This is a genomic window from Pseudomonas sp. NFACC56-3, assembly GCF_900100025.1.
Lineage (GTDB): Bacteria > Pseudomonadota > Gammaproteobacteria > Pseudomonadales > Pseudomonadaceae > Aquipseudomonas > Aquipseudomonas fluorescens_AA.
In genome coordinates this window covers 57,672-170,516 of sequence record NZ_FMTK01000011.1, presented here as the reverse complement: position 1 = coordinate 170,516, position 112,845 = coordinate 57,672, and the positions used below count along the sequence as shown (strand labels likewise).

Here is a 112,845-nt window from a genome sequence, read left to right as displayed (position 1 = left end):
ATGGTCGCGCCGCGCGCCTTGGCGTGTTCCAGCTCCTCGAGCACCAGCGCACCGGCCCCGTCGGACAGTACGAAGCCATCGCGGCCCTTGTCCCATGGCCGGCTAGCGCGGGCGGGCTCGTCGTTGCGGGTCGACAGCGCACGGGACGCACCGAAACCGCCCATGCCAAGACCGCAAGCGGCCATTTCAGCGCCACCGGCGATCATCACGTCCGCTTCGTCGTACATGATGTTGCGCGCGGCCATGCCGATACAGTGGGTACCGGTGGTGCACGCCGTGGCGATGGCGTAGTTGGGCCCCTGGGCACCCAGGTGGATGGACAGGAAACCGGAAATCATGTTGATGATCGAGCCCGGCACGAAGAACGGAGAAATCCGGCGCGGCCCCGAATCGTGCAGCGTGCGGCTGGTTTCTTCGATATTGGTCAAACCGCCAATACCCGAACCCATGGCCACGCCGATGCGTTCACGGTTGGCGTCGGTGACTTCCAGGCCAGCGTTACGCACTGCCTGGAAACCGGCGGCCAGGCCGTATTGAATGAACAGGTCGAGCTTGCGGGCCTCTTTGACCGACAGGTACTCCTCGACATTGAAGCCCTTTACCGAGCCGCCAAAACGGGTGGAATAGGCAGAAAGGTCGGTGTGTTCGATCAGACCAATGCCACTGCGGCCAGCCAGAATGCCCTGCCAACTGCTCGGCACATCCGTACCCAGTGGCGACAACATACCCATACCGGTGACTACGACGCGTCTACGCGACACAGCACTCTCCTTTTTCTAATGACGACTTTGCATCAGGCCTAAAGAAAAAACCGCACGCCGTGACGGCAGTGCGGTTTTTCCATGACAGCTAGCGACGACTAAAAACGATTACGCCTGGTGGCTGGTAACGTAGTCGATAGCAGCTTGTACAGTAGTGATCTTCTCAGCTTCTTCGTCAGGAATCTCGGTCTCGAATTCCTCTTCCAGAGCCATCACCAGCTCAACGGTGTCAAGGGAGTCGGCACCCAGGTCTTCAACGAAGGAAGCGGTGTTCACAACTTCTTCTTCTTTAACGCCCAGTTGCTCGGCAACGATTTTCTTGACGCGCTCTTCGATGGTGCTCATACCTTGTTTTCACTCCTAATGGACAAATTCAGGCAGCTGGCCGGTGGGTAAGTGTATAGAAGAACTTTTCGGTTTTTCAACCGAAAGCTTCACTCCTCAAACCCCGCGGCCCGCCGTCTATAAATTGATTGCAGCTTTATAACGGATTTTAGACAGCTCGTATGACATTTTTTTGAAGCAATCCGTCACATTTAACTCATGTACATCCCGCCGTTCACCGGGATTGTAGCCCCGGTCACGTATGCCGCACCGTCCGACGCAAGAAAAGCGACCACGGACGCGATTTCTTGAGCTTGCCCCAGACGACCCAGCGGAATCTGTGTCAACAAGGCGTCGCGCTGTGCTTCCGGCAGTTCACGGGTCATGTCGGTGTCGATGAAACCCGGTGCTACCGAGTTTACCGTAATCGAGCGCGAACCCACTTCACGCGCCAGCGCACGGCTGAAACCTTCCAGACCGGCCTTCGCCGCAGCATAGTTTACTTGGCCTGCGTTGCCCATGGCACCCACAACCGAGCCAATACTGATAATTCGCCCCCAGCGAGCCTTGGTCATGCCACGCAGAACGCCCTTGGACAGCCGGTACAGGCTGTTCAGGTTGGTGTCGACGACGTCGAACCATTCGTCATCTTTCATGCGCATCATCAGGTTATCGCGGGTGATACCGGCATTATTGACCAGGATCGCCGGCGCGCCGAACTGCTCCTGAATGCTTGCCAGCACCGCCGCAACGGATTCGTCGCGGGTGACGTTCAGCTCGAGACCGGTGCCCTGGATGTCGTTTTCCTTCAGGGTCGCGGCGATACGCTCGGCGCCCGAAGCGGAAGTCGCGGTGCCGATGACGATGGCGCCTTGACGACCCAGCTCCAGGGCGATGGCCTGGCCGATGCCACGGCTCGCACCGGTCACCAGTGCAACTTTACCTTGCAGACTCATGCAAGCTTCTCCTGTTCAGGCCTGCGCTGCACGGGCGGCGGCGAAGGCGTCTGGGGTATTGAGGTTGGAAGTCGACACGCCTTCGGCGCAGCGTTTGTTCAGGCCTGCCAGCACTTTGCCAGGACCGCATTCGACCAGTTCGGTCGCGCCCTTGGCTGCCAGGGTCTGCACCGATTCGACCCAGCGAACCGGCTTGTAGAGTTGTTCCAGCAGATCACGCTTCAAGGTCTCGAGATCAGGCGCTACGTCGGCGCTGACATTCTGCACCACGGGAATCTGCGGGGCCTGCCAATCGATGGCGGCGATGGACTCGGCAAAGCGCTCGGCGGCCGGACGCATCAGTTCACAGTGCGACGGCACGCTGACCGGCAGTGGCATGGCGCGCTTGGCACCACGGGCCTTGCAGCCCTCGATGGCACGCTCGACAGCCGCCTTGGCGCCGGCGATGACCACCTGGCCCGGGGAGTTGAAGTTCACCGCGCTGACCACTTCGCCTTGCGCCGCCTCGGCACAGGCCGCCAGTACATCGGCGTCTTCCAGGCCGAGGATCGCGGCCATGCCGCCCTGCCCGGCCGGAACGGCTTCTTGCATCAACTGGCCGCGACGCTCCACCAGTTTCACCGCGGCGCCCAGGCTCAGGCTGCCAGCGGCCACGAGGGCGCTGTATTCGCCCAGGCTGTGACCAGCGACGAATGCGGGGCGCGCGCCGCCTTCAGCCAGCCACAGGCGCCACAAGGCGATCGAGGCGGTGAGGATGGCCGGTTGGGTTTTATCGGTTTGATTGAGCTGCTCTTCCGGCCCTTGCTGGGTCAGTGCCCACAAGTCATAGCCGAGCGCATCGGACGCTTCTTTGAATGTTTCGAGGACCAGCGGGTATTGCGCGCCCAGCTCGGCCAGCATGCCGAGGGACTGCGAGCCCTGCCCTGGAAAGACGAATGCGAGGGAAGCAGACATGAAAACAAAGCCCCTAATGATCTTGTCGTCAAAAATTGACGCCCCTGGGGGCGCTAGCAAACTGAAAGTTGGATGGCGGGTTGAACCGACCGGTCACATTTAAGCATTGTCGGACGAAAACGCCTAAGTTAACAAATCCTCGAGGCGACCGTGCAGGCGCTCCGGCAGGTTCTCCTGGATCTCGATCACCGCTCGGTTGATCGCACTTTGGAAACCCTGCACGCCCGCCGACCCGTGACTCTTGATCACGATACCTTGCAACCCGAGGAAACTCGCACCGTTGTGCCGCGCCGGCGCCAGGTCCGCCTGCAAGCGACGCATCAACGGCAGCGCCAGGGCACCGACCATCCGCGAAGCGAGGCTCTGCCTGAACAAGGTCTCGATGCGCTGGCCGATCATGGTCGCCAGCCCCTCGCTGGACTTGAGCAGGATATTGCCCACGAAACCGTCACAGACCACCACATCGGCCTCGCCACGGTACAAACCGTCGCCTTCGACGAAACCGATGTAGTTGATGCCCCGCGCCGCCTGCAACAACGTGGCCGCCAGCTTGACCTGCTGGTTGCCCTTGATGTCTTCGGTGCCGATGTTCAGCAACGCCACGCGAGGACGCACGATGCCCAGGGTTTCGGCCGCGACCGAGCCCATCACCGCAAACTGCAGCAGATGCTCGGCACTGCAATCGACGTTCGCCCCCAGGTCGAGCAACTGACAGAACCCACGCTGGGTCGGGATCGCCGCCACCATCGCGGGCCGGTCGATACCCGGCAAGGTCTTGAGCACATAGCGCGACAGCGCCATCAGCGCACCGGTATTGCCCGCGCTGACACAAGCCTGGACCTTGCCATCACGCAGCAGCTCAAGGGCCACGCGCATCGAGGCGTCAGGCTTGCTGCGCAGAGCCTGGGCCGGCTTTTCGTCCATGGTGATGATTTCGGACGCCGGGACAATCGTCAGGCGCGCGCGATCTACAGCCGATTGGCCGCTGAGCATGTCTTCCAGGAGGGGGGATTGACCGACGAGGGTCAGGTGCAGCGAGGGTGTGGCATTCAGACAAGCAAGGCTGGCCTGAACAATGCTGCGGGGACCGAAGTCCCCGCCCATTGCGTCAATCGCGATGACTTGAGCGGACAAGTGATTACTCGTCGGCGCCCTTGTCGATCACTTTACGGCCACGGTATACGCCTTCTGGCGATACGTGGTGACGCAGGTGAACTTCACCGGTGGTCTTTTCTACGGACAGGGTGCTAGCCTCGAGAGCGTCGTGCGAACGGCGCATGTCACGGGCAGAGCGGGATTTTTTGTTCTGCTGAACAGCCATAATTGATTAACTCCTAAACGTTTGGGTCACGCTTTAACTGCGCCAATACACTGAACGGGTTGGACCGCGTTACCTCGTCCTCGCTCGGTTCGGGCTCATCTGCTCCCGCCGGCTGCTGGCATTCTTCCGGATGATGAGCAGGCACAATGGGCAAGGCGAGCAGAAGCTCCTCCTCGATCAGTGACTGCAGATCCAATGGATCTTCGCCCAGTTCCAGCACGTCATAACCTTTCGGCAACGACTGGGTATTCGCACCCTCCTTCACCACGGCGTAACTGCATTCGCTGTGGATCGGCAGGGTGACCAGCTCAAGACAACGCTGGCAAACCATTTTGACTTCAGTGTCGATAAAGCTGTGGATAACCACAGATTTACGTTCATCTCGTTCAAAAACGAATTTGGCCTGGACCGTACCGACATCGTCGGAAAGCGGGTCGCAGAGTCTCTTCAAATCGGCCAGCAGCAGTTCACCTTGAAGGGTGGTGCCACGGTCAGCCAATTTGCGCGGGTCAACGTGAGGTGGAATCGGGTCATTCAACATAGGCGCAGCATTATAGGGATGCCCCCGGCCATGTCAAAGGAAATTCAGCCCTGTCCGTCACTTGCGTGCCTCGCTAGAATTCGTCCCCGACTCCTGGAGATGCCCATGCTGCCTTTATTACTTGCCTCAAGCTCGGTCTATCGCCGGGAATTGCTTGCCCGCCTGGGACTGCCGTTCGTCTGCCACTCACCCGATATCGACGAAAGCCATCGGCCCGGCGAACCCGCCCTCGAACTGGTCAAGCGCCTGGCCCGGGAAAAAGCCCTGGCATTGGCTCAAAGTTATCCAGGACACCTGATTATCGGCTCAGACCAGGTCGCCGTGCTCGGCGAGCGCATCCTGGGCAAGCCTCACACCTTCGAGAACGCCCGCGAGCAACTGCTGGCCGCCAGCGGCGCCAAGGTCACGTTCCTGACCGGCCTGGCACTGCTCAACAGCCAGACAGGCGCCTGCCAGGTCGATTGCGTTGCGTTTACGGTCAATATGCGCACCCTGGATCCAGAGCGCGTCGAACGCTATCTGCGCGCCGAGCAACCCTACGATTGCGCCGGCAGCTTCAAGGCCGAGGGACTGGGCGTAAGCCTGTTCCAGAGCACCCAAGGACCGGACGCCACCAGCCTGGTCGGACTGCCGCTGATTCGTCTTGTGGACATGTTGCTGGCCGAGGGCGTGCAAATCCCCTGAAGCCCGGGCATTGAGAGTAACCACTGCCAAATACAAAACTTGTGGCGAGGGGATTTATCCCCGCTGGGGCGCGGAGCGGCCCTATCAATGGAGCCGGGCACCGAGGCGACAGATTAAAGGGGCGCTTCGCGCCCAACGGGGATAAATCCCCTCGCCACAGAGGTTGTCAGCCTCCCCTGCATTGAAACTCCAAGGCAATCAGCGCAACGCCGGGCCCTGGAACCCCATCCACATCGCCAAATGCTCGGCAATGCTTGCCCCCAGCTTCTTCGAGAAGCGGTCGAACGGCGATTCTTCGATGGTGAAGTCCACGAGATCTTTCTGACCGATCACATCCCGCGCCACTGAGCTGGCACTGCCCAACCCGTCGATCAGGCCCAACGGCAAAGCCTGCTCTCCAGACCAGACCAACCCGGAAAACAGCTCGGGGTGCTCCTTGTCCTTCAGGCGCTCGCCCCGCCCCTTCTTGACGCTGGCGATGAACTGCTTGTGAGTGGTGTCGAGCACACCCTGCCAGAAAGCGGTCTCTTCAGGTTTTTGTGGCTGGAACGGATCGAGGAAGGACTTGTGCTCGCCAGAGGTGTACACCCGACGCTCCACGCCCAGCTTTTCCATGGTGCCAACAAAACCATAGCCGGCCGCCGTCACGCCAATGGAGCCTACCAGGCTGGCCTTGTCGGCATAAATCTGGTCCGCGGCACTGGCGATGTAATAGGCGCCGGAAGCACCGAGGTCGGCAATCACCGCATAGACCTTGATATCCGGGTGCAACGCTCGCAAACGGACGATCTCGTCGTAGACGTACCCCGACTGCACGGGACTGCCGCCCGGGCTGTTGATCCGCAGCACCACACCCTTGACCTTCGAATCCTCGAAAGCCGCCCTCAGGCTGCCGACAATATTGTCCGCACTGGCAGGCTCCTTGTCGGCGATCATGCCTTCGATGTCGATCAACGCGGTGTAGGCCGAGCCGCTGACGGCGCTTTTCTCCATATTCATCAGCGGCGTGAACAAGGCCAGCGCGGCAAAGAGATAAATAAACGTCAACAACTTGAAAAAAATACCCCAACGACGGGAGCGGCGCTGTTCCTGGACACTCGCCAGCAAGGTCTTTTCCAACAGCTTCCAGCTCTTGTCGTCACCGCTTTCGGCGCTCGCCTTGACGGGTGCCTTCCATTCATCGGTCATGCGTGGATCCCCAGCAAACTTTATTGGGCGCGCCGGCTCAGCCAGGCGTGCAACTCAGGAAAATGGTCGATGGCCAATCGCGGCTCGAACACCCGTAGCGCCTCTATCGTTTGGGCCCCGTAGCTGACCGCCACCGACCCCATGCCAGCATTGCGCGCCATCTGCAGATCGAACGACGAGTCCCCCACCATCAGAGCCTGTTCCGGGCGCATGTTGCAGTGAGCCAGGATCTGCTCAAGCATCAGAGGGTGTGGCTTGCTGGCGGTTTCATCCGCAGCGCGGGTGATATCGAAATAATTGTCCCAGCCATGGGATTTCAATACGCGATCCAGACCACGACGGGCCTTGCCGGTCGCGACAGCCAGGCGATACCCCTCGGCACGCAGGGCATCCAGGGTGGCCGCCACTCCATCGAACAACGGCGAAGGCTCGGACTCCAGCGCAATATAGTGATCGGCATAGTGCTGGCGAAAAACCAGCAATGCTTCGTCATCGATCTGCGGATAGAGGCTGCGAATGGCTTCCGGCAACCCCAGGCCAATGATGCCCTTGACGGCAAAGTCATCGCAGCGGGCAAATTCCATGCGATCCGATGCGACATGCATCGCCTCCACAATCCGACCGATGGAGTTGGCCAAAGTACCGTCCCAATCGAAGATCAGCAATTTGTAATCAGGATGCACTCAGCCGCTCCACGGTCTTGGCCCACATATCATCCACCGGGGCCTGCAATTTCAGCTCGCCGCCATCGGGCAGCGGCACAGTGAGCATATAAGCGTGGAGAAACAGGCGCTTGCCGCCCAGGTCGCGGATTTCCTTGGTGAAATCGTCATCGCCGTATTTGCTGTCACCGGCGATGCAGTGGCCGGCGTGCAGGGTATGGACGCGGATCTGGTGCGTGCGCCCGGTCACCGGCTTGGCCTCGACCAAGGTGGCGAAGTCGTCGAAACGGCGCAATACCTTGAACACCGTCAGCGCCTCCTTGCCCTCCTCGTTGACTTCGACCATGCGCTCGCCGGAACGCAGGTTGCTCTTGAGCAGCGGCGCACGCACTTGCTTGATGGAAGTTTCCCAGCGGCCACGCACCAGCGCCATGTAGCGCTTGTCGACGCCGTCGCCGCGCAACTGCTCGTGCAGGTGGCGCAACATGCTGCGTTTCTTGGCGATCATCAGCAGGCCGGAGGTGTCGCGGTCGAGGCGATGGACCAGTTCCAGCTCCTTGGCGTCCGGACGCAACTGACGAAAGGCTTCGATCACACCGAAGTTCAGGCCGCTGCCGCCGTGAACCGCAATGCCCGCGGGCTTGTTGATCACGATCAGGGCCTTGTCTTCGTAGACGATCGAGGCTTCAAGGCGCTGCAACAATCCCTGGGCCAAGGGCACCGGCTCATCGCGCTCGGGCACGCGAACCGGCGGCACGCGCACGATATCACCGGCCTGGAGCTTGTATTCGGGCTTGATCCGACCTTTGTTCACACGCACTTCGCCTTTGCGCAAAATGCGGTAGATCAAGGTCTTGGGCACGCCTTTGAGCCGGGCCAGCAGGAAATTGTCGATTCGTTGGCCGGCATATTCCGGCGAGACCTCGAGCAGTTGAACGCCAGGGGTCGAAGGGGCAGTAGTTGTCATGGCGGCGATCATAACAATTTTTTATGGAATTGAAGCACTTAATCATTGCTGCTATAGTCGCGAACGCCGCCAAAAGTGGCTGGACAGTGGACCAGCGGTTAAAAACCGGCCCTGACCAACGCAATTCACGAGGACGAGAGGCCGTCCTACGGGGCTTTCGCTACGTAACGGTAGAGTTTTCAGGTGTAACGAGCGCAGGTGACATGAGGCCTGAAATACGCCGCAAAGCAGAGTTTTGACTCGCCTTGCGCGCCACATTCACGGCCAGTTCACAAAGTGCAGTCAGCTGCGAACGACCCCGAGCGAGAGCTTCGGAAACAACGCCTAAATTAGCCATGATGCGTGACCTCCCCTTCCGGAGCTCACGGTAAATGCCAACCCGCTGCGGATTCTGCGCGCGGCAGCACCCGAATTATCAGGGATACGTGTAGGGTGGAGACGTACAACCGTCGGACTGTGTAGCACTAGGCTTATATTTAGACGCTTCATCTCGTCCACAGACGCCGGTTGATTCCTCCTCCTGACTGAGTGCTTGAGTACCAGCAAGCAGGACGCGTCCGTCGCGACTTCGCCATCATTGGGTCGAACTCGCTGGACACTGGAATGGCCTCGCCATCTCCAGGACGCACCTGACACCGACCGTGAGAAGTCGTGTGTGCCGAACGCCGTTTCCGGCAGCCCGGAAACCGACGGTACTACATGAAAAGAATGCTGATTAACGCAACTCAACCCGAAGAGTTGCGTGTTGCACTGGTAGACGGCCAGCGCCTCTACGACCTGGATATCGAATCCGGTGCACGCGAGCAGAAGAAGGCCAACATCTATAAAGGCCGGATTACTCGCATCGAACCAAGCCTTGAGGCTGCCTTTGTCGATTTCGGCTCCGAGCGCCATGGCTTCCTGCCCCTCAAAGAAATCTCCCGCGAATACTTCAAGAAGGCCCCTGAAGGCCGCGTCAACATCAAGGACGTCCTGAGCGAAGGCCAGGAAGTCATTGTCCAGGTGGAAAAAGAAGAACGTGGCAACAAGGGCGCCGCCCTGACCACCTTCATCAGCCTGGCCGGCCGTTACCTGGTCCTGATGCCGAACAACCCGCGTGCCGGCGGCATCTCCCGCCGCATCGAAGGCGAAGAACGCAACGAACTGCGCGAGGCCCTCAACGGCCTGGTCGCGCCAGCCGACATGGGCCTGATCGTGCGCACTGCCGGCCTGGGCCGCAGCAGCGAAGAAATGCAGTGGGACCTCGACTACCTGCTGCAACTGTGGACTGCCATCAAAGAAGCCTCGCTGGATCGTTCCGCGCCGTTCCTGATCTACCAGGAAAGCAACGTGATCATCCGCGCCATCCGCGATTACCTGCGCCAGGACATCGGCGAAGTGTTGATCGACAGCGTCGAAGCCCAGGACGAAGCCCTGACCTTCATTCGCCAGGTGATGCCGCAGTACGCCAGCAAGATCAAGCTCTACGAAGACAGCGTTCCGCTGTTCAACCGTTTCCAGATCGAAAGCCAGATCGAGACCGCCTTCCAGCGCGTCGTCGAACTGCCGTCCGGCGGCTCCATCGTCATCGACCCGACCGAAGCCCTGGTGTCCATCGACATCAACTCGGCCCGCGCCACCAAAGGCAGCGACATCGAAGAAACCGCCCTGCAGACCAACCTTGAAGCCGCCGAGGAAATCGCCCGTCAGTTGCGCCTGCGCGACATCGGCGGCCTGATCGTCATCGACTTCATCGACATGACCCCGGCCAAGAACCAGCGCGCCGTGGAAGAAAAGGTCCGTGAATGCCTGGAAGCCGACCGTGCCCGCGTACAGGTCGGTCGCATCTCGCGCTTCGGCCTGCTGGAAATGTCCCGTCAGCGCCTGCGTCCGTCCCTGGGCGAAAGCAGCGGCATCGTTTGCCCGCGTTGCAACGGCACCGGCATCATCCGTGACGTCGAGTCGCTGTCCCTGGCGATCCTGCGCCTGATCGAAGAAGAAGCCCTGAAAGACCGCACCGCCGAAGTTCGCGCCCAGGTGCCGATCCCGGTGGCCGCGTTCCTGCTCAACGAAAAACGCAACTCGATCACCAAGATCGAACTGCGCACCCGCGCCCGCATCGTCATCCTGCCGAACGATCACCTCGAGACGCCGCACTTCGAAGTGCAGCGCCTGCGCGATGACAGCCCGGAAGCCCACACCAACCAGTCCAGCTACGAAATCGCTGCCGCTGCTGCCGAAGTGGAAGAAGTCCAGCCGGCCGCCGCCACTCGCACCCTGGTTCGCCAGGAAGCCGCGGTCAAGACTGCTCCGGCCCGCGCCAACGCTCCGGTTCCGACCGAAGTGGCCGCTCCGGTTGCCGCCCCGACCGCAGCCCCCGAGCCAAGCCTGTTCAAAGGCCTGGTGAAGTCGCTGGTCAGCCTGTTCGCCACCAAGGAAGAACCCGCTACCCCGGCCGTCGTCGCCAAGCCTGCCGCTACCGAGCGTCCTGCCCGCAACGAAGAGCGCCGCAACGGTCGCCAGCAGACCCGCAACCGCAACGGTCGTCGCGATGAAGAGCGCAAGCCTCGCGAAGAACGTGCACCGCGTGAAGAACGTGCGCCACGTGAGCCGCGTGAAGAACGCCAGCCGCGCGAAGCCCGTGAGGAAGCGCCAGCCGTAGCCCGCGAAGAACGCGCACCGCGTCCGCCGCGCGAAGAACGCCAGCCACGCGCACCGCGTGAAGACCGCAAGCCACGTGGCGAGCGCGAAGAACGTGTTCGTGAGCTGCGCGAGCCACTGGATGCCGCCCCGGCTGCGGCTGCCGCCACCGCTGAAGAGCGTCCAGCCCGCCAGCCTCGTGAAGAGCGCGCCCCGCGTCCTCCACGTGAAGAACGCCAGCCACGCGCCGAGCAGGCAGCCGCCGCTGCCAGCGAAGAAGAAGTGCTGAACGCCGAAGAGCAACTGCAGGAAGATGGCCAGGACACCGCCGAAGGCGATCGTCCACGCCGCCGCTCCCGTGGCCAGCGTCGTCGCAGCAACCGTCGTGAACGTCAGCGCGACGCCAACGGCAACGTGATCGAAGGTTCGGAAGAGTCCGAGTCCACCGAGAACGCCGAAGCGCCAAGCGCCGCGGACCTGGCCGCCGGCCTGGCCGTGACTGCGGCCGTTGCCAGCAGCGCGATCAGCGCCCCGGCTGAAGCCCAGGCTCACGAACAAGCCGAACGTGCCACCGCTGCGGTGGAAAGCGCGCCGGTCGAAGCGCCTGTGGTCGAAGCCACCACCCCGGTAGAAGCCACCGCCTCGCCAGAAGTGGAACTCGCACCGGCCCCTGACGCCCAGCCTGAAGCCGAAGTCGCCGTCGAGCCTGCACCGGTCGTCGAGGCCCCAGTCGTTGCTGCCGAACCGGTCGTCGAAGCACCGGCCGAGGAAAAGGCACCAGAGCCTGTCCGCGAAGAGCAGACTGCGTTCAACTGGAGCGCCGAGCCAGCCGCACCGGCACCTGTTGTCGAGCCTGAGCCGACACCAGAGCCCGTGAAAGCGGTCGAGCCAGAAGTGGTCGAGCCTGCTCCAGTGGTCGAGGCGCCGGTGGTTGCCGAAGCCCCTGCCCCGGTGGAGCCTGCACCTGCCAGCGCCCTGACCGCGAATGGCCGTGCACCGAACGATCCACGTGAAGTGCGTCGTCGCAAGCGTGAAGCCGAGCGTCTGCAGAAGGAAGCTGAACTAGCTGCCGCTGCCGCCGCTCAAGCGCCTGCTGCCGAGCCTGCGCCAGTCGTGGAAGAAGTTGCCGAGGCAGCCCCTGCCCCGGTCGCCGAAACCCCGGTTGAATCAGCTCCGACGTTCGACGAGCCTCAGCACACCGCTGAAGAAATCGCGCCACGTCACCCTGAAGCCCTGGAAAAAGAGCACGAGCCTAAACCTCACGCCTGATTCCACCGCCCAGTAAAAAGCCCCGCCTGGTAACCCCAGGCGGGGCTTTTTTATGCCTCATGACTTATCCACATAACTCTGCGGAAGCCGAGTCTTGGCACAAGGCATATCCGCTGAAGATCCAATGTGGGAGCGGGCTTGCTCGCGAAGGCTTGGGTACATCCAACATCTTCGCAAGCTGACACACCGATTCGCGAGCAAGCCCGCTCCCACAGGTATCTGCTGCATCGCTATTACTTGAAGACCAGTGCCTCTGGCACATCCACATCCCACGTCACGCCAGGGTCGTCCACCGGCACTTCGACCACTTGCGCCCCGGCAAACAATACCTTGGCTCCCCGATCGCCGGTCAGCGCCATCAGTTTCGGCCCAAACTCACCACCGAATCCCACCGGATGCCCATACTCACCGGCCAGGACCGGCACGCTGATGCCGTCCGCGCGAATCCCCGCCACCACCTGCTCGATGCTCGACGGCAGGATGAAGGGCATGTCGCCCAGCACCATCAGCCAGCCATCAAGCTCAGGGCAGGCCTGGACACCGGCGGCAATGCTGTCGCCCAGGCCGGGGGAGTCCAGTTCCACGAAATCGCAGCCATAGGCCTGGGCCATGCGAATGGCTTGCGGCCGGTCCTTGCGCGCCACCAGCACGCGCTTTTCCAGGGAGGCTGGCAGATTCACCAGCACGTGCTCGATCACCGAGCGCACGGCACCGTCCCGCCCGGTGCAATCGGCGAGCAATTTATCCTTGCCGGGGCCTGCAATCCCGCGAAAACGGCTGCCCGTTCCGGCCGCCAGGATGATCACGCCAATCGACTCGCTCATACGCCCTCCTTACCCACGGCTTACAGCGTTTTTTTCTGCCGCAGTTCCACGCCGTTCTTGATGGCCACGATTTCGGCCAGTAGCGACAAGGCGATTTCCGCCGGGGTGTGGCTGCCGATGTGCAAGCCGATCGGTCCATGCAAGCGGTCAATCGCCTCCGCAGACAAGCCTAGCTGAGCCAGGTTGTCCCGGCGTTTCTGGCTGTTGACCCGCGAACCCAGGGCGCCGACATAAAACGCCTTGGAGTCCAGGGCCGTGAGCAGCGCCATGTCGTCCAGGCGTGGATCATGGGTCAGCGCCACAATGGCCGTGCGCTCGTCGGTCTGGATGCTCAATACGGCTTCGTCGGGCATCCCCGAGACGAAGCGCCCATGCTGCTCCTCCCAACCATAGACGAACTCCTTGCGCGGATCGCAGATCAGCACTTCGAAGTCCAGCAGCCGGGCCATTTCCGCCACGTAGCGCGACAATTGCCCGGCACCGATCAGCAGCAACCGCCAACGCGGGCCGTAAATGGCCCGCAGCACCTGCCCATCGAACACCAGGGCGTCGGTCTTGCTGGCCGGGGTCAGGACCACGTTGCCACTGGTCACCGTCAGCTCACGGGCGACGATTTCATGGGCTTCGCAGCGCTCCAGCAACGCTGCGACCCACTGCGGATCGCCCACCCGCTCCTCGGTCAGGCGCAGGGTCCCGCCGCACGGCAGCCCGAAGCGCGCCGCTTCTTCGCGGGTGACGCCATAGGTGATCAGTTGCACCGGCGGACCGTCCGCCGGAATACGGCCGTCGTGCAGCCGGGCGATCAGGTCATCCTCGACACAACCGCCCGACACCGAACCGATCACCACGCCATCTTCGCGCAGGGCCAGCATCGCCCCCGGCGGCCTTGGCGCAGTGCCCCAGGTCTGGACCACGGTGAACAACACCACCCGCTGCCCGGCGCGGCGCCACTCGAGCACGCTGCGCAGGACATTCAGATCGACGCTGTCCATCAGGCCTTGGCCTGTTGCCAGCCTTGCAGCTGATAGCGCACAGGCAGGGTACGGATACGCTGACCGGTGGCGGCGAAAATCGCGTTGCACAGGGCCGGCGCGATCGGCGGCACGCCCGGCTCGCCAACACCCCCCAACGGTACCTCACCCGGCGGCGTGACCAGGTGCACGGCCACTTCCTTGGGCGCCAGGGACATGCGCGCCACTTCGTACATATGGAAATTGTCCTGCTGCACCTTGCCATCCTTGAAACTGATTTCGCCCACCATGGCATTGCCCAGGCCCATGACGCAGGCGCCTTCGAATTGGGAGCGGATGCGCTCGGGGTTGATCTGCGGGCCGCAGTCCACGGCGATGTCCGCCTTGTGCACGATCACCGTGCCATCGTCCTTGACCTCCACCTCGAGCACCGCCGCCACGTAGGTGACGAAGCTGTAGTGCACCGCCAGCCCCAGGCCACGGCCCTTGGGCAGTTCCCGGCCCCAACCGGCGGCCTTCGCGGCGGTTTCCAGCACCGTGCGGATCCGCGCCGTATCAATCGGGTAACGCTCGGGGGATTCGCCGTAGTTCCATTCTTCGCTCAAGGTACGCGGATCGATCTTGCGGTCCGGCCCGAGCAATTTGACCTGGTACTTCAGCGGATCCTGGCCGGCTTTGTGGGCCAGTTCGTCAATGAAGCTCTGGATTGCGAAGCCGTGAGGAATGTTCGACACCGAGCGATACCAGCCCACCCGGGCATGGGCCACCGCTTCGGGGTTTTCCAGGCGCAGGTTGGGAATGGCGTAGGCCATGTTGGTCACGCCCATGCCTATTTCGAACGGCGCCTCATGAGTCATGCCCGGTGCAAACAGTGCGGTGATGCTCGGGGCTACGGTGCGGTGCAGCCAACCGGACGGCATGCCGTCCTGGTTCAGGCCGGCCTTGAGGTATTCGGCCGATACGGTGTGGAAGTACGAGTGATGAATGTCGTCCTCGCGGGTCCATTGCACCCGTACCGCCTGGCCGGGAAACTCCTTGGCGAGGACCGCCGCCTCGACGACAAAGTCGGGTTTCGACTTGCGTCCGAAACCGCCGCCCAGCAACGTGATGTTCACCGTGACCTTCTCGAAAGGAATACCCAGGCGTTCGGCGACACGTTCACGGGTCACCTGCGGCGCCTGGCTCGGCGCCCAAGCCTCGCATTGGCCGTCCTTGAACCGGGCGACGGCAACCATCGGTTCCATGGGGGACTGGGACAGGTGCGGCAAGTAATACGACGCCTCCAACGTCGAATCAGCCTTGGCCAGCGCATCGTCGAGGTCACCGCTGCTGCGCACGACTTTTCCAGGCTTGAGGGCGGCCGCTTCCAGTTCCTTGCGATAGGCAATGGAGTCATAACCGGCATTCGGGCCATCGTCCCACTGGATTTTCAGCGCCTCGCGGCCCTTGATCGCCGCCCAGGTGTTCTTCGCCACCACCGCTACGCCGCCCAACGGCTGGAATTCCGAGGGCAGCGGACGTCCCTCTATCTGGACCACCTTGAGCACGCCCGGTACCTTCAGCGCCGCGCTGCTGTCCACGCTCTTGACCTTGCCGCCATAGACCGGCGGACGCGCGATGACCGCATAGAGCATGCCGTCGAAATGCACATCGGCACCAAACACCGCACGACCGTTGACGATGTCCGCGCCATCGATGGCCCGGCTCGCCTCCTTGCCGATGTAGCGGAACTCGGATGGCTGCTTGAGACGCAAGCTGTCACGGGCCGGCACCGGCAAGGCACTGGCGGCGGCAGCCAATTCGCCATAGCCCAGTTCGCGTCCCGACGGCTGGTGCAGCACTTTGTGCAGTTGGGCATGGCATTCACCCACCGGGACCTTCCACTGGGCGGCAGCGGCCAGTTCCAGCATGGTCCGGGCGGCAGCCCCGCAACGGCGCATCGGCTCGTACCAGTGACGCATGCTGCGCGAACCGTCGGTGTCCTGGTTGCCGAAACGCGCCTCATCGGCCGGCGCCTGCTTGACCTTGACGAGCGCCCAGTCAGCGTCCAGTTCGTCGGCGACCACCATGCTCAGGCTGGTGCGCACGCCCTGGCCCATTTCCGAACGGTTGCAGATCACGGTCACGCTGCCATCGGTGGCAATGCTGACGTACACCTTCGGGTCGTCGACAGCGCCATGGGGCATGCCCTCGGCGCCGAATTTCTTTTCCTCGGCAAAGGCATCCGGCAGGCCCCACGTCGCCGCCAGCACCAGCACGCCGGTGGCGCTCGCACCCTTGAGGAAACCACGGCGGCTGAGGTTGCTCAGTACAAAATCATCGGGCAAGCGGCTCATGCCTTGGCCTCCTTCAGGTGAGTGGAAGCCTGGCGGATCGCGGTCTTGATCCGGTTATACGTGCCGCAACGGCAGATGTTGCCGACCATGGCTTCTTCGATCTGCTCATCGCTCGGGTTGGGGTTGGTCTTGAGCAACGCGGTGGCGGACATGATCTGCCCGCCCTGGCAGTAACCGCACTGGGCCACCGCCGTGTCGAGCCAGGCCTTCTGGACGATTTGCCCGACCGGGTCGGCATGAAGCCCGTCGATGGTGCTGACGTCCTGCCCTTTCACCGAGCCGATGGGTGTGATGCAACTGCGCGCCGGGGCGCCGTCGATGTGGATGGTGCAGGCGCCACACAGGCCCATGCCGCAGCCGAACTTGGTGCCGTTGTAACCGGCCACGTCCCGGATAGCCCACAGCAGCGGCATGTCCTCGGTCACATCCAGTTGATGGTCTTTTCCATTGAGTTTCAGGGTAATCATGGGCACGCCCGCATAGTGATCGAGTTATGGGGTCGAGCAATCTGCCGCTTAGGTAACAGGTCGGTTGTCGCAGACTGGCTCAGGCTGATCGGGCTCTCTTATGCAGGCGCACGCAGGCGTCTGCATCGGGCCTTTAGGATGCGATGATCGCATCGTTAGCGAACTAAATTAACCCAGGATCAAGCAAAACGCCCTGCACAATCCTGCACAAATGTTCATGTGCAAGAGTGTGCAGGGCGTTTTTCAGGTGCTGGGTGAGGCGGCTCAGTACCGATTGGGCTCCATTTCCAGCTCGACCTGGAAACGTTCGGCAATGTCTTTCTGGATCCGCAGGGCCAGGTCCAACAGTTGCGGGCCGGTGGCATTGCCGTAGTTGACCAGTACCAACGCCTGCAACTTATGCACCCCGGCATCTCCCTCGCGAAAGCCCTTCCAGCCGGCCCGTTCGATCAGCCAGCCGGCGGCGATCTTCATTTGCCCTGCTGGCTGTGGATAAGCCACAAGATCAGGGTATTGCTGCTTGAGATACGCCACGTGTGTGGCCGGCACCAGCGGGTTCTTGAAGAAGCTGCCGGCATTGCCCAGCATGGCCGGGTCGGGGAGTTTTTCGCTGCGGATGCTGCAAATGGCCCGGCTGACATCCGTCGGCGTCGGCTGATCGATGCCCTGTTCGGTCAATCGTTGGCGGACCGGGCCGTACTCCAGGTGCAAGTGTGCGGCGCGGCTGAGGGTAAAGCGCACCCGCAGGATCAACCAGCGACCCGCTTGCTGCTTGAACAGGCTGTCGCGATAAGCAAACCGACAGTCTTCAAGGGTGAAGTCCTTCAGCTCGCCGGTCTGGCGATCCAGCGCAGTGAGGCCGGCGAAGACATCCTTGATTTCCACACCGTAGGCGCCGATGTTCTGCATCGGTGCCGCGCCTACGGTACCGGGAATCAGGCTGAGGTTTTCCAGGCCCGACCAACCTTGCGCCAGCGTATGTTGGACGAAGGGATGCCAGGGTTCCCCGGCTTCGGCCTCGATCACCACCCGTTCGCCATCATCGCTGAGCAAACGGATCCCCTGGCTGGCCATGCGCAGTACCAAGGCGTCGATGTCGCCGGTCAGCAGCAGGTTGCTGCCGCCGCCGATCACCAGCAGCGGCACGGCATGCTCGCGGGCATAGGCCAGCGCCTGGCGAACCTCCCCATCGTCGCGGGCTTCGGCGAATAATCGGGCGCTGACGTCCACGCCAAAACTGTTGAAGGGCTTGAGGCTGACGCCCGCCCGTACCTGCAAGGTCATAACCGCCCCTTCAATTCGATCACTAGGCGATCGGTGGCCCGCTCGATCAAGTCCAACACCTGCTCGAAGCCCTGCTCGCCGTCGTAGTACGGGTCCGGCACGTCATCGAGTTCGGCTTCGTAGCGCCGCAGGAACAGATCCAGCTCGGCCTTGCCATTGGCCGGTTGCAGGGCCTGGAGATTGCGCAGGTTGCTGCTGTCCATCGCCAGGATCAGGTCATAGGCGGCGAAATCGGCGCGCGTCACCTGTTGCGCGCGCTGGGCCGACAGGTCGTAGCCACGCTTCAAGGCCGCCGCCTGGCTGCGCTTGTCCGGGGCCTTGCCGACATGCCAGTCACCGGTGCCGGCGGAAGCGACTTCCACCTGCCCGGCCAGCCCGGCCTCTCGCAACTTGTGGCGCAAGATGCCTTCGGCGGTGGGCGAGCGGCAGATATTGCCGAGGCACACGAACAGGACCCGCATCAGGCCTCCAGCAGGCGACGAACGCGCTCGAGGTCTTCGGCGGTGTCGACACCGGTCGGCGGGGCCACCAACGCATCGGCGACATGGATCCGCACGCCATGCCACAGCGCTCGCAGCTGTTCCAGGGCTTCAGTGTTTTCCAGCCAGCACGGGCCCCAGGCGACGAAGTCCTGGAGGAAGCCGGCGCGGTAGGCGTAGATGCCGATGTGACGACGGTACGGCACGCCTTGCGGCATCACGTCGCGACCTTGGGCGAATGCATCCCGCGCCCAGGGCAACGTCGCACGGCTGAAGGTCAACGCCAGGCCATTGAGGTCGCTGACCACCTTGACCACGTTGGGATTGAACAGGGTCTGCACATCCTCGATCGGCTCGGCCAGGGTGGCCATGCGCGCTTCGGTGTGGGTCGCGAGGTTGGCGGCGACCTGATCGATCACGCTCGGCGGGATCAACGGCTCGTCACCTTGTACATTGACCACAATCGCGTCGGCGGCAAGACCAAGCTTCGCCGCGACCTCCGCCAGGCGATCGGTACCGGAATTATGGTCTTCGCGCGTCAACACGACCTCGGCGCCAAAGCCTTTGCAGGCCTCGACGATACGCGCATCGTCAGTCGCCACCACCACGCGCTGGGCGCTGCTTTTACTGGCTTGCTCCCAGACGTGCTGGATCATCGGCTTGCCGGCGATCGACAGCAACGGCTTGCCGGGCAGGCGCGTCGAGGCGAAGCGCGACGGAATGACAACGGTAAAGGCGGTGGTCATTTATCCAGACGCTCGTCGGTGGTCAGGGTACGGGCTTCGCTTTCGAGCATCACCGGGATGCCGTCGCGAATCGGGTAGGCCAGGCCGGCACCCTTGCTGATCAGTTCGGTCTTGTCGGCGCTGAGCTTGAGTGGACCTTTGCAGACCGGGCAGGCCAGAATATCGAGCAGTTTGGTGTCCATGGAATTCCCCTGGGTAAACAGTGTTAAGGCAAGAGCCGATCCGGCAACAGGCGCATCAATTGCGTATCGAACCAGGCCGCGAAGGCCGGCGACGGCGCGGCGTCCACCGCCAGGTACCACCAGTCGGGCGCAGCGAAGGCACGGCATTTGACCGCGTCCTTTTCCGTCATGACCACCGGCAGGGATGGCGTGAAGTTCAAGGCCTGGGCGCTGTATTCGGCATGGTCGGCAAACCCGTGCGGTATTGGCCGCCAGTGTAGCGTTTCGAGGGTCGTGAAGAAACGCTGGGGGTTGCCGATGCCGGCCACGGCGTGCAAGGCCTGGCCGGGTGGAAAATGGTCGAGGGGGCGGCGTTCGCCACTGGCCAGGTTCACCAGTTCGGTGGGACGCAATTGGAAGGCGAAGCCGTCTTCGCGATCGGTACTGGCGCCGTTGTAGAGCACGGCGTCGACCGATTGCAGGCGCTCGACCGGTTCGCGCAACGGCCCGGCGGGCAGGCAACGCCGGTTGCCCAGGCCCCGGGCGCTGTCGATCAGCACCAACTCAAGGTCCCGGGCCAGCCGATAATGCTGCATGCCGTCGTCGGACAGGATCAGGTCCAGCGGCTCGGCCTTCAACAACGCCTGGACCGCGCGGCTGCGGTCGGGGTCGATCATCAACGGCACGCCCGTGCGCTGGACGATCAACAGCGGCTCGTCGCCCGCGACGTCGGCACCCTGCCCGGCCGCGACCCGCCACGGCAGTTGCGGCGGCTTGGCGCCATAGCCCCGGCTGACCACCCCGACCCGCAAGCCACTGCGCTGGCAGTGCTGGATCAGCCACAGGATCAACGGCGTCTTGCCAGTGCCACCCACGGTGATATTACCCACCACCACCAACGGCACGGGGGGCTGGTAGATCGGGCCTTCACCCGCCAGGAAACGCTCGCGCTTGCCCACCACCACCCGCCGGTACAACCACTCCAGGGGCCGTAGCAGGGTCAGGGCCGGGTGGCCTTCATACCACGCGGCAAGCAGTCGATCGGACATGGCCATCAGGGTGCGGGAGCCGCCTCGACCGTGGTCATGCGCAGATGGCTGAAACCGAGCTTGCCGGCCGCGTCCATGGCGGTGATCACCGATTGATGAGGGGTCTTGCCGTCGGCGCTGATGGACAGCGGCAGGTTGGTATCGCCGCCGGATTCTTTTTGCAGGGCCTCGATCAGGCTCGCCAGGTCGCTCTTGGGCAGCAACTGGTTATTCACCGAGAACGCCCCTTCGGCGCTGATGGTGACTTCCAGGTTCTTCAATTGCTGGTCTTCGGCCGGCGAGCCGCTGACGGCTTGCGGCAATTCAACCTTGAGCTGGGTTTCCCGGGTGAACGTGGTGGTCACGACGAAAAACAGCAGCAGGATGAACACCACGTCGATCAGCGACGCGAGGTTGATCTCGATGTTTTCCCGTGGCTTGCGGCGGAATTTCACTGCTTGCCCCCAGCCAGGTCCACGTCACGGTCACCCTGCACCACCTCGACCAGCTTGATGGCTTCCTGCTCCATGCCAACGACCAACTCGTCGACGCGGCGTTGCAGGAACCGATGGAAGAACACCGCCGGAATCCCCACCATCAGGCCGGCGGCGGTGGTGATCAGGGCCTTGGAAATCCCACCGGCCAGTACCGCGGCATTGGTAGTCATCCCGGAACCGGTAAACGCGCTGAAGATGTCGATCATGCCCAGCACCGTTCCCAGCAGCCCCAGCAACGGGGACATGGCGGCGATGGTGCCCAGGGCGTTGATATAACGCTCCAGTTCATGGATGACCCGGGCGGCGGCTTCCTCGATGCACTCCTTCATGATCTCGCGACCATGCTTGGAGTTCGCCAGGCCCGCGGCGAGGATTTCCCCCAGCGGCGAACTGGCCCGCAGCTCCTTGAGCTTGTCCTTGTTCAGCTGCTTGTCCTTGATCCAGACCCAGACCTGCCCGAGCAGATGCTCCGGCGTCACGCGGCTGGCCCGCAGGGTCCACAGGCGTTCGGCAACGATACCCAGTGCCGCGATGGAACTCAGAATGATCGGCAACATCATCCAGCCGCCGGATTTGACCAATTCCCACACAGTGACTGCCCCCTCGAAAAAGTGCGCCACTTTATCACACACACTCGCCTTGCAGACCCGCCCCGCCGATAAGCGCATCAGCCGATTGCCCTGGATCAATGTTGCCCCGGTGGCCCGACGACGGGCGGGTCGCGCCAGTAACGTCGGTGCCCGGCCTCGGTGCGCGGCAACTCGAACGCGCCCAGTTGCAGACGAATGGCGCCCTGCTCGGCGCTGTCGTAGATCGCCAGGCCCGAGCGGCGGTAGCGGGCCATCACTTGGGGATGGGGATGACCGAACGCGTTGCCCTGCCCTCGAGAGATCAACACCGAATGCGGCTTGAGGCGCGACAACAACGCCATCGACGACGAACTGCGGCTGCCGTGATGAGGCGCGGCCAGCCACTGGATCGGTCGCGCCAGGGCCTCGTCGAGCAAAGCGCGCTCGGCAGGGGTGTCGATATCGCCAGTCAACAGCAGGCGTTCACCGCCGGCCTCCACCAGCAAGACACAGGACTTCTGGTTGCTTTCGACAGCAGATGCCCAGCGCCACAGCTCGAACCCGACGCCATCCCATTCCCAGCGCCTGCCGCTGTCGCAAGGCCCGGCTTGCAGTTCATCGGGCAGCGCGTCCGGATCGCCACTGATGACTTCCATCGTCGGCAGCCCATTGCGCACCGCTTGGGCGCCGCCGGCATGATCGGCGTCGGCATGGCTGAGGAGCATCAGGTCCAAGCCGTGCACACCGAGCTTGCGCAAGGTCGGCAGTACGACGCGTTCGCCCGCATCGGCCTCGCCAAAGCGCGGCCCGGCGTCGTAAAGCAGGCTGTGATGCCGGGTGCGTACCAGCACCGCCAGCCCTTGGCCCACGTCCAGTTGCCAGACCTCGGCATGCCCTTGCGGCAGGTGTTCTCGCGGCGGAAACACCATCAGCAGCACCATCGGCCACCCCAGTACACGCAGCGGCACGCCTTTGGGCAATAGCAGCAGAAATGCCCCTGAAGCGGCGATGCCCAAGGCCCACGGCGGGACCGCGACGGGGACCCAGGCGGGTATTCGTCCGGCAATCAGCCCCAGCCCCTTGAACAACAGATCGAGCAACCCGCCGGCGATCCACAGCAGGCCTTCACCGATGAGCGGCACCGGCAACAACGCCGTGCCGAGCAGCGCTGGCGGCAAGACCAGCAGGCTGATCCAGGGCACCGCGAGCAAGTTCACCAGCGGCCCGCTGAGGCTGACCGGCAAGCCCACGATCAACAGCAACGGACACAGGCCGACCGCAACCAGCCACTGGGCACGGGTCCAGGTTTGCCACCAGCGCCAGGGCCCCAGGCGAGCGCCAAAGGTAAATATCAAGATGGCGACGGCCGCAAACGACAACCAGAACCCTGGCCGCAGGCTGGCGAGCGGGTCGAACACCAGCACCCCGGTGAAAGCCAACAGCCATGCCCACCACGGATCCGGCTGTTTGAAACGCAAGCGCCACAGCAACACCAGGCCAATCATCGCGCAGGCCCGTCGCACCGGCACCTCGAAGCCGGCGAGCAAGCCGTAGCCCAGGGCGGCGCAAAAGGCCAGCGCACAGGCCCAGGGCAACCACGCCAGCCCTGCCGGCCACAGGCCATAACGCGCCGCGCCGGCCACCAACAGATACACCAGGCCGGCCAGCAGACCGATGTGCTGCCCGGAGATCACCAGCAAATGGACGGTGCCGGTGTCTTGCAAAATCTGCCAATCCTCGCGACTCAGGCCGCCGCCGTCGCCCAGGACCAATGCCGCCAGCGCGCCGGAGCGGCCGTGGGCGTCGACCTGTGCCAGCGCCTGGCGCACTTCGTCACGCCAGGCGCCCCGGGCCGCTTGCAGGAGACGCCCGTCCTTGACGGTACCGGTCGCGCCAATGCCACGGCTCAACAACCAGGCGGCATAGTCGAAACCGTGTGGATTCAACAACCCGGCGGGCCGCTTGAGCTTCACTGCCAATCGCCATCGTTCGCCACTGTTGATAGGCGGCCCTCCGAACCAGGCCAGGCGCATCGTTGTCGGTAAGCGGGTACGACGTGAATGGGCATCGGCCAGTTCGAAGCGCACCACGCCGTCGCCCTGTTGCGGCAAACCGACGACGCGCCCTTCGACCCAGCGGGTTTCTCCGTCCAGGGCGGCGGGCAATCGATTGTCCAGCGCCCACTGCGCCGACAGGCAGGCCCAGGCCAGCCCGAACAGGAAAAAACCCAGCGGGTAGGTTCGAAACGGCAACACCATCAGCGCCAGCACCGGCATGGCTGTCACCAGCCACAACGGCGGCAGTGCCGGTAAACCAATCGGGGCCAACAACCCCAATGCAAGCGCGACTAACCCTGTGCGCATAACCCGTCCTTGAGAGTGCCCCTCTTCAGGCATAGACGCTCGGCGGCACCCCTGGCGTTATCAATTGTCACAAAGTCTGAATCTGCCAGCCGTAGAATCCAGACATACTTGCGGCCTTACTGCGTTGAACCGACCGAGAAGCCTATGCCCCGGCGCCTATTCAAACGTTACATGCCAGACCCAGAGAGCATTCGGGAACATAAATCCTTACGTTTTCTCGGCACCCTGCTGCACGACCCCAACCTTTGGCACCTCAATCGGCACTCCGTGGCCCGGGCGATGGCTGTTGGCCTGTTTGCCGCGTTCTTGCCGATCCCGTTGCAGATGTTGCTGGCCGCCGCGTTGGCCGTGACGGTGCGCGGCAATATGCCGATCGCGGTGAGCCTGGTGTGGCTGACCAATCCGATCACCATGCCTGCGGTGTTTTTCTGCACCTACCAGACCGGCGCCTGGCTGATGGACGTGCCTGCCCGGACACTGCCCGAAGAACTGACCTGGGAATGGATCAGCGGCCAGTTGTCCACCTTGTGGCAGCCATTCCTGTTGGGCTCGGTGGTGACCGGCCTGGTGCTCGGCGCCCTGGCCTACTTCGTCACCATGAGTTACTGGCGCTGGTGGGTGGCGCGACAGTGGCGGCGACGCAAGAAAAGCCGGATGTGAGATGCAAAAAAGGCCTCCTGGGAATGGAGGCCTTTCTTGTATTTCGACTGACGCCATCGCGAGCAAACACCCGCAAGGGAATGCATTTCAATGTGGGAGCGAGCTTGCTCGCGATAGCGGTGTGTCAGCCAGAAAATGGCTGAATGACCCGACGCCATCGCGAGCAAGCTCGCTCCCACATGGCTGGGGTCAGGTGCGCATGCCGCGCCCGCTGACCAGCAACCGCGCGCAGCCGATGTAGAGCACCACGGTGGCCACCAGCATGAAGGTAATGGCGATGCTGATCTTGATGTCCGACACCCCGAGGATGCCGTAGCGGAACGCGTTGACCATGTGCAGCACCGGGTTGGCCAGGGACACGGTCTGCCAGAACGGTGGCAACAGGGAGATCGAGTAGAACACCCCGCCCAGGTAGGTCAGCGGCGTGAGCACGAACGTCGGGATAATCGAAATATCATCGAAGTTGCGCGCAAACACGGCATTGATGAACCCCAGCAGCGAAAAGATCGTGGCCGTGAGCACCACCACCAATATCGTCACCCCCAGGTGATGCACCTGCAGATCGGTGAAGAACAACGACAGCAGGGTCACGATCAGGCCAACCGCCAGGCCGCGCAGGACACCGCCCAAGGCGTAGCCGATGAGGATCGTGTGGGGCGACACCGGCGAGACCATCAGCTCTTCGATCGAACGCTGGAACTTGCTGCCGAAGAAACTCGACACCACGTTGCCGTAGGAGTTGGTGATCACCGACATCATGATCAGCCCCGGCACGATGTAATCCATGTACGTGAAGCCACCCATGTCGCCGATCTGCCGGCCGATCAGGTTACCGAAGATCACGAAGTACAAGACCATGGTGATGGCCGGCGGCAGCAGCGTCTGCGGCCAGATCCGCGTGAAACGCCGGACTTCACGGTAAACGATGGTATTGAGGGCGATGAGGTTGGGGCGCAGTTCGGAACTCATGCTCATACCGCCACCTTCGCCAGATTCTTCTCCACCAGGGACACGAACAACTCCTCGAGGCGATTGGTTTTGTTGCGCAGGCTCAGCACTTCAATGTTCTGCAGGGCCAGTTGGGTGAACAGCCCGGTGATGCCCACGGCTTTGTCCACCTGCACTTCCAGGGTACGGCTGTCCACCAGGCGGGCCGGATAGCCGACGAGCTGGGGGGCGGTCTTCAGGTCATGTTTCAGGTCCAGCAGGAAGGTTTCCACATGCAGTTGGCTGAGCAACTGGCGCATGCTGGTGTTCTCGACAATGGTGCCGTGGTCGATGATGCCGATGTTGCGGCACAACTGCTCAGCCTCTTCCAGGTAATGGGTGGTGAGGATGATGGTGATGCCTTTCTGGTTCAGCTCGGTCAGGAAGCTCCACATCGAGCGACGCAACTCGATGTCCACGCCGGCGGTCGGTTCGTCGAGGATCAGCAGACGCGGCTCATGCACCAGCGCGCGGGCGATCATCAGGCGACGCTTCATGCCCCCGGACAGTGAACGGGACGGCACGTCACGCTTGTCCCACAGGCCCAATTGGGTCAGGTACTGCTCGGCGCGCTCGTTGGCGATCTTTGGCGGGATGCCGTAGTAACCGGCCTGGGTCACGACGATGTCGAAGGTCTTTTCGAACTGGTTGAAGTTGAATTCCTGGGGCACCACGCCGATGCAGCGCTTGAGGGCTGCGGGCTCGCGGTCCAGGTCATGACCAAAGACGTTCACCGTGCCGCTGGTCTTGTTCACCAGGGTGGAAAGAATGCCGATGGTGGTGGATTTGCCGGCACCGTTAGGGCCGAGCAAGGCGAAGAAATCACCTTCGGCGACGTCCAGATCGATACCACTCAAGGCCTGGAAACCGTTGCCGTAGGTTTTGGTTAGCTGCCGGATGGACAGAGCGGAACTCATATCGGATTACGCACCAAGAAGGGAGGGAAGAAAAGAATAGATAAGGGCGGGCGGCGAGCAATGCAACACGGCGCACCAAGGCAATGGTGCTTGGCGTCGCCGCACAAGTACAGTCAAGTGTGTTGATAGTAGGTATTAAGTCAACGCGGTCATGACGGCTTTTCGGTAGGCCGGGCGCTGCTGCAACCGCGCGTACCAGGCCTGTACGGCAGGCCGCTCGGCGCGCTGGATGGGCATCTCGAACCAGGCATAAATGAAACTGCCCAAGGGAATGTCGCCCATGCCGATTTCATCACCCGACAGGTAAGGCTGTTCACTCAAGGTCCGCTCGACTATGGCCAGCAAATCGTCGCACTCCTTGATCGCCGCGTTGATGGCCGTCCAATCCTGTTGTTCGGCCGGGGTGCGCAAGACGCCCCAGAACACCGTGCGAAACGGTGCGGCAAAGCTGGACGTGGTCCAGTCCATCCATTTTTCAGCCTGGGCCCGGGCCTGTACGTCAGCAGGATACCAGGCCGATCCCGACGCATGACGGGCCGCCAGGTAACGCACGATGGTGTTGGACTCCCACAGCACGAAGCCGTCGTCCTCGATCGTCGGCACGCGGCCGTTGGGGTTTTTCGCGCGGTACTCGGGCGTGTCCACCACACCGAACGCCCCGCCCGCATCGATAGCCTCGTAGGCCAGCCCCAACTCCTCCGCGCACCATAATGCCTTGCGCACATTCGATGAATTTTTCCGGCCCCATATCTTCAGCATCACGGCGTCCTCGATGGATAAATGCCGCAGCAGCATACGCCTGATCAGGCGCGACTCAAATCGTCCTGCATGTCGCCGAGCAAGCGCGGCACCTGTTCGCCGAACAGGTGCGGGTAGCACTTCTCCAGGTGTTCGAAGAAGAATGCCTCGGGCACGTCGGCGAACTGACCATGGTCGGTGATGTACTCCATCAGCTTCGCCCCTTGCCGATTGAACGGGTGGAAGACACTGTCGTGGCGACCGTCGAACTCGAGCGGGGCCACGTCGAACAACGCGCACAAGCCCTGGTTGAAAGCCGGCGTGGCCTTGACCCAGCGGTCGTTCAGGTACAGCTCGGTATAACCGTGCATGGCGAACACGTCGCTCCTGAGCAGTTCCAGCAGACGCGGGGTGGACAGGTGGTTGCGTACATCCGCCAGGCCGATACGCGCCGGGATGCCGCAATGCCGGGCGCAGCCGGCCAGCAAGGTGGCCTTGGGCACGCAATAGCTTTCACTCGCAGCCAGCGCATAACTGCCGCACAGGGTCGCCGGGTCGCGACTGAAGGTATAGGGGTTGTAGCGCACCGCCTCGCGCACGGCGTAATACAGGCTGACCGCCTGGGCCCGCGGGTCGCGCTCGGCGCCGCGGTGGGTTTCGGCGAAGTCGATGACCGCGGGATGATCGCTGTCGATGAAGCGGCCGGGGTTCAGGTATTGCTGCATGTAAGGAAAGACCTCTCGGGAAACATCACCGCAGGTAATGCCGAACCAGATCGTTGTGGTGAACTGGCATCGGGAAACCACGAGTTTATCCACCGCCCCGGCCCAACGATAACGGCATTCCGGCCAAACAATGGCGTTTTCTCACCTTGTTAACGAACGATTTCCCACGGCTGTTGCCAACCAGACTGGCGCAATGCAACCAGGGTTTCCCACGAAATCAATCACATCGCGCCGACTGCCGGTTTTGCAGATGCCGTCTAAGCTCTGAAGGTCGGTTTTGCCTTGGTTCACGGAGGATTACATATGCTGTTGTTGTGGATACTGGTCCTGGTTGTCGGGATCGCCTGGCTGGCGCATCGGCGCACCGCCCCGCTGCCCGCGCTGGGTATCGTCGCGATCTACCTGTTGGCCATGGGCATTTTCAGCCATGCGCCCGGCTGGCTGATGCTGATCCTCTGGGTGGTGCTCGCGGCTGTCGCGGCCCCGCTGCTGCTACCGGACCTGCGCCGCAAATATTTCAGCGCGCCGATGTTCGACTGGTTCCAGAAAACCCTGCCACCCATGTCCGAGACCGAGCGCGACGCCATCGATGCCGGCACGGTGTGGTGGGATGGCGAACTGTTCAGCGGCCGCCCGGACTGGGACTTGCTGCTGGCCTACCCCAAGGTGCAACTGACCGAGGAGGAGCAGGCGTTCCTCGACGGCCCTACCGAAGCCCTCTGCGCGATGGTCAGCGACTGGCAGATCGGCCAGGCCATGGACCTGCCCCCTGAAGCCTGGGCCCATATCAAGGAACACGGGTTCTTCGCACTGATCATTCCCAAGGAATATGGTGGCAAGGGCTTCTCCGCCTATGCCCACTCCCAGGTCGCGATGAAACTGGCCACGCGCAGCGGCGACCTGGCCTCCACCGTGATGGTCCCCAACTCCCTCGGCCCGGCGGAACTGCTGCTACACTACGGCACCGACGAGCAACGCGACCATTACCTGCCGAGACTGGCCCGCGGCGACGATATCCCCTGCTTCGCCCTGACCGGGCCGCTGGCCGGCTCCGACGCCGGGGCGATGCCCGACACCGGCATCATCTGCAAGGGTGAATGGGAGGGCCAGGAAACCCTCGGCCTGCGCCTGAACTGGGAAAAACGCTACATCACCCTCGGCCCGGTGGCCACGCTCCTGGGCCTGGCCTTCAAGGCGTATGACCCCGACCACCTGCTGGGTGACGAAGAAGACCTGGGCATCAGCCTCGCCTTGATTCCCACCGACACCCCGGGCGTGCATATCGGCCGCCGTCACCTGCCCCTGGGCGCCGCGTTCATGAACGGACCGAACTGGGGCAAGGACGTGTTCATCCCGCTGGACTTCCTCATCGGCGGTCAGGCCATGCTCGGCAAGGGCTGGATGATGCTGATGAACTGCCTGTCGGTCGGGCGCTCGATTTCCCTGCCGGCGGTGGGCACCGGCGCTGCGAAGTTCACCAGCCTGGTGACGGGCCAGTACGCCCAGGTGCGCGAACAATTCAACGTACCGTTGTCGGCGTTCGAAGGTATCCAGGAGGCCATGGCGCGCATCGGCGGCAACGCCTGGTTGATGGATGCGGCACGCATGCTGACCGCCAACGCCGTGGACCTGGGGGAAAAACCTTCGGTGCTGTCGGCCATTCTCAAGTACCACCTGACCGAGCGTGGTCGCGAGTGCATCAGCCACGCCATGGACGTACATGGCGGCAAGGGCATCATCATGGGCCCGAACAATTACCTGGGGCGCAGTTGGCAAGGTGCGCCAATCTTCATCACGGTCGAAGGCGCGAACATTCTGTCGCGCAACCTGATGATCTTCGGCCAGGGCGCCATTCGCTGCCATCCGTTCGTCCTCAAGGAAATGGCCCTGGCAACCCGTGAAGACAAGGCCCAGGCGCTGGTCGAGTTCGATGCCTTGTTGCTCAAGCACATCGGTTTCGCCGTCAGCAACGCCGCCAGCACCCTGGTGCTCAACCTGGGCCTGGGGCATTTCGAGAGGGCTCCCGGCAATGCCTTGAGCCAGGGTTATTTCCGCGCCCTCAACCGGCAGGCTGCGGCATTCGCGCTACTGGCGGACTTGAGCATGATGCTGCTGGGCGGAGAGCTCAAACGCCGCGAACGCTTGTCGGCCCGCCTGGGCGACGTCTTGAGCAACCTGTACCTGGCGTCCGCCGCGCTCAAGCGTTATCACGATCTGGATTCGCCGGACCACATGACACCGCTGTTCACCTGGGCCATGGAAGAAAGCCTCGGCCAGTCGGAACGTGCGCTGGATGAACTGCTGAGCAACTTCCCGAACCGGGTACTGGGCTACCTGTTGCGCCTGGTGGTGTTCCCCTTCGGTCGGCGTCACAAGGGCCCGAGCGACAGGCTCGACGCCGAGGTGGCCGCGGTCATCGGCCGGCCCAAGGGTGACCCGACTCTCGAAGAGTTGCTGCAGGGTTGCTATCGCCCGCAATCGACCGACGATCCGGTGGGCGCCCTGCAACACGCCGCCGACCTGCTGGCGGCCGCCCATCCGCTGCACAAGAAACTGCACGGTGCGCTCAAGCAGGGTCAGCTCAATCCGGCGCCTGGCGAACCCCTCATCGATGCGGCCCTGGAGGCCGGTGTGCTGCAAGCCGGTGAAGCGCAGACCTTGCACGCGGCCGAGGCGGCGCGGCGCAAAGTCATCGACGTGGATGATTTCGACAAGGCCGAACTGACGCTGGCCCCAGACAAGGTCCGTTGATACTGATGGCCAGGTACGCCGTCACCTGTAGCTCTTCACCTACAGCTCTTCACCTATAAAAGCGGGCGCAAGGGCTTTATACTCCTGCGCCCGTTTTGCTCTTGAGGACTTATCTCGTGTCCAATGTCGTTGCCGATCACCTTGTCTTGCTTGACCACTTGCGCAGCATCCTGGTCGCCGTGGGTGAGGCCGAACAGGTGCCCGAAGAAAGCCACGCCTTGTTCCTGGAGCGCTTCGACGAGTTGCGCGCGCAATTGCCCGTCGATCCGATCGAAAGCCAGTACCTGGGCCAGGACCTCCTGTGCCAAGTGATCGTCCGTTATCCACAGATCGCCCACCTGGTGCCTCGCGACTTGCTCTGGTACTTCGCCGGTGACTGCCTGCATTACATGCCTGACGAAGAAATCGCCCTGTACCAGGCCCTGGAAGAACGTCGTTTCGAAGCTGAGCAAAACGACGAGCCTTTTGACTGGAACCAGGAAAAGCAACTGCTGGCGATGTCGGACCAGGACAGCAAGCACTGATTGCGATCCGTCATGCGAAAGGCCCGCACGGTTAAACCGGCGGGCCTTTTTTTGGTCTTGCCGGAGTGCGTTGCCTGGATGGGCCTCATCGCGAGCAAGCTCGCTCCCACAGAAGGTCATGATCAACCGCAGCCAGTGTGGGAGCGAGCTTGCTCGCGATGAGGCCCGTCAGAACAACCCATCACTTTCCGGCAACTCATAGTGCGCCGCGACCTTGCTGGAACGTCCCCCTCCCCCCACCTTGTTCAAGGTCGGCTCCTTCGCCAGGCACTCCACCAGATAATCAATGAACACTCGCAGCTTCGGCGGCAGGTAGCGGGTCGGCGAATGCAGCAACCACAAGCCACCATGGTACGAAGCGAGGAACGTCCAGTCGGCCAACACCTGCACGATCAAGCCCTGTTCCAAGGCATGACGGGCGGTGAAGTACGGCAGGCTACCGATGCCGATGTGCTGCAAGACCGCCCCCAACCGTACCCCCGTGTGATTGGCTGCGTAGCGTCCGCGCACGCCTACGGTGACCGACTTGCTGCCTTTCTTGAATTTCCAACGCGCATCATTGGGCGTTTCGCCCAAGTAAATGCAACTGTGCTCCAGCAAATCGTGGGGATGCGTAGGGACACCGTGCTCCGCCAGGTATTGCGGCGTGGCGCAGAGCAGGTGGTCAATGGTCAACAACTGGCGCCCCACCAGTCCGGCCGATGGTTGATCGGTAATCCGGATGGCCAGGTCGACGTGATCATCGATCAGGTCGACCTGCCGGTCCTCCAGGAACAACTCCACATCGACCTTCGGATACCGGCGCAAGAATTCAGGCATGTGTGGATGAATCACGAAACGCCCCACGGCCTTGGGCACGCTGACGCGAATGCGCCCTTCCGCTTCCTGGGTGAACTGGCCGCTGATTTCCATCACCGACCGAGCGGCGGCGACCATCTCCTGGCAGCGCTTGAACACCTCTTCTCCGCCATCGCTCAAACGCAACTTGCGGGTGGTGCGCTGCAGCAATCGGGTCGCCAGGGCTTTCTCCAGGCGAGAAATGCTACGGCTGATGGCCGACGGCGATGAGCCTGACTGGCGGGCCGCTTCGGAAAAGCTGCCGGTCTCCACAACCTTGACGAAGACCGCCATCTCGGCGAGCAACGGCAACGGTAGATTTGTGCTCATGGTGCAACAGTCCTTTGAAATTTGAACGGATTATCACCCTTTTACACGCTACCTATAATCCCGTCACAATTTCTGATGTGGGTATGGACCATGACGCTTCGCCTTTTTTTCCATAGCGATGACCTCAAGGCCAATGTGGAAGTCCTGGACTGCAGCCCCCAGGAAAACGAATTCGCCGTGGTGCTGCGCGCCACCTTGTTCCACCCCCAAGGCGGCGGCCAGCCCTGCGACACCGGATGGATCGGCGACAGCCAAGTACTGCGCGTCGTTCAGGACGGACAACAGATCATTCATTACGTCGACCGCCCAGTGACCCCGGGCATGGCCGCGATCCGCGTGGATGAGCAGCGGCGGCGGCTGAATTCACGCCTGCATTCGGCCGGGCACCTGATCGGCCATTTCGCCGAAAGCCGTGGCTGGAAACCGATCAAGGCCCACCACTGGCCCGGCGAAAGCCGCGTGCAGTTCCAGCCTGGGGAACATCCCGAGGAGCTGGACACATCGATCATCCAGCAGGGCATCGATGCATGGATCGCCGAGGACTTGCCTCGCCTGATCGCACTTCGCCAAGGCACCCGGGAAGTCGGGTTCGGTGAGCTGACGGCTTACGGCTGCGGCGGCACCCATGTGCGACGGCTGCAGGAACTGGGAGCCGTCACCATCGCCTCGCTTTCGCAAAAGAAAGGCACGCTGTCGGTGCATTACCACGTGGCCTGATACCCGCCACCCTTGCGACCAGGAACCGCTCGCAGGCCCCTCCCCCTATTCAGACGGACCTGTCTCATGATGCTTGATGTCGAGCACCTCGATCAGTGGTGCATCAAGAAACTGATAGATGGCGAAGTGCTCGCCGTGCGCTTGAAAAACTTCCTGTCGCCATCGTTGGCCATTGAAATTGGCAACAAGATCCTCGCCCCCGGTTTCGAAGGTTATATCAACGCCCCCAGCATCGGGCGCATCGGCATGGCCTTCTACGAAGCCGAGAATCAGCCGCCACTGATCGAGGACTACTTCAACCAGGCCGGTCGCAATATCGTCGAGCTGCGCAACCGCTGCGCACCCTACTCCTCGCCGGTCGACACGTTGCGCTGCATGCTCGACGAAACCTGGCCGGCGGGGGCACACCTGGAAAGCCTTTATGGCCGGAAGATGTACGTAGGCCTGTCTCGCGTGGTGAAACCCGGCGTGTGCTTCCTGGCCCACCACGATATTTTCGCCAAGGATGCACCCGACAGTTTTCAGGCCCACAGCCTGCAAGCCCAGCTCGCCTGCAACGTCTACCTCAACATGCCCTCTGAAGGTGGCGCGCTGCAAATGTGGGATAAGCATGTCTCGCCAGAGCTGTTCGATGAAATGCGCGGCGACAGCTACGGCATCGACCCCGCCCTGCTCGGCCGCCCAACCCTGGAAGTACGACCGCAACCCGGCGACTTCATCATGTTCAATTCGCGATGCATGCATTCGGTCAGCCCCGGTGTGGCCGCCCCACGCCTGAGCCTTTCTTTTTTTGTCGGTTATCGCGGCGACTCCTCACCCCTGACCTTTTGGAGCTGAAATGCTATCCAACTACCTTGGTGAATTCCTGACCCTGGCCACCCTGCACTTTCTGGCGGTGGTCGCGCCCGGTCCCGATTTCGCCGTAACGATTCGCCAGAGCGTTCGCTTCGGCCGATGGGTCGGTATCTGCACTGCACTGGGCATCGGTGCCGGCATCTCGGTGCATGTCCTCTACACCTTGCTCGGCGTCGGCGCGCTGATGCACACCACTGCGTGGTTACTGACCGCCGCCAAGGTCGTGGGCGGCGCCTACATTCTCTACTTGGGCATCAGCCTGCTGCGCAGCCAACCCAAGTCCTCCCTTGAAAAAGAGCAGAACAACGAACAGGCCGCTACCGGACAAACGCCCTTCAAGGCCTTTGTCACCGGTTTCCTGACCAACGCCACCAACCCCAAGGCCACGCTGTTTTTCCTGGCGATCTTCACCACCTTGATCAGTGCGACGACACCGCTGCAGATCCAGGCGTTGTATGGGCTCTGGATGTGCATGGTGAATGCATTGTGGTTTGTGGTCGTGGCGCTGTTTTTTTCCAGCGCCAAGGTGCGGGAAGTCTTCATGCGCATGGGCCATTGGTTCGAGCGGACCATGGGGGTCGTGCTGATTCTTTTTGCCGGACGGCTGATTCTTTCCCTGTGAACTTGTCAGCCGAAAACCGCACAAAAAGACATATTATTGACGCATGTTTGATTAGTTTTTCCTTCCGTCAGCTTTTAGTCATTTTTTTGTCCTGGAGCGTGGCGCTTTGCCATGCTTGAACTAACGTGAACAGAAGCGAGGACGGGGCCGCTAAAAAGTGCCTCAAGCGACCTGATCGATACTGTCACTGCCCTCGACAATTCCCGGATGTTCCGGGGCTCAGAAGCGTTGTTCGCCAGCTGCCTGTCGTTCAGTCGGGCCGGTGTAATGCGCCCGTTTGCTGGTAGCGACGAGGCCTGAAGCCGGCATTCATGAAAGGTCTGGCGAGTTGGAAAGGGGTAGCCCGGGCCTCTTAAGTGATCCGAGGCAATGGTAAGCCTAGGGATGGCCTCTTATTGAGGATCACTTCATGACCCAGCGCACCGCCCCCGTTTTAAAACATTTCATCCATGGTCTGTTCTGGATGGGCCTTGGCCTGGATGCGGCTCAGGCCGCAGCGGCAAATTGTTCGCAATTGGACAATTTGCCAGCGACCTTCGAGGTCGGCCAAGGGCTCCAGAGCGAACTGCGTATCCTCGTCCCCGTGACGAAATTGGCTGTCGGCGACCCGAAAATCGCCGATGTGCAGCCCAGTGGCAGCGATGCCTTCATTCTCACGGGCCTGGCGCCCGGCGCCACCAGCCTGATGGTCTGGACCGACTGTTCGAAAATACCGCGCCAGAGCATGGTCTTTGTCAAAGGCCGGGCCACTGAGGCGCTGACGGGCGCCGCGAGCATGCCTTCCGAAGACCCGATGCTGCTCGCCCAGGTACAGACCGACATCCGTTTCGTTGAAGTCAGCCGGACCAAGCTCAAGGAAGCCTCGACGTCGATTTTCGGCAGCCGTGGCAATTTCCTGTTCGGTTCGCCGAGGACCTTGCCCACCATCGGCGGTGTTGTCCGGCCTTCATTGCCGGTCAATAACGACATGTTCAACCTGTCTTTCGCCACCGGTAAGACCCTGTTGATGATCAACGCCCTGGAAGGCAGCGGTTTTGCCTATACCCTGGCGCGGCCGAGCCTGGTGGCCCTCAGCGGGCAGAGCGCGAGTTTCCTGGCCGGCGGCGAAGTGCCGATCCCGGTCCCCAGTGCCGGCAGCGACAATGTGTCCATCGAGTACAAGGAATTCGGTATTCGCCTGACCCTGACCCCCACCGTCATCGGCAAGAATCGCATCGCCTTGAAAGTGGCACCGGAAGTCAGTGAGCTGGATTTCACCAACGCGGTGAACATCGCCGGGACATTGGTGCCAGCCCTCACCGTGCGCCGTACCGATACCAGCATCGCCCTGGCCGATGGCGAAAGTTTCGTCATCAGTGGCCTGATCAGCACCCGCAACAGCGCCCAAGTGAACAAGTTTCCAGGGCTGGGCGACGTGCCGATTCTCGGCGCGTTCTTTCGTGACAACTCCATCAACCGCGAAGAGCGCGAGCTGCTGATGATCGTCACGCCGCACCTGGTCCAACCGTTGGCGGCCGACGCGCAACTGCCGACCTTGCCGGGTGAGCAACTGCGTAATTACGACCCGAATTTCTACCGCATGTACTTCCTCGAACATGGCGAGTTCGACAACCGCAGCGGGCTTTCCCAATGAACCGGCGCCTGGTGTGCAACGCGTGTGACGGCCAACGGTTCGCCAAGGGGTATCCCATGAAAACAATGATCGCACTCGCGGCGGCCTTGATGCTTGCCGGTTGTGCCAGCAACGGCGTGGAGGCTTCACGCACGGCCGATTGCGCCAAGCCCGGAGCCGACCAGGAACTGGCCTTGAACATGGCCGAAGACATGGCCAACGAGGGCCGTTTATACGCCAGCCTGGCGAACCTCGAACGCTTGCCCGAGGACTTGGTCCAGGTCCGCCTGCGCAAGGCTCGGGTCCTGCGCCTGATGGGCCGCAACGAAGCCGAACCGTTGTACAAAAGCCTGCTGGGGACATGCCTGGCCGCTGACGGTGAACATGGCCTGGGTCAGTTGGCGGCGGCCAAGAATGACAATGCGGCCGCGACGCAGTACCTCGAACACGCCGCGAAAATGGCCCCCACCGAGGGCAAGATCCGTAATGACCTGGGGGTCGTCTACCTCAATCAGCGACGCATTTCAGAAGCCCGCTTCGAGTTCATGACCGCCATGGAGCTCCAGCAGTCCGACACCCTGGCCGCGCTCAACATGGTGACCCTGCTGATTTACCAGGACAACTGGAAGCAGGCCGCCGAGCTCGCGAACATGGCCAAGCTCAGCCCCCAGCAAGTGGCAGATGCCCAGGCCCGTGCGGAAAAAATCAGGGGTTCGGCCACTCAGGCAGCGACGTCACCCGCCAACCGCCTGACCGAGGTCGTCGATGCCTCAACCGGCGCGGTCAAGTAGAGCGTTACGAGGAGTTCAGGAAATGATGACCAAACAATTGATGATCGTGTGCATGGTGAGCCTGTCCACCGCCGCCTGGGCCATTGAGCCAGGCCCCTCCTCGGCCGCACAGCAAGGCACCGAGAGCTGGATGCAACTGCAGATTCGCGGCGTAGTGGCCTCCACCAACCTGCAAACCGCCTCGGCCGCCGAACGCGAGATGGCCATGCAGCGCTGGCTCAACAGCTTCAACTATCCGATACCGGAGTTCTTTGACCAGGACTCGGGTGGAGAGATCACCAGCAGCAAATGAAACACGCGGCAAACGAAAGACCACAGCCTCCGGAAGTGCCTACATGGATCGAATGCAGGCACTCCCGGAGGCTGTGGTCTTTTGGTTTGAACGGTCGGCAGACAGGAGTAAACCTGTGGGAGCGAGCTTGCTCGCGATCGCGAACTGACATTCAACACTTTCATTACTGACCCACCGCTATCGCGAGCAAGCTCGCTCCCACAATGGGCCGGCGCTGAGCACAAGACTCATGAACACCCAGGATCACTTGTCGGAGCGAGCTTGCTCGCGAAGGCAGACTGACAGCCAACATCTTCATTGACTGAACCACCGCTATCGCGAGCAAGCTTTGCTCCCACAGGTCCTGCTCAAACAGATGGGGTGTACGACCGCGAGAGCCAGGTCGGCTACTAGGCCGCCTCGGGGTGGATGTTGATCTCGGGCGCCCCGTTAACCACGATGGCCGAACGTAGGTATTGCGTAGTGGGCATCCCGGCATGGATGCCGGGATAGCCGCGCTGGGCCATGGATGGCCCTTCGCGGCGGGCCCATGGAGCAATGCCTTCGTTCGGGCATGCCGAGCCTAGGCGAGGCACCGAGTGGTGGGGCAAAAAGCGCTTTGCTTACTTTCGCCTGGGCCGGCTTCCGGATTTTCGAAAGTGAGTCGCCGTCAGGGCGAAACCCCAAGCAGCCGTTACCGCAGCAATGGATATGTACTCAGTCAACAAGAGCAACTCCAGCCGTCAGGCCGCCTTCGCGAGCAAGCCCGCTCCCACAATGGGCCTGTGGTGAACACAAGACTTATGGACACTCACCGATCTACATATTCCCGAAGGCCCTGAACACGCCGATCATGGCCGGGCCGATGGCGACCAGGAAGAAGCTCGGCCACAGGCAGAAGATCAGCGGGAAGATCAGCTTGGTGCCGATCTTGGCGCCCATTTCTTCCGCGGCCTGTGTACGCCGGTCGCGAAACTCATCGGCGTAGATCCGCAGGGTATCGGCCACGCTGGTGCCGAAACGGATACTTTGCGCCAGCAAGCTGACCAGGCCCTGGATATCCTCCAGGCCGGTGCGCACGGCCAGTTGCTTGAGCGCCTCGGTACTGGTGATGCCCGCCCGGATCTGCGCATTGACCAACGCCAGTTCCTCGGCCAGCTCAACCTGGCTGACCGACATTTCTTCAGCCACCCGTTCAATCGTCGTGGGCAGGGCCAGGCCCGACTCGACGCAGACCACCATCAGGTCCAGTGCATCCGGGAACGCCGCGCGCAGCCGGCCTTGACGCGCCTGCTTGCGTTTGCCGACGTAGATCGCCGGCAGCAACCAGCCAATGCCCGCCACCAGGGTCACCGCCAGCAGGCCGATGGCCACTGAAACCTTGATCATCGGCAGCAGCAACAACGCTACGCCGACCATCGACAACGGCAACATCAGGCGCACGGCCCAATACATCTGCACCGCCGAGGCAGACCGATAACCGGCGTGGGTCAGCAAGGTCTGGGTGGCGGACGTGTGGGCCTGGTCGGTGGAAGCAAAGCGCTGGCCGACCCGCTCCAACAGCAACTGCAGGTTACTGGGCGCCTCCTGCCCCACCGTGTTGCCAGCGTAACCGCGCTTGATCAGCGCCAGACGCCGCTGCACCGGATCCTGCAGGCCCAGCATCAATAGCAGGAGCGCGACGACCGCCAGCACCGTGCTGAGACCAATCGCAGCGATGAACAACAGCCGTGCCAGTTCTTCGTTGCCGGTCAACCGACTTAACAATCCGAGCAAAAAGTCCATGACTGAAACCTCTCGGCGCAACAGCGCTTAAACCTGGATCCGGATGATCTTTCTTATCCAGAAAATCCCGATCAACATGGCGCAGAACGCGCCGATGATCAGCTTGTGCCCTATGGGGTCATTGATCAGCACAGGCATGTAGCTGGGGCTGGTGAGCACGATGGCGATCGCCAGCACGAACGGGATCGCCACCAGCACCCACGCCGACATGCGCCCCTCCGCCGACAATGTCCTGATCTTGCGCTGGAACCGGAAACGCCCGCGAATCAGCCGACTCAGGCGTTCCAGCACTTCGGTCAGGTTGCCGCCGGTCTCGCGGTGGATGAGGATCGAGGTCACCAGCATCATCACCGTCATGCTCGGCATCCGCTCCAGCAACCCGAGCATGGCCCGGCGCACGTCGTTGCCATAGTTGATGTCGGAAAACGTCATGCCGAATTCCTGGGCGACCGGCCCCTTGTGCTCCTCGGCGACCAGACGCAGGGTTTCATTGAACGGGTGTCCGGCGCGCAAGGCACGGCACATGGCGTCCAGCGCATCCGGCAAACCTTCCTCGAACGCGGCGAAGCGCTTGTTGCGGTCACGCAGGATTTTCAACACCGGCGCCCAGGTCAGCGCAAATGCCGCCAGCAGCGCCATCCACCAGACCGGCGAGACCGTCAGCACTAAGGCACCGGCCGCCGTCCCCAGGATCAGACCGAGCAGCATGACCCGATAAGCCCGGTATTCATGGCCGGCCTGTTCGATCAGTTGCGTCAGGGTGGCCATGAACGGCAGTTGTTCCAGACGGGCTTCCAGGGGTGAGAGACGCGTCAGGTATTTCTGCCGCAACACGGTTTGCATGTTGGGTAAATGGTTGGCCTTCTCCAGCACATGCAGGCGACCGCGAATACGCTTGCGCATCTTGCCGGCTTCGCCGAAGACCGGCACCACCACGCCCTGGGACAGCAGGAACACGGCGATGAACACCATGCCAAGGAAAATCAGGATGAACTCACTGGGGATGTTGTTCATGACGTGCGGCCCTCCATCCACTCAGGGCGAAACAAGGTCAGCGGCAACTCGATGCCGCGCTTGGCCAGCACATCGCGGAAGGCCGGGATCATGCCGCTGGGCCGATATTCCCCGAGCACCTCGCCGTGCTCGCCGATGCCCTGGCGCACGAAGGAGAAAATTTCGGTCATGGTGATGATCTCCCCTTCCATCCCATTGATCTCTTGCATGCTGACCACGCGTCGTTTGCCGTCTTCTTGACGCTCCAGTTGGATCACCACATCGATGGCCGAGGCAATTTGTTGACGCATGGCCTTGATCGGAAATGTCGCACCGGTCATCGACACCATGTTCTCGATTCGCCCCAGCGCATCCCGTGCGGTGTTGGCGTGAATGGTGGTCAGCGAACCGTCGTGGCCGGTGTTCATCGCCGTAAGCATGTCCATCGCCTCGGCGCCACGCACCTCACCGATGACAATCCGGTCCGGGCGCATGCGCAGGCTGTTTCGCACCAGTTCCCGCTGGCTCACCTCGCCGCGCCCCTCGATGTTCGACGGCCGGGTTTCCAGGCGCACCACGTGGGGCTGTTGCAGTTGCAGCTCGGCCGAATCCTCGATGGTGACGATGCGCTCGTTGTGGGGGATGAAACTGGAGAGCACGTTGAGCATGGTGGTCTTGCCACTGCCGGTCCCGCCGGAGATCAACACGTTCAGGCGCCCGCGAACAATAGCCTTGAGCAGCAAGGCAATGGCCGGGGTCATGGTGCCGACCTGGATCAGGCTGTCGGTGTTGAGCAGGTCCACGGCGAAGCGCCGAATCGACATACTCGGACCGTCGATGGCCAGGGGTGGGATGATCGCGTTGACCCGTGAACCGTCCTTGAGCCGGGCGTCCACCAACGGCGAAGACTCGTCGATACGGCGCCCCAGGCTGGACACGATGCGGTCGATGATGTTCAGCAAATGCTGGTCGTCGCGAAACCGCACGTCGGTGCGTTGCAGCTTGCCGAAGCGCTCGACATAGACCGAGGCAAACCCGTTGACCAGGATGTCGGACACGCTATGGTCGGCCAACAGCGGTTCCAGCGGCCCGAGACCGAGCACTTCGTCGGTGATCTGCTTGATGATCAACTGCCGGCTGACGGTACTCACTGGCGCCGAATGTTCCTCGAGCAGGCGCTGGCAGATATCGCGGATCTGCCGCGCGGCCTCGGCCTGCTCGAGGGCATCGAGCAACGACAGGTCCATGACCCTGAGCAGTTGCTGGTAGATCTTTTCCCGCCATTCGGCCTCCACCGGGGTGACCTGGCTGCGGGTTTCATACAGCACGTCGGGGATGGCCTGCTCCCAGGCCATCAAGGCGTCCGTCGGGTCCGGCAGGCCGTCGCTGGGCTGGGCGCCTGCGGTGGCGCCAGGTTTGGCGGGCTGTTTGCGCAAGCGGTTACGAAAGTCGCTGATCATGGGTCATCCCCCGAAAAAACGGTTGAAGGCACGTTTAAGCAGGCCCTTGTCCGTGGCCATCTGGTGACCGACCAGGTCTTCGGTCAAATCGCGCAGGGCAGCAGTGATGGCCGCCTTCGGCGCATGCAGTCCCAACGGCACGCCAGTGTTCTGACTCTGGCTGACCAGGTTGAAGTCATTGGGCAATTTCGACAGGTTCGCGCAGCGCAGGGCCTCGCCGATGTCCTTGAGGCTGACGGCGGCGTTTTTGTCATAGCGGTTGATCACGATCTGCAACTGCTCCCCGCGCACGCCCAGGTCTTCGCGAAGGATCCGCACCAGGGCGCTGGCATCGCGCAGGTGGCTGACGCTCTGTTGCACCACCACGTACACCCGGTCCACCTGTTCCAGTACCGAACCGGTGAGGTGATCGATCTGCCGCGGCAGGTCCACCACCACCCAGTCATAACTGGCGCGGGCCAGTTGCAACAGGGCGTCGAGCTGTTCGGGTTGGGCATCCTGGGGCAGGCACAACTCACCGGCCCGGCCTCCCAGGACGTGCAGGGTCGGGCTGAAGTGGCTGCAAAAACCCCGCAGCGCGACGCTGTCCATCTCATCGATCTGCTGCAGCACTTCCAGATGGCTGTGGGACTGCGCCACGTCCAGGTAATGGGTCACGCTGCCAAATTGCAGGTCCATGTCCAGCAACAGCGTATTGCCTGCCCGGGCGCTGAGCTGCTGGGCCAGGTTGCACGCCACCAGGGTTCCGCCCGAGCCGCCCTTGGCGCTGATCACCGCGACCAGCTTCCCTTCGTTGCCGTTGCCGAGACGGACTTCCGTCACCAGGCGATTCAGCGTCGCCACCAGTTCCGTATCGGCGACGGGTTCGGGCAGCACATCCCGGGCACCGGCCTGCATCGCCAGGCGCATGCCCTCCTGCTCGCCCAAGGGACCGCACACCAGCATCGGCGGACGTTCATGGGCGGGCCGTTGCAGCAACGCCGACAGTTCTTCGCGCCACAGATGGCTGACGCGCAACAGCAGCAGGTCGGGCATGCGGTCCAGGCCGTAGAGCGGATCGACATGGCCGTTGCTGACCAGGCGCGTGCTCACCTCAAGGCCTGGCATGCGCTGGCAGACGCACTGCAGGTCGCGCAGGGACGTAGCATCGCGACTGCTGATCAGTATCCGCAGCCCGGCTCTGCCAGCGGAGGTCGAAAGCGGGTTTTCCCTGGTGTTCAGCATGGTGTGATCTCCCCGGAATCGGAATGACGCCCAAGGCTTTCGCGTGGCAAGGTTGCCCTGAACGTGGGCAAGGTAATGGGCACGCCCAAGCCGGGAATGAACAGGTTGAAAACAAAGTTCTGCACGCTCAATTGGACATAGCGAATGGCTCGAAAGCCGGTGGCGCCGGACGTGTCGGTGGGGTTCGCTACCACGGCGCCGTTGACGTCCAGGTAGGTCAGCGCCAGGTTCGAGGTCGCCAGGTTGCTGATCAGTTGGCTGGTGCCAGCATCCGTCGCGGCGTTGAAGATGGCCCGGCGCAAGACCACCGGATCGCGGACATTGCACACCGCCGCCAGCCGCGCGCCACGGCGCGCCGCTTCATCCAGCGCATTGACCGTGAAGTACAGCCGGCCCATTTCCACCACGCCGAACAGCAGGATGAACACCAGCAAGCCCACGAAGGAAAACTCCACGATGTAAGTGCCGCGCATGTGCTTGTGACTCATCACAGCGCCCTCATGACAGTGGTCGCCACCAACTGGATGCCCAGTGGAATGGCATTGCCGAAAAAACCTGGGATCGAACCCGCGCAGTTGCCCGCGCCAATCACCGGGCAGAAGGTGTAGGTGATGGTGACGCGCACATGATCGATGCCCTCGGCGGCGACCTGTACATTCGCCGTGGTCAAGCCTGACACCACGGCGGTTCCGGTCGCGTTGGGCACGCCATACACCGCGACGTTTTTCGTCTGGGTCAGGAGCGTGCTGCCCAAGGCGACGGTGCCAAGGGTGGAGTTCCAGGCCTGGCTGGCGACGAAGCGGTCGGCATCGCGGCTGGCCTGCAACAGCACGTTGTACTGGTAGAGCATGCGGCCGAACTCGCCGAAGGCCAGCAGCAACAACAGCAACAACGGCAGCACCAGGGTGAACTCCACCAGCGCCACGCCTTGTTGGGCTTGCGCGGGTTTGAACTGAGAAAGTCCCATGACGCCTCCTACGAGTCGGTGCTCGGCGTGCCGCTGCCGTTGAGATAGGTTTTGTAGAGTTGGATGATCTGCGGGCCGGCATCGGTGGAGGGTGTAGGACCGGGTACGTTATCGCCTTCGCACTCCTGAACGAACTGGCCGAAGATGATGGACTCCGAACCACCGCCGTCCACCGGCTGTACGACGAAGTAGCAGCCGAATCCCAAGACTGGAATCGACGTCGAGCCGCTCAGTTTCCCGGCGCAATCGCCGATCACGATCTTCAACATCCGGCGCTCGAAAACCCCGTTGCTTTGGCAACCGCTGGCGCCTCCCGCCACACAGGCGGCGACCTGGGCCCGCCAGTCGTTGTAGTCCTGTATCGCCTCGCCGCCCGCCGACAGATCGCCGTTGCTCGAGGTGACGGGCTGGCCTTTGTACTGCGCCTGGGAGAGCGCATCGTTGTAGGTCATCGCCGGGGTGCTCGACGCCGTGACCAGGTCCGGTGGGTAGTCCGAAGAACTGACCGGACCATTGTAGATACCGAAGCGCGTGTTCAAGCCTTGGGAAGTAGGGCCGGCTTTATTGCCCGGCGCCGTCTGGACGTCGCTCCCGACACTGCGGCAAACCGAGCCACCGCCGGCCAGGTCCTCTCGGACCGCACTGCCGCCCGAGCCGAAATCCAGCAATTGGAAGTTGCCCGGCCCAATGGGCGATGTGTTTCCCGCCGCCGTTTTCAAGACCTCCAGGTCGCCAAATTGGTACCCCCAGAAGTTGCCGGCGCCAGGGTTGTATTGAGTGGGATCGCCACACACCATCAACGGCGCCAGGTCACAAGGCGAGGTGGGGCTGGGACCTGCCGTTGCAATCGCCGCCACGCGCTTGTTGCCCAAGCCGACGCTGCCCATCGTTTGCACGAAACTCCAGAAAAACCCGTTCAATTGATAACTGGACACCGACACCCGCACGTATTTGGCATCGGTAGGCCCGGGATAGGAGAACGGGCCATAGACGCTGCTGGACAGTTCCACCACGGCAAACGTGCCCGGGTTGCCGGCGACCGCGGTGGCCAGCTCGGTGTTGCCTGAGGCGTTGGCATTTCTGTTCAGCGTGTCCAGGGCCGCCGCGCGGGTGGTGCTGGCCATGTTGATGCCGCCACTCACCTGGCTCAGGGTCTTGGCGCCGCCCAAGGCCGCGGCATCCACCGCATTTTGCAGGCGCGTCTTGTTCAGCAGCATGTGCCCGCCATCCAGGGCCAAGGCCGCCATCATGGAAATCGCTACCAGCGCGATCACCATCAGTACACTCACCGCCCCTCCCTGGCGCCGGATATTGGCATTCATCATCGAGCCCTCATCTACAACGTTTGAGGATCGGCATCGCCACGGCCCGGGCGGGCCTGGCATGGGGGCGTCACTCAGCGGACATTGATCACGCTGCTTTCAACGCCGCGGATCAGCGTGATCGCCCCGCCTGGCGACTTGGCACTGCGCTGCACCACAGGTTTTGGCACCGGGGTGGCCGCCATCGCCATGACCGGCGCAGGGGCTGGCGGCGCAACGGCCACGGCCTTCTTCTCCAGGTTCAATGGGTTGCGCAGCGCCAGTTGCAGCTTGCCTTCGGTTTGCGCAGTGACCAGTGCTTCGGCTTCGGTGACCGACATTTCCAGGGTCACGGCCCGCACCACCACCGGCTGGGTCTTGTCGGTGCCCGCCGTCTGGTCCACCGCCAGCACCCGCAGGTTCTCCAGGATGGTCCGGGACGTGGCGCTGTTGCTGCCGGCGCTGGTGGTCTTGGTCGCCAGTACGTCGACCCGGTTGCCCGGCAAGAGAAAGCCACCCACGCCGACCACATCATCCACGCGGACCGAAATGGCGCGTTTGTCCGGCGCGATCAGCGAAGCCAGGGTGCTGCCGCCCAAGTGCTCACTCAGACGTGCGCCCCGCACGATGTCGCCGCGCAGAATGTCGAAGGTGGCGATCTTGCCCACGGCCTGTTCGCTGGCATCGAAAGCGTCGTCCGGGATCGTGTCCATGGGCATGCGCACCGTGGTGACTTGCTGGGCCTCGACCATTTGCCCGAAGGGGATTTCCACCGTGGCGACCACCACGCTTCGCAGATGATCATCGGGAGACGCGTTGAGGCGTGCGCTCAGCCAGGCGTCAGCCATCCATGCGGCACCAAGGCCCATTACCAGGGAAACGCCAATCAGCGGAAGCGTACGAGAGCTCATGTCGGTATCTCCAGATCAAAGGAAGTCGAGCTGAACGAAGTAGTTGTGCCAGGCCCATTCCAGTTCTTGCGGCAACAGGGGGCCGGAGCCGCCCAGGTAACGCTGGCGATCGAGCGCCATGTTCAACAGGTCACGGGGATGACAAGGCACCAGCGGCATGCCTTCGCTTGCATACAACCGCTGCAGGACATGGCGCACCAACAGCGGGTCATACGGGATGCCCAGGCGCTCGCACTCCTGGCGCCAGATGCGTTCGTAATCCTCGGGCTTGAGGTAGCCGAACTGCACTTTGTAGCCAATGCGCCGCAGGAAGGCCTCGTCGGCCAGTTCGAGGGGATTGAGGTTGGTGGAAAACACCAGCACCAGGTCGAACGGCAGCTCACAATGCCGACCGCCGCCCAGGTTGATGAAATCGCGCTTCTCCTCCATGGGCACGATCCAGCGATTGAGCAACTCAGCGGGGGCCATGCGCTGGCGCCCCATGTCATCGATGATGAACAGGCCGTTGCTGGCCTTGAGCTGCAACGCAGCCTGGTATTGCCGGGTGAACGGGTCGTAGCGCACGTCCAACTGCTCCATGCTCAGCTCGCCGCCGGTGATGACGATCGGGCGCTTGCAGCACAGCAGCCGGCGGTCGATGCCTTCGTTGAGCATCAGGTTGTTCGCTTGGCCATTGTCGTCCAGGCGCTGGTGCACCTGCGGGTCGTAGATCTCGATCACCGATTCGTTGATGACGATGGCATGGGGCACCCAGATGGCCTCGGCGAACAGCCGGATCAATCGGCTGCTGACATAGGTTTTACCCGTACCCGCCGGCCCATAGATCATGATCGCCCGCCCGGAATTCAGGGCGACGCCCAACTGGTCGAGCATGCCTTGGCTCAGCACCAGGCCGGCCAAGGCCTGGTTCATGTCCTTGGCGGTGATGCGACCGTGGTGGATGGTCTGGATCTTGATCAGCGAGCGATACGTGCTCACCGGGAACGGCGCCGCGCCGATGTAGCCACTGCGGGCCAGGGCATCACGGGCCGAACTGCGGCCGCGCTCGGTGAGGCCATAACGCAGCGTCTGCCCACTGGTTTGCCCCAACTGGCCCAGCACTTCGACACGACCGTCCTTGCGCAGGAACGCCAGGACTTCCTCCAACACCGCGCCGGTCAGGGCCAGGCGCTCCACCAGCCGCGATATGTCCAGCACACCGGCGTCGTGCAGATGCTTGCACACCAGCTCCCCCAGAAAACTGTCGGTCAGGCCTGTGTCGCGAATGGTGCATGGCTGGGGTGCCAGGCGTTGCACCGCTTCCCGTTCGCTGGGGTAGGCATCGCTATCGTTGATGACGTGCATGACTAGACTCCCCAGCCGCCGGCAACCAGTTGCCAGTAAACGCTGTTCAAAGTGCCGATCAGGATCGCAATTGAATAGGGGAAGGGTTTGCCTGCCACTTCGTCCGAAGTCGGCGCCAGATAGGCCTGGGCTCGTACAATCAACCAGTAGCGTCCCAGGGTCTGGAGCAGTTGGCCGCGGGCCAGGACGATCAGGAAACCGCACACACCGCCAGCGATCAGGCTGAACAGCGCCGCCCACAGTGCGTAATGAAAAGGCAGGAAGCTGCCGACCATGGTCATCAGCTTGACGTCACCGGCGGCCATGCCACCGACGGCGTACATGGGCAGGAACAGCGCGAAACAGATCAGCATGCCCAACAGGCTGTCACCCAGGCCGCCGATCCCGCCGGTATACACCTGGCCGGCCAATCCCAGGGCAAGGCCCAACAGAACCAGCGTGTTGGGGATGCGGTGGCGAAGCAGATCGCTCACCACCGCCACACCCAGCAGTCCCAGCAGCAGTACCGTCGACACCAGCAATTCCATGGACATGATGCGTCTCCCTAGTGTGATTATCGTTAGCAGGCGACGTTGCCATTGGCGGCTTGGCACAACGCACGGATCTTGGTATCCACTACACCGCCCAGAAGGACGAATGCCGCTGCCACCAACACCGTGATCAAGCCCCCCGCCACCGCGTATTCAACGATGGTCAGGCCGTCTTCATCTTTGGCGAACTTGCTGATCGAAGTGCTTATTGTCTGGAGAGTCATTCATGAACCTCACGCGGGTCAGAAGTACTGTTACGAACTTGATGGGAGGGGACAGCGCGAAGTCCATTTGATTGATTCGTTGTACTCACTGCAAAAGAGTCGCAAGCGGTTTTCCTTGAAAGTGACCGTGCCCCCTTCACTGCAAGTTGCCGCTGTCAGCAGGCAACGTTGCCGTTGACCGCCTGGCACAGCGCACGGATCTTGGTGTTCACGGCGCCGCCCAGAAGCACAAACGCGGCGGCCACCAATACGGTGATCAACCCACCGGCCACGGCGTATTCCACAATGGTCAGGCCATCTTCATCTTTGGCGAACTTCAGCACCGAAGCCTTGATTGTTTGAAGAGTCATTTCGCACACCTCATCGGGTTGTTTTATCAAGGGCAGTACATTGCGAACTGCCTGATGCAACCCTAGTCAGCAGGTGGTCATCGCCGTTAGGAGGATTTTGCACATCGCTAGGATTTTTTTGCGCCGGACAGGAAAGGCGCCGGGCGGGAAATCCAGCCTGGGCAACGCGAACGGGCGTTCCATGACGACGGACGGCGCTAAACGATCGGACTTTTCTAAAAATTTATTCGGCGAAATGATGGCACAGTGGCAATACTGCTAGCTAAAGGGCAGCAAGCACCTGTGGGTAGTCGTCCTATGGCGTCCAATCCGACTGCAAAGCCAACGCTGTTATGGGTCGATCTGACCCATGATCGGTCCACCCAGGAACTCGTCTCCCTGTTCCAGGACACGTGCGACTGCACGCTGGCAAAAAACGCCATGCTGCCCAGCGCGGAACAGGTCGACATGATCTGCATCCATTTCGATCGCCCGGACACGCCGGGCCTGCGACGCCTGTTGGAGATCAAGCGAACCGCTCCTGGCACGCCCATCACCATGTTCACCGTGCAGCACTCCGAAGAGTTGGCGGTGTGGGCCATGCGCTCCAGCGTCTGGGAATACATGGTGCTGCCCTTGTCCGCCGCCGAGAAAAAGCGCTACCTCACCGCCGTCGTGCAACTGTGCGAACTGCGCCGCAATGCCAATGGCCGAGCAAAGACCTCGCAGATCGACCACTCCCCGACCCTGCCGGACAGCATTCGCCTGACCTCCGGGCACCAGAAGCACCAGGCCCTCAGCCACATCATGCTGTACATCGACCAGCATTTTCGCGACAGCATCGATCAGCGCGACCTGGCCAAGCGTTGCGGCATGACGACGTTTCGTTTCAGCCGGGTGTTCAAGGAAGCCAATGGGCTCGGTTTCACCGACTACGTGCTGAACAAACGCATGAGTTTCGCCAAGGAGTTGCTCGATAACAGCCAGATGCCCATCACCAGCATCGGCTACGAGGCCGGCTTCAAGGACCCGTCCTACTTCGCTCGCGCCTTCAAGCAATACGCCAGTTGCACGCCCAGTGAATACCGTCTCGCGTACCAGATACGCAACGCGCATCCAACACCGGAGCCACCGGATGAGGCCGCCCTGGAAGCGATTGAAAACCTGGTGCACAGCCTCGAGGGGTAAAAGGTTTTTTACCTTAGTTGATTAATTGTGCGGCGCAAGTTGTGTCCAAATAATAATATTCGCACCCTGCCAACTTAGAAAACGACTCTGCGCAGCCTGTCTTTACGGTGCCTGGAGGACCCAGCTGAAACAACATGAATCATCATGTCGTTATCGGTAATTCTTTTTCAACTGAAACCAACTCGGTCAGCCTTGCATAATGCCAGCCGTTTCCAAATGGATGAACCGGGCTTCACGTCCGCAGGCCGCTCCAGATACAGCAGAGCGGGTTCTCCAGTTGGCATGTTTCATCAAAAAATCGAATAGAGCGCTGATGGGTATATGAAGGCAATCAGTTTAGTGAGCGCACGAACGTTGAGTTTGGTGAGTCACGAAGCGTGCAAAACGCTACCCGCCGATGGTATAGAAATAGACATTGTACTCTCCGGTATTTGCGGAACAGACCTGGCGGTATTGTCCGGGCGTGAAGAAGGACAGGTGGGAATCGTCCGTGGTCATGAAGCGGTCGGCGTCGTTGTCAATGTAGGGGCCGGTGTCAAACGCATACGAAAAGGGATGCGTGTGGTGATAGACCCCAACGAATACTGCGGCAACTGCGAACATTGCAACGCCGCTAAAACCCATCTATGCAGTGGTGGTTCACATGCGGCCCTGAACATCGCCGGTGTCAACAAGCACGGTACATTTGCGGAGCGATTCATAACACACGAGCGTTTTGTACACGGCATCCCAGACGACATGAGTTGGGAAACAGCCGTCTTGGTTGAACCCGTAGCCTGTATCTTGAACAACATTGAACAAGCTTCCATCAAAGCGGGGGAACGTGTGTTGCTTCTAGGATCGGGCCCCATGAGCCTGGTCGCACAAATACTGTTGCGCGCGATGGGCGTCCATACATGTGCTACCGATTTGAATACCTTTCGAATCGAATTCGGACACGCCCTGGGTTTGAACATCGTGCGCCCTGAGGAACTTGAGTGCCTTGGGCAAAACCACGAAAAATACGACGTTGTCATCGATACCGTGGGTAATCAACTCGAGACAGCCGCCAGCCGGGTTGCCCGAGGTGGCAGGATTGTCCTGTTCGGATTCAACGGGAATTATGAATATTCGCTGCCTGCAAAACATTTCCTGGTCAATGCCATCAGTATCATCGCCGCGGGCGAGTACAACCAGCACTTCCCCCGGGCGCTGCGCATTGCCCACAGGCTTCCCGAACTTGGAAAGCTAGTCACCCATCGTTATCCCCTTGAAGCTTATTCTGCAGCATTTGACAGTTTGTTGAATGATCCTTGCGCACCCACGATAAAAAGCGTCTTCACACCCAATCCCAAGCACCTGTCACGCTAAAGCTAACCCCCCCTTCAAGTAGACCCTTTATGAAAGTTACTGTATTCAGCCAGATTTCCATCGATGGCAAACTGACGCTCGGCAATGAAGCCTCCAGCAAACCGCTCTTTCAGCATTTCGACGATGAAGACATGCGGTTCATTCATAAATTTCGCGGTGAAGTCGATGCCATCATGGTCGGTCGTAATACGATTATCACCGACGACCCTCAATTGACCAATCGCTACGGAACCGGTCGCAACCCTGTTCGTATCATTCCGACGACATCCCTGAACTTTCCAGCATCGGCAAAAATCCTGAGTTCTCCCGAGCGAACGATCATCGCGACCACAGAGCAGGCGCGTGAGCACGAGATGATCGAGCAAATCCGCGCCCATGGTAAAGAGGTGTTGTTTGCAGGCACCGCACGTGTCGACTTCAAACAGCTTTTCCCCATGCTGGAAGCCCGCGGAATAAATCACATCATGGTTGAAGGTGGCGGCCAGCTGAATTGGCAGGTGTTCAATCTCGACTTGGTCGATGAAATCATGCTCATGCAATTACCTATCATCATTGGCGGATCAGACACCACCACGCTCATAGATGGCGAAGGATTTCAAGATATTGAAATGACCAAATCCTTCAAGCTGCATGAGTTTGAAGCGCGTTCACACTATAACTTCCTGCACTTCAAGCGTGACCCTCAACAGCGGCGTGCGCATTGATGCCGGCTTTTCAAGGGTTCATTTTCGATATGGACGGTGTGCTGGTGGACAGTGAACCGGTCTATATGGAACAGGAAAGACATTCCTATGCGCGCCATGGCGTGGTGCTTGATGAGGCACAACTGTCGCGTTTTGTAGGCACCACGCAGCGTCATATGTGGAGCGCCATCAAAACCGAATACGGGCTTGCAGACGATCTGGACTGCCTCATGGCGGAGCATCACCGGCAGTTGATGGACGTATTGAATTCAGCGCCCCTGCCGCCCATGCCAGGCGTGACAGAACTTCTCGACGCATTGAAGAGAGCGGGAATACCTTGTGCCGTCGCCTCCTCTTCACCTCGAACACAGGTTGAGCTGATTTTACGTAACGCCGGGCTGCACCTTTTTTTCAGTGAGATCGTGTGTGGCGATGACGTTACGCACAGCAAGCCGGATCCCGAGATTTTTCTCATGGCCGCCAAGCGCCTGGGCATCTCGCCCTCATCCTGTGTGGTGATTGAAGACGCCGCCCATGGCGTGGCGGCGGCAAAAGCCGCCAGCATGTTTTGCGTGGGTTTGCTCAATCCCAATTCAGGGCAGCAGGACCTTAGCGCAGCGGATTTACACGTTCATCGACACAGTGAAATAAACCATTGGTTTTTCGGCAAATAAAAACATGAAAGAACTGAATATTTCTGATTGGACCTGGATCAACGTCCCCGAACGATCATCCATCAGCGACCAGGAAATCATTATCCATACCACGCCCGATACCGACTTCTGGCGAGGCACCTATTACGGCCTGGAGTATGACAATGCGCCGGCCATCGTGGTTGCTAGCAAGGAACAATACTGGACATTGAAAGCCAAGGTATCTTTTGCCTCGAGTACCTATTTTGACCAATGCGGCCTGTTTATCTACCAAGATAAAAACCACTGGATGAAAAGCGGCATCGAATACCAGAACAATGGCTTCCAACAGCTGTTCTCTGTCGTGACCAACAATGGTTTTTCGGACTGGTCCATGGCTAATTTCGATCGTGTCACCCAGACCATGTATTACCGTCTGAGCCGAAGAGGTAGCGACTTCCTTCTGGAAAACTCGGTTGACGGGACACAGTTCTGCATGATGCGTATGTTCCACCTGTTTCAGGCAGAAGAACTCGTCCGATTCGGGTTCTTTGCCAGTAGCCCAGGCGATTCATCTTTCGCGGCACATTTTTCAGAGATTGAATGGACTGAATGCTGTTGGAAAGCGCACGGCGCCCCACGTTTCTAATTTCAAGAGTTTTATACCTGATGCTGTCTGCGCCCAATCCCAATCGTCACGCGCTTTACGCTTGTTATGCAGCCATGCTGTGCTTGGCCATGGCACTCAACTTTCTGCCGGTGTACCTGACGACGTTCAGTGATGCCTTTGGCCCCTCGTCAGGGCTGACCACGGAGCAACTGGGACGGATCCCCGCGGTCATGTTCCTCAGTTTTATAGTGGCCATTCTGATCACCGGGCCATTGGCAGACCGAGGGGACGCCAGGCGGATCATTCTCTTTGGGCTGATCACCACTTCTGCAGGTCTGGCCCTTGTGGCTTTTGCCCCTTCCTATACCTTCCTGCTCTTCGCGGTTGCCATCATGGGTTTCGGTGCGGGTGTGCTGGATATGATCCTCAGCCCCATTGTCGCAGCCCTGCAACCCGAACGCCGAAGCGCCGCCATGAACTGGCTGCATTCGTATTTCTGCATTGGCGCGGTCAGTGCCGTGCTGATCGCAAGCATCGCGCTGAAATGGGATATTTCCTGGCGCATGGTTGCCCTGGGCTTGATCATTGCCCCGCTTGCAACCTTTCTATTGTTCATGCAATTGACCTTGCCACCGCTGGTACAGGAGCACGTGCAACGCGAATCCATGCCCACGCTTATCAGGCAGCCCTATTTCATCGCCTGCATGATCGCCATCTTTCTAGGAGGGGCTACGGAAACGGGACTGTCCCAATGGCTACCCGCCTTCGCTGAACAAGGATTGGGTTATTCGAAAGAAGTGGGTGGTTTTGCTCTGGCCGGTTTTTCAGTGGGCATGGCCCTCGGGCGCATGGCCGCCGCTCTGCTGCAAGAACGGATCCCCGCCGTTTCACTGATGCTCGGCTGCTGCGCCGTTACCGTCGCCCTGTTTTTCGTGATCAGCTTCGCCCCGAGCCCCGCAATGGCGTTAACCGCTGCCATCGCCGCAGGGTTCTCCGGCAGTTGCCTGTGGCCCACGATGCTCGCCATGACCGCAGATGCGTACCCTCAAGGTGGAGCCACCATGTTCTCGGTACTGACAGCCTCGGGTAATGCCGGATGCAGTCTGATTCCATGGCTTGTGGGGATTATTTCAGCGCATTCGGATTTACACATCGGTTTACTGGCGGTCACCCTCTGCCCCGCCACCATGATGCTATTACTCGCGTGGATGTCTCGCTGGCCACATAAGCATTCCCACCCCTGCCAGAGCTAGACCGGACGCCCACGGTCGGGGAGCGACCTCGTCGATCGACCACTCCCCGACCCTGCCCGGCAGGCGCCCTGACTCACGGGGCGAGTTTTCTTCTCTCGATAGGAATGGACAGGACAATGCTCGTCCGCGTCTCACCGTACGCGTTGATTTTCGCAATGATGTCCTCGATCTCAGCCATGGATCTGGCGTAGATGCGGATCAGGTAGGAGTCATTCCCCGTGATGTGCAGGCACTCGACGACTTCGGGTATGTCGGTGAGTGTCGCTATCAGTTTGGCTTTCGCCGGCTTGAGGGTGGTGATACCGACGACAGCCGATATGCCATACCCCAGCTTGGTTGGATCTAACTGAGCGCAATAGCCTTTGATGAAGTACTTTCGTGTCACCTTCATGATTAAGGTAAAGCGCGGCAAGCCCCCTCAGACAACGAAAATCGTTGGTTAAAGACCTATGCGCGCTGCATGGCCTTTTCATGGGCATAAAAAAACGCCGCTCGTTTGAGCGGCGTTTTTTTGAATTTGGAGCGGGAAACGAGACTCGAACTCGCGACCCCGACCTTGGCAAGGTCGTGCTCTACCAACTGAGCTATTCCCGCAAATGGCGTCCCCTAGGGGACTCGAACCCCTGTTACCGCCGTGAAAGGGCGGTGTCCTAGGCCACTAGACGAAGGGGACACGCTAACTGAAACACATGGTGTGTATTTCAGTGCCCAAATCCGCATCCGAAGATGTCGGCTCTGGCTTCACTCAGCACTGCCCGAAAGCAACACTGTTTAAAATTGGTCTCCCCTAGGGGACTCGAACCCCTGTTACCGCCGTGAAAGGGCGGTGTCCTAGGCCACTAGACGAAGGGGACACACGTACAACATTCACTACTTGGAGCGTTTGGCTGAGTGCTTTACGCTGTAAGTGGCGCGCATTCTATGGATGGATTGAAGGGGCGTCAACCCCCAGATATAAATTTATTTAAATCAATGACTTCGCCCGGTTTGGGGGGCGATCCGCACATTTTGCTCGTCCGGTCTCTGACGCCTATATTCTGTCGCCCGCCGAGACGCTATAGTCGCGCCCGGCAAATAATGGCAATGTGCTCCTACCCGATCATGCGTCCTATAAACAGCACGACGCCCGTCTAATCACGTCGCTCGGGCCTATGCGCTTAAAAGCCAAGCCACTACACTCATGACATGCGTACCCTAATAAAGAGGTCTTACCGGTGACACCACTCATGATCACCCTGCTCGTCGTAGCCGGGATCGCCCTGTTGATCGCCATTGGCTACATGAACCACGTGGTGGAAAACAACAAGCTGGAAAAGGCCCGCACCAAGGTAGAACTCAACGACCGCATGCGTCGCTGTGGCGAGCTCACCGAAACCTTCCCCGGGCAGTTGATGACCCCTGCCCTGAAGTTGTTGATGACGCGCCTCGAGATGAATGTCTGCCAGCGCCTGCTGAACCTGGAGAAAACCAATTCCGCAGTCAAGGCACGCCTGGATGAACTGAGCGCACTGGCTGCCCAGGGTGAATCGATCCCGGTAAGCAATCCACCGGCACCGATCCAGACCGAAGCCAAGGCCAAGGACGTTCGCTTTCTGCTCGAGGCCTTGCATGGCCAGATCACCCGCGCCGCCCAGGACGGTTTCCTGCCCCCCAACGAAGCCAAGCGCTGGATCCGTGAAGTGCGGCACATCCTGGTGCTGCTGCACATCGAGTTCTTCAACAACCTCGGCCAGCAGGCTTTGCAACAAGAACAACCCGGGCAGGCTCGCCTGGCCTTCGAGCGCGGCGTGCAGTACCTGCGCAAGCAACAGGAACCGCAGGTCTACGCTGAACAACTGGCCTACCTGGAGAAACTCCTGGCCCGCGCCAATGCCCAGGTCCTGGCCAGCACCCAGCCAGTCGAGGGCGAGGTCAACCAGTTGACCGAAGGCTTGAAGGACGACGAAATAAACGACGAGTGGAAGAAGAAGAAAGTCTACGACTGATACGGCTCCACCCTGTGCGGGTGGGGCTTCTGTGGCAAGGGAGCTTGCTCCCGCTGGAGTGCGCAGCGCTCCCACGCATTTCGGGTCTGCTTCGTAGCCCGGCGGGAGCAAGCTCCCTCGCCACGGGGCCGTAGCCCAAGAAGCCTTCCGAAGCTACACCCTACGCCTCCAGGCTGGCAAAACTGTTGGCATGTTGGATCTGCTATCGCGGACTCACAACTTGAAATGCCCCACCATCCCTTTCAACTCAACCCCCAACTGCGCCAGCTCGATGCTGGAAGCGGCATTGCCGCGCATCGCCAGGGACGATTGATCAGCGCTGGCGCGAATGCTGGTGACACTGCGGTTGATCTCTTCGGCCACCGAGCTCTGCTGCTCGGCTGCCGCGGCGATCTGTTGGTTCATCTGCTGGATCAACGACACCGCCGCCGCAATGCTGCCCAACGCGCTCTCGGTCTGCAGCGCGTCGCTGACCGCCATCTTCACCAGCTCGCCACTGCTCTGGATCTGCTGCACGGAAGCCTGGGCCGCTGAACGCAAGGCGCTCACCAGTCGCTCGATTTCCTCGGTGGACTGTTGCGTGCGCCTGGCCAGAGCCCGCACCTCATCGGCCACGACCGCAAAGCCCCTGCCCTGCTCCCCGGCACGGGCCGCCTCGATAGCGGCATTGAGGGCCAACAGGTTGGTTTGCTCAGCCACGCTCTTGATCACACTCAGCACCGTGCCAATGTTCTGGATCTCGGCGCTGAGACTTTCGATGCTGGAACTGGCCGATGTGGCCGAATCGGCCAGTTGTTCGATGCGCACCATGCTCTGGCGCACCACCTGCTGGCCGCTTTCGACCTTGTCGTCGGCAGTCTGGGCCGCTTGGGCCGCTTCTTCGGCATTGCGTGCCACATCGTGCACGGTGGCCGTCATCTGGTTCATGGCCGTGGCGACCTGCTCGGTTTCCTCTTTCTGGCTGCTGACTTCCAGGTTGGTCTGCTCGGTCACAGCCGACAGCGATTGAGCCGAATTGGCCAACTGCTCGATCCCGGCCTGCAAGCCGCTGACAATACTGCTCAGCCCTGCGCCCATCTGTTGCATCGCCTGCATCAACTGGCCAATCTCGTCCCGGCGCGTCACTTCCACCGTGGCACTCAAGTCACCCGCCGCGATCCGCTGGGCAACCCGAATGACACTGCGCAGCGGCGTCACGATCAGCCGGGTGATGACCCACGCCGCGATCAATCCCACCAGCAACGCCAAGGCCGACGAACCGATGATCAGCAGCGAGTTCTTCTTCAGTTCGGTCTGCATGGCCTGGTCTTCGGCACTGAAGGCCTGGTCGACCCGCGCCACCACTTGGTCGGCACGCTCGTGCAGTTGCTGGTAGACGACTTTTTCCTTCGCCAACAAGCCGGTGTATTCGGCCAGTTGCTCATTGAACCCAGCGATATGCCCGGCCACTTCATTAAGCACGGTCTGGTAACCCGGGTCCTTGACCGTGGTCTTGAGCGCTTCGGCCTGTTTCATGGCCTGCTCGGCCTGTTCGATGCTGCCTTCTCCGGCGCCCTCGACATTGCCTTTGCGGCTCTGGTCCAAACGAACCCGCGCCTCGTTCATGGCCTGCAACATCAGCCGCGACACTTCGCTGATCTGGTTGGCCTGCTCGATGAACTCGGCCCCTTCCTTGCCTTCGGAGTCCTTCAAGGCATAGGTACCGTCATCCGCCAGCCCGGCCTGCAATACATCGAGGTTGTTGGCCACGCTGGACACCGACCAACTGGCCATTTCCAGCGCCAGGTCCTTGCTCTGACTCAACCCGACAAACTCGTCGAATGCCTTGCGATAGGCCCCCAGCGCCTGCTCAACATCGTTCATCACCGGCACGTTGGCAGGCGACTGCGCCTTGAGCTCGTTCGCCAGGGCCAGCAGCCCGTCGACACCCTGGCGCAGGGCATCGGCCGTCTTGGGGTCAGAACGCGAGGCGTACTCCTGCTCCAACAGTCGGACCTTGAGCAACCCGCTGTTGAGGGACGACATCTGCTTCAGGCCATCGAAACGATAGCTGATGGTCTGCAGGGACCAGACGCCGATGGCCGCGACCACCGCGGTCAACAGCAGCACCAGGACAAATCCGATACCCAGTTTTTTTGCCATACCCAGGTTGGCAAAACGTCCTTGCACGGCCGAAATCATTGCGCTCAGTCCTCTGCCAGTGTGTGTTGATTGCAGATTCGCAACGAGACGCCCTGCAACACAAGATGCTGGCGTCGGAATAATGGCAAAAAGCTACAGCCGCGTCGTTTTCAGGACACTTGAGGTCGATCCAGAGCCGCAGCCCGGAAAAAACCCAGCGCCCGGGGATCACGGGCATAGGCCACGTTGATCCGTAGCCATTCGCTGTCGGTGCCCGAAGGGCTGAAGGCCGTGGGCGAAGACAACAACACGCCGAACCGCTTGGCCAGGCGCTGTAATCCAGCGTAGTCACTGATTGGCGGTCTTGCCCAAATGAAAAGCCCGCCGGCCGGTTTGCCAAAGACCTCCCAGTCGGCATCCTCCAATACCTGTAACAACGCCGCCGTATCGACGCCCAAACGCTGGCGCTGGCGCTGGACCAGTTTGCGATAGGCCCCATTGGCCAGGAGATTGGCCAGCACCGCCTCGCAGAACCGCGACCCACCCATGCTGGTGATGCCCTTGACCTCGCTCAGGCGCGCGATGATGGACGGCCCGGCCACCACGAAACCGACGCGCAACGAACTGCTCAGGGTCTTCGAGAAACTGCCCACGTAGACCACGTCGGCATCCAGCGCTGCCAACCGGGTCCGCGCCGAGTTCTGGAAGTCGCCATAGGCATCGTCTTCGATCACCAGCACGGCGTGTTGCTTCGTCAGTTGCAACAACCGCTGGGCCACGGCAGGGGCCAGGTTGCTGCCGGTCGGGTTGTGACAGGCACTGTTGACGAACAGCGCACTGGGCCGGTGTGTCGCCAACAAGTCTTGCAACACATCGACGTCCGGGCCGCGCGGGGTCCTGGGCAGTTCGATCATGTCGATCTTGTGCAACCTGAGCAGGTCGAACAGGCTTGAATAGCCAGGGCTTTCCACCACCACACAGGCGCCTGGCTGCAGCAATGTCCGCACGATCAGGTCCAGCCCATGGGTCGCCCCGGTGGTGGTCAGGATCAGGTCTTTATCGGCCTCGATATTGAATTGCTTCAGGCGCCTGGACAGCTGTTCACGCAAGGCAGGCAGCCCCAGCGACGTGCTGTAGTTGAACAACCCCGCCATGTCGGTGCGAGTGACCTGCCGGATCGCATAACCCAGGTCATCGCTTTCACGCCAGCTCTCGGGCAACCCGCCACACCCCAGCTTCAACGCCCAGGGCGGGGAATCACCGCCCTCGGCGGGCATATCCTGCCGCCGATCCGGGTCGATGCACGCCTGCCCGGATGGGGGGGCTGGCGCGACAAAAAAGCTGGAGCCATGCCGGGACGCCAACAGGCCTTGGGCAACCAGGCGCTCACACGCTTCATTGACGCTGGACTGGCTGAGCAGGTTCTGCCGCGCCAATTGACGCACGGACGGCAGGCGAGTCCCCGGTTGCACCGCATCCTGTCGGATCCAGCCGGTCAGCGCGTCGACGATTTGCTGCACGACAGGCACCAAGGCCTGCCGGTCGATTCTCAACTCCATGAGTAACCAAACTCCTAAGCGTTTGTTTTATTTCCGGAAACAGTTAAGCACAGGCCACCCGCGAACGATGTACGACAACGTCGCCAAAACCGCCGATTCTCACCCTTTGAAACACATTGATAGGCCGCTCCGGGGATATTTCCCAGGCCCAAAGAAAAAGCCCGCAACCAGTGCGGGCTTCTTCCTACAAGCTCAGGGAAACGTCCTCAGAACGCCGTGACGCCGCCGTCCACCGCCAGGGAATGGCCGGTGGTGAACGCCGCGCCATCGCTGCACAAATAGAGCACGGCGCTGGCGATTTCCTCGACCTTGCCGATACGCCCCACCGGGTGCATGGCATTGGCGAACTCGCCCTTTTTCGGATCCGCCTCATAGGCACGACGGAACATGTCGGTGTCGATCACCGCCGGACAGACTGCGTTCACGCGGATCTTCTTCTTGGCGTATTCGATGGCAGCCGATTTGGTCAGGCCGATCACAGCGTGCTTGGAGGCGGCATAGATGCTCATCTTCGGCGCAGCGCCCAGGCCCGCCACCGATGCCGTGTTGACGATGGCACCGCCGCCTTGGGCCAGCAGCAAGGGCAGCTGGTACTTCATGCACAACCAGACGCCCTTCACATTGACCCCCATGATCGCGTCGAACTCGTCGAGGGTACCATCGGCCAATTTGCCCTTCTCGATCTCGATCCCGGCGTTGTTGAAGGCGTAGTCAAGGCGCCCATAGGTCTTGATCACCTGGTCCATCAGCTGCTGCACATCGCTTTCCAGCGTCACGTTGCAGCGCACGAATACCGCTTCGCCGCCCGCATCGCGAATCGACTGCACAGTACGCTCGCCGCCCGTCACGTCCAGGTCGGCCACGACCACTTTCAGGCCCTCTGCCGCGAACGCCTGGGCCGTGGCGCGGCCGATGCCGGCGGCGCCGCCGGTTACCATGGCGACCTGTCCGGAAAACGTCATGCTCATTGTCTGTTCCTCGAAGAATGCGGGGTCGCGCCAGTGTAGCCACAGCCTGGCGTGGCACGGCAGCACTATCCAGATGCCGGTTGGGCATTCATGGGCGCCAGTGATAAGGGCCCTGGAGGCACTATCACTGGGTTGGATCGAAGTGCATTCGCTGGGGCGGCGAACCTTGCGGCAAACGCCTCGAAGGTCTATCAACAAGTCTTCATTCATCTTGAGTGCCAACCATGACTGCCCAGACCAATCGCCAGTTCCTGCTCGCCAAACGCCCGGTAGGCGCCGCGACCCGCGAGACTTTCACCTATCAGCAAGTACCGGTGGGCGAGCCGGCAGCCGGCCAGATCCTGGTGAAGAACGAATACCTGTCCCTGGACCCGGCCATGCGCGGCTGGATGAACGAGGGCAAGTCCTACATCCCACCGGTGGGCATCGGTGAAGTGATGCGGGCGCTGGGTGTCGGCCAAGTGATTGCCTCGAACAACCCGGGGTTCGCGGTCGGGGACTACGTCAACGGTGCCCTGGGTGTGCAGGATTATTTCCTCGGCGAGCCAAGGGGTTTCTACAAAGTCGATCCGAAACTGGCACCGCTGCCACGTTATTTGTCCGCCCTGGGCATGACCGGCATGACCGCTTATTTCGCCCTGTTGGACGTCGGCGCGCCCAAGGCCGGCGAGACCGTGGTGGTGTCGGGCGCCGCCGGTGCGGTGGGGAGCATCGCCGGGCAGATTGCCAAGATCAAAGGCTGTCGTGTGGTGGGCATCGCTGGCGGTGCCGACAAATGCAAATTCCTGGTCGATGAATTGGGCTTCGACGGCGCCATCGACTACAAGAACGAAGACGTCCACGCCGGTCTCAAGCGCGAATGCCCCAAAGGCGTGGATGTGTATTTCGACAACGTCGGGGGCGACATCCTGGATGCCGTGCTCAGCCGACTGAACCTCAAGGCCCGCGTGGTGATTTGCGGTGCCATTAGCCAATACAACAAGGAAGCGGTGAAGGGCCCCGCCAACTACCTGTCACTGCTGGTCAACCGGGCCCGCATGGAAGGTTTCGTGGTGATGGACTACGCCTCGCAGTTCGCCGCCGCCGGTCAGGAAATGGCCGGATGGATGGCCAAGGGGCAGCTCAAGAGCAAGGAAGACATTGTGGAAGGGCTGGAGACCTTCCCCGAGACACTGACCAAATTGTTCAGCGGGGAGAACTTCGGGAAACTCGTACTCAAGGTCTGACACAAAACAACTGTGGGAGCGAGCTTGCTCGCGATGAGGCCCTGTCAGTCAACATTGCTATTGACTGACATACCACTATCGCGAGCAAGCTCGCTCCCACAAGGGCCTTCAGGGTAGGATCAGGCCAGTTCGGCCACGACCGCCGCCAGCGCCTGGGCCGGATCGGCGGCCTGGCTGATCGGGCGACCGATCACCAGGTAGTCGGAACCGGCGTCCAGCGCCTGACGTGGGGTCAGGATGCGACGCTGGTCGTCCTGGGCGCTGCCCGCCGGACGAATCCCCGGGGTCACCAGTTGCAACGACGGGTGGGCCGCTTTCAGGGCGCCAGCTTCCAGGGCCGAACAGACCAGACCGTCCAGGCCGGCCTTCTGCGCCAGCGCCGCCAACCGCAGCACCTGCTCCTGAGGCTCGATGTCCAGGCCGATCCCGGCCAGATCCTCGCGCTCCATGCTGGTCAGCACGGTCACGCCGATCAGCAACGGTTTAGGGCCGCTGCGCTGATCCAGCACTTCACGGCAGGCCGCCATCATGCGCAGGCCACCGGAGCAATGCACGTTGACCATCCATACGCCCATCTCCGCAGCCGCCTTGACCGCCATGGCGGTGGTGTTGGGAATGTCGTGGAACTTCAGGTCCAGGAACACTTCGAAACCCTTGTCACGCAGGGTCCCGACAATTTCCGAAGCGCAACTGGTGAACAGTTCCTTGCCGACTTTGACCCGGCAAAGCGTGGGGTCCAACTGGTCGGCCAGCTTCAGGGCGGCGTCACGGGTGGGGAAATCCAGGGCGACGATAATGGGCGTCTGGCAGGCGGACATGAGCGGGCTCTCAGGCAAGTCGAAATCGGCGCGCATTGTAGCGGAACGAGCGCCCGTGCGGGACCCGATGATCGGTAAATCTCATCGCCCTCGGCAGCATGGACGATAGCGGCCTTTGTGTCGAAGCCGATACAAACTATCGCGCCTGGCTCTTGCTCCAGTCCGTCAACAGGCTGTACGCCACCGCCAACAGGGTCGGGCCGATGAACAGGCCGATGAAACCGAAGGCGATCAACCCGCCGAACACCCCCAGCAACACGATGACCAGGGGCAGGTTTCCGCCACGGCTGATCAGGTAGGGTTTGAGCACGTTGTCCACGCCACTGATGATGAAGGTGCCCCAGATGCCGAGGAACACCGCCATCCCGTATTCCCCCTTCCACACCAGCCATGCCGTGGCGGGAATCCAGACCAGGGGTGGCCCCATGGGGATCAGGCTCAGCAGGAACGTGACGATCCCCAGTACCAGCGCCCCCGGCACCCCGGCGATCAGGAAGCCGATCAGCGCCAGCACGGCCTGGGCCGCCGCGGTGCCGATCACGCCATTGACCACCCGCTGCACTGTACCGGCCACCAGTTCGATGTAGTAACCGGCACGGTCACCGATCAGACGCTCCAGCAAGCCATGGACGAACGCCGCCAGGCGCGGGCCGTCGCGATAGAAAAAGAACACGAACACAATACTCAGGGTCAGTTCGAGTATGCCGCCGCCAATCTGCGCACTGCGCGCCAACAGCCAGTTGCCGACCTGCCCCAGGTACGGCTTGATGGACACCATCATGGCCGCGCCCTGCTGATCGATGCTGTTCCAGATGCCCACCAGCCGCCCGCCCACCAAGGGGATAGCGGCAAGCCAATCAGGGGCTTCGGGCAAGCCATCGACTTGGACATCCCGGACGAACGCGGTGGCATCGCGCACATGGTCGGCCAGGTTGAAACCCAACCACACCAGCGGCACCGCCACCAACAACATCCAGCCCACCGTCAGTAACGCCGCCGCCAGGGATTCGCGACCATTGACCCAGCGGGTCAGCAGGCGCATCAACGGCCAGCTGGCGAACGCCAGCACCGCGCCCCAGAACAGCGCCGACCAGAACGGCGCCATGACCCAGAGGCTCGCGCCGAACAACACCAGAAGCAGGATCTGCACCAACAGCCGATCGTTATTGAGCATGTAGGGTCTCGAAAAAATGAACAGGACCGGGGCACGGCTGTGAACCACCGCCCCGAGACAGCTTAGCGCAGCAACTCCAGGTGCAATCCCGCCGCCTCGCCGCTGGCGGCCTCCATGCGTGCCGCCCGGACGCCCTGGCCCGCCAGCGCCTCGAGCCAGTCCTCGGCCCGGGGCCCGGCGATACTGACCCGCAGGCCCGTGTCCAGGTTCAGCGCCCGGGACAACAGGCGCAACCAGGTGTCGTCCGGCTCGCCGGCAAGACGCGGCAAGTCCAGGACCCCGGTGTCCTTGAGCTGGCGCAACAGGGTGGCCGATGTCGGCAGCAAGTCCCCCAACGCAGCATTCGCCTCGAACTGCTCGACATGCAGGTAGGCCTTGCGATTGCCGCGGGTGATGGCATACAGCGCAATCAGCGTGTTGTCCGCGGGCGGCGCCAGGCGCAGCAGCAGGAAGGCCTGGCCGTTGTCGGCGCCATAGAGCTTGGCATTGCCGAAGACGTCGTTGGCCCACAGGCTGCTTTCGCCGCAATCGCGGGCCTGGCACCAGAACAACAACTCGGCGCCCTGTTTCTGCAACGCTTCGCGCGCCGCGGTAAAGGCCTGGGTGGCGGTATGTTCCGGCGGCAGCTCATAGGTGACCGACGTGACATTCCCACGGGCATCGACTTGGCCGTCAAAGCGCAACTGGCCGCTGATCTTGCGGATCGAGCCCATGGGGTAGACACGTTCCAGGTCGCTGGTTTGCCGATAATCGACGATCTGTGCATCGGGCATGCGCGGCACGCGCTCCAGGTCGCGGCTGCCCGGCACATCGACGGCGAACGACGCCGAACTGAAGCAGGCCAGCACCAGCAGGACGAGTAAGTGAACGGATAATTTCATCGGATCGGCTTGGCCTGGGACACGTGGACGCGACGGGCGTCGCCGATGCACCGCGAGGCTGGCAAACAGAGGTCTGTCATGGTTGTCTCCCTTTCAACCCGCCCAGCCTCGACAGTTGCCCGGCGCAAGTCAAGGAACAGTGAAGAACCGATTGAAACAGTCTGCTACAAGCCCGGCACCGACCTCATCGTTAAGGTGCAGATGATGGCCGCCCGGCAACTGCTCATGACTGAAGGGTAGACGCTCCAACAGCTCCGGGTGCTGGGCAAGCATGCCGTCGGCCGCCACCACCAGATGCGCCGGACAAGCGACCCGCGCTACGAACGCCATGGCCTGCTCCTCGGTCAGGCGCAGGGGCGATGGCAGGGTCAGGCGGTTGTCGGTGCGCCAGGTATAGCCCCCGGGCACCGGCATCAGGCCGCGCTGGGCCAGTAACTCGGCGGCCTCGCGGCTGACCGCTACCAGCCCCTTCATACGCGCTTCGATGGCTCGGTCGAGGGTTTTGTAGACCGGCTTGCGTTTTTGCTGCAAATCCAACTGGGCTTGCAGGGCCATGCCCATGCGTTCGGCCGCGTTATCGCCTTTGGCTGTAGGAGGAATCACGCCGTCGATCAACCCCAGGTGCGTCACCCGTTCCGGCAGGGAACCGGCCAGCACCAGCGAGACAATGGCGCCCATGGAATGCCCCAGCAGGGCGAAGCGCTTCAAGCCCAGTTGTTCGGCCACTTGCAGCACATCATGGACGTAGTCCCACAAGGCATAGCTGGCACCCAGCGGTCGATGCCCGGAATGACCGTGACCGGCCATGTCCAAGGCGATCACCCGCAGCCCCGCGAGCCTGGGCGCCAGGCGGGCGAAGCTGTTGGCGTTGTCCAGCCAACCGTGCAGGGCAATCACCGGCAGCCCGTCTTCCGGGCCGAACAAGTGAGCCGCCAGCTCGATGTGAGGCAGGCTCAGGCGGACCTCCTCGACCCCACTCATGCACTGCGCCCTTCCCAACGCTGGAACAGGCTCTTGAGCAGGTTGGCCGTGTCTTGCGGGCGTTCGAGGGGAAACATATGGCCGCCGGGCATGCTCAGGGATTCGCCATGGCGCATACGCCCCACCGAACGGGTGTGATGCCGCATCACCACGCGACTCTGCCGGCCGCGCACCACCGCCAGCGGCACCTTGAGCTTACGGGGCCGTCCTGGGCTGGTGTGCGGCACGCCGCGGTAGATACTGATCTCCGTGGCCGGGTCGAAGCGCAGGCGCAACCGGTCGCCGACTTGCTGCAGGCCGTGTTGCAGATAGGCGTCGAAGCAATCCGGGTCAAAGCCGCGAAACAGTGTCTTGCCGGCAAAATACTGTCGGGCGGATTCCAGGTCAGCGAACTCCTCGCGCCGCCCCAGCGTCCGGCCTGCCGGGGTCAGGCGATCGATAAACCCCAGGCGCTTGGCGGCCCGGATCACCCACTGGTCGGTACGGGTCAGCACTGGCGAATCGAGCATGACCACGCCGCGATACAACTGGGGACAGCGCAACGCCGCGTGCAGGTGCAGCACGCCACCCAGGGAGTGGCCAACGCCCCACACCGGCGTCGGTTGCTGTTCCAGGTGATGGATCAGTTCGTCCACCAGGTTGTGCCAGTTATCGTCCACCGGAAAACGCGGGTCATGGCCATGCAGTTCCAGATGCGCGACCTGGTACTGCGGCGCCAATGCGGCGAACAGCTTGCCGTAAGTGGCCGAGGGGAAACCATTGGCGTGGGCGAAAAAAATCTGTTGCGACATGACAGCCGATCCATTGGGGGAACTGCGGCAGATTGTCCGCAGAACCCGACGGCGCGGCAATGACCGTAACTGACAGGAATGATGACAGTCGGGCTTGGGCTATGGGGTTGAGCCTCACCACCACAGAATTTCATGTTGAACACCGTGGCGAGGGAGCTTGCTCCCGCTGGCCTGCGCAGCAGGCCCAAAATCAGGCCACTCGATGATTCAGGCTGATCGAGTCGGTGGGTTTGGGGCCGCTTCGCGGCCCAGCGGGAGCAAGCTCCCTCGCCACAGGTAGGGCTTCAACGCGCCGGCGGCTGCTCACCCACCGGCACCACCGCCATGGTCAGGCGCGACACGCAGTTGACCTTGCCCTCGTCGTTGACCAGGCGGATGTCCCAGACTTGGGTGGTGCGCCCCAGGTGGACCACCCGGGCCGTGGCGGTCACCCGTCCACTGCGCACACCGCGCAGATGGTTGGCGTTGATCTCCAGGCCCACGCAATAGAACTTGCTGGTGTCCACGCAGAGATAGGCAGCCATGGAGCCGACCGTTTCGGCCAGCACCACCGAAGCACCGCCATGCAGCAGGCCGAACGGCTGGTGGGTGCGCTGATCGACCACCATGCTGGCGGTCAGGGATTCGTCGTCGAAGGACTCGAACCGAATGTCCAGCACTTCGCTGATGGTGTTTTTACCGGCGGCGTTCAGTTTCTCGATGTCGGGGGTGGTGCGCCACAGACTCATCGTTGCCCTTCCTGTGTGATTGTTGTCTTGCCCAGTCCTGCAACCGCTCTATTCAGGGGTGCCTGATGCCCTTGAGCACCATCGCCCCGGCCAGCGGCATATCGCCTTCCAGCTCGGCCAGGCCGGCGGTTTGCACTTGCTCGGGTTGTTGCAGATGGCCGTGCTGCAACAACCCCAGCAGGCTGCCCACCAATGGGTTATGGCTGACCAGCAGCACATCGTCCTGGTCCTCCAGATGCCTTAGCACCTCCGTCGGTCGGGTCTCCGGCGTGAGCCAATCGACGGTGATCAGTTCAGGCTCGAACCCCAGTGCTTCGCGCACCAGTTGCGCGGTCTGCTGGGCACGCACATAAGGGCTGGCGTAGATGGCCCGCAACGGCTCGCCCATCAACCGGCCGGCGCTGAGCAACACCTCCTCGCGGCCGTGCACCGTCAAGACCCGTTCCGGATCGGGACGGACACCATGGGGCTCTGCCTCACCGTGACGCAATACCCACAGTTTCATAGCTTCGGCTCCTCGTCCCGGACGGGATGCGGTGCCGGTGCCACGGTGTGTGGCGCTTCGCCTTCCGGCGTGCGTGGGGTCGGCCAGTCGGCAAACGGCCAAGGCTTCTGATCGCTGTGGAAGGTGCCGAAACGGCCGATCTGCGCCAGGAACTGGCTCAGGCTGTCGCCGAAATTCATCAGGCTGGCGCTGGGCGCGCCGTAGATCAGCCGATAAATCAATTGCACCAGCACCACGGCGCCGAGGATGAATTGCGCCACCTGCCAGACCAGCAGATAAACCACCATCCACAGCACACGCAGCAGGATGGATTCGTATTGGGGTTGCCCTTGCGGATCGTTCATGGCTCGCTCCTGCTTGCGGTCATTAGCGGTTCAGTTGAAACCGCTGGTGGAAATGAAATCGACGTCGGTCTTCGGTTCGCCACGCATCAACAGCTCGATCACCTGCTCAAGCGTGCGCCCTTCGAACAGAATCGCGTGCAGCCCGGCGACCAGCGGCATATACACCCCCGCCTCCTGGGACTTGGCCTTGAGCACCTTGAGGGTGTTGACCCCTTCGGCCACTTCACCCAGGCGCGACACGGCCTCGTCAAGGCTCAAGCCTTGGCCGAGGGCAAAACCGACTTGGTAGTTGCGGCTCTTGGGCGAGGAGCAGGTGACGATCAGGTCGCCCACCCCGGCCAATCCCAGGAAAGTCATCGGGTTGGCACCCTGGCTGACGGCGAAACGGGTCATTTCCGCCAGCGCGCGAGTGATCAGCATGCTCTTGGTGTTCTCCCCCATGCCCAGCGCCACCGCCATGCCGGCGATGATGGCATAGACGTTCTTCAGCGCCCCGCCCAGCTCCACCCCGAAACGGTCGGCGCTGGCGTAGACCCGAAAGGTGCGGCCATGGAGTGCGGCCTGGACCCGTTGGCACAGCGCTTCGTCCTCGCTGGCGACCACCGTGGCGGTCAAGGCGTGCTCGGCGATTTCCCGCGCCAGGTTCGGCCCGGAAATCACACCGATACGCGCCTTGGGGGCGATTTCTTCGAGAATCTCGCTCATCAGCTTGAAGGTCTGGGCTTCGATGCCCTTGGTCAGGCTCACCAACAACTTGCCGCTCAAGCGCTCGGCATGGGACGCCAGCACCGAGCGCAAGGCACTGGACGGCAAGGCGACGAAGAACAGGTCGCTGCCCTCCAGGGTGGCCTGCAAGTCAGTCACCGGAACCACTTCCGGGCGAATCTTGATGCCCTTGAGGTAACGCGGGTTCTCGCGGTTGACCCGGATGGCCTCGGCCTGTTCCGGGTCACGCATCCACTGGCGCACCGGGTGACCGTTCTCGGCCAGCAGGTTAGCCACGGCGGTACCGAAACTCCCACCCCCCAGGACCGCAATCGGGCGCTGTTCAGTCATATGCAATCCGTTCATCCATACCAAGTGGCAATGCGGGGCATTATACGGAGCGGCCGGATGGCGACCAGCCCCGGCAACAATTACCGCCAGCTGTAGGAAGCTGACCATTAATTCCTAGGAAAATGCTGTCAACGTGAATGGAAAAGTCGTTCAGCTCAGTTAACATGCCCGTCACCCACCCATTCCCATAGGCTGTGCCGTGTCCGTTGGCCCTTCCCGCTCAGGTTCGTCCCTGCTATTGGCACTGATCATCAGCCCGCCAGTGCTGGCCGACGACTTGTTCGTGGACAGCCAGCCCCTGCCCCAGGTGCTGACGGCCACGCGCCTGAAGCAATCGCCAGCGGCGGTGCCGGGCAGCATGACCGTGCTCGACAGCGAGCTGATCAAGGCCAGCGGCGCCCGGGACATCAGCGAACTGCTGCGCCTGGTGCCGGGCATGATGGTCGGCAACATCACAGGCAACCAGGCGGCCGTGAACTACCATGGCACCAATGCCAGCGAAGCCCGGCGCATGCAAGTGCTGATCGACGGCCGCTCGGTGTACCGCGCCGGCCTGGCCACGGTGGACTGGAGCGATATTCCGGTGGCCATGGAAGACATCGAGCGGATCGAAGTCTTCCGCGGCCCCAACACCGTCAGTTATGGCGCCAACGCGCTGATGGCGGTGGTCAACATCATCACCCGCGCCCCGGCCGACAGCCACGGCACCCGGTTGAAAATCACCCGGGGCCAGCGTGGCATCAGTGACTGGTACGCCAGCCAGGGCAGCGGCTGGGAAGGCGGCGACCTGCGGCTGTCGCTGTCCGGCCAGGAAGACGATGGTTTTGACAGCGACCGCAACGGTGCCGACTACCGCGACAGCCGCCGCCTGAACCGCTTCAACCTGTCCGTCAGCCAGACCCTGGACGAACGGCAGAGCATCGACTGGCAATTGAACGCCAAGGATGGGACCAACCAGCGGCCTTATACCTACCATCCCGTGTTTGCCGGGATTACCGCCGCTGGGGATAACTCCGACGTCATCGCCAAGGACTACGCCGGCTCACTGCGCTGGAACCTGGACCTGGACCCCGATCACAGCCTTTATGTACAGGGCTCGATCCAACACTGGGATCGCCAGCAGACCTGGCGCGCCTGTGACGCCGAGGTGTCCTTCAGCCCGCAACTGACCGACCTGTGGCAGCTCAATCCCAACTATGCCGAGAAGCTGGCGCGCAATATCTCCAACTACACCAGCACCGGCGCGCCAAGCGGCACGCCACAGGAACAGGCGTTGGCCAATCAGGTACTCGACCAGTGGCGCAATGGCGCCTCGCAAACCCTGTGCGGCGATATCGACCAGAGCACCCGGGAATCGCGCTACGACCTGGAGATCCAGGACACCCTGAGCCTGTCCGACAGCCTGCGACTGGTCACCGGGGCCAACTATCGCTACGACCGGGCCGACTCGGAGACGTACTTCAACGGCACCCTGGACGACACCACCTGGCGCCTGTTCGGCCAGCTCGAATGGCGGGCCACCGAGCATTGGCTGTTGCAGGGCGGCGCGATGTTCGAAGACACCCGCCTGACCGGCAGCTCGCTGACTCCGCGGATCGCCGTCAATTACCTGATCACTCCCCGCCACGGCCTGCGGGCGGTGTACTCCGAAGCCGTGCGCTCGCCGGACATGTTCGAGAACAACGTCAACTGGAGCTATCAGGTCACCAACCTGCAACCCGCCGCCTTCGGCCAGAACAGTGCCCGTTACTTCGTCCAGACCCGCGGCCCGGGCAACCTGGAACAGGAACACATGCGCTCCCGGGAACTGGGCTACAACGGCTACTTCGTGGACCTGGGCCTGGCGGTCGATGTGAAACTGTTCCATGACGAAATCACCGGCATGATCAGCGAGCCGCTGCGCAACAATCAGTACATTGCCAGCAACGCCAACGAATCACAGTTCTCCGGGGTCGAGACCCAGTTCGACTGGCGCATGACCAGCGCCGACCGCCTGCGCCTGACCTATGCCTATGTCGACGCCCAGGCCAGCAACCCCCTCGACGAACAACTGACCGCCCGCAACAGCGGCTCGGCCGGCTGGCTGAGGGACTGGGGCCAAGGCTGGAACAGCGCGCTGTTCTATTACGCCGCCGACGATCTCAACGGCTATCGCTTCGAACGGGTGGACACCCGCATCGCCCGGCGCATTCCCCTGGGCAAGGCCAGCCTGGAACTGGCGGGCGTCCTGCAGCAGCGCCTGGACAACCAGCCCATGACCTTCGTCGACAACCGCTACGACGCCCGCCATGTCGTGTACTTCAGCGCGGAGTTGTCGTTCTAGATGTCCCGGCACCTCCCCCGCAAGATGCCATTTCATGGCCGCCTGACGCTGGCCCTGTGCCTGGTGTTTGCCGGGTGGCTGACAACCCTCCAAGCCCGGGCCGCCGAAATCCTGTTGACCGGCGCCGAGGACAGCCCCGGCGTGCAGTCTTTCACCCAGGCCCTGAAAGCCCTGCGCCCCGAAGACAGCGTGCGGTTTGCGCCGCTGGCCAACCTGCCGACGCCGGACAAGTTGCCGGATAATGTCCGCCTGGTTCTGCTTGACCTGCCCAGCCTGGAATGGCGCCTGCAAGACGCCCGGGGTCCGGCCACCCTGGTCCTGCGCATCAGCCGCCAGCAAGCCCGCGATCGCCTGGGCGAGGCCACGCCCGCGCATCTGAGCCTGCTGTGGAGCGATCCACCGATGGCCCGGCAATTGCAGCTGATCCGCACCATCCTGCCGCAAGTGCGACAGGTCGGCGTGCTGTACGACGTCCACAGTGAATTCCTGCTCAAGGACATCCGCCAGGCCGCGGCACCGCTGGGCCTGGTGATCGTCAGCGAACGCTGGGACGACACCAGCGACAGCCGTCCCCTGCAAAACCTGCTGGGCCAGAGCGACGTGCTGCTGGGCATCGATGACCCCGACTTGTACAACCCCAAAACCGTGAAGAACCTATTGCTCAGCAGCTATGCCCGGCAACGTGCGCTGATCGGGCCCAGCGCGGCATTCGTCAAGGCCGGCAGCCTGGCCAGCACCTACAGCGACCAGCAAGACTGGCTGGCGATTCTCGACGAGCTGCTCGACCGCCCCGCCACGACCTGGCCGCGCACGCTGTATCCGGACCGCTTCAAAGTCCTGGGCAACCGGCAGGTCTCCCGCTCGCTGGGGATCGAACCGATTGACGCCGAATCCGTCGCGGCAACGTTGGCCGAAGGAGAACACCGCCCATGACCTTGCGTCGTCGTTGGGACATCAATACCCGCACCCAGCTCATCGCCCTCGGTCCGGCGTTGCTGCTGACCGTGCTGCTGATCAGCTTCTTTACCTTCGTACGGATCCAGGACTTGCGCCAGGAGCTCAATCACACCGGGCAACTGATCGCCAACCAACTGGCCCCCGCCACGGAGTACGGGGTGATTTCCGGCAACAACGAGGTGCTGGAAAGCCTGCTCACCGCGACCCTGGCGACCCCGCACGTGCGCTTCCTGGAGGTCCAGGACAGTACCGACAAGGTCCTGGTGTACGTCGAACAACCGGAGCAGGTCCACAGCCGCGCCCAACAGATCGAAGTCTTCCAGGCCCCGGTGCGCCTGCAGCGCATTGCCCTGAACAATGATTTCCTGCAAGGCAACAGCACCGCCGTCGAGGCACCTGGTGAAGATTACCTGGGCCGCGTGATCGTCGGCATGTCCAGTGACGCCTTCAGCCAGCGGCAACAGGAGATCCTGTTCAAGGCGGCGATCCTGGCGCTGTTCGCCCTGCTGTTCACCTTCCTGGTGGCGCGCCGGCTGGCGACCAACCTGTCCCGGCCAATCCGCGACATCGGCAACGCGGTCAAGGCCATCCAGCAAGGCGACTACAGCACCCCCCTGCCCGTCGTCGATGATGCCGAACTGGGGGCCTTGTCGCGGCACATCAACAACCTGGCCAACGGCCTGGAACAAGCCAGCCGCGAACAGCACCAGGCCATGGCGCAGTTGATCAAGACCCGCGAGGAAGCGGAAAAAGCCAACAGCGCCAAGTCCGAGTTCCTCGCGATGATGAGCCATGAACTGCGCACGCCCATGAACGGCGTACTGGGCATGCTGCAACTGCTGGAAACCACTCGCATGACCGACGAACAGCACGAGTACACGGCGCTGGCGTCGGAATCCACCGAGCACCTGCTGAAGGTGATCAACGACATCCTCGACTTCTCGCGCATCGAACGCTCGGCCTTGGAACTGGAGCACATCCCGTTCAACCTGGCCGAACTGGTGGGCAGTTGCGCGCAGTCGTTCCAGCACAGCGCCGCGCAACGCAAGCTGGGCCTGGACCTGCTGGTCCCGGACGACATGCAGGCCTTGCAGGTGCAGGGCGATCCGACGCGGATACGGCAGATCCTGGTGAACCTGATCGGCAACGCGCTGAAATTCACTGAGCAAGGCCGTGTCACCGTGCAATGCCAATGGCAGGCCCTGGACCACGAACTGCTGTGGTTCACCTGCACGGTGCGCGACAGCGGCATTGGTATCCCCGCCGAGAGCCTGGAGCGCATGTTCGACGCCTTCCAGCAGGCCGACAGTTCGATTTCCCGGCGCTACGGCGGCACTGGCCTGGGCTTGCCGATCGCCCGCACCCTGGCCGAACGCATGGGCGGGACGCTGCGGGCCCAGAGCGAAGAAGGCCAGGGCTCGGTGTTCACCCTCGAGATCCCGCTGGCCCTGTCGCGCCAGGCGCCACCGACCCTGGCACCGCGCCTGCCCACCGGTAGCGGCAACGGCGAAGGCCGCAACGTGTTGCTGGTGGAAGACAATCCGGTCAACCAGACGGTGATCGAAGCCATGCTGCGCAGCCTGGGTTTCACCGTCAGCGTCGCCACCGATGGCGCCCAGGCCGTACGCAGCGCCGAAAGCCTGATCTTCGAAGCGATCCTCATGGATTGCCGCTTGCCCATCATCGATGGCTACGAAGCCACCCGGCAGATCCGTCAGTTGCCGGGCTGCGGCGAGGTACCGATTATCGCCCTGACGGCCAACGCCTTGCAGGGCGATCGCGAAGCCTGCCTCGCGGCGGGCATGAACGATTACCTGGCCAAGCCGTTCAAAAGGAACGACCTGCAACAGATTCTGCAGCGCTGGGTGAATTAGAACCGCTCACCAGACCATCTGTGACTGGCGTGAAAGGCGAAAGTGCGGCAGTCTTAGGCACCCGAACAAGCCTCGATTGGGGCTTGAATAAAAATTTCAGTGCACAGGTGTACATTCATTTCCCGTGTGCTGTGACTTTCACTACAACGCAATAGTCTATGAGTAGGCTGTCGATTCGAGGCATGAACGCTTCGATCGGCCGGGAAGATTTGCCCCACCCTGCCGCATGGGACTATTGAGGAGCTCGCATGACCAAACAAAACGCCTTTACCCGGGAAGACCTGCTGCGCTGCAGTCGCGGTGAGCTGTTCGGCCCAGGTAACGCGCAACTGCCCGCCCCGAACATGCTGATGGTGGATCGCATCACCCATATCAGCGAAGAGGGTGGCAAGTACGGCAAAGGTGAATTGGTCGCCGAACTGGATATCACTCCGGACCTGTGGTTCTTCGCCTGCCACTTCGAAGGTGATCCGGTGATGCCGGGCTGCCTGGGCCTGGACGCCATGTGGCAACTGGTCGGTTTCTTCCTCGGCTGGCAAGGCCTGCCGGGCCGCGGTCGCGCCCTGGGTTCGGGCGAAGTGAAGTTCTTTGGTCAGGTCCTGCCGACCGCCAAGAAAATCACCTATAACATTCATATCAAACGCGTCCTCAAGGGCAAGCTGAACATGGCCATTGCCGATGGTTCGGTTGCCGTGGACGGTCGCGAGATCTATACCGCCGAAGGCCTCCGGGTCGGCGTTTTCACCTCCACTGACAACTTCTAAGGGTTATCCGCATGCGCCGCGTCGTTATCACTGGTCTGGGCATCGTTTCGTGCCTGGGCAATGACAAAGAGACCGTCTCCGCTAACCTGCGTGCAAGTCGCCCTGGCATCCGGTTCAACCCGGAATACGCCGAAATGGGTCTGCGTAGCCAGGTTTCCGGCTCCATTGACCTCAATCTCGAAGAACTGATCGATCGCAAGATCTACCGTTTCGTCGGCCATGCGGCGGCCTACGCCTACCTGGCCATGAAAGACGCCATCGCTGACTCCGGCCTGACCGAAGAGCAAGTGTCCAACGTGCGTACCGGCCTGATCGCCGGTTCCGGCGGCGCCTCGACCCTGAACCAGATGGAAGCGCTGGACATCCTGCGCGAAAAAGGCGTCAAGCGCGTTGGCCCCTACCGCGTCACGCGGACCATGGGCAGCACCGTTTCGGCCTGCCTGGCTACCCCCTTCAAGATCAAGGGCATCAACTACTCGATCTCCTCCGCCTGCGCCACCAGTGCCCACTGCATCGGGAACGCGGTCGAGCAGATCCAGTTGGGCAAGCAGGACATCGTGTTCGCCGGCGGCGGTGAAGAAGAACATTGGAGCCAGTCGTTCCTGTTCGACGCCATGGGCGCCTTGTCCAGCAAGCGCAACGACACGCCGGGAAAAGCTTCCCGCGCCTACGATGCCGACCGTGACGGCTTCGTCATCGCCGGCGGTGGTGGCATGGTCGTGGTCGAGGAGCTGGAACACGCCTTGGCCCGTGGCGCGAAGATCTACGCGGAAATCGTCGGCTACGGCGCGACTTCCGACGGCTACGACATGGTCGCGCCAAGCGGTGAAGGTGCCGTGCGCTGCATGCAGATGGCCATGGCCACCGTCGATGCACCGATCGACTACCTGAACACCCACGGCACCTCGACCCCAGTGGGCGACGTGATGGAAATGAAAGGCGTACGCGAAGTGTTCGGCGACAAGGCTCCGGCCATCAGCTCCACCAAGAGCCTGTCGGGTCACTCCCTGGGCGCCGCCGGCGTTCACGAAGCGATCTACTGCATGCTGATGATGGAAGGCAACTTCATGGCCGGCTCCGCCAACATCGACGAACTGGACCCGGAAGTGGCCGACCTGCCCATCCTGACCAAGACTCGCGAAAACGCCAGCATCAATACCGTGATGAGCAACAGCTTCGGCTTCGGTGGCACCAACGCCACCCTGGTGATGAAGCGCTGGCAGGGCAAGTAAGCCCCGCCGCTACGCCACACACAAAAACGCCCCGACTGGTTCGGGGCGTTTTTTTGCCTGCCAATTCGCCACAGTTCCCTTGTGGGAGCGAGCTTGCTCGCGATTGCAGTGTGTCATACAACAGATAAGTTGACTGGCCTACCGCAATCGCGAGCAAGCTCGCTCCCACATTGGGTCTGTGGTGAATGGAATTCAGCGCACCACAAACCGCTGCTGCGTCAGCAACCGATCGCCCTGAAACACCATGAACCGCCACTCCCCCGGCACCACTTCGTGGCTTTCGGTGAATTCATAGGCCATGACGTCCTGAGGCGCGCCGGGCACCAGTTTCTGAATGACTTCGAACTTGTCGTGGCGCACACCATCGGGGGTGCGGATACCGGGAGTGAAGTACAACAGGGTCAACGGCTGGTCGTCTGCGACCTTGCCCGCCAACTGATAACGCATGCCGAACTTGGTGCCCAGCTTCGCCGGCACGCTTTCGGTCTGGCGGATCTGCTCATTGCTGCGCCGCAGGACCCGCTCCCCGGATTGCAGCTCGGCTTGCGGCCCTTCGAAGACGCCGTATTCCACCGGGCCTTCGACACGGACTTCGGCCTGTGCCAGGCCGCAGGTCAACAACAGCGCGACCAGTGCGCTTGAACGGGTGAGGTGCATAGTGCGCTCCTTGATTGAGATGAGCGCGAGGGTATGACGCCGCAGTGACAGGCTGATGACAAACATGCACAGCGATCATCCCGTGGCGAGGGAGCTTGCTCCCGCTGGGCTGCGCAGCGGCCCCCAGTTCTTGCGGTTGCTGCGCAACCGAACGGGAGCAAGCTCCCTCGCCACACAGCCAATTCAGCGGGCGACGGAACGCGGCAACACCGCCAGGAAATTATCCCGCGCGACCTTCCTGGCGACGTCTTCCGGCAAGGCATCGAGGAACGGATCGAAGCCGTGCAACGTCTTGCCCAACTTGTTGAAACGCCCGACCACATCCGAACCCACCATGAAGCGCTCGGGAAAGCGCTCCACCAGCTTTACCCACTCATCCCGGGGTTTGCCCGCCTCGTCCAGCAAGTACGGCGTGAGCAGGCTCCAGGACAGGTCGATGTACAGATTGGGATAGGCCTCGAGCATGCGGGTCAGGGTCGGCAACAGAAAATCCAGTTGGGTCTGGTGGCGATGGATTTCCATGCTGGTGCCGGCATGGGCCCAGATGAAACGCGTATGCGGGTGGTTACGCAACGGTTCCTCGATCTCCGCCAGGTACAGGGGATTTCTTTCACGCTTGGAGGTGATGTTGGAATGCAGCATCACCGGCAGGTCGTTCTCGGCCGCCAGGTGATAGATCCGGGTCATGGCTTCGTTGTTGGCCCGCGGGGTATCGCCCGAGGTCAGCGCCGTCAAGTCGTCATGGCGGGTGAAGACTTCGCCGATGCCTTGCCACAACCCCGGGTAGAGATCGAGCATGCGCTGGATGTGGGCGGCGGAGTTCTTGTCGTTGGGATTGAAGCCCGACAGGAAAGGATGGAAGCGCTGGCGTTGTTCCTCGGTCAACTTGCTCACTGCCGCCGCAACGATCACATCGGTGGCGCTGTACCAATAGGCGTCCGCATCGTCACCGGCGTAATACCGCGGGCGCTTGGGCTCGTCTTCATGCCATTTCTTGGCCACCGGAACACCGGAAATCATCACATGCTCGATGCGATTGTCCGCCATCGCCTGGAGCAGCTTGGGCATGCCGGCGGTTTCCTGAAAGAAATCGACATAATGCAGGTGCGCATCACTGTAGGCATATTCGCGGGCCGCGGCGCCGCCACTCGCAACGACCAGCAGCCAGGCAAAGATCAAACGGGGCAAAGGCACGGGCAATCTCCAGAAGCCATGAGCAACATAGACCCTCACCGTCGCGCTGCGGTTCAAGGCGCATCTGCCGCGTCCGCCGGCGACGGGTTATGCTTCGCGCAGCCGTTGTTCAACCTGGAAGACAACATGACCACGCCCCTGACCGTTCGCCCCCGCGCCGAAGACGTCGAAGGCCAGCCGATTCTTCGCCCGCTGCCGTCCGCCAAATGCCGCAGCGTCGGACCTTTCGTGTTTTTCGATCACATGCTGCAAACCACCTACCCGGCCGGCAAAGGCATGAACATCCGCCAGCACCCGCATATCGGCCTGTCCACCCTCACCTACCTGTTCGAAGGCAAACTCCAGCACAAGGACAGCCTGGGTTCCGACCAGGTGGTGGACGCCGGGGATGTCAGCTGGATGACCGCCGGCAGCGCCATCGCCCACGTCGAACGCACCCCCGAGTCACTGCTGGGCAGCCCTTTCGTCATGCACGGGTTGCAAGTCTGGCTGGCCTCGCCCAAAGCCTACGAACAAGGCCCGGGGCACTACAGCCATCATCCGGCACAGAGCCTGCCGGTCAGTGAGAACCTGGGGGTCAGCATCCGTATGATCGCCGGGTCAGGCTTTTGCCTGGAATCGCCGGTGCCGGTGCTCTCGCCCACGCTGTATGCCGAACTGCACCTGCAGACCGCGACGACGTTGCTGATTCCCACCGAGCACGAAGAGCGGGCCCTGTATGTGTTGAGCGGCGAGGCGTTACTGGATGGCGAGCCGGTAGAAGCCCATTCCCTGGTGATATTGCCAGCAGGGGAAGAGATGACGCTGTTTGCCGACAGCGATTGCCATGCCGTGCTGTTCGGTGGCGCGCCACTGGATGGACCGCGACGGATGAACTGGAACTTCGTCGCCAGCGACCCGGCCCGGATCGACGAAGCCCGCCGGCGCTGGGCAACCGGAGACTGGCCGACCGTGCCAGGGGAAAGCGAGCGGATCGAGTTGCCCTGATTTCAGGGTTGCTTGTCAGGCCGCCATCGCGAGCAAGCTCGCTCCCACATTGGATTTGAGTGATCACAAAATGTGCGTTCACAGCGGATCATTGTGGGAGCGAGCTTGCTCGCGATGGCTTTATGTCAGACAACAAGGGATTCAAATCCAGAACCCGACTTCAGCCCTTGAACACTTCATCCAGCAAGTTATGCATCGACCGGAACGCGCGTCCGGCGACCTTGGCGTTGTACATCATCTTGCCCGGCACATTGGCCTGCGGATCGGTGAACGAATGCACCGCACCGCCGTAGCTCAACAATTGCCAATCCACCCCGGCCGCGTTCATTTCATCTTCGAAAGCCGGTAGTTGCTCTTTCGGCACCAGCGGGTCGGAGGCGCCATGCATCACCAACACCGCGCCCTTGATGTTCTGCGCATCGGCCGGGTTCGGTGTATCCAGGGTGCCGTGGAAGGAGATCGCCGCCTTCAGCGGGGCGCCACTGCGAGCCAATTCCAGAGAGCAGCAACCCCCGAAGCAGAAGCCGAACGTGGCCAGTCTCGCGGTGTCAACCTGTGCATCACCCTGGCTCTGCAGTTGTTCGAACGCGGCCTGCATGCGCTTGCGCAACAAGGCCCGGTCGTTCTTGAGGGGCATCATCGCCGCCCCCGCTTCATCGGCATTGCTCGGGCGCACCGCCTGCCCGTACAAGTCGGCGATCAACACCACATAACCGTTGGCCGCCACCGACTTGGCGATCTCCTCGGCACCTGCCCCTACGCCCATCCAGTTCGGCGCCATCAGCAAACCCGGGCGCGGGCCCTGCTGGTTGACGTCGAAGGCCAGGCGACCTTCATAACTTTGACCATCGATCTGATAGACCAGCGAACGAACCGTAACCTGACTCATGACAGACTCCTCCTGATGAAACATTCAAGAAGCCCTTGTGGGAGCGAGCTTGCTCGCGATGACGGTAGACCAGTCAACGTATCTGTTGAATGTTGGACCGAAATCGCGAGCAAGCTCGCTCCCACAAGGGACTTTCCTGCGTCAGATTAAGCTGACAGTTCAACCAACAGCTTGTTCAGGCGACGCACATACGCCGCCGGATCCTTCAGGCTGTCGCCGGCCGCCAGGGCCGCCTGGTCGAACAGGATGTGCGACAGATCGCCGAAACGTTCTTCGCTCTGCTCGTTGTCGAGTTTTTCCACCAGCGGGTGGGCCGGATTGAATTCGAAGATCGGCTTGGAGTCCGGGACTTTTTGGCCGCTGGCTTCGAGGATTTGGCGCATCTGCAGGCCCAGGTCCTGCTCACCGATGGCCAGGATCGCCGGAGAATCGGTCAGGCGGTGCGACACACGCACTTCGCTGACAGCATCGCCCAGGGCCGTCTTGATCCGCTCGACCAGGCCTTCCTTGCTCTTGGCGACTTCTTCGGCGGCTTTCTTGTCTTCTTCCGAATCCAGGTTGCCGAGGTCCAGGTCACCACGGGCCACGTCGACGAAGCTCTTGCCGTCGAACTCGTTGAGGTAGCTCATCAGCCACTCGTCGATGCGGTCGGTCAGCAGCAGCACTTCGATGCCTTTCTTGCGGAAGACTTCCAGGTGCGGGCTGTTCTTGACCTGTGCATACGTTTCACCGGTCAGGTAGTAGATCTTGTCCTGGCCTTCCTTGGCGCGGGCCAGGTAATCGGCCAGGCCAACGATCTGCTCGCCATCGTCACCCTGGGTCGACGCAAAGCGCAGCAGGCCGGCGATTTTCTCTTTGTTGGCGAAGTCCTCGGCCGGGCCTTCTTTCATGACCTGGCCGAAGTTTTTCCAGAAGCTCTTGTACTGCTCGGGCTCGTTCTTCGCCAGTTTTTCCAGCATGTCCAGCACGCGCTTGGTCAGTGCCGACTTCATGGAATCGATGATCGGATCTTTCTGCAGGATTTCCCGCGAAACGTTCAGCGACAAATCGTTGGAATCCACCACGCCCTTGATAAAGCGCAGGTACAGCGGCAGGAACGACTCGGCCTGGTCCATCACGAACACACGCTGCACGTACAGCTTCAGGCCACGTGGCGCTTCGCGCTGGTACAGGTCGAACGGCGCACGGGCCGGCACGTACAGCAGCGAGTTGTATTCCAGCTTGCCTTCGACCTTGTTATGGCTCCAGCTCAGCGGGTTCTCGTAGTCATGGGCGATGTGCTTGTAGAACTCCTGGTATTCCTCGTCTTTCACTTCGGTGCGCGGACGGGTCCACAGGGCACTGGCGCGGTTGACGGTTTCCCATTCCACTTCAGGCTTTTCTTCGCCTTCGGCAGCGGTGACTTCCTTCGGCAGCTCGATGGGCAGCGCGATATGGTCGGAGTACTTCTTGATGATGTTGCGCAGACGCCAGCCATCGGCGAACTCGTCTTCACCGGACTTGAGGTGCAGCACGATGCGGGTGCCGCGATCTGCCTTGTCGACGGTGGCGACTTCAAACTCGCCCTCGCCCTTGGACGACCAATGCACGCCTTCGCTCGCAGCGAGGCCGGCACGGCGGCTGAACACTTCGACCTGGTCGGCCACGATGAACGCGGAATAGAAACCGACGCCGAACTGACCGATCAGGTGGGAATCTTTCTTCTGGTCGCCGGACAGGTTCTTCATGAAGTCGGCAGTGCCAGACTTGGCGATGGTGCCCAGGTGCGTGATCACCTCTTCGCGGCTCATGCCGATGCCGTTGTCTTCGAGGGTGACGGTTTTCGCGTCCTTGTCGAAGCTCACACGGATTTTCAGCTCAGCGCCGCCTTCCAGCAGTTCAGGCTTGGAAAGGGCTTCGAAACGTAATTTGTCGACAGCGTCAGAGGCGTTCGAAATCAGCTCGCGAAGGAAAATTTCCTTATTCGAATACAGCGAGTGAATCATCAGGTGCAGCAGTTGCTTCACCTCGGTCTGGAAGCCCAGGGTTTCCTTTTGAGTTTCCACGCTCATGGTCATCAAACTCCAAGTGGATGGTGGTGTCCGCCTCGCTGAGATTGGCGGCGGGATGTCCTCAAGGTGGGGGCAACGCTGATGATTTCAAGGGCGTTCCGGTTTTGAAGGCTCCTGGATCTTGAAATGCGCCCGAGCGGTGGCGATGGGTTCGGCCTCGACATCTTGCCAGGCGGTGATCGCGACATTGGCGACCCGCCGGCCCTGGCGCCAGACCTGGCATTTGGCATAGGTGTCGCGAAACTGCCCGGTGCGCAGGTAATCCAGGGAAAAGTCGATGATCTTTGGCACCCCCGGCGTGGCGGTGGCGATCAACAGATGAACGGCGGCCGCCAGTTCCATGAAGCCGGCGATGACTCCGCCGTGGATAGCCGGCAGTAAAGGGTTACCAATGTTGTCCTTGTTGGCCGGCAGGCGAAACACCCAGTCGTCGCCCTGGCGCGTGCATTCGACGCCGATGAGCTGGGCATAGGGGATCGCGGCGAGCAGCAGCGCGTAGTCGCCCTGTTCACAGGCGCGGCGCAGTTGTTCCTGGGTAGTCTCGGTCATGGCTGGCCCACGGCGGTCAACGGACTGGCCTTCCCCATGCCCCTGGCCTGCTGGCCCAGGCGCATGAACGTGCCCACCACATGGGCGATGGGCTGCTCGGGGTCGTCCTGATAGGCGAAACCCCGGGTGAAGATCACGTCCGGGGTCACCCGATAGCATTGAGCGAAGCCGTAGACGTCCTTGTGGGGCTCGGCGGCGTGCATGTAGTCGATGCGCAGGTCGAGGGTGGGACAGACTTCGAATTGCGGCAGCACACACAAGGTCGACATGCCGCACGCCGTATCCATCAATGAGGTCAACGCGCCACCATGGATGATGCCCGTCAGGGGATTGCCGACGATTTGCGGGCTGAACGGCAGGATGAGCGTCAGCCCATCACGACTGGCGCTGTGCAACTTCAAGCCCAACACCTGGCAATGCCGCAGGGCGGATAAAAAGCGGGTGGCACGCTCAAAAACGGGATCTTCAGCCATGTCCATCAATGCCCTTGTTTATTTAGAGGCCTGGCAACAGGCGAGTTCGCTAAAGTTCCGCGACCGTGCAAAGTTATATATCTGTAGCAAAAGAGGAACTTAACCCGAGGGGGGTCGCTCAAAAGGCCAGTAGTTATTTCCATAAGGAGAAACACCCCATGCGTAAGACTTTTGCTATTGCCTTGATGTTGGCCGCCTCTCTCGGTCTCGCTGCCTGCGATAAAAAATCCGAGGACAAAGCTCAAGATGCCCAACAACACGCTGAGCAAGCTCAGCAAGACATGAACAAAGCACAGGATAAAGTGAACGACGCGGCGAAAGAAAACGCCGAAGCCGCCAAAGCTCAGTCTGAATCGAACAGCGCCGCCCAGCAGGAACAAGCACCTGCCACCGCGCCTAAAACCAACTGATACGGTTTTAGCTGTAAAAGAAAACCCGCCTGGTGCGGGTTTTCTTTTGCCTGTGATTTGGCGGCGCCTGTCAGGCCGCTTCCTTGCCAACCTCGGGCACTGGTGCTTGCGTGGGGGTATAGACCATCACGTCCAGCACATCGGAATGAAACTCGCGCTGATACAGCACGAACACCACGCCGGCACTCATCAACATGAATAACCAGGGGCTGACGAACCACGCCAACATGGTCATGCCGAAATAATAGGAACGCAGGCCGAAGTTGAATTGGTTGGCCGCCATGGAAATGACTCGCGCCGCCCTTAGCGCAAAGGCCTTGCGCTCCTGCTCCGAGACATGCCGCTCACCGATCATCGGCGCAGAGCCAATCAGTACCGCCGCGAAGTTGTACTGGCGCATGCACCAACTGAAGGTAAAGAACGCATACACGAACACCAGTGCCAGGCACAGCAACTTGACCTCCGCCATGCCCTGGGAAGACTGTTGCACCATGGGGATGTCCGCCAGCAACGACACCGCCCGATCCGACGCCCCGAGCACCGTCAGGATGCCAGCCAGGATGATCAGCGTGCTGGAGGCGAAGAATGAGGCGTTGCGCTCCAGGTTGCCGATCACGCTGGCATCGGCGATGCGGTTCTCACGCAGCAGCATGCGGCGCATCCAGTCTTCTCGGTACAGGTGCATGACACTGGCCAGGCAGGCCGTATCGCGGGCCTTCCAGGTGGCGTAACGGGTGTAGCCCGCCCAGCAGATGATGAACCAGGCGGCGGCAAGCAGATGGATCAGGTTGGCTTGGATGAATGACATTCGATTTCCTGTGTGACGAAAACAAAAGCTGGAGCAATGGTCGCGGTGAACCCTGTGGGAGCGAGCTTGCTCGCGATTGCGGTCCATCAGACACATCGATGCTGGCTGATCTGGCGCTATCGCGAGCAAGCTCGCTCCCACAAGGTTGTGTGCAAGCCTTTCAAGACACTGCTTCGACGTTAGCCCACGAAAAAAGACACCGCACTCAAAAAAAATGCCCCGTATCGATTGATACGGGGCATTTCGGTTGTGGCCGATGAATCTGCCTGAAGCTGTTTAAGCCAGTGCTTCGTTGCGCTTGCCCAGCAGGCGATCACACACCACCGCGACCGCCAGAGTCATCACCGAAGGCACCAGCCAGGCCAGGCCCTGTTCGCTCAGCGGCAAGTGGGCCAGTTGCGTCGGCATCCAGTCCGCCAGCCCGGCGCCCTTGAGCGCATCGATCAGGCCAAACAGGAACGACACCAGCATCACCGGGCCAACGATGCGCCCCTGCTCGTGCCAGAAGTCCTTGCAGAAGCTCAAGGCCACCAGGGCGATGCACGGCGGGTAGATCGCGGTGAGGACCGGAATCGAGAACGCGATCAGCTTGGTCAGGCCCAGGTTGGACACCAGCAGCGAAAAGGCCGCCAGGATCACCACCAGGGTCTTGTAGGACAGCGGCAGGACGCGGCTGAAGTACTCGGCGCAGGCGCAGGTCAGGCCGACCGCGGTCACCAGGCACGCCAGGGAGATCAGCACCGCCAGGAAACCGCTGCCCAGGCTGCCGAAGGTGTGTTGCACATAGGCGTGCAGCACGGCGGCACCGTTGCTCGCGCCCATGGCCACTTCATGGCTGCCCGACCCCAGGCGGAACAGGCTGACGTAGACCAGCGCCAGGCCCACCCCGGCAATCAGCCCGGCGATGATCGCGTAGCGGGTGATCAAGGCCGGCGACTCGACGCCCCGGGAACGGATCGCGTTGACGATGACGATCCCGAACACCAATGCGCCCAGGGTATCCATGGTCAGGTAACCATTGATGAAGCCCTGGGAGAACGGCGCCGCCACGTATTCGGGGGTCGCCACGCCGATATCGCCGGCCGGCAAGGCAAACGCGGCGATGCCGAGCACGGCCAGGGCGATGATCTTCAGGGGAGCGAGGAAACGTCCGACAGTGTCCAGCAGCCGGCCCGGGTAGAGCGAGATGAAGAACACCAGCAGGAAATACGCGGCGCTATACAGGAACAGTGCCAGCGGGCTTTCGCCAGTCAATGGCGCCAGGCCGACTTCGAACGAAACGGTAGCGGTACGCGGTGTGGCGAACAACGGGCCAACGGCCAGGTAGCACACCGCCGCCAGCAACCCGCCGGCGACCTTGCCGATGGGGCTGCTCAAGGCGTCCATCGCCCCGCCCACCTTGGCCAGTGCCACAACCGTGATGACCGGCAGCCCGACCGCCGTGATCAAAAAGCCCAGTGCCGCCATCCAGACATGAGGCCCGGACTGCAAACCGACGATAGGCGGGAAGATGATGTTGCCAGCCCCGACGAACAGGGCAAATGTCATGAAACCAAGCGCCAGGATGTCCTGGCCTTTCAACACTTTCATTAAGGAAACCACACTACTGAATCGGAATTTAGAGAGGGATTTCCCCGAGGGTAGAGGGAAATGCTGCCGATCCGTATGGGACCGACCCGTTTAGCGCGGCGCTTCCTTGTGGGCAGCGGTCGCAAAAATGGCTGCTAGCCTAACGAATCTGGCGATAAAACGCACTGTAAAGGGGCGAACTATCCGATGCGCGACGTCCCCGTGTCGCGTTTTTGCATGTAAATGGTTGGCGGGCTGTCATTCCGTCATCGCGAGCAAGCTCGCTCCCACAATGAAATGCGCTCGACTGTGGGAGCGAGCTTGCTCGCGATGAGGCCCTCTCTTGGCGCCATGGACCCAGAAACGACAAAGGCCACCCGAAGGTGGCCTTTGTTGCTGGAACGAAAAGGTCAGCCGAAGCTTACTTCTTCATTTCCCAGCCAGTCAGCTCGGCCAGGGCCTTGCCGATGTCTGCCAGCGAACGCACGGTTTTCACGCCTGCGTCTTGCAGTGCAGCGAATTTCTCGTCTGCAGTGCCTTTGCCGCCAGAGATGATTGCGCCAGCATGGCCCATGCGCTTGCCCGGAGGAGCAGTCACACCCGCGATGTAGGACACAACCGGCTTGGTCACGTTGGCCTTGATGTAGGCAGCCGCTTCTTCTTCAGCCGAACCGCCGATCTCACCGATCATCACGATCGCTTCGGTCTTCGGGTCTTCCTGGAACAGCTTCAGGATGTCGATGAAGTTCGAGCCCGGGATCGGGTCACCGCCGATGCCGACGCAAGTCGACTGACCGAAACCGGCGTCAGTGGTCTGCTTCACGGCTTCGTAAGTCAGGGTGCCGGAACGGGAAACGATACCGACCTTGCCTGGCAAGTGAATGTGACCTGGCATGATGCCGATCTTGCATTCGCCTGGGGTGATCACGCCTGGGCAGTTAGGGCCGATCAGGGTGATACCCAGCTCGTCGCACTTGACCTTGGCTTCCAGCATGTCGATGGTCGGGATGCCTTCGGTGATGCAGACGATCAGCTTGATGCCGCCGAACGCCGCTTCAAGGATGGAGTCCTTGCAGAAAGGAGCCGGAACGTAGATCACGCTGGCGGTGGCGCCAGTGGCAGCTACAGCGTCTTTCACGGTGTTGAACACGGGCAGGCCCAGGTGCTCGGTGCCGCCTTTGCCTGGGGTTACGCCGCCAACCATCTTGGTGCCGTATTCGATGGCTTGCTGGGTGTGGAAACTACCTTGCGAACCGGTAATGCCCTGGCAGATAACCTTGGTGTCTTTATTGATCAGGACGCTCATTATTTGCCCTCCGCAGCTTTGACGACTTGTTGAGCAGCGTCGGTCAGGCTGGTAGCAGCGATGATGTTCAAACCGCTTTCTGCCAGTACTTTAGCGCCCAGCTCAGCGTTGTTGCCTTCGAGGCGAACAACAACCGGGATTTTCACGCCGACTTCTTTCACGGCGCCGATGATGCCTTCGGCAATCATGTCGCAGCGAACGATGCCGCCGAAGATGTTGACCAGTACTGCGGCGACGTTGGTGTCGGACAGGATGATCTTGAACGCTTCGGTAACGCGTTCCTTGGTAGCACCGCCGCCCACGTCGAGGAAGTTGGCTGGCTTGCCGCCATGCAGGTTGACGATGTCCATGGTACCCATGGCCAGGCCGGCACCGTTGACCATGCAGCCGATGTTGCCTTCCAGGGCTACGTAGTTCAGTTCGAACTTGGCAGCGTGCGCTTCGCGCGGATCGTCTTGGGACGGATCGTGGAAAGTCTTCAGCTTAGGCTGACGGTACATGGCGTTGGCGTCGATGTTGATCTTGGCATCGAGGCAGTGCAGGTCGCCGTCGGCCTTGATCACCAGCGGGTTCACTTCCAGCAGTGCCAGGTCGTGGTCCTGGAACAGCTTGGCCAGACCTACGAAGATCTTGGCGAATTGAGTGACCTGCTTGCCTTCCAGGCCCAGCTGGAATGCCAGCTCGCGGCCCTGGAATGGCTGTGCGCCAACCAGTGGATCGATGGTGGCCTTGAGGATTTTCTCAGGGGTATCGTGAGCGATTTTCTCGATGTCCACGCCACCTTCGGTGGAAGCCATGAACACGATACGGCGGCTCGAACGGTCAACGACCGCGCCCAGGTACAGCTCTTTAGCGATATCAGTGCACGATTCAACCAGGATCTTGGTGACTGGCTGACCGTTGGCGTCAGTCTGGTAAGTCACCAGACGCTTGCCCAGCCACTGCTGTGCGAAGGCTTTGGCGTCTTCTTTGCTGCGAACCAGCTTGACGCCGCCCGCTTTACCGCGACCACCGGCGTGAACCTGGGCTTTGACAACCCATTCGCTGCCGCCGATTTTGTCGCAAGCTTCTGCTGCCGCTTCCGGGGTGTCTACTGCGTAGCCGGTGGATACTGGCAGGCCGTATTCAGCGAACAGCTGCTTACCCTGATACTCGTGAAGATTCATGCTTATTACCGTCTTCGTTAGGTACTGCGCATTCGGTGCTGCACCATTTTTGGTGCCGCACCACCTGTGACTGCTGCTTGCGCAGCGTTCCGGTGAACCGGTGCCGCTACGCAAGGCTGCGTCCAGCGGATATTCCGCGGTGAGTCTTGCTCGCAAGGCTCACGACGGGCCATACCGCCGTGGTTTCTTATTGTCTATTAACGCTTCTTGCGGTTGGCCACGTGGATGGCGCCGCCATTTACGGCCAGGGCCGCTTCGTGCAAGGCTTCGGACAGGGTCGGATGGGAGAAGACCATCATGCCCAGGTCTTCAGCGCTGGTGCCGAATTCCATACCGATCGCGCCTTGCTGTACCAGCTCGGCAGCGCTTGGGCCAATCACGTGAACGCCCAATACGCGATCCGTCTTGGCATCGGCGATGACTTTCACGAAACCGCCGGTATCGTTGGCTGCCATGGCACGGCCACTGGCGGCGAACGGGAAGGTGCCGACGTTAACTTCAACGCCTTCGGCTTTCAAGGCCTGCTCGGTCTTGCCGACCCATGCGATTTCCGGGTGGGTGTAGATAACCGACGGGATCAGGTCATAGTTCATCTGGGCCTTGTGGCCCTTGATGCGCTCGACGACCATGATGCCTTCCTCGGACGCCTTGTGCGCCAGCATCATGCCGCGGACCACGTCACCGATGGCGTAGACGCCCGGTACGGTGGTGGCGCAGAAATCATCAACCTTGATGAAACCGCGTTCGTCGAGGTCCACGCCGCTATCGGCAGCCAGCAGGTCGGTGGTCACCGGACGACGGCCGACCGCAACGATCAGCTTGTCGAAAGTGATGGTCTGTTCGCCATTGGCGTCGGTGTAGTTGACCACGACTTCTTCGCCGTTGACCTTCGAACCGGTCACGCGAGCGCCCAGCTTGATGTCCAGGCCCTGTTTGGTCAGGGTTTTCAGCGCTTCCTTGGAAACCGCAGCGTCAGCGGCCATCAGGAAGGTGTCGAGGGCTTCGAGAACGGTCACTTGCGCGCCCAGGCGCGACCAGACCGAACCCAGCTCGAGGCCGATCACACCGGCGCCGATCACGCCCAGGCGTTTTGGTACGCTCTGGAATTCCAGGGCACCGGTGGAATCGACGATCACCTTCTGGTCGACCGGAGCCGGCGGAATGTCGATCGGACGCGAGCCTGGCGCCAGGATGACGTTTTCGGCTTCGATCACTTCAACCGAGCCGTCTGGCTTGGTCACTTCGACTTTCTTGCCCAGCAGCAGCTTGCCGTGGCCCTGGATCGAGGTCACACCATTGGCCTTGAACAGGGTGGCAACACCGCTGGTCAGGTTCTTGACGATGCCAGCCTTGCGACCAACCATCGCGGCGACGTCCATCTTCACTTCACCGGTAGAGATACCGTGAACATTGAAGCTTTCTTTCGCTTCCTTGTATTTCCAGGAGCTGTCCAGCAGCGCCTTGGAAGGAATGCAACCGACGTTCAGGCAAGTACCGCCGAGGGCCTGCTTGCCCTCGCCATCGGTGTATTTCTCGATGCAGGCAGTGGTAAGGCCCAGTTGCGCAGCCTTGATGGCCGCTACGTAGCCGCCAGGGCCCGCACCAATCACTACCACGTCGAATTTCTGAGTCATGAGTCATTCCTTTTCGAATCAAACCGGACGATCACTTGTGGTGACCGTCGAGGGACGAAACCGGTTGTTTCAGCAAGAGGCCGGTCGACAGACCGGCCCTCGCGGCGAAAATCAGATATCCAGCAGCAGACGAGCCGGATCTTCAAGCAGGTTCTTGATGGTGACCAGGAACGTCACGGCTTCTTTGCCATCGATCAGGCGGTGATCGTAGGACAGTGCCAGGTACATCATCGGACGAATCACGACTTGACCGTTGATCGCCATCGGACGCTGCAGGATGTTGTGCATGCCCAGGATAGCCGCCTGTGGCGGGTTGACGATCGGGGTCGACATCATCGAACCGAATGTACCACCGTTAGTGATGGTGAACGTACCGCCGGTCATCTCTTCGATGGACAGCTTGCCGTCACGGGCCTTCTTGCCGAAGGTGGCGATGCCGCCTTCGATTTCGGCCAGGCTCATCAGTTCGGCGTTGCGCAGGACCGGAACCACCAGGCCACGGTCGCTGGAAACGGCGACGCCGATATCGGCATAACCGTGGTAGACGATGTCGGAACCGTCGATCGACGCGTTGACCGCCGGGAAGCGCTTCAGCGCTTCGGTGGCAGCCTTGACGAAGAACGACATGAAGCCCAGGCGTACGCCATTGTGGGACTTCTCGAACAGATCCTTGTACTTCGAACGCAGGGCCATGACTTCGGTCATGTCGACTTCGTTGAAGGTGGTCAGCATCGCCATGTTCGACTGTGCTTCGACCAGACGCTCGGCAACCTTGGCACGCAGGCGGGTCATCGGAACGCGTTTTTCAACGCGATCACCGGCAGCGAACACCGGAGCGGCGGCGGCAGGTGCGGCTGGCTTGGCCGGTGCGGCGGCTGGCGCGGCTTTCTTGGCGGCAACGGCTGCCACCACGTCTTCCTTGGTCACACGACCGCCCTTGCCGGTGCCGGCAACGGAAGCGATGTTGATGCCGTTCTCTTCGGCGATCTTGCGCGCGGCCGGAGCGGCGACTGGATCGTCTTCGCCGTCGGCAGCAGGCGCTGCGGCCTGGGCAGCGGCAGGAGCAGCAGCGGCGGCCGGAGCAGCGGCAGCGGCGCCGCCCTCTTCGATCGAGCCCAATACCTGGTTGGACAGGACGGTAGCGCCCTCTTCGGCAACGATTGCGCCGAGCACGCCGTCAGCTTCGGCCAACACTTCCAGAACGACTTTGTCGGTCTCGATGTCGACGATCAGGTCGTCACGCTTTACAGCGTCGCCTGGTTTCTTGTGCCAGGTGGCAACGGTGCCATCGGCAACCGATTCCGGGAATGACGGGGCTTTGATTTCGATAGCCATTATCTGTGGGTCCTTAAAATTCGGTTTCAGTCAGCACGAAGGCTTAAACAGTGAAAGCATCTTGCAGCAGTTTTTCCTGCTGCTCGGCATGCATCGACGCATAACCACACGCAGGTGCAGCGGAAGCATCACGGCCGGCATATTCCAGGCCCAGGGCCTTGTTATGGTTGCCGATGCTGCGACGCAGGTGATGCTGGCTGCTGTACCAGGCGCCCTGGTTCATCGGTTCTTCCTGACACCACACCACGTGGGTGAGGTTGGTGTAAGGCGCGATGGCCTCCATCAGGTCTTCTTCCGGGAACGGATAGAGCTGCTCGATACGCACGATGGCGATGTCTTCACGGCCTTCGGCACGACGTTTTTCCAGCAGGTCGTAGTAGACCTTGCCGCTGCACAGGATCAGGCGAGTCACCTTCGCCGCGTCCAGCGTGTCGATTTCCGGAATAACGGTCTGGAACGAGCCTTCGGCCAGGTCTTCGAGCGTGGAGATCGCCAGTTTGTGACGCAGCAGCGACTTCGGTGTCAGCACGATCAGCGGCTTGCGCAGCGGACGGATGACCTGACGACGCAGCAGGTGGTAGATCTGCGCCGGCGTCGTCGGTACGCAAACCTGGACGTTGTGCTCGGCACACAGTTGCAGGTAGCGTTCCAGACGTGCCGAGGAGTGCTCCGGCCCCTGCCCTTCATAACCGTGTGGCAACAGCATGGTCAGACCGCAGAGACGGCCCCACTTGTGCTCGCCGCTGGTGATGAACTGGTCGACAACCACCTGGGCACCGTTGGCGAAGTCGCCGAACTGGGCTTCCCAGATCACCAGCGCGTTGGGCTCGGTGGTGGAGTAGCCATATTCGAACGCCAGGACGGCTTCTTCGGACAGCAGCGAATCGTACAGGTCGAAACGTGGCTGGCCCTTGTACAGGTGTTGCAGCGGGATGTAGGTGCTGGCGTCTTTCTGGTTGTGCAGCGCCGCGTGGCGGTGCGAGAAAGTGCCGCGGCCTACGTCCTGGCCGGTGATGCGAATCGGGTGGCCTTCGAACGCCAGGGTCGCGTACGCCATGGTTTCGGCATAACCCCAGTTGATCGGCAGGCCGCCGGCTTGCATCTTCTGCCGGTCTTCGTAGATCTTCGCGACCTGGCGCTGGACCACGAAGCCTTCCGGGATTTCCAGCAGCTTGGCGGACAGTTCCTGCAAGGTCTTGAGGTCGAAGCGGGTGTCGTGACGCGCGGTCCAGGCGTGGCCCAGGTAAGGACGCCAGTCCACAAACAGCTCTTTGTTCGGTTCCTTGACCAGGCTTTTTACCACGTGCAGGCCGTTGTCCAGGGCGTTGCGGTATTCGTCGACTTTTTCCTGGACGCGCTCGGCATCCAGAACACCGCCCTGGGTCAGGCGCTCGGCATACAGCTCACGGGTGGTGCGCTGCTTGGCGATCTGCTGGTACATCAGGGGCTGGGTGCCGCTTGGTTCGTCGGCCTCGTTGTGGCCGCGACGACGGTAGCAGACCAGGTCGATCACCACGTCGCGCTTGTACTGCATGCGGTAGTCGATGGCCAGTTGGGTCACGAACAGCACGGCTTCCGGATCATCGCCATTCACATGGAGGATCGGCGCCTGGATCATTTTCGCGACGTCGGTCGCGTACTCGGTGGAGCGCGAGTCCAGCGGGTTGCTGATGGTGAAGCCAACCTGGTTGTTGATCACGATGTGCACGGTGCCGCCGGTCTTGAAACCGCGGGTCTGCGACATCTGGAAGGTTTCCATGACCACGCCCTGACCGGCGAATGCCGCGTCACCGTGGATGGAAATCGGCAGTACCTTCTCGCCGGTCGGATCGTTGCGACGATCCTGGCGGGCACGGACCGAACCCTCGACCACCGGGGAAACGATTTCCAGGTGAGACGGGTTGAACGCCATGGCCAGGTGGACTTCGCCGCCTGTGGTCATCACGTTGGACGAGAAGCCCTGGTGGTATTTCACGTCACCGGAACCCAACTCGACCTTCTTCTTGCCTTCGAACTCGTCGAACAGCTCGCGCGGGTTCTTGCCGAAGGTGTTGACCAGTACGTTCAGGCGGCCACGGTGGGCCATGCCGATGACGACTTCCTTGGTGCCGTAGGAACCGGAACGCTGGATCAGCTCGTCGAGCATCGGAATCAGGCTTTCGCCCCCTTCCAGGCCGAAACGCTTGGTACCCGGGTACTTGGTGCCCAGGTATTTCTCCAGGCCTTCACCGGCGGTGACGCGCTCGAGCAAGTGGCTCTTGATGTCGGCGGAGTATGTCGGACGGCCACGAACGCTTTCCAGACGCTGCTGGAACCACTGGCGCTGCTCGGAATCGGTGATGTGCGTAAATTCAGCGCCGATGGTGCGGCAATATGTCTGCTGCAACGCTTCGTGAATTTCGCGTAGGCTCGCTTCCTCTTTGCCGATGAACAGGTCGCCGGCACGGAAGGTCGTATCAAGGTCGGCATTGGTCAAGCCGTAGTGAGTGATCGACAGGTCTGCAGGTGCAGGACGCTGCCACAGCCCCAGCGGGTCAAGCTGGGCTGCCTGGTGGCCACGCATCCGGTAGGCCTGGATCAGTCGCAATACTTCAACTTGCTTCTTCTCGTGCTCGGAGCTCACGCTGCCGGCAGACACCGGTTGAGCGCGGCGCTGGTTCTTTGCCAGCAACACGAAATGATCGCGAATCGTCGAGTGCGAAACATCAGTGGCAGAATTACCGTCGGCCGGTAGCTTCTGAAAGTAGGTGCGCCATTCTTCTGGCACAGCGTTAGGGTCGTGCAGGTAGAGTTCGTAGAGCTCTTCCACATAGGCAGCGTTACCACCGGAGAGGTGGGCACTGTTCCACATGCGCTGCATCACGCTTTCTTGCATGCTTGGTCACCCTCGATTAGGGGAACACCACCGGCGAAAACACCGAGCAAACTTGCAGAAGTCCGAGTGCAGCGACTAAAACAAGCCACTTAGGATCACGCTGATAGTCCGGGTACCAGCCCGGATGCCCCTGCTTGTCTCATTTCTTCAAAATAAGAACCACCGCTTTGTGAGCGGCTGTTCTGGTTATAGCCAAGACGCGGGTTGAAGCCCGCGCCCTGGCCTTTACGGGTACAACGGTCCTACGGGTACAGCAGCTGAATCACACGCCGCTTTGCAGCAGCATGTTACGAATGTGACCGATGGCCTTAGTCGGGTTCAGGCCTTTCGGGCAAACGTTGACGCAGTTCATGATCCCGCGGCAGCGGAATACGCTGAACGGGTCATCCAGCGAAGCCAGACGCTCGGACGTCTTGGTGTCACGGCTGTCTGCCAGGAAGCGGTACGCTTGCAGCAGGGCGGCCGGGCCCAGGAACTTGTCCGGGTTCCACCAGAAGGATGGGCACGAGGTCGAGCAGCAAGCGCACAGGATGCACTCGTACAGACCGTCGAGCTTCTCACGCTCTTCCGGAGACTGCAGACGCTCGATGGCCGGAGCCGGCGTATCGTTCTGCAGGAATGGCTTCACCTTCTCGTATTGCTTGTAGAAGATGCTCATATCGACGACCAGGTCACGGATAACCGGCAAACCTGGCAACGGACGAATCACCAGCTTGTTGCCCTTGACCACGGCCGACAACGGCGTGATGCAGGCCAGGCCGTTCTTGCCGTTGATGTTCATGCCGTCGGAGCCGCAAACGCCCTCGCGGCAAGAGCGACGATAGGAAAACCCCTCGTCCTGCTCTTTGATCAGGGCCAGCACGTCCAGCACCATCAGGTCCTTACCACCGGTATCGACCTGGAAGTCCTGCATGAACGGCGCAGCGTCCTGATCAGGGTTGTAGCGATAAACACTGACTTGCAACATAGCGGTCACCCTTAATAAGTCCGGACTTTTGGTTCGAAAGTCGGAACAGTCTTCGGCGAGAAGTTCACGGCACGCTTGGCGACGCGTTTTTCACCCGGGAAGTACAAGGTGTGGCACAGCCAGTTTTCGTCGTCACGGTCTTCGAAGTCTTCGCGGGCGTGGGCACCACGGGACTCTTTACGCACTTCTGCGGCGATGGCGGTGGCTTCGGCCACTTCCAGCAGGTTCTGCAATTCCAACGCTTCGATACGGGCAGTGTTGAACGCCTGCGACTTATCGTTGATCTTCACGTTGGCGATTCGTTCACGCAATTGCGCCAGCTGGGCGATACCTTTCTGCATGTATTCGCCGGTACGGAACACACCGAAGTAGTTCTGCATGCAGTTCTGCAGCTCGCGACGCAGGGTTGCCACGTCTTCGCCTTCGGTACGCTCGTTCAGGGCGGACAGACGCGCCAGGGCAGCTTCGATGTTGGCGTCGGTGGCATCGTCATATTCGATACCGTCGGTCAGCGCTTTCTCCAGGTGCAGGCCGGCAGCGCGACCGAAGACCACCAGGTCGAGCAGCGAGTTGCCGCCCAGGCGGTTGGCACCGTGGACCGATACGCACGCCACTTCACCCACTGCGAACAGGCCAGGGATGATTTCGTCCACGCCTTCGGCGTTCTGGGTGATCGCCTGGCCGTGAATGTTGGTGGCGACGCCGCCCATCATGTAGTGGCAGGTTGGAACCACTGGAACCGGCGCGACGACCGGGTCGACGTGGGCGAAGGTCTTCGACAGCTCGCAGATACCTGGCAGGCGGCTGTGCAGCACTTCCTCGCCCAGGTGATCGAGCTTGAGCAGCACGTGGTCGCCATTCGGGCCACAGCCGTTGCCGGCGATGATTTCTTTAACCATCGAACGAGCCACAACGTCACGACCGGCGAGGTCCTTGGCGTTCGGCGCATAACGTTCCATGAAACGCTCGCCGTGCTTGTTGATCAGGTAACCACCTTCACCACGGCAACCTTCGGTCACCAGTACACCGGCGCCGGCGATGCCGGTCGGGTGGAACTGCCACATTTCGATGTCTTGTACCGGCACGCCAGCACGCAGGGCCATGCCGACGCCGTCACCGGTGTTGATCAGGGCATTGGTGGTGGATGCGTAGATACGGCCTGCACCGCCGGTCGCCAATACGGTGGCCTTGGCGCGGATGTAGGTGGTTTCGCCGGTTTCGATGCAGATCGCGATCACACCGACGAAGGCGCCGTCCTGGTTCTTCACCAGGTCGACGGCGTAGTACTCGTTCAGGAACGTGGTACCGGCTTTCAGGTTGCCCTGGTACAGGGTGTGCAGCAGTGCGTGACCGGTACGGTCGGACGCCGCGCAAGTACGCGCGGCCTGGCCGCCCTTGCCGTAGTCCTTGGACTGGCCACCGAACGGACGCTGGTAGATACGACCTTGCTCGGTACGCGAGAAGGGCATGCCCATGTGGTCCAGCTCGAACACCGCGGCCGGGCCTTCCTGACACATGTATTCGATAGCGTCCTGGTCACCGATGTAGTCGGAACCCTTGACGGTATCGTACATGTGCCAGCGCCAGTCATCGTTCGGGTCGGCCGAAGCGATGGCGCAGGTGATGCCGCCCTGGGCGGAAACGGTGTGCGAACGCGTCGGGAAAACCTTGGTGATCACGGCAGTCTTGTGACCGCCCTGTGCCAGTTGCAGCGCTGCGCGCATGCCGGCACCGCCACCACCAATGATGATGGCGTCGAAAGAAATCGTTGGAATGTTAGCCATGGATCAGATACCCCAGAGAATCTGCACACCCCAGACGAAGTAAGCGAACATCGCAACGCCGCATACTGCCTGGAAAAGGAAACGTACGGCAGTCGCCGACTTGCCGAACGCCATGGGCGTCAGGTAGTCGGTCGCGATGGTCCACATGCCGACCCAGGCGTGAGCGCCCAGTGCGACAAGTGCCAGCAGACTGAAGATACGCATCCAGTTGTTTGCGAACAGTTCATGCCATTGGGCATAGCCCAGGCCAGGGTTTGCCACGACATATCCGATCAGGAAAATGAAGTAAGCCGCGAGAACGACCGCAGACACACGCTGGGCCATCCAGTCGTAGAGGCCCGAACGCGAAAGGTTCGTGACGTTGGTTACCATATCCAGACTCCTGCCAGAACGATCAGCACCGCAGACACGGCGATAATGATTTTCGAGCCCAGCTTGCCGCCTTCCAGCGTCTCACCGATGCCCATGTCCATGATCAAGTGGCGCACACCGGCGACCAAGTGATACAGCAAGGCGGACAGGATGCCCCAAATCACTAGCTTGGCTAGCGGACTGGTCAGACACGCTTTCACCTGACCGAAGCCTTCTTCCGAATCGAGCGACTTGTCCAATGCATAAAGCATGATGGCCAGGCTGACGAAGAGGATGACACCGGAAATACGGTGAAGAATGGACGTGTAAGCAGTGACTGGGAGTTTGATGGTCCTTAGGTCTAGGTTTACAGGTCGTTGGCTTTTCACGGCTTTTTTTTCACACTGAAGAGCCCCTAACAATCAGGGCAAAGTTGTTGGGGCGCGCACTGGTCAGGTACTCACCACCCAGGGAGTGACGACCCCCAAGAAAGCAGGCCCAAAAGCCCCTGGCGGTCGGTGGCCGAGTATAGACAGTTAGGCTACTAATGACAACGCGTTCACCTTCCCCTAATAGCGCATTGCACATATGGCGCAAAAGGCGTAAACGGCAGGTAATTTCGTGGAAAAAGTGCGGTTAAAGCCTTCTGGAGCAAGACTTTAGGCAAATTGACTTTCGGATTTATCTCACTATAGTGGTGCGGGCCCTGCGTGGGGGGTCTGTCTGATGATTTCAAGCATTAATAGGAGGCCACATGGCTGACAAAAAAGCGCAGTTGATCATCGAGGGCGCAGCCCCCGTCGAGCTGCCCATTTTAACCGGCACCGTTGGTCCCGATGTAATCGACGTACGGGGCCTGACGGCCACGGGCCGTTTCACCTTTGACCCGGGTTTCATGTCGACCGCCTCGTGCGAGTCGAAAATCACCTACATCGACGGCGACAACGGCATCCTGCTGCACCGCGGCTACCCGATCGAGCAACTGGCTGAAAAATCGGACTACCTGGAAACCTGCTACCTGCTGCTCAACGGCGAACTGCCAACCGCCGAGCAAAAAGCCCAGTTCGTCAGCACCGTGAAGAACCACACCATGGTTCACGAGCAGTTGAAGACCTTCTTCAACGGCTTCCGTCGCGATGCCCACCCGATGGCCGTCATGTGCGGCGTTGTCGGCGCTCTCTCGGCTTTCTACCACGACTCCCTGGATATCAATAACCCCCAGCATCGCGAAATCTCCGCGATCCGCCTGGTGGCGAAGATGCCGACCCTGGCAGCCATGGTCTACAAGTACTCCATGGGCCAGCCCATGATGTACCCGCGCAACGACCTGACCTATGCAGAGAACTTCCTGCATATGATGTTCAACACCCCGTGCGAGATCAAACCGATCAGCCCGGTGCTCGCCAAGGCCATGGACCGGATCTTCATCCTCCATGCCGACCACGAGCAGAACGCCTCCACGTCCACCGTACGCCTGGCCGGCTCTTCGGGCGCCAACCCGTTCGCCTGTATCGCTGCCGGCATCGCCGCACTCTGGGGCCCTGCCCACGGCGGTGCGAACGAAGCGGTGCTGACCATGCTCGATGAAATCGGCGATGTCTCGAACATCGACAAGTTCATCGCCAAGGCCAAGGACAAGAACGATCCGTTCAAGCTGATGGGCTTCGGTCACCGGGTCTACAAGAACCGCGACCCGCGCGCTACCGTAATGAAGCAGACCTGCGACGAAGTGCTCAAGGAACTGGGGATCAAGAACGATCCGCAACTCGAACTGGCCATGCGCCTGGAAGAGATCGCCCTGACCGACCCGTACTTCATCGAGCGCTCGCTGTACCCGAACGTCGACTTCTACTCGGGGATCATCCTCAAGGCGATCGGCATTCCAACCAGCATGTTCACTGTGATCTTCGCCCTGGCGCGGACCGTCGGCTGGATCTCCCACTGGAAGGAAATGCTCTCCAGCCCGTACAAGATCGGCCGCCCGCGCCAGCTGTACACCGGCTACGAGTCGCGTGACATCACCCAGCTGGAAGACCGCAAGTAAGACCTGCCTTGCAATAGGCCCCAAGCTGCACCGAAACAGCCCCTGCTTCTTATATAAGAGCAGGGGCTGTTTTGTTTATGCCTCTTTTCATCTGATCCAGAAGCGGCATTGACAGATCCGACGCCATCGCGAGCAAGCTCGCTCCCACAGTTGACCTGTTGTGAATACAAACCCCCTGCTCACTGGAGATCCCTGTGGGAGCGAGCTTGCTCGCGATGACGGCAGCCTTGCCACCCTTAAACCCGGCACAAAAAAATACCCCAGCCTCTCGACCGGGGTATTTCTTCAAGCACTGACGCTACATCAATGTTTAACCGCCCCACTCGCCCCCAGGCCAGTCTGCGAACGCACGAACTGCGGGAAGAACAGCGCCCGTTCGTTTGCGCCTTCAGCCGACTTGTCGGTGATGGAGAAGAACCAGATGCCGACGAACGCAATGATCATCGAGAACAGCGCCGGGTACTCGTACGGGAAGATCGCCTTCTCGTGACCCATGATCTGTACCCAGATGGTCGGGCCGAGAATCATCAGGCCCACGGCACTGACCAGGCCCAGCCAGCCGCCGACCATGGCGCCACGGGTGGTCAGCTTCTTCCAGTACATCGAAAGCAGCAGTACCGGGAAGTTGCAGCTCGCCGCGATGGAGAACGCCAGGCCCACCATGAACGCGATGTTCTGCTTCTCGAACAGGATGCCCAGGCCGATCGCCAGCACCGCCAGGGCGATGGTGGTGATTTTCGAGACGCGAATCTCGTCCTTCTCGTTGGCCTTGCCTTTCTTGATCACGCTGGCATACAGGTCATGGGACACCGCCGAGGCACCGGCCAGGGTCAGGCCCGCTACCACCGCCAGGATGGTCGCGAACGCCACCGCCGAAATGAAGCCCAGGAAGATGCTACCGCCCACAGCGTTGGACAGGTGCACCGCCGCCATGTTGTTACCGCCCAGCAAGGCACCTGCCGCGTCCTTGAAGGCCGGGTTGGTGCTGACCAGCAGGATCGCGCCGAAGCCGATGATGAAGGTCAGGATGTAGAAGTAACCGATGAAGCCGGTGGCATACAGCACGCTCTTGCGCGCTTCCTTGGCATCGCTCACGGTGAAGAAGCGCATCAGGATGTGTGGCAGGCCAGCGGTACCGAACATCAGCGCCAGGCCCAGGGAGAAGGCCGAGATCGGATCCTTCACCAAGCCGCCAGGGCTCATGATCGCCTCGCCTTTAGGGTGAACCTTCACCGCTTCGGCAAACAGCATGTTGAAGTCGAAGTTGACGTGCTTCATCACCATCAGCGCCATGAACGAAGCACCCGACAGCAGCAAGACCGCCTTGATGATCTGCACCCAAGTGGTGGCCAGCATGCCGCCGAACAGCACGTAGAGGCACATCAGGATACCCACCAGGATCACCGCAACGTGGTAGTCCAGGCCGAACAGCAGCTGGATCAGCTTGCCGGCACCGACCATTTGCGCGATCAGGTAGAACGCCACCACCACCAGCGAGCCGCAGGCGGACAGACTGCGGATCTGGGTCTGCCCGAGGCGATAGGACGCCACGTCGGCAAAGGTGTACTTACCCAGGTTACGCAGGCGTTCGGCGATCAGGAACAGGATGATCGGCCAGCCCACCAGGAAGCCGATGGAGTAGATCAGGCCGTCATAACCGGAGGTGAACACCAGCGCGGAAATGCCCAGGAAGGACGCCGCCGACATGTAGTCGCCCGCGATTGCCAGGCCGTTCTGGAAGCCGGTGATCTTGCCGCCGGCCGCATAATAGTCGGCCGCCGAGTTGTTTTTCTTGGACGCCCAGTAAGTGATGTACAGGGTCGCGCCGACGAAGGCTACGAACATCAAGATAGCCGAGACGTTGAGAGGTTGCTTCTGCACAGCTCCCGCCACGGCATCAGCCGCCCAGGCGCCCGGTGCGAACGCTGCGATGCTCAATAGAGCCAGTAGACGCCGGATCATTGCTGAGCCTCCTTGAGAATCGCATTGTTCAGGTCGTCGAACTCGCCGTTGGCACGTCGCACGTAGATGCCGGTCAGGACGAAAGCCGAGAGAATCAGGCCGACACCGATGGGGATCCCCCAGGTGATGGTGGACTCGGGCGTGATCTTGGCCCCGAGAATGTGTGGCCCGTAGGCGATCAGAAGAATGAAGCCGGAATACAGACCAAGCATGATCGCCGAGAGAATCCAGGCGAACTTTTCCCTTTTTCTCACCAGCTCCTTGAAGCGCGGGCTGTTTTGAATCGAGAGGTAAATGCTGTCGTTCATTGTTTTTATCCTCGCAGCACAGATTTAATTGGAACGACTCTACTCTATGCGGCTCAAGGCCAGGTTCCAGACGACCTTAGTATTAGAACGACATGACGGTTTTGCCAGTTTCCGCACATTATTCGTAATCCCCCCTGTGGGAGCGAGCTTGCTCGCGATCACGGCGACACATTCAACATCGATGCAAGCAGACACATCGCTATCGCGAGCAAGCTGGCTCCCACAAGGGGTCCGGCGCCCATCGAAGAATTACAGGCACAAAAAAACCGCATGACACAACGTCATGCGGCTTCGCGAGCCAGCTAAATCAGGTTGATTACTTGCCGGTCCACTCCTTCACGCGGTCCGGGTGCTTGGCGACCCAGTCCTTGGCAGCGGCGTCCGGCTTGGCGCCTTCCTGGATCGCCAGCATGACTTCGCCGATCTCGTCTTTCGACGCCCACTGGAATTTCTTCAGGAACTCGGCCACTTCCGGGGCCTTGGTGCCCAGTTCCTTGCTGCCGATGCTGTTTACAGTCTCAGCCGCGCCGTAGACGCCTTTCGGGTCTTCCAGGAAGCGCAGTTTCCACTTGGCGAACATCCAGTGCGGCACCCAACCGGTGACCGCAATGGATTCGTTTTTCTTCTCGGCACGGGTCAGCTCGGCGATCATGCCGGCGCCGGAACTGGCCTTGAGTTGATAACCGGTCAGGTCGTAATCCTTGATTGCCTGTTCGGTCTTGAGCATCACGCCTGAACCGGCGTCGATGCCGACGATGCGCTTCTTGAAGGAGTCGTCGGTCTTGAGATCCTCGAGCGACTTGGCCTTGACGTACTCCGGCACGATCAGGCCGATTTTTGCGTCCTTGAAGTTGGGGCCGTAATCGACTACCGAGTCCTTGTTCTTGGTCCAATAGTCGCCGTGAGTCACCGGCAGCCAGGCCGAGAGCATCGCGTCGAGTTTGCCGGTGGCCACACCTTGCCACATGATCCCGGTCGCGACCGCTTGCAGCTTCACGTCATAACCGAGTTTTTGCTTGATCACTTCGGCGGCCACGTGGGTGGTCGCGACGCTGTCGGACCAGCCGTCAACGTAACCGATGCTCAGGGTTTTGGTTTCGGCGCTGGCCAAGGTGGAACTGATGGCCAGTACCAGTGCGGCACCTGCGCCCAAGAGTCGTCGCATCTTCATCGTTACTTCCCCGAAAGTGCTGCGCCCGACGGATGCCGGGCGGCGTCAACGTATAGTTATGATGCTCAGCGCCCCCATCACGCTCGCCCTCAAACCGGTCTGAACGCCAGTGGAGTACTGACAGGATCGATCATCAACCTGTGACGTTGCGCAACCTGCTCTGTCTGCGACGTCGAAGCAACGAGAAACGACATCAGAACGCCAGCTACTGTTTTCAGGCAATTGGCGCTTCCTCACACGTGAGATTTGCAGGCCAAAATCCGGTAAATGCCAGATCACTAGCCGCAACTGCACATGACCGTGTATCGTCCCGCTACTATCGCGCCCCGTCCGTGCCTGTTTTGTGCCCATCATGGCACTTGGCTCCGCTTCGGTGGTCATAGGCTGCGAACTTCATTCGGCACCTTCCTCTAAGGGATCCAGTCATGCTCCGTTCCTTGCGCTTCGCTGCCCTCCTCGGCGGCCTTATCCTGAGTGCGTCCGCGCTGGCGGCAGATATTGACGCCGCCAGCTATGGCTACCCCTTGACCAACCCGTTCGAGGCGACCATCGCCACCACGCCGCCGGACCTGCGTCCGGAGCTGCCGCTGATCGAAGACATCAATCAGGCGGACCACAGCCTGACCCTGCGCCCGGAACGCGAGTTCATCCTGCCGGACAACTTCTGGCCGGTAAAAAGCCTCACCTACCGCATGGCCACCCAGGACAAGCCCGCGCCGCTGATCTTCCTGATCGCCGGCACCGGTGCGCGCTACGACAGCACCCTCAACGAATACCTCAAGCGCCTCTACTACAAGGCCGGCTACCACGTGGTGCAGTTGTCCTCGCCCACCAGTTTCGACTTCATGAGTGCCGCTTCGCGCTTTGCCACGCCGGGCATTTCCAAGGAAGACGCCGAGGACATGTACCGGGTGATGCAGGCCGTGCGCGCGCAGAACCCCAAGCTGCCGGTGACCGAGTACTACCTGACCGGCTACAGCCTCGGCGCCCTGGATGCGGCCTTTGTCGCCCACCTGGACGAAACCCGGCGCAGCTTCAATTTCAAGAAAGTGCTGCTGCTGAACCCGCCGGTGAACCTCTACACCTCGATCACCAACCTGGACAAACTGGTCCAGACCGAAGTCAAGGGCATCAACAGCACCACGACCTTCTATGAACTGGTACTGAACAAGCTGACCCGTTACTTCCAGCAAAAAGGCTACATCGATCTCAACGATGCCCTGCTCTACGACTTCCAACAGTCCAAGCAGCACCTGAGCAATGAACAGATGGCGATGTTGATCGGCACCTCGTTCCGTTTCTCGGCGGCGGACATCGCGTTCACCTCGGACCTGATCAACCGTCGCGGCCTGATCATCCCCCCCAAGTTCCCGATCACTGAAAGCACCAGCCTGACGCCGTTCCTCAAGCGTGCGCTGCAATGCGATTTCGACTGTTACCTCACCGAGCAGGTGATCCCGATGTGGCGCGCGCGCACCGACGGCGGCAGCCTGCTGCAACTGGTCGACCAGGTCAGCCTGTACGCGCTGAAGGATTACCTGCACGACAGCCCGAAGATAGCCGTCATGCACAATGCCGACGACGTCATTCTCGGCCCGGGCGACCTGGGCTTCCTGCGCAAGACCTTTGGCGATCGCCTGACGGTTTATCCGCTGGGCGGCCACTGCGGCAACCTTAACTACCGCGTCAACAGCGACGCCATGCTGGAGTTTTTCCGTGGCTAAATATCTGCTGCTTATCGCTGCGTTAATGAGTGCGGGCATGGTCCACGCCGACAACAGCAAAGCCAATGCGCCTGTGGTGGTGGATTCGGATGGTTTCAAGGAACCGCTGACCAAACTCAAGTTCAACCCGGGGCTGGACCAGCGCGAGTTCGAGCGCTCGACCCTCAACGCGTTGAACGTCTATGACCCGCTGGAATCCTGGAACCGCCGGGTCTATCACTTCAACTACCGCTTCGACCAATGGGTCTTCCTGCCCGTCGTCGATGGCTATCGCTACATTACCCCTGGCTTCGTGCGCACCGGGGTCAGCAATTTCTTCAACAACCTGGGGGACGTGCCGAACCTGATGAACAGCCTGCTGCAATTCAAGGGCAAGCGTTCAATGGAAACCACGGCGCGGCTGCTGCTCAACACCACTGTGGGCATCGCCGGCCTGTGGGACCCGGCCACCGCCATGGGCCTGCCGCGCCAGAGCGAAGACTTCGGCCAGACCCTCGGCTTCTACGGCGTGCCGGCCGGCGCGTATTTCGTGCTGCCGATCTTCGGCCCGTCGAACCTGCGCGACACCTCGGGCCTGCTGGTGGACTACACGGCCGAATCGGCGATCAACTTCCTGAACGTCTCCGAAGTCAGCTCCAACCACCCGGAACTGCTGCTCCTGCGTGGCGTCGACAAGCGCTACCAGACCAGTTTCCGCTACGGGCAACTGAACACGCCCTTCGAGTATGAGAAGGTGCGTTACGTGTACACCGAGTCGCGCAAGTTGCAGATCGCCGAGTAACGTTCGACCACCCCAAACCCACTGTGGGAGCGAGCTTGCTCGCGATGAGGGCCTGACATTCAACCTTGATGTTGTCTGACGGACCGCTATCGCGAGCAAGCTCGCTCCCACAATGATCATGGGTTGCCAGGTGTCTCAGCCTTTCAGCGCTTTCCAGACCTTGCCGACCACCATCACCCCCGCCAACACCGCCGCCCCTGCGACGATCCCCGCCACGGCATTGAGCAACGTCGGCACGATAAACCCGGCACCACCGGCACTGGCCGTCACACCTTCGATCCAGTGATGCACCACTGGCACGCCATGGGTCAGGATGCCACCGCCCACCAGGAACATCGCCGCGGTGCCGATCACCGACAGGCTTTTCATCATGTAGGGTGCCGCCCTCAGGATCGCACCGCCGATGCTTTTGGCGGCCTGGCCTGGCTTGTGCGTCAACCAGAGTCCCAGGTCATCGAGCTTGACGATCCCGGCCACCAGGCCATAGACGCCAATGGTCATGACGATGGCGATGCCCGACAGGACGATCACCTGCTGGGTCAGTGCTGCGTCAGCGACGGTGCCGAGGGTGATGGCGATGATTTCGGCTGAGAGGATGAAGTCGGTGCGTACAGCGCCCTTGATCTTGTCCTTTTCAAAGGCCACCAGATCGACCGCCGGATCCGCTACCGCCTCGACCAGTTGCGCATGTTCGGCCTGGTCCTCGGCCTTGCTGTGAAGGAACTTGTGGGCGAGTTTTTCGAACCCCTCGAAACATAAATAGGCGCCGCCCACCATCAACAACGGCGTCACCAACCAAGGGACGAAAGCGCTGATCGCCAGCGCCGACGGCACCAGGATCAATTTGTTGATGAACGATCCCTTGGCCACCGCCCACACCACTGGCAGCTCCCGCTCGGCACGCACGCCCGACACTTGCTGGGCATTGAGCGCCAGGTCATCGCCCAGCACGCCGGCGGTTTTCTTGGCGGCCATCTTGGTCATCAGCGCGACATCGTCGAGCACGGTGGCGATGTCGTCGATCAATACCAGCAAACTGCTTCCAGCCATGAAGGGGCTCCTTGAATAATAATGCCGCGCAGCATACCGCGAGCCGCGGCGCCTTGGGGCATTCTTGAGCGTCGCGCGAAGCCGGTGCTACCATGCGCCACCGCCAGAACAGGCAAGGAACCCCTGGGTTTATGAGCACAATCCGCGAGCGCAACAAAGAATTGATCCTGCGTGCCGCCAGCGAAGAATTTGCCGACAAGGGCTTCGCCGCGACCAAGACCAGCGACATCGCGGCCAAGGCAGGCCTGCCCAAACCCAACGTCTACTACTACTTCAAATCCAAGGAAAACCTCTACCGCGAGGTGCTGGAAAGCATCATCGAGCCGATTCTCCAGGCCTCGACACCGTTCAATGCCGACGGTGTGCCCGGCGAGGTGCTGAGCCATTACATCCGCTCCAAGATCCGCATCTCCCGCGACCTGCCCTTCGCCTCGAAAGTCTTCGCCAGCGAAATCATGCACGGCGCCCCCCATCTGAGCCCCGATCTGGTGGAACAACTCAACGCCCAGGCCCGGCACAACATCGCCTGCATCCAGAGCTGGATCGACCGCGGCCAGATCGCCCCCATCGACCCCAACCACCTGATGTTCAGCATCTGGGCCGCCACCCAGACCTATGCCGACTTCGACTGGCAGATCAGCGCCGTGACCGGCAAGGCGAAGCTGGATGAAGCCGACTATGAAGCCGCTGCGCAGACGATCATTCGGTTGGTTCTGAAAGGGTGTGAACCAGACTGATAGCCCGAGGCGGCTTCGATCGCGAGCAAGCTCGCTCCCACACTGGGGTTTGCGGTGTCTAGACATTATGTGTCCAGCATCAGCCCTGTGGGAGCGAGCTTGCTCGCGATTGAAGGCACCTCGACTTCAGATTGAACCCATATCGCATCCCACAGTGGATAGTCACCCAATCGCGTCACCAGACCTGCCCGCAACGGGTTGGCGACAACGTAGCGAGCGAGCTTGACCAAGTCTTCCTCGCGCCGTAGCGCTCGGTCATGGTATCCCTGCTGCCACAGGCTACCTTGTCGCCCAGTGGACAGGTTCACCGCCCGAGCACTTAAAGACTTGATTTTTTGCATCAACTCATTCAACGAGCCTTGCTGCAATTCAATCAACCAATGGAAATGATCAGGCATAACCACCCACGCCAATGACTTCGCCCATTTCTTATCCTGGGCACACCGAAATTGTTCAACGACCAATCTGCCTAAAGCGAAATCCTGGAAAATCGGCTTTCGCTCAACCGTATTAGTGGTCAATAAATAGATTCGATTCAATTCACCGTAACGGCCAGTGCGCAAGCGATGTGAAGCAGGTAGATCAGGCATTCCTTCGCCCCTCCAATGATCAGGTCATCAAAGGCTAGGCCCGTTGATTTTTGGATGCCGGGCTGACTCTTGGCTGGATGTGTCTGACAGATCGTCATCGCGAGCAAGCACGCTCCCACACTGGGTTTGCGGTATTTAGACATCATGTGTCCAGCATCAAACCCTGTGGGAGCGAGCTTGCTCGCGATGGCGCCAGTCCATTCAACACAAAATCAAGCAACCACCCCCACATCCGCCCTCAACTGCAACGCCTCCACCGCCCTGACCGCCACCTGCTCATCCACATCCGAAACATCGCCGCTGACACCAATCGCCCCCAGCACCCTCCCGTCCTGATCCCTGATCAATACCCCACCCGGGGCCGGTACGACGTTGCCCTGTCCCAACCCATTCAAGGCGGCAAAGAACGCCGGGCGTTGTTGGGCGTCCTGGGCGAGCAGGCGCGAGCCTTTGCCCAGGGCGATGGCGCCCCAGGCCTTGCCGATGGCGATCTGCGGACGAAGCAGGCTGGCGCCGTCTTCGCGCTGCAAGGCAATCAGGTGTCCGCCACTGTCCAGGACCGCGACGGTCAAGGGCGCAGCGCTGATTTCATGACCGGCGGCAAGGGCTTGCCCGGCCAGGTTGACGGCAATTTTCAAGGTTAGAACGCTCATGGGTGCTGTCCTTCTTTTGTTATGGAAAAGCCTTGGGGGCTTCACTTTCAGCAGAACCGAACCTCACAAATAGAACACAACAAATAACATTTTTGTATACAAAAATTCTCACAAACAGCCCGAATTGGTGAAAAACAGCAGCAAAACCAGGCCTTCCGACGAATGAAACAGGTGCTTGAGGAAATGGATTGACCTGCGTCGTTCACCATGAATACACTCTACGCAAAGCCACTTGTATACAATTACAAAACGTAAGAGGCACAAAACCATGAGCAAAATGAGAGCAATCGAAGCCGCCGTTCTGGTGATGCGCCGTGAAGGCGTGGACACGGCCTTCGGCATCCCGGGTGCCGCGATCAACCCGCTGTACTCCGCCCTGCAGAAGGTGGGTGGCATCGATCACGTCCTCGCTCGCCACGTTGAAGGCGCCTCGCACATGGCCGAGGGTTATACCCGGACCAAGGCCGGCAACATCGGTGTATGCATCGGCACTTCGGGCCCGGCCGGCACCGATATGGTGACCGGGCTCTACAGCGCTTCGGCCGACTCCATCCCGATTCTGTGCATCACCGGGCAAGCCCCCCGCGCTCGCATGCACAAGGAAGATTTTCAGGCTGTGGATATCACCAGCATCGTCAAACCCGTGACCAAGTGGGCAACCACCGTGCTCGAGCCGGGACAAGTGCCATATGCCTTCCAGAAGGCATTCTTCGAGATGCGCTCCGGCCGCCCGGGCCCGGTGCTGATTGACCTGCCGTTCGACGTGCAGATGGCCGAGATCGAGTTCGACATCGACGCCTATCAACCGCTTCCGCTAGCCAAACCCGCGGCCAACCGCGTGCAGATCGAGAAAGCCCTGGCCATGCTCAATCAGGCTGAACGTCCATTGCTGGTGGCCGGCGGTGGCATCATCAACGCCGATGCCAGCGACCTGCTGGTGGAGTTCGCCGAGCTGACCGGTATCCCGGTCATCCCCACCTTGATGGGCTGGGGCACCATCCCGGACGATCACCCGCTGATGGTCGGCATGGTCGGCCTGCAAACGTCCCACCGCTACGGCAATGCGACCTTGCTCAAGTCGGACGTAGTGCTGGGCGTCGGTAACCGCTGGGCCAACCGTCACACCGGTTCGGTGGACGTCTACACCGAAGGCCGCACGTTCATTCATGTGGACATCGAGCCGACCCAGATCGGCCGCGTCTTCACCCCTGACCTGGGCATCGTTTCCGACGCCGCCTCGGCCCTGACGGTGTTCATCGAAGTGGCCCGCGAATGGCAAGCCGCCGGCAAACTGAAAAACCGTAGCGCCTGGTTGCAGGACTGCCAGCAACGCAAGGCCAGCCTGCAGCGCAAGACTCACTTCGACAACGTGCCGGTCAAGCCACAGCGGGTGTATGAAGAAATGAACCAGGTGTTCGGCAAGGACACCTGCTACGTCAGCACCATCGGCCTGTCGCAGATCGCCGGGGCGCAGTTTCTCCACGTCTACAAGCCACGCCATTGGATCAACTGCGGCCAGGCCGGTCCCTTGGGCTGGACCATTCCGGCGGCGCTGGGGGTGGTCAAGGCCGATCCGAGCCGCAAGGTCGTGGCGCTGTCGGGCGACTATGATTTCCAGTTCATGATCGAAGAGCTGGCGGTGGGTGCGCAATTCAAGCTGCCCTACATCCATGTGGTGGTGAACAATTCCTACCTGGGTCTGATTCGCCAGGCCCAGCGCGGGTTCGACATGGACTATTGCGTGCAGCTGTCCTTCGACAACCTCAACGCCCCGGAACTCAACGGCTATGGCGTGGACCACGTAGCCGTGGCCGAGGGCCTGGGGTGCAAGGCGCTGCGGGTGTTCGAACCGGCTGGTATCCAACCGGCGCTGCGCCAGGCCCAAGCGATGATCGAGGCGTTCAAGGTGCCGGTGATCGTCGAGATCATCCTGGAGCGGGTGACCAACATCTCCATGGGCACCGAGATCAATGCCGTCAATGAGTTTGAAGATTTGGCGCTTGTGGGCAACGATGCACCGACCGCCATTTCGTTGCTCGACTGACCGACCGGCGTCCATGTGGGAGCGAGCTTGCTCGCGATGACGGCGCTACATTCAACCTGGATGCAAGCAGACACACCGCTATCGCGAGCAAGCTCGCTCCCACAGGGGGCCTGATAAATATTCACAGGAGACCACCATGCCGCGTTTCGCCGCCAACCTGTCCATGCTGTTTACCGAGCAGGATTTCCTCGCCCGTTTCGAAGCCGCCGCCAAGGCCGGTTTCAGTGGTGTCGAATACCTGTTCCCCTATGACTACAGCTCCGCCGAACTCAAGGCCTTGCTCGACACCCACGGCCTGACCCAAGTGCTGTTCAACCTGCCGGCCGGCGACTGGGCCAAGGGCGAGCGCGGCATTGCCTGCCTGCCGGACCGGGTCGAGGAATTCCGCGCCGGTGTCGACCTGGCCATCGCCTACGCCCAGGTGCTGGGCAACACGCAGGTCAACTGCCTGTCGGGGATTCGTCCGCAGAACTGCAGTGAAACCCTGGTGGAGAAAACCTTCGTCGCCAACCTGAAATACGCCGCCGAGAAGTTGCAGGCCAAAGGCATCAAGCTGGTGATGGAAGCCATCAATACCCGCGACATTCCTGGCTTCTACCTGAACAACACTGCCCAGGCCTTGTCGATCCGTGAGCAGGTGGGCAGTGCCAACCTGTTCCTGCAATACGACATCTACCACATGCAGATCATGGAAGGTGACCTGGCCCGGACCCTGTCGGCGCACCTGGGCGAGATCAACCATGTGCAACTGGCGGACAACCCGGGTCGCAACGAGCCGGGCACGGGGGAAATCAACTACCGCTTCCTGTTCGAACACTTGGACCGCATCGGCTACCAGGGTTGGGTCGGCTGTGAATACAAGCCGCTGACCACCACCGAAGCCGGCCTGGGCTGGCTGAAAACCCATAACGCGATCTGATGCAATTTCCCCCTGTGGGAGCGAGCTTGCTCGCGATGGCGTCAGTCCAGTCACTCATTTTTGGCTGACACACCGTCATCGCGAGCAAGCTCGCTCCCACAGAAAAGCACTCCCTCATTTGCTTGAAGCAGCGATAACAACAAGAGGATTTCCCCATGGCTAAAATCGGATTCATCGGCACCGGCATCATGGGCCACCCCATGGCACTGAACCTGCAAAAGGCCGGTCACAGCCTGTTCCTGTCCCAGCACCACGACGCGGCTCCGGCCGACCTGCTGGCTGGTGGCGCGGTGGCGTTGGCCAACCCGAAGGAAGTGGCCCAGGAAGCCGAATTCATCATCGTCATGGTCCCGGACACGCCGCAGGTCGACGACGTGCTGTTCCGCGCCGACGGCGTGGCGGCGGGCGTGGGCGCGGGCAAGGTGGTGATCGACATGAGTTCGATCTCCCCCACCGCCACCAAGGCGTTCGCGGCGAAGATCAATGAAACAGGCGCGCAATACCTCGATGCCCCGGTCTCCGGTGGTGAAGTCGGTGCCAAGGCCGCGACCCTGAGCATCATGGTCGGTGGCGACAGCGCCGCCTTCGAGCGCGCCCTGCCGCTGTTCCAGGCCATGGGCAAGAACATCACCCTGGTGGGCGGCAATGGCGATGGCCAGACCGCCAAGGTGGCGAACCAGATCATCGTCGCCCTGAACATCCAGGCGGTGGCCGAAGCGTTGTTGTTCGCCGCGAAAAACGGTGCCGACCCGGCCAAGGTCCGCGAAGCACTGATGGGCGGTTTCGCGTCGTCGAAGATCCTCGAAGTGCACGGTGAACGCATGATCAAGGGCACCTTCGACCCAGGCTTCCGCATCAGCCTGCACCAGAAGGACCTGAACCTGGCCCTGCAAGGCGCCAAGGAACTGAACATCAACCTGCCCAATACCGCCAACGCCCAACAAGTGTTCAGCACCTGCGCGGCCATTGGCGGCAGCAACTGGGATCACTCGGCGCTGATCAAGGGGTTGGAGCATATGGCCAATTTCTCGATTCGCGACAAATAAACCCTGCCCCCCCTGTGGGAGCGAGCTTGCTCGCGATAACGGTAGCCCAGCCAACGTCGTTGCTGGATGTAAAACCGCTATCGCGAGCAAGCTCGCTCCCACAGGGTCCGCATCAACACCAATAATAAAAAACCGGGAGCCCGCCATGTCGGTCGATCCGCAACAACTGCTGCGCGAGCTGTTTGCCACAGCCATCGACGCGGCCCATCCGCACCACGTCCTTGAACACTACCTGCCCAGCGACCGCAGCGGCCGGGTAATCGTCATTGGCGCCGGCAAGGCCGCGGCAGCCATGGCACAAGTGGTCGAGCGCTGCTGGCAGGGTGAAGTGTCCGGCCTGGTGGTGACCCGCTACGGCCATGGCGCGCCCTGCCAGAAAATCGAAGTGGTGGAAGCCGCCCACCCGGTGCCTGACGCCGCGGGCCTGGCCGT

The 112,845-nt window shown here is 61.2% G+C and carries 109 protein-coding genes, 3 tRNA genes and 1 pseudogene (2 of these 113 running past the window's edge); 34 read left to right on the top strand and 79 right to left on the bottom strand.

The features are described from left to right. From fabF to BLO80_RS16805, 7 genes are all read right to left on the bottom strand, one after another. Positions 1 to 761 carry the 5' portion of a beta-ketoacyl-ACP synthase II gene (gene fabF / locus BLO80_RS16835; protein ID WP_060741232.1) on the bottom strand. Its footprint begins 484 nt before the window's first position, so 761 of the gene's 1,245 nt are visible here — the first part of the coding sequence; its start codon is at positions 759 to 761; the stop codon falls past the left edge of the window. 108 nt (positions 762 to 869) lie between these two features. Further along, positions 870 to 1,106: an acyl carrier protein gene (gene acpP, locus BLO80_RS16830; protein WP_003175607.1), complete on the bottom strand. Its 237-nt coding sequence runs from the start codon at positions 1,104 to 1,106 to the stop codon at positions 870 to 872. Positions 1,107 to 1,297: 191 nt separating this feature from the next. After that, the gene (fabG, locus tag BLO80_RS16825) at positions 1,298 to 2,041 is read right to left on the bottom strand and encodes a 3-oxoacyl-ACP reductase FabG (protein WP_092328268.1); all 744 of its coding nucleotides are present in this window, start codon (positions 2,039 to 2,041) and stop codon (positions 1,298 to 1,300) included. 15 nt (positions 2,042 to 2,056) lie between these two features. Continuing rightward, entirely contained in the window at positions 2,057 to 2,995 is a 939-nt protein-coding gene (gene fabD / locus BLO80_RS16820; protein ID WP_092328270.1) for an ACP S-malonyltransferase, read from the bottom strand. 123 nt (positions 2,996 to 3,118) lie between these two features. Next, positions 3,119 to 4,129 carry a phosphate acyltransferase PlsX gene (gene plsX, locus BLO80_RS16815; protein WP_092328271.1) on the bottom strand — a complete coding sequence of 337 codons (1,011 nt, stop codon included), beginning with the start codon at positions 4,127 to 4,129 and terminating at the stop codon, positions 3,119 to 3,121. Between the two features lie 4 nt (positions 4,130 to 4,133). Continuing rightward, a complete protein-coding gene (rpmF, locus tag BLO80_RS16810; protein ID WP_003179396.1) occupies positions 4,134 to 4,316 on the bottom strand; it encodes a 50S ribosomal protein L32 in 183 nt (60 codons plus the stop codon). A 13-nt stretch (positions 4,317 to 4,329) separates the two neighbouring features. Beyond that, a complete protein-coding gene (locus BLO80_RS16805; protein ID WP_003204262.1) occupies positions 4,330 to 4,857 on the bottom strand; it encodes a YceD family protein in 528 nt (175 codons plus the stop codon). Positions 4,858 to 4,962: 105 nt separating this feature from the next. On the opposite strand from BLO80_RS16805, the gene BLO80_RS16800 reads away from it, so the two are divergent. After that, positions 4,963 to 5,541 carry a Maf family protein gene (locus BLO80_RS16800; protein ID WP_092328273.1) on the top strand — a complete coding sequence of 193 codons (579 nt, stop codon included), beginning with the start codon at positions 4,963 to 4,965 and terminating at the stop codon, positions 5,539 to 5,541. Between the two features lie 198 nt (positions 5,542 to 5,739). On the opposite strand, the gene BLO80_RS16795 is transcribed toward BLO80_RS16800, so the two are convergent. Genes BLO80_RS16795 through rluC form a run of 3 tightly spaced genes read right to left on the bottom strand, consistent with a single transcriptional unit; the run spans position 5,740 to position 8,358 of the window. Then, complete coding sequence (locus BLO80_RS16795; RefSeq protein ID WP_092328274.1) at positions 5,740 to 6,729, bottom strand: S49 family peptidase; 990 nt, start codon at positions 6,727 to 6,729, stop codon at positions 5,740 to 5,742. A 20-nt stretch (positions 6,730 to 6,749) separates the two neighbouring features. Continuing rightward, positions 6,750 to 7,412, bottom strand: a complete 663-nt coding sequence (locus BLO80_RS16790) for an HAD-IA family hydrolase (protein WP_092328276.1) — start codon at positions 7,410 to 7,412, stop codon at positions 6,750 to 6,752. Continuing rightward, positions 7,402 to 8,358, bottom strand: a complete 957-nt coding sequence (rluC, locus tag BLO80_RS16785) for a 23S rRNA pseudouridine(955/2504/2580) synthase RluC (RefSeq protein ID WP_060743156.1) — start codon at positions 8,356 to 8,358, stop codon at positions 7,402 to 7,404. The genes BLO80_RS16790 and rluC overlap by 11 nt, the downstream gene beginning before the upstream one ends. 699 nt (positions 8,359 to 9,057) lie before the next feature. Here rluC and rne point away from each other — a divergent pair. Continuing rightward, complete coding sequence (rne, locus tag BLO80_RS16780; RefSeq protein WP_371914578.1) at positions 9,058 to 12,246, top strand: ribonuclease E; 3,189 nt, start codon at positions 9,058 to 9,060, stop codon at positions 12,244 to 12,246. Positions 12,247 to 12,479: 233 nt separating this feature from the next. Here rne and BLO80_RS16775 read toward each other — a convergent pair whose 3' ends face one another. The 12 genes from BLO80_RS16775 to BLO80_RS16720 form a co-directional block, all read right to left on the bottom strand. Beyond that, entirely contained in the window at positions 12,480 to 13,070 is a 591-nt protein-coding gene (locus BLO80_RS16775; protein ID WP_092328279.1) for a nucleotidyltransferase family protein, read from the bottom strand. A gap of 20 nt (positions 13,071 to 13,090) precedes the next feature. Next, positions 13,091 to 14,062 carry an XdhC family protein gene (locus tag BLO80_RS16770; protein WP_092328280.1) on the bottom strand — a complete coding sequence of 324 codons (972 nt, stop codon included), beginning with the start codon at positions 14,060 to 14,062 and terminating at the stop codon, positions 13,091 to 13,093. Next, positions 14,062 to 16,377, bottom strand: a complete 2,316-nt coding sequence (locus BLO80_RS16765; RefSeq protein ID WP_092328282.1) for a xanthine dehydrogenase family protein molybdopterin-binding subunit — start codon at positions 16,375 to 16,377, stop codon at positions 14,062 to 14,064. Before BLO80_RS16765 ends, BLO80_RS16770 begins: the two co-directional genes overlap by 1 nt. After that, a complete protein-coding gene (locus BLO80_RS16760) occupies positions 16,374 to 16,844 on the bottom strand; it encodes a (2Fe-2S)-binding protein (RefSeq protein ID WP_092328283.1) in 471 nt (156 codons plus the stop codon). The genes BLO80_RS16765 and BLO80_RS16760 overlap by 4 nt, the downstream gene beginning before the upstream one ends. Positions 16,845 to 17,108: 264 nt before the next feature. Continuing rightward, positions 17,109 to 18,128, bottom strand: coding sequence for a UDP-N-acetylmuramate dehydrogenase (gene murB / locus BLO80_RS16755; RefSeq protein ID WP_092328285.1), 1,020 nt, complete (start codon positions 18,126 to 18,128; stop codon positions 17,109 to 17,111). Beyond that, positions 18,125 to 18,589, bottom strand: a complete 465-nt coding sequence (locus BLO80_RS16750) for a low molecular weight protein-tyrosine-phosphatase (RefSeq protein WP_060741219.1) — start codon at positions 18,587 to 18,589, stop codon at positions 18,125 to 18,127. The genes murB and BLO80_RS16750 overlap by 4 nt, the downstream gene beginning before the upstream one ends. Continuing rightward, complete coding sequence (gene kdsB / locus BLO80_RS16745) at positions 18,589 to 19,353, bottom strand: 3-deoxy-manno-octulosonate cytidylyltransferase (RefSeq protein WP_092328286.1); 765 nt, start codon at positions 19,351 to 19,353, stop codon at positions 18,589 to 18,591. The genes BLO80_RS16750 and kdsB overlap by 1 nt, the downstream gene beginning before the upstream one ends. Next, positions 19,350 to 19,535, bottom strand: a complete 186-nt coding sequence (locus BLO80_RS16740) for a Trm112 family protein (protein ID WP_003179363.1) — start codon at positions 19,533 to 19,535, stop codon at positions 19,350 to 19,352. The genes kdsB and BLO80_RS16740 overlap by 4 nt, the downstream gene beginning before the upstream one ends. A 23-nt stretch (positions 19,536 to 19,558) precedes the next feature. After that, a complete protein-coding gene (gene lpxK, locus BLO80_RS16735; RefSeq protein ID WP_092328288.1) occupies positions 19,559 to 20,569 on the bottom strand; it encodes a tetraacyldisaccharide 4'-kinase in 1,011 nt (336 codons plus the stop codon). After that, positions 20,569 to 20,997 carry an ExbD/TolR family protein gene (locus BLO80_RS16730; RefSeq protein WP_053123850.1) on the bottom strand — a complete coding sequence of 143 codons (429 nt, stop codon included), beginning with the start codon at positions 20,995 to 20,997 and terminating at the stop codon, positions 20,569 to 20,571. Before BLO80_RS16730 ends, lpxK begins: the two co-directional genes overlap by 1 nt. Further along, complete coding sequence (locus BLO80_RS16725; RefSeq protein ID WP_162491247.1) at positions 20,994 to 21,629, bottom strand: MotA/TolQ/ExbB proton channel family protein; 636 nt, start codon at positions 21,627 to 21,629, stop codon at positions 20,994 to 20,996. Before BLO80_RS16725 ends, BLO80_RS16730 begins: the two co-directional genes overlap by 4 nt. Before the next feature lie 95 nt (positions 21,630 to 21,724). Continuing rightward, positions 21,725 to 23,971, bottom strand: coding sequence for a DNA internalization-related competence protein ComEC/Rec2 (locus BLO80_RS16720; protein ID WP_092328289.1), 2,247 nt, complete (start codon positions 23,969 to 23,971; stop codon positions 21,725 to 21,727). A 144-nt stretch (positions 23,972 to 24,115) separates the two neighbouring features. Between BLO80_RS16720 and BLO80_RS16715 the strand changes: the two genes are divergently transcribed. Continuing rightward, on the top strand, positions 24,116 to 24,631 hold the full coding sequence (locus BLO80_RS16715; RefSeq protein WP_046063671.1) for a DUF2062 domain-containing protein: 516 nt from the start codon (positions 24,116 to 24,118) through the stop codon (positions 24,629 to 24,631). Between the two features lie 189 nt (positions 24,632 to 24,820). On the opposite strand, the gene BLO80_RS16710 is transcribed toward BLO80_RS16715, so the two are convergent. The 4 genes from BLO80_RS16710 to BLO80_RS16695 form a co-directional block, all read right to left on the bottom strand. Next, complete coding sequence (locus BLO80_RS16710) at positions 24,821 to 25,600, bottom strand: ABC transporter permease (RefSeq protein WP_175459515.1); 780 nt, start codon at positions 25,598 to 25,600, stop codon at positions 24,821 to 24,823. A gap of 2 nt (positions 25,601 to 25,602) precedes the next feature. Next, positions 25,603 to 26,535 carry an ABC transporter ATP-binding protein gene (locus BLO80_RS16705; RefSeq protein ID WP_092201886.1) on the bottom strand — a complete coding sequence of 311 codons (933 nt, stop codon included), beginning with the start codon at positions 26,533 to 26,535 and terminating at the stop codon, positions 25,603 to 25,605. Between the two features lie 135 nt (positions 26,536 to 26,670). After that, positions 26,671 to 27,294, bottom strand: coding sequence for a glutathione S-transferase family protein (locus BLO80_RS16700; RefSeq protein ID WP_092328471.1), 624 nt, complete (start codon positions 27,292 to 27,294; stop codon positions 26,671 to 26,673). Positions 27,295 to 27,338: 44 nt separating this feature from the next. Continuing rightward, entirely contained in the window at positions 27,339 to 27,998 is a 660-nt protein-coding gene (locus BLO80_RS16695) for a transglutaminase-like domain-containing protein (RefSeq protein WP_092201884.1), read from the bottom strand. Positions 27,999 to 28,301: 303 nt separating this feature from the next. Between BLO80_RS16695 and BLO80_RS16690 the strand changes: the two genes are divergently transcribed. Both BLO80_RS16690 and BLO80_RS16685 read left to right on the top strand, forming a co-directional pair. Beyond that, positions 28,302 to 30,749: an acyl-CoA dehydrogenase gene (locus BLO80_RS16690; protein ID WP_092328293.1), complete on the top strand. Its 2,448-nt coding sequence runs from the start codon at positions 28,302 to 28,304 to the stop codon at positions 30,747 to 30,749. A 116-nt stretch (positions 30,750 to 30,865) separates the two neighbouring features. Next, positions 30,866 to 31,273, top strand: a complete 408-nt coding sequence (locus tag BLO80_RS16685) for a PA2817 family protein (protein ID WP_003204309.1) — start codon at positions 30,866 to 30,868, stop codon at positions 31,271 to 31,273. Between the two features lie 168 nt (positions 31,274 to 31,441). On the opposite strand, the gene BLO80_RS16680 is transcribed toward BLO80_RS16685, so the two are convergent. Next, entirely contained in the window at positions 31,442 to 32,440 is a 999-nt protein-coding gene (locus tag BLO80_RS16680; RefSeq protein ID WP_092328294.1) for a LysR family transcriptional regulator, read from the bottom strand. Between the two features lie 90 nt (positions 32,441 to 32,530). Between BLO80_RS16680 and BLO80_RS16675 the strand changes: the two genes are divergently transcribed. The 6 genes from BLO80_RS16675 to BLO80_RS16650 all read left to right on the top strand — a co-directional run bounded on the left by BLO80_RS16675 (position 32,531) and on the right by BLO80_RS16650 (position 37,329). Further along, the gene (locus BLO80_RS16675) at positions 32,531 to 33,157 is read left to right on the top strand and encodes an alanyl-tRNA editing protein (RefSeq protein ID WP_092328296.1); all 627 of its coding nucleotides are present in this window, start codon (positions 32,531 to 32,533) and stop codon (positions 33,155 to 33,157) included. Positions 33,158 to 33,223: 66 nt separating this feature from the next. Then, positions 33,224 to 33,994, top strand: a complete 771-nt coding sequence (locus tag BLO80_RS16670; protein WP_092328297.1) for a 2OG-Fe(II) oxygenase — start codon at positions 33,224 to 33,226, stop codon at positions 33,992 to 33,994. A gap of 1 nt (position 33,995) precedes the next feature. After that, positions 33,996 to 34,634: a LysE family translocator gene (locus BLO80_RS16665; protein WP_092255774.1), complete on the top strand. Its 639-nt coding sequence runs from the start codon at positions 33,996 to 33,998 to the stop codon at positions 34,632 to 34,634. Positions 34,635 to 35,043: 409 nt separating this feature from the next. After that, entirely contained in the window at positions 35,044 to 36,267 is a 1,224-nt protein-coding gene (locus BLO80_RS16660; RefSeq protein ID WP_092328299.1) for a type II and III secretion system protein family protein, read from the top strand. Between the two features lie 56 nt (positions 36,268 to 36,323). Beyond that, positions 36,324 to 37,037 carry a tetratricopeptide repeat protein gene (locus BLO80_RS16655; protein WP_092328473.1) on the top strand — a complete coding sequence of 238 codons (714 nt, stop codon included), beginning with the start codon at positions 36,324 to 36,326 and terminating at the stop codon, positions 37,035 to 37,037. Positions 37,038 to 37,059: 22 nt separating this feature from the next. Continuing rightward, positions 37,060 to 37,329 carry a DUF3613 domain-containing protein gene (locus BLO80_RS16650; protein WP_060741209.1) on the top strand — a complete coding sequence of 90 codons (270 nt, stop codon included), beginning with the start codon at positions 37,060 to 37,062 and terminating at the stop codon, positions 37,327 to 37,329. Between the two features lie 798 nt (positions 37,330 to 38,127). Here BLO80_RS16650 and BLO80_RS16645 read toward each other — a convergent pair. The 12 genes from BLO80_RS16645 to BLO80_RS16590 all read right to left on the bottom strand — a co-directional run bounded on the left by BLO80_RS16645 (position 38,128) and on the right by BLO80_RS16590 (position 48,397). Beyond that, positions 38,128 to 39,093 (bottom strand): type II secretion system F family protein, encoded by a 966-nt coding sequence (locus BLO80_RS16645; protein WP_092328300.1) that lies wholly within the window; start codon positions 39,091 to 39,093, stop codon positions 38,128 to 38,130. Positions 39,094 to 39,120: 27 nt separating this feature from the next. Then, positions 39,121 to 40,107: a type II secretion system F family protein gene (locus tag BLO80_RS16640; RefSeq protein WP_092328302.1), complete on the bottom strand. Its 987-nt coding sequence runs from the start codon at positions 40,105 to 40,107 to the stop codon at positions 39,121 to 39,123. Next, positions 40,104 to 41,546 (bottom strand): TadA family conjugal transfer-associated ATPase, encoded by a 1,443-nt coding sequence (locus tag BLO80_RS16635; protein ID WP_092328303.1) that lies wholly within the window; start codon positions 41,544 to 41,546, stop codon positions 40,104 to 40,106. The genes BLO80_RS16640 and BLO80_RS16635 overlap by 4 nt, the downstream gene beginning before the upstream one ends. A 3-nt stretch (positions 41,547 to 41,549) precedes the next feature. Then, a complete protein-coding gene (locus tag BLO80_RS16630; RefSeq protein WP_092328305.1) occupies positions 41,550 to 42,770 on the bottom strand; it encodes an AAA family ATPase in 1,221 nt (406 codons plus the stop codon). Beyond that, positions 42,764 to 43,258 (bottom strand): TadE family protein, encoded by a 495-nt coding sequence (locus BLO80_RS16625; RefSeq protein ID WP_092328306.1) that lies wholly within the window; start codon positions 43,256 to 43,258, stop codon positions 42,764 to 42,766. The genes BLO80_RS16630 and BLO80_RS16625 overlap by 7 nt, the downstream gene beginning before the upstream one ends. Continuing rightward, positions 43,258 to 43,737: a TadE/TadG family type IV pilus assembly protein gene (locus BLO80_RS16620; RefSeq protein ID WP_092328308.1), complete on the bottom strand. Its 480-nt coding sequence runs from the start codon at positions 43,735 to 43,737 to the stop codon at positions 43,258 to 43,260. The genes BLO80_RS16625 and BLO80_RS16620 overlap by 1 nt, the downstream gene beginning before the upstream one ends. Positions 43,738 to 43,745: 8 nt before the next feature. After that, positions 43,746 to 45,062 carry a TadE/TadG family type IV pilus assembly protein gene (locus BLO80_RS16615; protein ID WP_092328310.1) on the bottom strand — a complete coding sequence of 439 codons (1,317 nt, stop codon included), beginning with the start codon at positions 45,060 to 45,062 and terminating at the stop codon, positions 43,746 to 43,748. A gap of 71 nt (positions 45,063 to 45,133) precedes the next feature. Then, positions 45,134 to 45,949 carry a Flp pilus assembly protein CpaB gene (gene cpaB / locus BLO80_RS16610; protein WP_092328311.1) on the bottom strand — a complete coding sequence of 272 codons (816 nt, stop codon included), beginning with the start codon at positions 45,947 to 45,949 and terminating at the stop codon, positions 45,134 to 45,136. Positions 45,950 to 45,964: 15 nt separating this feature from the next. After that, positions 45,965 to 47,293: a P-loop NTPase family protein gene (locus tag BLO80_RS16605; RefSeq protein WP_092328313.1), complete on the bottom strand. Its 1,329-nt coding sequence runs from the start codon at positions 47,291 to 47,293 to the stop codon at positions 45,965 to 45,967. A gap of 2 nt (positions 47,294 to 47,295) precedes the next feature. Beyond that, the gene (locus BLO80_RS16600) at positions 47,296 to 47,826 is read right to left on the bottom strand and encodes an A24 family peptidase (RefSeq protein WP_072406384.1); all 531 of its coding nucleotides are present in this window, start codon (positions 47,824 to 47,826) and stop codon (positions 47,296 to 47,298) included. Positions 47,827 to 47,852: 26 nt separating this feature from the next. Then, positions 47,853 to 48,047, bottom strand: a complete 195-nt coding sequence (locus tag BLO80_RS16595) for a Flp family type IVb pilin (RefSeq protein ID WP_092328315.1) — start codon at positions 48,045 to 48,047, stop codon at positions 47,853 to 47,855. 155 nt (positions 48,048 to 48,202) lie between these two features. Then, positions 48,203 to 48,397, bottom strand: a complete 195-nt coding sequence (locus BLO80_RS16590) for a Flp family type IVb pilin (RefSeq protein WP_008070254.1) — start codon at positions 48,395 to 48,397, stop codon at positions 48,203 to 48,205. A 297-nt stretch (positions 48,398 to 48,694) separates the two neighbouring features. On the opposite strand from BLO80_RS16590, the gene BLO80_RS16585 reads away from it, so the two are divergent. From BLO80_RS16585 to BLO80_RS16560, 6 genes are all read left to right on the top strand, one after another. Beyond that, positions 48,695 to 49,564, top strand: a complete 870-nt coding sequence (locus tag BLO80_RS16585) for a response regulator transcription factor (RefSeq protein WP_092328316.1) — start codon at positions 48,695 to 48,697, stop codon at positions 49,562 to 49,564. A 321-nt stretch (positions 49,565 to 49,885) separates the two neighbouring features. Next, a complete protein-coding gene (locus BLO80_RS16580) occupies positions 49,886 to 50,914 on the top strand; it encodes an alcohol dehydrogenase catalytic domain-containing protein (RefSeq protein ID WP_092328318.1) in 1,029 nt (342 codons plus the stop codon). 29 nt (positions 50,915 to 50,943) lie between these two features. Beyond that, on the top strand, positions 50,944 to 51,618 hold the full coding sequence (locus tag BLO80_RS16575; RefSeq protein WP_092328319.1) for a dihydrofolate reductase family protein: 675 nt from the start codon (positions 50,944 to 50,946) through the stop codon (positions 51,616 to 51,618). Then, positions 51,618 to 52,271, top strand: coding sequence for an HAD family hydrolase (locus tag BLO80_RS16570; protein WP_092328321.1), 654 nt, complete (start codon positions 51,618 to 51,620; stop codon positions 52,269 to 52,271). The genes BLO80_RS16575 and BLO80_RS16570 overlap by 1 nt, the downstream gene beginning before the upstream one ends. A gap of 4 nt (positions 52,272 to 52,275) precedes the next feature. Then, positions 52,276 to 52,878 carry a DUF1349 domain-containing protein gene (locus BLO80_RS16565; RefSeq protein ID WP_092328323.1) on the top strand — a complete coding sequence of 201 codons (603 nt, stop codon included), beginning with the start codon at positions 52,276 to 52,278 and terminating at the stop codon, positions 52,876 to 52,878. Positions 52,879 to 52,898: 20 nt separating this feature from the next. Beyond that, entirely contained in the window at positions 52,899 to 54,092 is a 1,194-nt protein-coding gene (locus BLO80_RS16560) for an MFS transporter (protein ID WP_092328324.1), read from the top strand. Between the two features lie 73 nt (positions 54,093 to 54,165). On the opposite strand, the gene BLO80_RS16555 is transcribed toward BLO80_RS16560, so the two are convergent. The 4 genes from BLO80_RS16555 to BLO80_RS16540 form a co-directional block, all read right to left on the bottom strand. Further along, entirely contained in the window at positions 54,166 to 54,483 is a 318-nt protein-coding gene (locus BLO80_RS16555; RefSeq protein ID WP_371914579.1) for an Lrp/AsnC family transcriptional regulator, read from the bottom strand. Positions 54,484 to 54,610: 127 nt separating this feature from the next. Beyond that, positions 54,611 to 54,686 (bottom strand) — tRNA-Gly (locus BLO80_RS16550). Between the two features lie 3 nt (positions 54,687 to 54,689). Then, positions 54,690 to 54,765, bottom strand: a tRNA-Glu gene (locus BLO80_RS16545). Positions 54,766 to 54,870: 105 nt separating this feature from the next. Further along, positions 54,871 to 54,946: transfer RNA gene (locus tag BLO80_RS16540), tRNA-Glu, on the bottom strand. A 372-nt stretch (positions 54,947 to 55,318) separates the two neighbouring features. Between BLO80_RS16540 and BLO80_RS16535 the strand changes: the two genes are divergently transcribed. Further along, a complete protein-coding gene (locus BLO80_RS16535; protein ID WP_072406400.1) occupies positions 55,319 to 56,077 on the top strand; it encodes a hypothetical protein in 759 nt (252 codons plus the stop codon). A 213-nt stretch (positions 56,078 to 56,290) separates the two neighbouring features. Here BLO80_RS16535 and BLO80_RS30675 read toward each other — a convergent pair whose 3' ends face one another. The 4 genes and pseudogenes from BLO80_RS30675 to BLO80_RS16520 all read right to left on the bottom strand — a co-directional run bounded on the left by BLO80_RS30675 (position 56,291) and on the right by BLO80_RS16520 (position 60,725). After that, entirely contained in the window at positions 56,291 to 57,154 is an 864-nt protein-coding gene (locus BLO80_RS30675; RefSeq protein WP_371103551.1) for a methyl-accepting chemotaxis protein, read from the bottom strand. Beyond that, positions 57,152 to 57,376: pseudogene (locus BLO80_RS30670) on the bottom strand (HAMP domain-containing protein); the annotation flags it as partial. The gene BLO80_RS30675 and the pseudogene BLO80_RS30670, both read right to left, overlap by 3 nt. A gap of 992 nt (positions 57,377 to 58,368) precedes the next feature. Next, complete coding sequence (locus BLO80_RS16525; RefSeq protein ID WP_092328328.1) at positions 58,369 to 59,757, bottom strand: aminotransferase-like domain-containing protein; 1,389 nt, start codon at positions 59,755 to 59,757, stop codon at positions 58,369 to 58,371. A 206-nt stretch (positions 59,758 to 59,963) separates the two neighbouring features. Next, positions 59,964 to 60,725, bottom strand: a complete 762-nt coding sequence (locus tag BLO80_RS16520) for an SDR family oxidoreductase (RefSeq protein ID WP_092328329.1) — start codon at positions 60,723 to 60,725, stop codon at positions 59,964 to 59,966. Between the two features lie 224 nt (positions 60,726 to 60,949). Between BLO80_RS16520 and BLO80_RS16515 the strand changes: the two genes are divergently transcribed. Next, the gene (locus tag BLO80_RS16515; RefSeq protein ID WP_092328331.1) at positions 60,950 to 61,951 is read left to right on the top strand and encodes an NADP-dependent oxidoreductase; all 1,002 of its coding nucleotides are present in this window, start codon (positions 60,950 to 60,952) and stop codon (positions 61,949 to 61,951) included. A 119-nt stretch (positions 61,952 to 62,070) separates the two neighbouring features. On the opposite strand, the gene pyrF is transcribed toward BLO80_RS16515, so the two are convergent. The 9 genes from pyrF to BLO80_RS16470 form a co-directional block, all read right to left on the bottom strand. Next, a complete protein-coding gene (pyrF, locus tag BLO80_RS16510) occupies positions 62,071 to 62,769 on the bottom strand; it encodes an orotidine-5'-phosphate decarboxylase (protein WP_060741184.1) in 699 nt (232 codons plus the stop codon). Between the two features lie 136 nt (positions 62,770 to 62,905). Then, the gene (locus tag BLO80_RS16505; protein ID WP_092328332.1) at positions 62,906 to 63,943 is read right to left on the bottom strand and encodes an AI-2E family transporter; all 1,038 of its coding nucleotides are present in this window, start codon (positions 63,941 to 63,943) and stop codon (positions 62,906 to 62,908) included. Between the two features lie 62 nt (positions 63,944 to 64,005). Next, the gene (locus tag BLO80_RS16500) at positions 64,006 to 64,824 is read right to left on the bottom strand and encodes a DUF4892 domain-containing protein (protein WP_092328334.1); all 819 of its coding nucleotides are present in this window, start codon (positions 64,822 to 64,824) and stop codon (positions 64,006 to 64,008) included. Between the two features lie 129 nt (positions 64,825 to 64,953). Beyond that, positions 64,954 to 65,805 carry an alpha/beta hydrolase gene (locus tag BLO80_RS16495; protein WP_092328335.1) on the bottom strand — a complete coding sequence of 284 codons (852 nt, stop codon included), beginning with the start codon at positions 65,803 to 65,805 and terminating at the stop codon, positions 64,954 to 64,956. Beyond that, entirely contained in the window at positions 65,802 to 66,596 is a 795-nt protein-coding gene (locus BLO80_RS16490; protein WP_092328337.1) for an alpha/beta fold hydrolase, read from the bottom strand. Before BLO80_RS16490 ends, BLO80_RS16495 begins: the two co-directional genes overlap by 4 nt. A gap of 284 nt (positions 66,597 to 66,880) precedes the next feature. Beyond that, positions 66,881 to 67,324 (bottom strand): hotdog fold thioesterase, encoded by a 444-nt coding sequence (locus BLO80_RS16485; RefSeq protein WP_092328338.1) that lies wholly within the window; start codon positions 67,322 to 67,324, stop codon positions 66,881 to 66,883. A gap of 52 nt (positions 67,325 to 67,376) precedes the next feature. Beyond that, positions 67,377 to 67,829, bottom strand: a complete 453-nt coding sequence (gene sixA / locus BLO80_RS16480; protein WP_092328340.1) for a phosphohistidine phosphatase SixA — start codon at positions 67,827 to 67,829, stop codon at positions 67,377 to 67,379. Next, a complete protein-coding gene (locus BLO80_RS16475) occupies positions 67,826 to 68,173 on the bottom strand; it encodes a DUF4389 domain-containing protein (RefSeq protein ID WP_092328341.1) in 348 nt (115 codons plus the stop codon). The genes sixA and BLO80_RS16475 overlap by 4 nt, the downstream gene beginning before the upstream one ends. Positions 68,174 to 68,203: 30 nt before the next feature. Continuing rightward, positions 68,204 to 69,229 (bottom strand): NAD(P)H-dependent glycerol-3-phosphate dehydrogenase, encoded by a 1,026-nt coding sequence (locus BLO80_RS16470; protein WP_092201822.1) that lies wholly within the window; start codon positions 69,227 to 69,229, stop codon positions 68,204 to 68,206. 199 nt (positions 69,230 to 69,428) lie between these two features. Here BLO80_RS16470 and BLO80_RS16465 point away from each other — a divergent pair, with 199 nt between their 5' ends. The 5 genes from BLO80_RS16465 to fabB all read left to right on the top strand — a co-directional run bounded on the left by BLO80_RS16465 (position 69,429) and on the right by fabB (position 76,379). Then, entirely contained in the window at positions 69,429 to 71,552 is a 2,124-nt protein-coding gene (locus BLO80_RS16465; RefSeq protein WP_092328343.1) for a TonB-dependent receptor plug domain-containing protein, read from the top strand. Continuing rightward, positions 71,553 to 72,485 (top strand): ABC transporter substrate-binding protein, encoded by a 933-nt coding sequence (locus BLO80_RS16460; protein WP_092328344.1) that lies wholly within the window; start codon positions 71,553 to 71,555, stop codon positions 72,483 to 72,485. It begins immediately after the preceding gene. Continuing rightward, entirely contained in the window at positions 72,482 to 74,383 is a 1,902-nt protein-coding gene (locus tag BLO80_RS16455) for an ATP-binding protein (protein WP_092328346.1), read from the top strand. Before BLO80_RS16460 ends, BLO80_RS16455 begins: the two co-directional genes overlap by 4 nt. Positions 74,384 to 74,631: 248 nt before the next feature. Next, positions 74,632 to 75,147 carry a 3-hydroxyacyl-[acyl-carrier-protein] dehydratase FabA gene (gene fabA / locus BLO80_RS16450; protein ID WP_003204400.1) on the top strand — a complete coding sequence of 172 codons (516 nt, stop codon included), beginning with the start codon at positions 74,632 to 74,634 and terminating at the stop codon, positions 75,145 to 75,147. Between the two features lie 11 nt (positions 75,148 to 75,158). Then, complete coding sequence (gene fabB, locus BLO80_RS16445; RefSeq protein WP_092328348.1) at positions 75,159 to 76,379, top strand: beta-ketoacyl-ACP synthase I; 1,221 nt, start codon at positions 75,159 to 75,161, stop codon at positions 76,377 to 76,379. 192 nt (positions 76,380 to 76,571) lie between these two features. On the opposite strand, the gene BLO80_RS16440 is transcribed toward fabB, so the two are convergent. Both BLO80_RS16440 and BLO80_RS16435 read right to left on the bottom strand, forming a co-directional pair. Beyond that, positions 76,572 to 77,036: a DUF3859 domain-containing protein gene (locus tag BLO80_RS16440; RefSeq protein WP_018610122.1), complete on the bottom strand. Its 465-nt coding sequence runs from the start codon at positions 77,034 to 77,036 to the stop codon at positions 76,572 to 76,574. A 183-nt stretch (positions 77,037 to 77,219) separates the two neighbouring features. Beyond that, positions 77,220 to 78,230, bottom strand: a complete 1,011-nt coding sequence (locus tag BLO80_RS16435) for an amidohydrolase family protein (RefSeq protein WP_092328349.1) — start codon at positions 78,228 to 78,230, stop codon at positions 77,220 to 77,222. A gap of 126 nt (positions 78,231 to 78,356) precedes the next feature. On the opposite strand from BLO80_RS16435, the gene BLO80_RS16430 reads away from it, so the two are divergent. After that, positions 78,357 to 79,217, top strand: coding sequence for a pirin family protein (locus BLO80_RS16430; RefSeq protein WP_092328476.1), 861 nt, complete (start codon positions 78,357 to 78,359; stop codon positions 79,215 to 79,217). Between the two features lie 160 nt (positions 79,218 to 79,377). Here the strand turns inward: BLO80_RS16430 and BLO80_RS16425 are convergent, their stop codons facing one another. From BLO80_RS16425 to BLO80_RS16410, 4 genes are all read right to left on the bottom strand, one after another. Further along, a complete protein-coding gene (locus tag BLO80_RS16425) occupies positions 79,378 to 80,106 on the bottom strand; it encodes a dienelactone hydrolase family protein (RefSeq protein ID WP_092328351.1) in 729 nt (242 codons plus the stop codon). 146 nt (positions 80,107 to 80,252) lie between these two features. Next, positions 80,253 to 82,157 carry a molecular chaperone HtpG gene (gene htpG / locus BLO80_RS16420; RefSeq protein ID WP_060743152.1) on the bottom strand — a complete coding sequence of 635 codons (1,905 nt, stop codon included), beginning with the start codon at positions 82,155 to 82,157 and terminating at the stop codon, positions 80,253 to 80,255. Between the two features lie 87 nt (positions 82,158 to 82,244). After that, entirely contained in the window at positions 82,245 to 82,706 is a 462-nt protein-coding gene (locus tag BLO80_RS16415; RefSeq protein WP_092328353.1) for a PaaI family thioesterase, read from the bottom strand. Continuing rightward, the gene (locus tag BLO80_RS16410; protein WP_092328479.1) at positions 82,703 to 83,179 is read right to left on the bottom strand and encodes a PaaI family thioesterase; all 477 of its coding nucleotides are present in this window, start codon (positions 83,177 to 83,179) and stop codon (positions 82,703 to 82,705) included. The genes BLO80_RS16415 and BLO80_RS16410 overlap by 4 nt, the downstream gene beginning before the upstream one ends. A 158-nt stretch (positions 83,180 to 83,337) precedes the next feature. On the opposite strand from BLO80_RS16410, the gene BLO80_RS16405 reads away from it, so the two are divergent. Next, entirely contained in the window at positions 83,338 to 83,589 is a 252-nt protein-coding gene (locus tag BLO80_RS16405) for a hypothetical protein (RefSeq protein ID WP_092201804.1), read from the top strand. A 70-nt stretch (positions 83,590 to 83,659) separates the two neighbouring features. Here the strand turns inward: BLO80_RS16405 and BLO80_RS16400 are convergent, their stop codons facing one another. The 11 genes from BLO80_RS16400 to sdhC all read right to left on the bottom strand — a co-directional run bounded on the left by BLO80_RS16400 (position 83,660) and on the right by sdhC (position 97,773). Further along, positions 83,660 to 84,397: a DUF599 domain-containing protein gene (locus BLO80_RS16400; RefSeq protein ID WP_092328354.1), complete on the bottom strand. Its 738-nt coding sequence runs from the start codon at positions 84,395 to 84,397 to the stop codon at positions 83,660 to 83,662. 276 nt (positions 84,398 to 84,673) lie between these two features. Further along, a complete protein-coding gene (gene brnQ / locus BLO80_RS16395) occupies positions 84,674 to 85,987 on the bottom strand; it encodes a branched-chain amino acid transport system II carrier protein (protein ID WP_092328356.1) in 1,314 nt (437 codons plus the stop codon). Between the two features lie 400 nt (positions 85,988 to 86,387). After that, positions 86,388 to 87,272, bottom strand: a complete 885-nt coding sequence (gene sucD / locus BLO80_RS16390; RefSeq protein WP_003179236.1) for a succinate--CoA ligase subunit alpha — start codon at positions 87,270 to 87,272, stop codon at positions 86,388 to 86,390. Next, on the bottom strand, positions 87,272 to 88,438 hold the full coding sequence (sucC, locus tag BLO80_RS16385; RefSeq protein WP_003179235.1) for an ADP-forming succinate--CoA ligase subunit beta: 1,167 nt from the start codon (positions 88,436 to 88,438) through the stop codon (positions 87,272 to 87,274). The genes sucD and sucC overlap by 1 nt, the downstream gene beginning before the upstream one ends. Before the next feature lie 197 nt (positions 88,439 to 88,635). After that, the gene (gene lpdA / locus BLO80_RS16380) at positions 88,636 to 90,072 is read right to left on the bottom strand and encodes a dihydrolipoyl dehydrogenase (protein WP_092328357.1); all 1,437 of its coding nucleotides are present in this window, start codon (positions 90,070 to 90,072) and stop codon (positions 88,636 to 88,638) included. 111 nt (positions 90,073 to 90,183) lie between these two features. After that, positions 90,184 to 91,407 carry a 2-oxoglutarate dehydrogenase complex dihydrolipoyllysine-residue succinyltransferase gene (gene odhB, locus BLO80_RS16375; RefSeq protein ID WP_072406454.1) on the bottom strand — a complete coding sequence of 408 codons (1,224 nt, stop codon included), beginning with the start codon at positions 91,405 to 91,407 and terminating at the stop codon, positions 90,184 to 90,186. A 43-nt stretch (positions 91,408 to 91,450) separates the two neighbouring features. Beyond that, on the bottom strand, positions 91,451 to 94,282 hold the full coding sequence (locus tag BLO80_RS16370; protein WP_092328359.1) for a 2-oxoglutarate dehydrogenase E1 component: 2,832 nt from the start codon (positions 94,280 to 94,282) through the stop codon (positions 91,451 to 91,453). A 262-nt stretch (positions 94,283 to 94,544) separates the two neighbouring features. Continuing rightward, positions 94,545 to 95,249 carry a succinate dehydrogenase iron-sulfur subunit gene (locus BLO80_RS16365; protein ID WP_092328360.1) on the bottom strand — a complete coding sequence of 235 codons (705 nt, stop codon included), beginning with the start codon at positions 95,247 to 95,249 and terminating at the stop codon, positions 94,545 to 94,547. Between the two features lie 11 nt (positions 95,250 to 95,260). Next, positions 95,261 to 97,033: a succinate dehydrogenase flavoprotein subunit gene (sdhA, locus tag BLO80_RS16360; protein WP_092328362.1), complete on the bottom strand. Its 1,773-nt coding sequence runs from the start codon at positions 97,031 to 97,033 to the stop codon at positions 95,261 to 95,263. A gap of 3 nt (positions 97,034 to 97,036) precedes the next feature. Continuing rightward, positions 97,037 to 97,405: a succinate dehydrogenase, hydrophobic membrane anchor protein gene (gene sdhD, locus BLO80_RS16355; RefSeq protein ID WP_003204438.1), complete on the bottom strand. Its 369-nt coding sequence runs from the start codon at positions 97,403 to 97,405 to the stop codon at positions 97,037 to 97,039. Next, positions 97,399 to 97,773, bottom strand: coding sequence for a succinate dehydrogenase, cytochrome b556 subunit (sdhC, locus tag BLO80_RS16350; protein WP_003179220.1), 375 nt, complete (start codon positions 97,771 to 97,773; stop codon positions 97,399 to 97,401). The genes sdhD and sdhC overlap by 7 nt, the downstream gene beginning before the upstream one ends. Before the next feature lie 365 nt (positions 97,774 to 98,138). Here sdhC and gltA point away from each other — a divergent pair, with 365 nt between their 5' ends. After that, the gene (gltA, locus tag BLO80_RS16345; RefSeq protein ID WP_003204440.1) at positions 98,139 to 99,428 is read left to right on the top strand and encodes a citrate synthase; all 1,290 of its coding nucleotides are present in this window, start codon (positions 98,139 to 98,141) and stop codon (positions 99,426 to 99,428) included. A 303-nt stretch (positions 99,429 to 99,731) separates the two neighbouring features. Here the strand turns inward: gltA and BLO80_RS16340 are convergent, their stop codons facing one another. The 3 genes from BLO80_RS16340 to BLO80_RS16330 form a co-directional block, all read right to left on the bottom strand. Beyond that, positions 99,732 to 101,390, bottom strand: coding sequence for a cation acetate symporter (locus BLO80_RS16340; protein ID WP_092328363.1), 1,659 nt, complete (start codon positions 101,388 to 101,390; stop codon positions 99,732 to 99,734). Further along, positions 101,387 to 101,698 (bottom strand): DUF485 domain-containing protein, encoded by a 312-nt coding sequence (locus tag BLO80_RS16335; RefSeq protein WP_072406462.1) that lies wholly within the window; start codon positions 101,696 to 101,698, stop codon positions 101,387 to 101,389. The genes BLO80_RS16340 and BLO80_RS16335 overlap by 4 nt, the downstream gene beginning before the upstream one ends. Before the next feature lie 316 nt (positions 101,699 to 102,014). Further along, a complete protein-coding gene (locus tag BLO80_RS16330) occupies positions 102,015 to 102,869 on the bottom strand; it encodes a glycine betaine ABC transporter substrate-binding protein (RefSeq protein ID WP_092328365.1) in 855 nt (284 codons plus the stop codon). A 425-nt stretch (positions 102,870 to 103,294) separates the two neighbouring features. Here BLO80_RS16330 and BLO80_RS16325 point away from each other — a divergent pair, with 425 nt between their 5' ends. Beyond that, positions 103,295 to 104,593, top strand: a complete 1,299-nt coding sequence (locus BLO80_RS16325) for an alpha/beta fold hydrolase (protein ID WP_060741153.1) — start codon at positions 103,295 to 103,297, stop codon at positions 104,591 to 104,593. Next, on the top strand, positions 104,586 to 105,374 hold the full coding sequence (locus tag BLO80_RS16320; protein WP_092201786.1) for an MlaA family lipoprotein: 789 nt from the start codon (positions 104,586 to 104,588) through the stop codon (positions 105,372 to 105,374). Before BLO80_RS16325 ends, BLO80_RS16320 begins: the two co-directional genes overlap by 8 nt. A 135-nt stretch (positions 105,375 to 105,509) precedes the next feature. On the opposite strand, the gene BLO80_RS16315 is transcribed toward BLO80_RS16320, so the two are convergent. Then, complete coding sequence (locus BLO80_RS16315; protein ID WP_092328366.1) at positions 105,510 to 106,424, bottom strand: DUF808 domain-containing protein; 915 nt, start codon at positions 106,422 to 106,424, stop codon at positions 105,510 to 105,512. Between the two features lie 131 nt (positions 106,425 to 106,555). Here BLO80_RS16315 and BLO80_RS16310 point away from each other — a divergent pair, with 131 nt between their 5' ends. Then, on the top strand, positions 106,556 to 107,161 hold the full coding sequence (locus BLO80_RS16310; RefSeq protein ID WP_092201782.1) for a TetR/AcrR family transcriptional regulator: 606 nt from the start codon (positions 106,556 to 106,558) through the stop codon (positions 107,159 to 107,161). Positions 107,162 to 107,226: 65 nt separating this feature from the next. Here the strand turns inward: BLO80_RS16310 and BLO80_RS16305 are convergent, their stop codons facing one another. Both BLO80_RS16305 and BLO80_RS16300 read right to left on the bottom strand, forming a co-directional pair. Next, positions 107,227 to 107,751, bottom strand: coding sequence for an REP-associated tyrosine transposase (locus BLO80_RS16305; RefSeq protein WP_256574214.1), 525 nt, complete (start codon positions 107,749 to 107,751; stop codon positions 107,227 to 107,229). 212 nt (positions 107,752 to 107,963) lie between these two features. Next, complete coding sequence (locus tag BLO80_RS16300; protein WP_092328369.1) at positions 107,964 to 108,404, bottom strand: GlcG/HbpS family heme-binding protein; 441 nt, start codon at positions 108,402 to 108,404, stop codon at positions 107,964 to 107,966. Between the two features lie 268 nt (positions 108,405 to 108,672). Between BLO80_RS16300 and gcl the strand changes: the two genes are divergently transcribed. The 4 genes from gcl to BLO80_RS16280 all read left to right on the top strand — a co-directional run. Further along, positions 108,673 to 110,448: a glyoxylate carboligase gene (gene gcl, locus BLO80_RS16295; RefSeq protein ID WP_092328371.1), complete on the top strand. Its 1,776-nt coding sequence runs from the start codon at positions 108,673 to 108,675 to the stop codon at positions 110,446 to 110,448. A 136-nt stretch (positions 110,449 to 110,584) separates the two neighbouring features. After that, positions 110,585 to 111,367: a hydroxypyruvate isomerase gene (gene hyi, locus BLO80_RS16290; RefSeq protein ID WP_092328374.1), complete on the top strand. Its 783-nt coding sequence runs from the start codon at positions 110,585 to 110,587 to the stop codon at positions 111,365 to 111,367. Positions 111,368 to 111,522: 155 nt separating this feature from the next. Continuing rightward, positions 111,523 to 112,413, top strand: a complete 891-nt coding sequence (locus BLO80_RS16285; RefSeq protein ID WP_092328376.1) for a 2-hydroxy-3-oxopropionate reductase — start codon at positions 111,523 to 111,525, stop codon at positions 112,411 to 112,413. 145 nt (positions 112,414 to 112,558) lie between these two features. Beyond that, positions 112,559 to 112,845, top strand: the 5' end (the start) of a protein-coding gene (locus BLO80_RS16280) for a glycerate kinase type-2 family protein (protein ID WP_092328379.1). The gene runs 994 nt beyond the window's last position; the window shows 287 of its 1,281 coding nt (coding positions 1–287); the start codon lies at positions 112,559 to 112,561; its stop codon lies beyond the right edge, outside the window.

Coding starts and splice junctions, on each gene's coding strand:
- acpP (WP_003175607.1), bottom strand. CDS start 1,106: ATGAGCACCATCGAAGAGCGCGTCAAGAAAATCGTTGCCGAGCAACTG.
- fabG (WP_092328268.1), bottom strand. CDS start 2,041: ATGAGTCTGCAAGGTAAAGTTGCACTGGTGACCGGTGCGAGCCGTGGC.
- fabD (WP_092328270.1), bottom strand. CDS start 2,995: ATGTCTGCTTCCCTCGCATTCGTCTTTCCAGGGCAGGGCTCGCAGTCC.
- rpmF (WP_003179396.1), bottom strand. CDS start 4,316: ATGGCTGTTCAGCAGAACAAAAAATCCCGCTCTGCCCGTGACATGCGC.
- BLO80_RS16805 (WP_003204262.1), bottom strand. CDS start 4,857: ATGTTGAATGACCCGATTCCACCTCACGTTGACCCGCGCAAATTGGCT.
- BLO80_RS16800 (WP_092328273.1), top strand. CDS start 4,963: ATGCTGCCTTTATTACTTGCCTCAAGCTCGGTCTATCGCCGGGAATTG.
- BLO80_RS16795 (WP_092328274.1), bottom strand. CDS start 6,729: ATGACCGATGAATGGAAGGCACCCGTCAAGGCGAGCGCCGAAAGCGGT.
- rluC (WP_060743156.1), bottom strand. CDS start 8,358: ATGACAACTACTGCCCCTTCGACCCCTGGCGTTCAACTGCTCGAGGTC.
- rne (WP_371914578.1), top strand. CDS start 9,058: ATGAAAAGAATGCTGATTAACGCAACTCAACCCGAAGAGTTGCGTGTT.
- BLO80_RS16775 (WP_092328279.1), bottom strand. CDS start 13,070: ATGAGCGAGTCGATTGGCGTGATCATCCTGGCGGCCGGAACGGGCAGC.
- BLO80_RS16770 (WP_092328280.1), bottom strand. CDS start 14,062: ATGGACAGCGTCGATCTGAATGTCCTGCGCAGCGTGCTCGAGTGGCGC.
- BLO80_RS16765 (WP_092328282.1), bottom strand. CDS start 16,377: ATGAGCCGCTTGCCCGATGATTTTGTACTGAGCAACCTCAGCCGCCGT.
- BLO80_RS16760 (WP_092328283.1), bottom strand. CDS start 16,844: ATGATTACCCTGAAACTCAATGGAAAAGACCATCAACTGGATGTGACC.
- murB (WP_092328285.1), bottom strand. CDS start 18,128: ATGACCTTGCAGGTACGGGCGGGCGTCAGCCTCAAGCCCTTCAACAGT.
- BLO80_RS16750 (WP_060741219.1), bottom strand. CDS start 18,589: ATGCGGGTCCTGTTCGTGTGCCTCGGCAATATCTGCCGCTCGCCCACC.
- kdsB (WP_092328286.1), bottom strand. CDS start 19,353: ATGACCACCGCCTTTACCGTTGTCATTCCGTCGCGCTTCGCCTCGACG.
- BLO80_RS16740 (WP_003179363.1), bottom strand. CDS start 19,535: ATGGACACCAAACTGCTCGATATTCTGGCCTGCCCGGTCTGCAAAGGT.
- lpxK (WP_092328288.1), bottom strand. CDS start 20,569: ATGGCCATGTCCGATCGACTGCTTGCCGCGTGGTATGAAGGCCACCCG.
- BLO80_RS16720 (WP_092328289.1), bottom strand. CDS start 23,971: ATGCGCACAGGGTTAGTCGCGCTTGCATTGGGGTTGTTGGCCCCGATT.
- BLO80_RS16715 (WP_046063671.1), top strand. CDS start 24,116: ATGCCCCGGCGCCTATTCAAACGTTACATGCCAGACCCAGAGAGCATT.
- BLO80_RS16710 (WP_175459515.1), bottom strand. CDS start 25,600: ATGAGTTCCGAACTGCGCCCCAACCTCATCGCCCTCAATACCATCGTT.
- BLO80_RS16705 (WP_092201886.1), bottom strand. CDS start 26,535: ATGAGTTCCGCTCTGTCCATCCGGCAGCTAACCAAAACCTACGGCAAC.
- BLO80_RS16700 (WP_092328471.1), bottom strand. CDS start 27,294: ATGCTGAAGATATGGGGCCGGAAAAATTCATCGAATGTGCGCAAGGCA.
- BLO80_RS16695 (WP_092201884.1), bottom strand. CDS start 27,998: ATGCAGCAATACCTGAACCCCGGCCGCTTCATCGACAGCGATCATCCC.
- BLO80_RS16690 (WP_092328293.1), top strand. CDS start 28,302: ATGCTGTTGTTGTGGATACTGGTCCTGGTTGTCGGGATCGCCTGGCTG.
- BLO80_RS16680 (WP_092328294.1), bottom strand. CDS start 32,440: ATGAGCACAAATCTACCGTTGCCGTTGCTCGCCGAGATGGCGGTCTTC.
- BLO80_RS16675 (WP_092328296.1), top strand. CDS start 32,531: ATGACGCTTCGCCTTTTTTTCCATAGCGATGACCTCAAGGCCAATGTG.
- BLO80_RS16670 (WP_092328297.1), top strand. CDS start 33,224: ATGATGCTTGATGTCGAGCACCTCGATCAGTGGTGCATCAAGAAACTG.
- BLO80_RS16665 (WP_092255774.1), top strand. CDS start 33,996: ATGCTATCCAACTACCTTGGTGAATTCCTGACCCTGGCCACCCTGCAC.
- BLO80_RS16660 (WP_092328299.1), top strand. CDS start 35,044: ATGACCCAGCGCACCGCCCCCGTTTTAAAACATTTCATCCATGGTCTG.
- BLO80_RS16655 (WP_092328473.1), top strand. CDS start 36,324: ATGAAAACAATGATCGCACTCGCGGCGGCCTTGATGCTTGCCGGTTGT.
- BLO80_RS16650 (WP_060741209.1), top strand. CDS start 37,060: ATGATGACCAAACAATTGATGATCGTGTGCATGGTGAGCCTGTCCACC.
- BLO80_RS16645 (WP_092328300.1), bottom strand. CDS start 39,093: ATGGACTTTTTGCTCGGATTGTTAAGTCGGTTGACCGGCAACGAAGAA.
- BLO80_RS16640 (WP_092328302.1), bottom strand. CDS start 40,107: ATGAACAACATCCCCAGTGAGTTCATCCTGATTTTCCTTGGCATGGTG.
- BLO80_RS16635 (WP_092328303.1), bottom strand. CDS start 41,546: ATGATCAGCGACTTTCGTAACCGCTTGCGCAAACAGCCCGCCAAACCT.
- BLO80_RS16630 (WP_092328305.1), bottom strand. CDS start 42,770: ATGCTGAACACCAGGGAAAACCCGCTTTCGACCTCCGCTGGCAGAGCC.
- BLO80_RS16625 (WP_092328306.1), bottom strand. CDS start 43,258: ATGAGTCACAAGCACATGCGCGGCACTTACATCGTGGAGTTTTCCTTC.
- BLO80_RS16620 (WP_092328308.1), bottom strand. CDS start 43,737: ATGGGACTTTCTCAGTTCAAACCCGCGCAAGCCCAACAAGGCGTGGCG.
- BLO80_RS16615 (WP_092328310.1), bottom strand. CDS start 45,062: ATGATGAATGCCAATATCCGGCGCCAGGGAGGGGCGGTGAGTGTACTG.
- cpaB (WP_092328311.1), bottom strand. CDS start 45,949: ATGAGCTCTCGTACGCTTCCGCTGATTGGCGTTTCCCTGGTAATGGGC.
- BLO80_RS16605 (WP_092328313.1), bottom strand. CDS start 47,293: ATGCACGTCATCAACGATAGCGATGCCTACCCCAGCGAACGGGAAGCG.
- BLO80_RS16600 (WP_072406384.1), bottom strand. CDS start 47,826: ATGTCCATGGAATTGCTGGTGTCGACGGTACTGCTGCTGGGACTGCTG.
- BLO80_RS16595 (WP_092328315.1), bottom strand. CDS start 48,047: ATGACTCTCCAGACAATAAGCACTTCGATCAGCAAGTTCGCCAAAGAT.
- BLO80_RS16590 (WP_008070254.1), bottom strand. CDS start 48,397: ATGACTCTTCAAACAATCAAGGCTTCGGTGCTGAAGTTCGCCAAAGAT.
- BLO80_RS16585 (WP_092328316.1), top strand. CDS start 48,695: ATGGCGTCCAATCCGACTGCAAAGCCAACGCTGTTATGGGTCGATCTG.
- BLO80_RS16580 (WP_092328318.1), top strand. CDS start 49,886: ATGAAGGCAATCAGTTTAGTGAGCGCACGAACGTTGAGTTTGGTGAGT.
- BLO80_RS16575 (WP_092328319.1), top strand. CDS start 50,944: ATGAAAGTTACTGTATTCAGCCAGATTTCCATCGATGGCAAACTGACG.
- BLO80_RS16570 (WP_092328321.1), top strand. CDS start 51,618: ATGCCGGCTTTTCAAGGGTTCATTTTCGATATGGACGGTGTGCTGGTG.
- BLO80_RS16565 (WP_092328323.1), top strand. CDS start 52,276: ATGAAAGAACTGAATATTTCTGATTGGACCTGGATCAACGTCCCCGAA.
- BLO80_RS16560 (WP_092328324.1), top strand. CDS start 52,899: ATGCTGTCTGCGCCCAATCCCAATCGTCACGCGCTTTACGCTTGTTAT.
- BLO80_RS16555 (WP_371914579.1), bottom strand. CDS start 54,483: ATGAAGGTGACACGAAAGTACTTCATCAAAGGCTATTGCGCTCAGTTA.
- BLO80_RS16535 (WP_072406400.1), top strand. CDS start 55,319: ATGATCACCCTGCTCGTCGTAGCCGGGATCGCCCTGTTGATCGCCATT.
- BLO80_RS30675 (WP_371103551.1), bottom strand. CDS start 57,154: ATGGGCGCAGGGCTGAGCAGTATTGTCAGCGGCTTGCAGGCCGGGATC.
- BLO80_RS16525 (WP_092328328.1), bottom strand. CDS start 59,757: ATGGAGTTGAGAATCGACCGGCAGGCCTTGGTGCCTGTCGTGCAGCAA.
- BLO80_RS16520 (WP_092328329.1), bottom strand. CDS start 60,725: ATGAGCATGACGTTTTCCGGACAGGTCGCCATGGTAACCGGCGGCGCC.
- BLO80_RS16515 (WP_092328331.1), top strand. CDS start 60,950: ATGACTGCCCAGACCAATCGCCAGTTCCTGCTCGCCAAACGCCCGGTA.
- pyrF (WP_060741184.1), bottom strand. CDS start 62,769: ATGTCCGCCTGCCAGACGCCCATTATCGTCGCCCTGGATTTCCCCACC.
- BLO80_RS16505 (WP_092328332.1), bottom strand. CDS start 63,943: ATGCTCAATAACGATCGGCTGTTGGTGCAGATCCTGCTTCTGGTGTTG.
- BLO80_RS16500 (WP_092328334.1), bottom strand. CDS start 64,824: ATGAAATTATCCGTTCACTTACTCGTCCTGCTGGTGCTGGCCTGCTTC.
- BLO80_RS16495 (WP_092328335.1), bottom strand. CDS start 65,805: ATGAGTGGGGTCGAGGAGGTCCGCCTGAGCCTGCCTCACATCGAGCTG.
- BLO80_RS16490 (WP_092328337.1), bottom strand. CDS start 66,596: ATGTCGCAACAGATTTTTTTCGCCCACGCCAATGGTTTCCCCTCGGCC.
- BLO80_RS16485 (WP_092328338.1), bottom strand. CDS start 67,324: ATGAGTCTGTGGCGCACCACCCCCGACATCGAGAAACTGAACGCCGCC.
- sixA (WP_092328340.1), bottom strand. CDS start 67,829: ATGAAACTGTGGGTATTGCGTCACGGTGAGGCAGAGCCCCATGGTGTC.
- BLO80_RS16475 (WP_092328341.1), bottom strand. CDS start 68,173: ATGAACGATCCGCAAGGGCAACCCCAATACGAATCCATCCTGCTGCGT.
- BLO80_RS16470 (WP_092201822.1), bottom strand. CDS start 69,229: ATGACTGAACAGCGCCCGATTGCGGTCCTGGGGGGTGGGAGTTTCGGT.
- BLO80_RS16460 (WP_092328344.1), top strand. CDS start 71,553: ATGTCCCGGCACCTCCCCCGCAAGATGCCATTTCATGGCCGCCTGACG.
- BLO80_RS16455 (WP_092328346.1), top strand. CDS start 72,482: ATGACCTTGCGTCGTCGTTGGGACATCAATACCCGCACCCAGCTCATC.
- fabA (WP_003204400.1), top strand. CDS start 74,632: ATGACCAAACAAAACGCCTTTACCCGGGAAGACCTGCTGCGCTGCAGT.
- fabB (WP_092328348.1), top strand. CDS start 75,159: ATGCGCCGCGTCGTTATCACTGGTCTGGGCATCGTTTCGTGCCTGGGC.
- BLO80_RS16440 (WP_018610122.1), bottom strand. CDS start 77,036: ATGCACCTCACCCGTTCAAGCGCACTGGTCGCGCTGTTGTTGACCTGC.
- BLO80_RS16430 (WP_092328476.1), top strand. CDS start 78,357: ATGACCACGCCCCTGACCGTTCGCCCCCGCGCCGAAGACGTCGAAGGC.
- BLO80_RS16425 (WP_092328351.1), bottom strand. CDS start 80,106: ATGAGTCAGGTTACGGTTCGTTCGCTGGTCTATCAGATCGATGGTCAA.
- htpG (WP_060743152.1), bottom strand. CDS start 82,157: ATGAGCGTGGAAACTCAAAAGGAAACCCTGGGCTTCCAGACCGAGGTG.
- BLO80_RS16415 (WP_092328353.1), bottom strand. CDS start 82,706: ATGACCGAGACTACCCAGGAACAACTGCGCCGCGCCTGTGAACAGGGC.
- BLO80_RS16410 (WP_092328479.1), bottom strand. CDS start 83,179: ATGGCTGAAGATCCCGTTTTTGAGCGTGCCACCCGCTTTTTATCCGCC.
- BLO80_RS16405 (WP_092201804.1), top strand. CDS start 83,338: ATGCGTAAGACTTTTGCTATTGCCTTGATGTTGGCCGCCTCTCTCGGT.
- BLO80_RS16400 (WP_092328354.1), bottom strand. CDS start 84,397: ATGTCATTCATCCAAGCCAACCTGATCCATCTGCTTGCCGCCGCCTGG.
- brnQ (WP_092328356.1), bottom strand. CDS start 85,987: ATGAAAGTGTTGAAAGGCCAGGACATCCTGGCGCTTGGTTTCATGACA.
- sucD (WP_003179236.1), bottom strand. CDS start 87,272: ATGAGCGTCCTGATCAATAAAGACACCAAGGTTATCTGCCAGGGCATT.
- sucC (WP_003179235.1), bottom strand. CDS start 88,438: ATGAATCTTCACGAGTATCAGGGTAAGCAGCTGTTCGCTGAATACGGC.
- lpdA (WP_092328357.1), bottom strand. CDS start 90,072: ATGACTCAGAAATTCGACGTGGTAGTGATTGGTGCGGGCCCTGGCGGC.
- odhB (WP_072406454.1), bottom strand. CDS start 91,407: ATGGCTATCGAAATCAAAGCCCCGTCATTCCCGGAATCGGTTGCCGAT.
- BLO80_RS16370 (WP_092328359.1), bottom strand. CDS start 94,282: ATGCAAGAAAGCGTGATGCAGCGCATGTGGAACAGTGCCCACCTCTCC.
- BLO80_RS16365 (WP_092328360.1), bottom strand. CDS start 95,249: ATGTTGCAAGTCAGTGTTTATCGCTACAACCCTGATCAGGACGCTGCG.
- sdhA (WP_092328362.1), bottom strand. CDS start 97,033: ATGGCTAACATTCCAACGATTTCTTTCGACGCCATCATCATTGGTGGT.
- sdhD (WP_003204438.1), bottom strand. CDS start 97,405: ATGGTAACCAACGTCACGAACCTTTCGCGTTCGGGCCTCTACGACTGG.
- gltA (WP_003204440.1), top strand. CDS start 98,139: ATGGCTGACAAAAAAGCGCAGTTGATCATCGAGGGCGCAGCCCCCGTC.
- BLO80_RS16340 (WP_092328363.1), bottom strand. CDS start 101,390: ATGATCCGGCGTCTACTGGCTCTATTGAGCATCGCAGCGTTCGCACCG.
- BLO80_RS16335 (WP_072406462.1), bottom strand. CDS start 101,698: ATGAACGACAGCATTTACCTCTCGATTCAAAACAGCCCGCGCTTCAAG.
- BLO80_RS16330 (WP_092328365.1), bottom strand. CDS start 102,869: ATGAAGATGCGACGACTCTTGGGCGCAGGTGCCGCACTGGTACTGGCC.
- BLO80_RS16325 (WP_060741153.1), top strand. CDS start 103,295: ATGCTCCGTTCCTTGCGCTTCGCTGCCCTCCTCGGCGGCCTTATCCTG.
- BLO80_RS16315 (WP_092328366.1), bottom strand. CDS start 106,424: ATGGCTGGAAGCAGTTTGCTGGTATTGATCGACGACATCGCCACCGTG.
- BLO80_RS16310 (WP_092201782.1), top strand. CDS start 106,556: ATGAGCACAATCCGCGAGCGCAACAAAGAATTGATCCTGCGTGCCGCC.
- BLO80_RS16305 (WP_256574214.1), bottom strand. CDS start 107,751: ATGCCTGATCTACCTGCTTCACATCGCTTGCGCACTGGCCGTTACGGT.
- BLO80_RS16300 (WP_092328369.1), bottom strand. CDS start 108,404: ATGAGCGTTCTAACCTTGAAAATTGCCGTCAACCTGGCCGGGCAAGCC.
- gcl (WP_092328371.1), top strand. CDS start 108,673: ATGAGCAAAATGAGAGCAATCGAAGCCGCCGTTCTGGTGATGCGCCGT.
- hyi (WP_092328374.1), top strand. CDS start 110,585: ATGCCGCGTTTCGCCGCCAACCTGTCCATGCTGTTTACCGAGCAGGAT.
- BLO80_RS16285 (WP_092328376.1), top strand. CDS start 111,523: ATGGCTAAAATCGGATTCATCGGCACCGGCATCATGGGCCACCCCATG.